We start from the raw sequence: 115,343 nt of genomic DNA, 5'->3' as shown, positions 1-115,343 counted from the left end.
CGGCAGGCGCAGGTTGCGGCGTTCATAGGCACGGCCTTCCACCGGCGCGCTCGGGTCGATCTGTTCGATCATGCCCAGGTAGCCACACAGCAAGCTGGCGGCAATCGCCAGGTAGGGGTTGGCATCTGCGCCCGGCAGGCGGTTTTCCACGCGCATCGCGTCGGGGCTGGAGGTCGGCACGCGCAAGCCGACGGTGCGGTTTTCTTCGCCCCACTCGACATTAACCGGCGCCGAGGTGTCCGGCAGGAAGCGACGGAATGAGTTCACATTGGGAGCGAACATCGGCAGCAGCTTGGGGATGTACTTTTGCAGGCCGCCGATGTGGTGCAAAAACAGTTGGCTCATCTTGCCGTCGGCGTCGACGAATACCGGCTTGCCCGTGGCAATGTCCACCACGCTCTGGTGCAAATGCATGGCGCTGCCCGGTTCGTCGGCAACTGGCTTGGCCATGAAGGTGGCCGCCACGTTGTGCTTGAGCGCGGCTTCGCGCAGGGTGCGTTTGAACACGGTGATCTGGTCGGCCAGGTCAAGGGCGTCGCCGTGACGGAAGTTGATTTCCATCTGCGCCGGGCCGTCCTCGTGGATCAGCGTGTCGAGGTCCAGGCCCTGGAGTTCGCACCAGTCGTAGACGTCTTCGAACAGCGGGTCGAATTCGTTGGCGGCGTCGATGGAAAACGACTGGCGCCCGGTTTCAGCCCGGCCGGAACGGCCTACAGGGGTTTTCAGCGGCAGGTCCGGGTCTTCGCAGCGCTGGGTCAGGTAAAACTCCATTTCCGGCGCGACAATCGGCTGCCAGCCCTGATCGGTATAGAGCTGCAGGACTTTTTTCAGCACGTTGCGCGGCGACAACTCGATGGGGTTGCCCAGCTTGTCGAAGGTGTCGTGGATCACGATGGCCGTAGGCTCGATGGCCCACGGCACCACGTACGTGGCGTTGGACACCGGGCGGCAGATCATGTCGATGTCGGCCGGGTCGAGCAGGTCGTAGTAGATATCGTCGTCGACAAAGTCCCCGGTCACCGTTTGCAGCAACACACTTTCCGGCAGGCGCATGCCTCGCTCATGCAGGAACTTGTTGGTGGGCGCAATCTTGCCGCGTGCGATGCCAGTCAAATCACTGATCACGCATTCGACTTCGGTAATCTTGTGTTCTTTCAGCCAGGCGGACAGCTGATCGAAGGGGGCGTTCATAAGGACCTCGTCATGGGTTGGATGCGGCGTCGGCTTGTACTCTCGGCGCATTGAGGTCTATCTTGATGCCGCCGCACGTCGGCATCTATCCACTTTGCACGAACCATAACGCACCAATAGAGTGCGCCCAGGTTACCCATGACACAGGCAACAGCTTTGCGCGTACAGGCCTTCACCACCGGTGATGTGGCCGCTCAATGCAGTGCGACACCCGGTTGGGTGCAGCAGTACCAGCAGATGTCCCCGGGGCATTTTGCCGGGCAGATCCGCTACCTCGACCTGCAAGGGGTACAAGTGTACGAAGAGTGCATGAACACGCGCGTGGAACAGCACTTCAATGCCCCGCCGGGCGCGTTGGCGTTCTGTTTCGACGGCAGCGACAACGCGCTCTACATGCTCAATGGCGAAAGCCGCAACACCTGGATCACTCCGGAGAATTACCGTGAAGTGGCCGTCGTGTTCGGCCCGCAGTTCGTCCAGCGCCATGGGCTGGACGTGGCGAAACTGGAAGGGTTGTTCATGGCACCGCTGACGTGCCAGCAGAACGCGCTGTTCACGCGCTGGCTCAGCGGCACCCTCACACGGTTGTCCGCCACGCTCGACCCGATCAGCCGCGACACCCTCACCCAACAGTTACTCGACGATTGCCTATTCATTCTCGACAACGCTTGCGTGTGCCTGGACCGTAGTTCGTTACAGCGCCGCAGTGCAGAACGCCAGTTGATGGCGCGCATCGGCGAGTGGGCAGCGGATGCGCCGGACGAAACCGTCAACCTGTTGGAGCTGGCGCAGATTGCCGGCGTGCCGCTGCGTCAATTGCAGCAAGGGTTCAAGACCTACACCGGGATGAGCCCGGCACAGTGGTTGCGCCTGCGGCGTTTGAACGGGGCGCGACGCGAACTGCTCAACGCCACCGACACCACCGTGGCCGAAGTGGCGATGAACTGGTCGTTCTGGCATTTGGGGCGGTTTTCCAACAGCTATCGGGCGTTGTTCAAGGAACTGCCCAGCGAGACCCTCAAGCGCCACGGTTGAACCACCGTCAACCGGTGGCCGAGTCCGCGCTTTGCATCTTGTAAAACCTCACACATACCCCTAGTTTATGCGCCCCCCTGCCCTGCGCTTTAAGGCCCTGCCCCCATGGTGTTGCGTTTTCGTCCCGTCGTCACTTCACGTTTTGCCCTTGGCTTGCTGCTCAGTGGCGGTATCGGTAGCAGTCCAGCGGCTGACATAGAACTGCCGGCGGTACAGGTCCAGGGCCAGGAGGAATCGGGCTACCGCACGGACACCGCTTCGGTCGGCGGCTTCAGTGAAGCCCCCTTGCTGGACACCCCGGCGTCAATCACGGTGATCAACGCCGCACTGATCAAGGACCAACAAGCGCGCCTGCTCAGTGAAGTGCTGCGCAACGATGCCTCGGTGGGCGACAGCTATGCGCCCATCGGCTACTACGAAAACTTCGTGGTGCGCGGCTTCTCGCTGAACGCCGCGAGCAGCTACAAGATCAACGGGCGCACCATCACCGGCGAACAGAACGTCGCCCTGGAAAACAAGCAGCAGGTGGAAGTGCTCAAAGGCCTGGCCGGTTTGCAAAGCGGGATTTCCGAGCCCGGCGGCGTGATCAACTACGTGACCAAACGCCCGGAGGATGTGCGTTCGGTGACGGTGTCCACCGATGACCGTGGCAGTGGCTATATCGCCACCGATGTCGGCGGCTGGTTTGGCAGCGAACAGCAGTTTGGCCTGCGCGCCAACGTCGCCCACGAAGACCTCAATGCCTATGTGGAACATGCCAATGGCCAGCGCGACTTTGTGTCCCTGGCCTTCGACTGGAACATCAGCCCCGACGCGCTGCTGCAACTGGATGCGGAATACCAGAACAAGCAACAGCGCTCGGTGCCGGGTTATCAACTATTGGGCGGCACGCAAGTGCCGCATGACGCTTCGCCAAAGAAACTGCTGGGCCACCAGAGTGGTTCCCATCAGGTCGGTATCGACTCGTTGAACCTCAACGGCAAGTTTGAATACCGCTTCAGCGATCAGTGGAAAGGCAGCGTGAGCGCGGCGCGCAGCCAGGTGGTGATTGATGACTACAGTTCGTTTGCGTGGGGTGGAGACACTCAGGGCGTCGGCAATTACTTCACCCCCGAAGGCAACTACGACATCTACGACTACCGCAGCCCCGACGACACCCGCCGCGACGATGAAGTCCAGGCCGCCATGACAGGGCTATTCGAAACAGCAGGCCTGGGCCATGAGTTGACCTTCGGCACCAGTGCGTTTCGCCGGGTGATCGACAAACGTAAGTCAGTCAATGAGTGGATCGGCAGCGGCAATATCTATGAGGATGCGCCCACCTTCACGCCTACCGATAAACCCCTGAACGACAGCCACCGCAACCTCGACAGCCGCCAATACGGGCTGTTCGTCACCGACCGCATCCGTTTCAACGAGCAATGGCAGACCATCCTCGGCGGTCGCGAAGTGCGCCTGGATGAAAAAGCTTTCGATGAGAATGGCAACGAGTCACGCCACACCCAGCAATACGTGTTCCTGCCTCAAGCCTCGTTAATCTACAAACCCGTGGAAAATATCTCGCTGTACACCAGCTACAGCAAGGGGCTTTCGCTGGGCGGCACTGCGCCGTGGTTCGCCAGTAACAGCGGGGACACCTTGGCACCTACTGTCTCGCGACAAATCGAAGCCGGCGTTAAATATGACTGGCGCCGCATCAGCTTCGCCGCCGCCGTATTCCAGACGCGCCAGGCTTATCAGTACGCCAGGCCCGCAGGCGACACGTTCACCTACGTGCAACAAGGCGAGCAAAAAAACACTGGCCTGGAACTGTCCGCCAACGGCTGGGCCACCGACCGCCTGCAAATCGCAACCAGCGTGGCGGCGATTCGCGCGCGGGTGAACAACAGTGGCACGCCAGATTATGAAGGCCACCAGGCGATCAATGTGCCCACACTGCGCGCCAGTGTGTACGCCGACTACGCGTTACCATGGATGAATGGTTTAGCGCTGCTCGGCGGCGTGCAATACAGCGCCAGGAAATACGCCAACCGCACCGGCAATGTGGAGGTGGGCGATTACGCAGTGGTCAATGTCGGCAGCCGTTACACCACTAAAATCGACGGTTATGAAACGGTGTTTCGCCTGAGCGTCGACAACCTGTTCGACAAGCGCTATTGGCGCGATGCGGGCGAGTACATGGGCGATGACTATCTGTTCCAGGGCGCACCGTTGACGGCGCGCCTGAGTGCTTCGGTCAACTTCTGAACACTCGCGGCGTTGCCATCCACAGCGCCGCCACGCCACAGATCAAAAGACTCCAGCCAAGGTTCTGGGCCCAGGCCACCAGGGTAAGTCCCGCGCCGATGGCCAGGTAATACAGCAAGCCGAATACCGCGGCGGCGCTGCCAAGGCGGTCGGAATAACGTACAAGCGCAGCCCCGAGCACATTAGGAATCGCCATGCCGAATGCCAGCACCACAAGCAACATAGGCCCTACGAACAACCAGCTGTCTTGCAGCAGCAAGACCAGCAAGCCACCCAACACCGCTAATCCGGCGGCGGTCAGTACCAACTGATCACCGTTCATGCCACGGTTGAGCAACCGCTTGTTCAGCCAGGCCCCGAGCCCAGACCCCAGCGCCAGCAGCACACCGCTGTAACCGAACTCAGCGGCGGACAACCCCAGTTGTGAAAAGATAAACGGGCCCACGCTGTAATAGCCGAACAACGCAATATTGAACGCCGCCACCAACCCGACCGAGCGCCAAATCGCTGCGTCCCTGAGCATCAGGTTCAGAGTCTCGAGCAGCGATGCCGTCGGCAATGACACTGGACGTGTTTCAGGCAAGGCCCAGACGCACCAGCCCCATAATGCCAATGCCAGCAGCAACAAGCCCGTGAGCATGCCGCGATAACCAAAGTGCTGCACCAGGGTCGCGCCGCTGAACAAACCAAGCGCCGGGCTGGCAGCAAGGGCAACGCCCATTATGGAAAACACCTGGGCCAATTGCGCACCGTGGAAACGGTCGCGCAAGATCGTCTGCGTCGCCACCGAGCCTACTGCCGCGCCAAACGCGGCCAGGGCCTGGGCCAGTAACAAAGCATTGAACGTGCTTACACCCAAGGCCAGCGCTGTGGCGCCAATATATAAGGCCAGCCCGGCCAACATCACCGGTCGCCGCCCCCAGCGATCGCACAACCGGCCCCACACCACCACCCCGAACGCGAACGCCAGGAAATACACCGAAAGGGTCTGCCCTGCCCGTTCAGGCCCAACCGCAAAAGCCCGACCGATATCACCCAGGGCCGGGCTGTAAAGCGTTTGGGCCAGTTGCGGAAACATCAGCAACACCACCGCCAACACCCCTATTTTTTTTAGGTTCATCAACAACTCACTCGCATAAAACAACACAAGAAGTTTAAAGACGAGCGACTGGGCTATTATCCTGACTTCGACAACTTATCCATTAAATCGGACAACCTATGGCTTGGCTTGCCGCCGATGAATCCTTCGATCCCGACTGCCTGGCGGCGCCCGTTGTTGGCATCGCCGCGCTGCTCGGCGACCATGACTCCGGCCTGCATCGGCACCAGCGCGGGCAACTGTTGTTCACTCGACAAGGTTGCACCCGTATCACCCTGGACAACCAACTGTGCCTGCTGCCGCCCTCCCGTGCGGCGTGGATACCCTGCGGCGTGCCCCAACGCGCGGTGATGCATAAAACCGTGGATTACCGTTCGTTGTACGTGAGCCCGGCATTGGCCGAGCAATTGCCAAACCAGGTACGGGTCATTGAAGTCAGCACCTTGCTGCACGCGGTGCTGGAACCGATGGCGATGGCCCCCTACGAGACCGATTGGCACAGTGGCCGATATGCCCATCTGTTGGCCTTGTGCCTGGACGAAATCCAGGCTGCCGCCGAGCAGCCGATGCTCCTGCCATTGCCGCAGGACAAACGCCTGGCCCCCTTGCTGGAAGACCTCGAAACATTGCCACCCACACTGCAAGACCTGGAAAAGCAAATTGGCGCCAGCACCAAGACCATCGGCCGGATTTTCCTGCGGGAAACCGGCCTGGGCTATCAGCAATGGCGCCAGCAGTGGCGCTTGATGCGAGTCATCGAATTGCTCGCCACGGGACGTAACGTGGGCTACTGCGCCTTCGAACTGGGCTTTGCCAGTGACAGCGCGTTGATCGCCTTCTTCAAACGCATGACCGGCACCACGCCACGCGGGTACTTGAAGACAAACTGAACGGCTACTTCAGGCGGCTGGCGCGATACAGTCTTTGTCGGCGGCGCGGGGGCTGGCAGACCGGGGATAGGTACTCGGTCACCCAGGCAAAGGTATCACCCGCAACCGCCGTACCGACTTGTAGGAAAAGCTCGAATAGATCTCTTTGACGCAAGGCAAGGTCTGCAACACCTCCCGCGCAAACTCGCCAAACGACTCCAGATCCTTGGCCACTACCTCAAGTAAAAAGTCATAGCGCCCCGACACGTTATGGCACGCCACGATCTCGGGAATGTCCAGCAATCGTTGCTCAAACGCGCGAGCGATTTCCTGGGTGTGGCTCTCCATCATGATGCTGACAAATGCCGTCACGCCATACCCCAGCGCCTTGGGCGAGAGGATCGCCTGATAGCCGCTGATCACCCCGCTCTCCTCCAGGTTGCGCACCCGTCGCCAGCACGGCGAAGTGGTCAGGGCAACACGGTCGGCCAACTCGGCCACGGTCAGGCGGGCATTGCCTTGCAATGCGTTTAAAAGCGCTTTGTCGGTGCGATCCAGGCTGACGGGCATAGCTTGCCTCTATTCATTATTTTTATGGATATTTCGTCCCTTAATCCGGGATTTTCCTGCCAATGTTGCAACGTTCATCTGTGGTTATGAGCATAGCATTGTAGGAAATAAGGAGCGCCCGACATGAACAATAAACACAACACATTCGGCTTTTCCACCCGCGCTATCCACCACGGTTATGACCCCAAGGACCATCACGGCGCGCTCGTGCCGCCTATCTACCTGTCCGCCACGTTCGCTTTTCCCACGGTTGAATACGGCGCTGCCTGCTTTGCCGGTGAAGCCAGCGGCCATTTTTATACGCGTATTTCCAACCCGACCCTGGCGCTGCTCGAATCGCGCATGGCGACCCTGGAAAACGGTGAGGCGGCCGTGGCCTTCAGTTCTGGCATGGGCGCGATTGCCGCGACGTTCTGGACCCTGCTGCGCCCGGGCGATGAAGTGATCGTCAGCCAGACCCTCTACGGTTGCACCTTCGCCCTGCTGCACCACGGCATCGGTGAATTCGGTATCAAGGTGCGTCATGTCGACCTCACCGACCTGGCCGCCCTGCGCGCTGCACTCACCCCCGCCACCCGCATGATCTACTGTGAGACCCCGGCCAACCCCAACCTTCGATTGGTGGATATTGCCGCCGTGGCCGACCTCGCACATCAGCAGCCCAACGTCACCGTGGTGGTCGACAACACTTACTGCACGCCTTATCTGCAACGCCCCCTGGAGCTGGGGGCCGACGTGGTGGTGCACTCGGCCACTAAATACCTCAGCGGCCATGGTGACATCACTGCCGGTATCGCCGTGAGCAATCAGGCCCTGGCGCAACGCATCCGCCTGCAAGGGCTCAAAGACTTGACCGGCGCGGTGATGTCGCCCCAGGACGCCTCACTGTTGATGCGCGGCCTCAAGACGCTGGCCCTGCGCATGGACCGCCATTGCAGCAACGCCCAGGCGGTGGCCGAAGCCTTGCAGGCGCACCCGGCCGTGCAGTGGGTGACCTACCCCGGGCTGCGCTCTTTCCCACAATACGAATTGGCGGCACGCCAGATGAAACTGTCCGGCGGCATGATTGCGTTTGAACTCAAGGGCGGCATCGAGACCGGTCGGCGCTTCATGAATGCCCTCGGGTTATTCACCCGCGCAGTCAGCCTGGGCGATGCCGAGTCGCTGGCCCAGCACCCGGCCAGCATGACCCATTCCACCTACACCCCCGAAGAACGTGCGCAACACGGTATCAGCGAGGGCCTGGTGCGGTTGTCGGTCGGGCTTGAGGATGTCGCCGACCTGCTGGCAGACATCCATCAGGCGCTGGCCAAATGCAGCCGCACTGCGCCGCGTCGGGCCTTGATCGACGAGCACGCCATGAAGTAAGGCCTGTGTTTGATGTAATCATTTCCCACAAACGGTGGTCGGACTGGTCCGACCGCCGTTATGCGTTTTTAATCTGATTTTTTCCAGATTGGATCCCCATGCTTTTGCCAGGCTGTACTAGCATAGGTTCTCGGCGGGAGCATTATCACTGTAGGTTATTCACCTTGGTTACCTTCTTGGACCCCGTCGTTATAAGGCTGAATACCGACATTTAAAACTCATGGACGAACTGATGAACTCACACCTGTTCCCCCATATAGGCAAGGTCATCGCCAGCACCGGCAGTCGCCATTTCCCGCGCATGCTGCATGACCTGATCCTTACTCAACTGGCAGTGGACGCCACCCATATCACCCAATTGCGGGTGAGTGCAGAGGGGCACACCCGACGCCGGATCAGCCCGGTCTACACCGACTCGGTGGCGGCTTTGGGCGCAGAGCAACCCGCCGCACAACTGCACCTGACGCGCCGCAAGGACGATGTGCGCTACGTGCTGTCGGTGTATCGCTCGCATCAGTCCGAGAGCTTTTCGGCGCAGGAACGCAACATGCTGCAGGACTTCTCCACGCTGTTGCTGCCCATGGTCGAGAAGCACATCACCGCCATTCAGCCCGGCCGCCAGAGCAACGACGCAGCGGCGCCGGAAAAACAAGGCATCGAAACCCTGCGCCGACGCATCGAAGAACGCCTGGTGCAATCGGGGCTGCGCCTGTCCAACCGTGAACTTGAGGTGTGCGTAGGCCTGCTGGCCGGGCGCACTGCACCGGAGTTGGCCGAGCAATTGACGTTGAAGGTCAACACCATCGAGAGCTACCTCAAGCGCGCGGCGATCAAGCTGGGGATCAGCGGGCGGCACTCGTTGTTGCGGTGGATGTACGCGACTGAGGAAGGGATAGCCACGGGGCTCTAACTCAGCGCAAAACCCGGTGGGAGCTGGCTTGCCGGCGATGGCATCGATTGAGTCTTAATGACCATCCGCGGTGCCTGCATCGCAGCCAATCCAGCTCCCACACCTGATAACGGTTGCTTGAGCGAAATCAGTCCCTTGCAAGCGCCTCAATCGGGTCCAACCGCGCCGCGTTCCTTGCGGGCACAAAGCCAAACACAATCCCGATCATCGTCGAACAGGCAAATGCGGTGACGATAGACCCCAGGGAAAACACCATTTCCCACTCCTTCACAAACAACGAAAACAGATAGCCGATCGCAAACGACAGCGAGATACCAATCATCCCGCCGATCAGGCAGACCATGACCGCCTCCACCAGGAACTGTTGGCGGATGTCCGACTGCCGCGCGCCCACGGCCATGCGTATACCGATTTCACGGGTGCGCTCGGTGACCGACACCAGCATGATGTTCATCACCCCGATACCGCCTACCAGCAACGAAATGACCGCGATCAGCGACAACAGCAGCGCCAGGGAGCGGCTGGTTTTCTGTACGGTCTGCATAATGCTGTCGAGGTTATTGGTGAAAAAATCCTTGGTGCCATGGCGTTGCAGCATGAGTTTATTGACGTTGTCTTCCACCACCTTGCTCGGCTGGCCGTCCTTGATGCGCACGGTGATGCTGTCCAGATGGCGCTGCCCCAACAACCGCCCCGCCGCCGTCTCATACGGGACCCACACGTTCAGCGCCTTGCTGGCGGCGAACATGTTTTTGTTGTCAGCCGTCACGCCAATCACCGTGCACGGCAGGTTGCCTACCAGAATCACCTGGCCCAACGGGTCAACGTTTGGCCCGAAGAGACGGTGACGGGTGTTGTGGTCGATCACCACCACCTGGGCCTGGCGCCGCGCGTCGCTTTCACTGAAGGCAATCCCGGCTTCCAGTTTCAGCCCCTTCACGGTGAAGTAACGGTCGCTGACCCCATTCACCTGCGCATCCACGTCGATATTGCCGAAACGCAACAACAGGTTGCGGCCGACCACCGGCGTGGCGCTGTCGACGTAGTACAGTTGGTTCAACGCCTCCACATCCGACGGCATCAGTGTCTCGATGGCCGAGGCGCGACTGTCACCGAAACTGGTGCCGGAAAAGATGTCAATGGTGTTGCTGCCGATGGCCTGGATGTCCTTGAGCACATAGCGCTTGGCGCCTTCGCCAATGGCCGAAATCGACACCACCGAGGTGATGCCGATGACGATGCCGAGCATGGTCAGCAAGGTGCGCATGCGGTGGGAAATCAGCGCCACCCAGGCCATGTTGAACGCTTCCTTGAACAACCCCAGGCTCGCCACCAAACGCCGGGCGCCGCTGCGCTTGGACTCGATCGGGGCCTCGCTGGGCAGCTCCAGGCCGACACTGTCATTGGCCTTGTCGCTGACAATCTCACCGTCGCACACCTCGACAATGCGCTGGGCATTCGCCGCCACCTTCGGGTCGTGGGTGACGATAATCACCGTGTGCCCGGCGGCGTGCAGTTCAGCAAGGATACGCATAACCTCCTTGCCGCTGTGGGTATCGAGTGCGCCGGTGGGTTCGTCGGCGAGAATCACCTCGCCGCCGTTCATCAACGCCCGCGCGATACTCACCCGTTGCTGCTGCCCGCCCGAAAGCTGGCTGGGCCGGTGGGTGGTGTGCCCGGCCAGGCCCAGGCGCGTGAGCAATTCCCGCGCCCGGCTGTGGCGTTGGGTCTCCGGTGTGCCGGCGTAGATCGCCGGCATTTCGACGTTATGCAACGCACTCAGGTGCGCGAGCAAATGGTAGCGCTGGAAGATAAAACCGAAGTAGTCGCGGCGCAGCTCCGCCAACTGCTCATCGCCCAGCGAGCGGGTTTCGATACCATTGATCTTGTAGCTGCCGGCGGTGGCGTAATCGAGACCGCCGAGGATGTTCATCAGGGTCGACTTACCCGAACCCGAGGCGCCGATGATCGCCACCATTTCCCCGGCATGAATGGTCAGGTCGATACCTTTGAGCGCAATGAACTCACGCTCGCCGGCCATGAAAGTACGGGTGATGCCCTTGAGTTCCAACAGTGGCTGGGTCATGCGTCAGCTCCCCGCCACAGCGGGCGTTGCGTCGCCGATCACGACTTTGTCGCCCTCGGCCAGGCCCTCCAGAATCTGCACTTTGACGTTGTTATTGATCCCGGTCTTCACGTTGCGCGACACCGCCTTGCCCTTGGCATCCAACACGCGCAGCGGGTAACTGCCATCGGCGTTGCGCGCACCGAGCGCCGCCACCGGCACCATCAATGCGGACTGGGCGGTGTCGAGCACGATGCGTACCTGCGCAGTCATCGCGATGCGCAGGCGGTGTTCGGGGTTGGGCACGTCGAACAGCGCGTTGTAGAACACCGCGGTGTTTTGCTTGGGTGTGCCAGCCGTCTGGGTTTCGAGGAAGTTCTGCGGCGCCGGCTCAGTGCCGCGCAGCTTGGCGTAATAGCGCTTGTCGGCCTCACCCAGGATAGTGAAATACACCTGCTGGCCGGGGCTGATATGGATCACATCCGCTTCGGACACTTGAGCCTTGACGGTCATGGTGTCCAGGTCCGCCAGCTTGAGCAGCACCGGTGCCAGTTGGCTGGCGATCACGGTCTGGCCTTCCTGGGTGACGATGCCCACCACATCGCCGTCGATGGGCGCGACGATACGGGTGTAGTCCAGGTTGACCTTGGCGGTGTCGATCTGGATATGCGCGCTTTTTATCTGCGCATCCAGGGACAACAGGTTGGCCTGCTGCACCTGGAACGTCGATTCGGCGTCTTCGAAATCCTGGCGCGAGACCGACTCGTCAACCTGCAAGCCTTTATAGCGCTCGTAAACCGACTTGGCCTGTTTGAGTTGAGCGGCCGTGGCACGGCGCTGGGCCTGCAGGTTTTCCTCGTCAACCTGGGCTTTGCGCAGGGTATTCTGCAGGATCAATGGGTCGATTTCGGCAAGCCATTGGCCCTTTTTCACCTTGTCGCCGACTTTGACTTTGAGGGATTTCAATTGGCCGGAAACCTGGGAGCCGACATCCACTTGCTTGACGCCTTCCAGCACCCCCGTGGCCAATACAGCGTTTTCGATGTCACCCCGTTCGGCCGTAGCGGTCAGGTATTGCGGGGCATCGGCGGGTGCTTGCACCGTGTAGACGACCAGACCGGCCGCGATGGCGACTGCCAGGAACACGCCTGTTTTACGAAATTTCACGAAACCACCTCCCCAATCACCACACCTTCCAGCCACCACTGCGCAAGCCCGTGAACATTCGGGGCCTTGAGCAACGTGAAGTGATTCCCGCCGCCATACCAAACCTCCAGGCCACTGCCCTGACGCCGCCAACCGTCGATCATTAACCCCTGCTCCCGTTGATTGCCCGCCGCATCCAGCGCCGGGTCCTGCGCCAATACCAATCGCACAACCCCGTGGTAGCGCTGAGTCGGTCGATACACCGTGCGCAAGGCTGCGGCATACGTGCGTGCGGGCCCCGCCATCGCGTCCACACTGGCACGCGCCGGCAACAAACCAACCGCGACCATCCCGGCGTGAAGCCACTGGCGCTGCGCCACTTCATCGCGCCCGGCAAACGCCACAGGGTCGATGTCCAGGGACTTTCCGGCGGACAACTGCATGGCTTCAATCAACCGCAACAACGCCGCCGTCGACGTATACGGCCGCCCTACCACGCCATTGCCCCCCGGCGACTCACTGTCGATCACCGTCAACGACGCCACCTCTCGGCCCATCGCCTGCAACCGCACGGCCATCTCCAGCGCGACCCAGCCGCCGAACGAATGCCCGACCAGATGCACCGGCCCGCGCGGGCACTCCTGCTCCAGCGCCGTCAGATAACACTGGGCTGCCGCTTCCACCTGGCTATGGGGCACCGCCTCGCCATCCAAGCCTCGTGGCTGCAACCCGAACAGCGGCCAGTCGCGCCCCAGCGCTTCACTCAATCCGACAAACCCGGTGACGCTGTCCCCCGCCCCAGGTACGCAGAACACTGGCGCATACCCCGCCCGCCCGCTCTGAATGCGCAACAGCGGCTGATGCACCCCTTCCTTCACCGCCGAACCTGTCGCCAGCGCCTCGCTCATCGCACGGCCCAACGCCTGAATGTGCGGCGCCTGCATCATGCTCTGGTGGTCCCCTGGCACGTCTATCCGGCGCAATTGCCCAGGTGCCAACGCATCCTCCCAGCCCAGCGAAACACTGCGCCGCGACAACTCGGTGGGCCGCTCCATGGCGCTGAAGAGCTGCACCGGAACCGGCAACGCAAACACGCTGTAATGCGCCAGCGCATGCCCATGCCCCACTTCCCGCTCGATAAAGCTCAAGAGGTCCGCGTCCGTAGCCGCTGCCATTTGCGCGTATAGCAAACCTTCATCGCGACAGCGTTGCAGCAGAGCCGCAAAGTCCAGCTGTCCAATGCCCGCCTCCAACTGTTCAAGGCTCGCCAGCTCATCCACACCTCCCTGTGCTTTCCAATACGCTGTGCACTGCAACAACAAATGCCGCTTCAGGGCATCCGGCCCGCTCCAGCGCGCCTTGCCCTGGTCGGTCATGCGCGGCACGTAACTGTCGATCAAACCGAGGAACTCAACCGCTTCATCCAGCCCCAGCAATTGCATCGCCACTTCATACGCCAGCACGCCGCCGAACGACCAGCCCGCCACACGGTAAGGCCCATGGGGCTGAACGCTGCGTATCAGGCCGACCAGGCGGGCCGCCAGGCCTTCCATGGTGTTCAGGTGCGCCTCACCGAGTGCCAGGCCCGCCAGGCCATAGATCGGATAATCACCGGGCAAGTGTTGGCCCAGTGCCGGGAAGTACACGTCCATGCCGCTGAATTCGTGGATCAGGAACAGCGGCGGCTGCGAGCCGCTGCTGCGCACCGTTATCAATGCACTGTCACGCACCACCGGTTCATCCGTGCGCTGGCGCAGCATTGCGGCCACGCTGGCGACGCTGGCGTGCTGGAACAACTCGGCCAGAGACACCTGCAGGCCGGCTTCATCCATCAGGTTGACCAGTCGAATCGCCAGCAATGAATGCCCGCCCAGTTCAAAGAAACTGTCGTGTCGCCCAACCTGTTCCAGCTTCAAGACACCGGCCCAGAGCTGTGCGAGGGTGTCTTCCAACGCATCGGCAGGCGCTTCAAAATCGCGGTGGGTAAAGGCGTCCAAGGCTGGCAAAGGCAAGGCCTTGCGATCGACCTTGCCATTGGCTGTCAGCGGCAAATGCGCCAGCGGCACATAGGCCGACGGCAGCATGTAGTCCGGCAACTGGCCATGAAGGTGCGCACGCACGTTGTCGATGCCAACAGGCGCGGCCGCCCAGGTGAAATACGCCACCAGGCGCTTGTCACCCGGCACGTCCTCACGCGCCAGCACCACCACGTCCTGGATGCTCGCAAAGCTCGCCAGGCGTGCTTCGATTTCACCCAGTTCGATGCGAAAGCCGCGGATTTTCACTTGGTCGTCATTGCGCCCGATACATTCCAGCAGGCCATCCGCCGTCCAGCGGCCAAGGTCGCCGGTGCGGTACATCAAGGCGCCCGCGTTGAACGGGTCATCGACAAACTTTTCCGCCGTCAGCTCCGGCCGGTTCAAGTACCCCTTGGCCACACCGTCACCACCGATGCAAATTTCACCGGTCACACCCAGCGGCACCGCCTGCAATTGCGCATCCAGCACATGGATTTGCGTGTTGGAAATCGGCCGCCCCACCGGCACACTTTCAGCGTCATCCGCGACAGCGCGCACTTCATAAGTGCAGGCGTAGGTGGTGGTCTCCGTCGGCCCATAGCAATGCACCAGGCGCAAGGCGGGCGCGCGGGCCAGCAGGGTGCGGAACGCCGCCGGGTCGGCACGTTCGCCACCGCACAACAGCACGCGCAAGCCGGCCAGCGCCTCGGGAATCATCTGCACGTACTGGTTGAACAGCGCCGTGGTGACGAAGAGCACCGTCGCCCCGCTCAACGCCCGGCCGAAAGCCGCCGGCTCGAGCAACGTCGCGTGGTCGATCACCTGCACCTGGCCGCCGTTCAGCAGCGGGCCCCACACGTCCATGGTGCTGGCGTCGAACGCCGGGTTGGAGGCAAACGCCACGCGGTCGGCGGCATTGAAGTCGGCGTAGCCGTTGTTAAGCACCAGGCGCGTGATGCCGCGATGGGGCACCAACACCCCCTTCGGCGTACCGGTGGAACCGGAGGTGTACATGATGTACGCCACGCTGTCCGAGGCCTGCGACAGGTCCGGGTTGTGGCTCGGTTGAGGGTCAAGCGCCAGGGTGTCCAGGTCAAGGCGCCGGGCCGGGTACTCGATGGCGGCATCGCTGCGGGTAATGACCCAGGTCGCGCCGCTGTCCTGCACTATAAAGCCCTGGCGTTCGGCGGGCGCGTTGATGTCCAGCGGCACATAGGCAGCGGCGCACTTGAGGATCGCCAGTTGGCTGACCAGCAGGTCCAAAGAGCGCGGTAGCAGGATCGCCACGTTATCGGCAGGACGCACGCCCAGGCTCAATAAGTGATGAGCCAGGCGGTTGGCGCGAGTGTTCAGTTCGCCGTAACCGAGCACTTGCTCGCCGTGCAACGCCGCCAAGGCATCCGGTCGTGCCTGGGCCTGGGCTTCGAACAGGCGCTGCACCGTGTGTTCGCGGGGGAACGCCCGGGCGGTAGCGTTGAAGTCCGCCAGCTGTTGGCGCTCAGCGGCCGGCAGGATTGGCAGGCAGCCGATGGCGATTTCGCGATTGTGCTCCAGCGCCTCCACCACCTGTTCAAGTGCAGTGTGCAGGTAGTCACACAAACGTCGGGCGCCCGGCCCCATGGCTTCAAAGCGGAAGCCATCGCCCAGGTCATCCACGCTCACCGACAGCCCGTAACTGGTATGTTCCTCGGCCTTGAGCAACTGAATGCCCTGCCATGCCGCCGCCACGCCACCGGCTTGCGGCGCGCTGTGACGGTAGTTGAACAGCACGCTGAACAACGGCGTCGCCACCGGCACCTTACTGCAACGTTGGGCCAGCGCCAGCGGCGCATGTTCATGGCTGAGCAGTTGGGTCAGCCGTGCATGGGTTGCACGCAGCGCCGTACGCACTGAGTGTTGGCCCAGGTCGACCCGCAACGGCAAGGTGTTGATAAACACGCCCATGGCCCGTTCGGCGCCTTCGCCCCCTTGCAGGCGACCGAGCATCACCGTGCCAAACACTACCTGTTCGCGGCCGCTGACTTTGCCCAGTACATGGGCCCAGGCCATATGCATCAGGCTGGCGGCGCTGACACCCGATTGGCGCGCCTGGGCACGCAGGCGCTGGCTCAATTGAGGCTCAATTGCCCGCTGAACCTTTTCATCGGCGCCCAGGTTTGCGACCTCGGTTGGCTCGTCGATCTCACCCAGCATCTCGCGAAAGAAGGCCTCGTGATCATCAAGCCCCAAGCGAGTCTGGGCCACATAGTTGCGATACGGCACCGCCGCGCCCAGTTCTTTCTCTTGCCCCAACAGAAACGCCTGCATTTCATGCTGCAGGATTTCCAGCGCAATGTGGTCCATCACCAAGTGATGGAAAAGCAACGTGGCGACCACTCGTTGCGACTCCTGTGTATACACCAGGCGCATCAAGGGGGCTTGGGCCAGGTCCAGGCGCTGCGGCAACGGGCCTGTTTCGACGCTTAACGAGGCCTCACGCCAAACCACCTGCACCGGCTCTTCCAGACCGTCCCAATGGAAGGACGAACGCAGGATGTCATGTCGCTGGATCACCGCCTGCAACGCCCGGGCAAAGGCTTGCAGGCGCAGCGGACTGTCAAAGGCAAACTGCGCCTGCAGCAGATAAGCATCACCGTCGAGCACCGCGCGATGGTGATAAAGAATGCCCGCCTGCAACGGTGCCAGCGGGTAGATGTCCTGCACATTCGCCGCACCGCCGGGGATGCCGGCGACAATGCGCTCGATGGCGGCCTGGTCCAACGCGATCAGCGCGAGCATGTCCGGCGTGATATGGGCGCAATCAGCGGCAATGCGATTGGCCGGCACCGCGACTTCGCGACCGCCACCCAGCGCCGCAGCCAAGGCGGCCAGTGTCGGCTGACCAAACAGCACTTTCACATCCGCCGACAACCCGAGGCGGCGCATCCTGCCCATCAGGCTGACCGCCAGCAATGAGTGCCCGCCCAGTTCAAAGAAGTTGTCGTGACGGCCCACGCGTTCCACATTGAGCAACTCGGCCCACAGGCTGGCCAGGCTGATTTCCGTATCGCCTTGCGGCGCTTCGTACTCGCGCACCACCACCGAATCCAGGCCCGGCGCCGGCAGGGCCTTGCGGTCGAGCTTGCCGTTGGGGCTCAGCGGCAGCCCATCCATGTGCACGAAAATCGCCGGCACCATGAACTCAGGCAAGTGCTGCAGCAGATGGCTGCGCAAATCGTCGATGTCGCTGTGAGTGCCGGTGTAATAGGCGACCAGCCGCTCTTCGCGGGCCACCACGGCGGCTTCGTTGACCTGAGGATGCTCCAGCAGCCGCGCCTGGATTTCGCCCAGTTCAATACGCAAACCACGGATCTTCACCTGGTCATCATTGCGCCCCAGGTACTCGAGAGTGCCGTCGGCCAGGTAGCGGCCGACGTCGCCGGTGCGGTACATCCGGCCGTGGGTAAACGGGTCGTCGAGGAAACGCTCGGCGGTCAGCTCCGGCCGGTTCAGATAGCCCCGCGCCACTTGCACGCCACCAATGAACAACTCGCCCACCACGCCCAACGGCACCGGCTGCAACTGGCTATCGAGCACATACATGCGTGTATTGGCGATGGGTTTGCCGATGGGCGTATTGTCCGGCGTCACCGCGCCTGCGCAGTTCCACGCCGTCACATCCACAGCGGCTTCGGTCGGGCCATACAGGTTATGCAGCGCGCTGCCTGGAAGCTGTTGTTTAAACCGTCGCACCAGGCTGCCCGGCAAGGCTTCACCGCTGCACATCACGCGTACCAGCCCGGCGGCCTGAGTCACATCGCCGTGGGCGAGGAACACATCGAGCATTGAGGGGACGAAATGCAAGGTGGTGATGTGTTCGGCCGCAATCACTTCGCACAGGTAAACCGGGTCTTTATGCCCGCCCGGGCGCGCCATCACCAACCGTGCTCCGGTAAACAGCGGCCAGAAGAACTCCCACACCGACACGTCAAAACTGAAGGGGGTTTTCTGCAGCACCGTGTCCTGCGCCGTGAGCCCATAGGCGTCCTGCATCCACAGCAGGCGGTTGACCACACCCGTATGGTCGTTGATCACGCCTTTGGGCTGGCCGGTGGAGCCGGAGGTGTAAATCACATAGGCGCTCACGCCCTGAACGCCGAGGTTGTCGACCGGTTGATGCTGCCAGGTCGGCTGGTCCAGGTCGACCACCGCGACCTCGCCCAGCAACCCACGCGTAGCGCCTTGGGCCAGGACCACTGCCGGTGCGCTGTCCTGCAACATGTAGGTAATGCGTTCGTGTGGATAGGCCGGGTCCAGCGGCACATACGCCGCGCCAGCCTTGAGAATCGCATACAAGCCGATGACCATCTCCAGGCCCCGCTCGACGCAGATCGCCACGCGCGAATCCGGCTGCACGCCCAGCGCCCGCAGGTGATGGGCCAACTGATTGGCCTGCGCGTTCAGCTCGGCATAGGTCAGGTGCTGCTGGCCCGCCTTGATCGCCATCGCGTCCGGCGTGCGCGCCACCTGCGCTTCGAACATCCCGTGCAAGGTCTGCTCAAGGTTGTAACTGACGGCGGTGGCGTTGAAATCGAACAGTAAATGCTGCCGCTCACGTTCACCCACCAGCGGCACATGCTCCAGCACCGCCTGGTCGTTATCGACCATGGCCTGCAGCACGCGGGTGAAGTAGCCGACATAACGCTGCACGGTCGATTCATCAAACAGTGCCACCGCATACTCCAGCGCACCGAGAATGCTGCCCTGCACTTCGCCGAGGTTCAGCGACAGGTCGAACTTGGCAAAGTGGCTGTTCTCGACGATACCTTCCAGGGCCAGATCACCCAGCGCGAGGATCGGCGCGCTGCTGTCCTGCCAGGTCAGCAGCGTCTGGAACACCGGGCTATGGGCCAGGCTGCGCACCGGCCGGGTGATTTCCACCACCTGTTCGAACGGCAAGTCCTGATGGGCCTGGGCTTGCAGCGTGAGCGCCTTGACCCGCGCCAGCAACGCCTCGGTGCTCAACTCGCCCGACGTGTCGATGCGCACCGCCAGGGTGTTGACGAACAGGCCGATCAACCCTTCGATTTCGCTGCGGTTGCGGTTGGCAACCGGCGAGCCGATCACCAGATCGTATTGCCCGGACAGCCGCGCCAACAGCGAGGCCCAGGCGGTCATCAAGGTCATGTACAGCGTGGTGCCGTGGCGTTGGCTCAAGGCCTTGAGCCCGGCGGTGAGGCGTTCATCCAGGCGCACTTCGACGCTGCTGCCGGCATAGTCCTGCTGCGCCGGGCGTGGGCGGTCGGTGGGCAGCGTGAGCAAGGCCGGCGCACCGGCCAGGGCTTGCTGCCAATAACTGCTTTGGCGCTGCAGCACTTCACCACTGAGCCACAAGCGCTGCCACACGGCAAAGTCGCCGTACTGAATCGGCAACGGCGGCAACGGGTCGGGCCGGCCGTGACTGAAGGCTTGATACAGCGCCATCAGTTCGCGGGTCAGCACGCCCATCGACCAGCCATCGGAGACGATATGGTGCAAGGTCAGCAACAGCACATGGTGCTCGTCCGCCATCACCACCAGTCGCCCGCGCAGCAACGGGCCGCGCTCCAGGTCAAACGGCGCCGAGGCCTCGCCGCGGATCAACGCATCCAGCGCCTGTTGGGGTTGCGGGTGACGGCGCAGGTCCTGCACTTGCAAGGGCAGCACGTCTTCGGCGGGCACGATCAGCACATGGGCGTCGTCGCCGTGCTGGGCAAAACGACTGCGCAGGGTTTCGTGGCGCGCGACGATACGCGCCAGCGCCCGTTGCAAGGCCTCGACATGCAACTGCCCACGCAAACGCAAGCCGATAGGAATGTTGTAGGCCGTGTTGGCACCTTCCATCAGCGCCAGAAACCACAGGCGCTGCTGGGCGAAGGACAGCGGCACAGCTTCATCACGGTTGGCCGGGAGGATGTCCGGCAACGTGCTGCGACCCGAGCGGGCCAGCACCTCGGCGACCGCCGCCAGTTCGGCATTGGCAAACAAGTCGCCGAGGTTCAGCTCAACCCCCAGGCGCTGGCGCACTTGCGACACCATGCGCATCGCCAGCAGCGAGTGCCCGCCCAGCTCAAAAAAGTGATCGCGGCGCCCGACACGCGCTACGTGCAGCACATCTGCCCAGATCTGGGCGAGCACGCTTTCGATCTCGCCCTCGGGCGACTCGTATTCGCGGGTAAACACGGCCGCCCTATCGGGCGCCGGCAGGGCTTTGCGGTCGAGTTTGCCGTTGGCGGTCAGGGGCAGCGCGTCAAGCTTCACATAGGCAACCGGCACCATGTAGTCCGGCAGGTGCGCCACCAGATGGGCGCGGATATCATCGATGGCCAGCGGGTCGAGCTGAGCATTTTCAGTGAAGTAAGCCACCAGTCGATCCTCACGGACCAGCACCACGGCCTCCTGAATCCCGGGCAATTGGTTGAGCTGGGTTTCGATCTCGCCCAACTCGATGCGCACGCCACGGATTTTCACCTGATCATCATTGCGCCCCAGGTACTCAATAGTGCCGTCCGGCAACCAGCGCGCCAGGTCGCCGGTACGGTACATGCGGCCCGCATTGAACGGGTCTTGCAGGAAACGTTCGGCCGTCAGTTCCGGGCGATTCAAATAACCGCGCGCCACGCCCTTGCCGCCCACATACAGCTCACCGGCTACCCCCAACGGCACCGGCCGTTGTTGTTCGTCCAGCAGGTACACCGTGGCATTCGCGACAGGTTTGCCGATATGCAACGGCTGGCCAACCTCGACCTTGCCGGAAGTGGCAACCACCGTGGCCTCGGTGGGCCCGTAGTTGTTGATCAACTCGAAACGCTGGGCACGCGCGAACTGGCGCAGGCGATCGCCGCCAATCAGCAAGGTGCGCAGCGTGGGGTGTTCAATCTGTTGGCTGAACGCGTACTCGGCCACCGGCGTGGGCAGGAAGCACACGTCCAGCGGCTGCGCGCACCACCAGGCCAGCAAGGCGTCGATGTCTTGCGCCCCGTCATTGGCGGGCGGCAGGTGCAAGGTCGCGCCGACACACAGCGCCGGCCACACTTCCCAGGCCATCGCATCAAAGCCGAAACCGGCGACGCTGGCAGTGTGGCGCCCGGCACACAGGTCAAAGGCACGGCAGTGCCAGTCCACCAGATTGGCCACCGCGTGGTGTTCGACCATCACGCCTTTGGGCAGGCCGGTGGAGCCGGAGGTATAGATCACATAGGCGAGGTTCGACGGGGTCGCGGCGGCCTTGGGGTTGCCGGCCGAATGGTGCTGCCAGGTGAAGCGGTCCAGGTTGATCACCGGCACTTCAAGGGCGGGCAGGCGTTCCAGCAGTGCGTGCTGGGTCAGCACCGCCACCGGGGCGCTGTCGGTCAACAGGTAGTTCAAACGCTCGGCCGGGTGTGACGGGTCGACCGGCACATAGCAGGCTCCGGCCTTGAGGATCGCCAGCAACCCGGCCAGGGTGTCCAGGCCACGACGGGCGACGATGGCCACGCGATCGTCCGGTTTGACGCCCAGCGCCAGCAGGTGATGGGCCAGCAGGTTGGCTTGCTGATTCAGCTCGGCGTAAGTCAGTTGGCGGCCCTGGTGCACCGCTGCGATGGCCTCGGGCGTGCGGGCGGCCTGGGCTTCGATACGCCCGTGCAATGTGGTGCCCTGCGGGAAGTGGGCCTGAGTGGCGTTGAACTGCTCCAGCAGTTGTTGTTGCTCGGCGGCAGGCACCACCGACACGAGGTTAAGCGTCGTATGCGGCGCTTGCTCCAGCGCGGTCACCAGGTTTTCCAGGGCGGTTTGCAGGTAGGCGCAGACGCGCTGCGGGTCGACCAAGGTGCTGGCGAGCAGGCTCAAGCCGAAGCCGTCGCCGAGGTCATCCACACTCAACGTCAGCGGGTAGTTGGTGCGTTCTTCGGCGCTGAGCGCGACGATCCCTTGCCAGGCCGATACCGCCGCGTTACCGGCCGCCGGCGCACTGTGACGGTAATTGAGCAGGGCACTGAACAGCGGCGTCGGCGCCACCACCCCGCTGCAACGCTGGGCCAGCGCCAACGCGGCGTGCTCATGGCGCAGCAAGGTGGTCAGCCGTGCGTGGGTGGCCTTGACCCCGGTGCGCACGTCCTGGCCATCCACGTCCACGCGAAACGGCAGTGTGTTGATGAAAATCCCCAGCGCCCGATCGGTGTCATGGCTGCCTTGCATGCGGCCCATCAGGACGGTGCCGAATACCACCTGTTCTTTGCCGGCCAGTACCCCCAACACCTGAGCCCAGCCCATGTGGAACAGGCTGGCGGCACTCACCCCGAGTTGCCGGGCTTGCGCGCGCAAGCGCTGCCCCAACGCCGGCGCCAATGGCAGGCTGACTTCGGCAATGCCCCGGGCATCGCCCTGCACATCCTGTAAACCAAACGGTAAGGTCGGCTCGCTGATATCGCCGAGCATCTGGCGGAAGAAACCTTCGTGTTCCTGCTCGCTGATGCCCAGTCGCGCCTGGGCCACATAGTTGCGAAACGGCACGGCCTGGCCCAGCGCTGCGCCCTGCCCCAGCAAGCACGCCTGCAGTTCGTGGCACACCACTTCGAGGGCGCTGTGGTCGAGGGCCATATGGTGGAACAGCAAGGTGGCAACGATGCGCTGATTCAGCGGGTCTTCGGCACGAACCAGGCGCAGCAGCGGCGCCTGCGTGACGTCGAGTCGGTAGTGGCGGGCGTCGAACAGCGCGTGCAGTTGCGCGGCGATGTCGCCATCGGCAGGGTTCAGTTGAAGGGCCTGCACCGGCAGGCGCGCCTGGCGCCACACCACTTGCGAGGGTTCCTGCAAGCCGTCCCAGACCACGCCGGTACGCAGGATGTCGTGGCGGTCCATGACGGTTTGCAGGGCCTGGGCAAATGCCTCGAAGCGCGCCAGGTTGTCGAACGCAAACTGCGATTGCATCACATACGGGTCACCCTGTTCGGCGCTGACGTGGTGGAACAGAATGCCTTCCTGCAAGGGCGCGAGCGGGTAGATATCCTGGATATTCGCCACGCCACCCTCGACGGTCGAGACGATACGGTCGATCTCGTCCTGGCTCAGCGTCGACAAGGTCAGCATGGCGGGTGTGATGCGCTCGGCACCCGCCGGGATAGCATTGGCCGGCACTTCGACTTCACCGGCCTTGCTCGCCGAATACTCCCCGGCCTGGATCAACGCGATCAGCGCGGGTTTGTGTTCACGCAACGCGGCAAGGATCGCCGGGTCGCTCAGCGCTTGTTTATTGCCTTGCACCGACAACTGCTCGCCCTTGAGCGCCAGTTGGATGTCCTTGGTTTTCAGCGTCGCCAACAGCTCAAGAATACTCACAGGACGATCTCCATTCGTTCGGTTATGGCGGCGTAGCCGGCAAGGGTCGGCTGTTCAAACAACGCCCGCACATCGGCTTCCATGCCTTCCTGGCGCAGGCGTCCGATCAAGCTCACGGCGAGCAGCGAATGCCCGCCCAGTTCAAAGAAGTTGTCATGGCGCCCTACCCGCTCCACCTTGAGCAGTTCCGCCCACAGCTGCGCGAGGAGTATCTCGGTGTCACCTTGCGGCGCCGCGTACTCACGCACGATCAGCGCCTCCATGCCAGGCGCGGGCAAGGCCTTGCGGTCGAGCTTGCCGTTGGGGCTCAGGGGCAACGCGTCAAGGTGCACGAACAGCGCGGGCACCATAAAGTCCGGCAACTGAAGCAACAGGTGGGCGCGCAGGTGTTCGATGTCGGCCGGCACACCGGTGTAGTAAGCCACCAGGCGATCTTCGCGGGCCACCACCGCAGCTTCCTTGACCTGCGGATGCTCCAGCAGCCGCGCCTGGATTTCGCCCAGTTCGATGCGCAAACCGCGGATCTTCACCTGGTCATCGTTGCGGCCCAGGTACTCGATATTGCCGTCGGGCAAGTAGCGGCCGACGTCACCGGTGCGGTACATACGGCCGCCCGTGAAGGGGTCTTTGAGGAAGCGTTCGGCGGTCAGCTCAGGCCGATTCAAGTAGCCGCGCGCCACTTGCACGCCACCGATAAACAGCTCGCCGACCACCCCCAACGGCACCGGTTGCAACTGTGCATCCAGCAGGTACATGCGCGTGTTGGCAATCGGCTTGCCGATGGGCGTGTTGTCCGGCACGTCGGGGCGTGCACAGTTCCAGGCCGTCACATCAACGGCCGCTTCGGTCGGGCCATACAGGTTGTACAGGCCGATCCCCGGCAGTTGTTGCTTGAAGCGCCGCACCAGGCTGCCCGGCAAGGCTTCACCGCTGCACATCACGCGCACCAGCCCGGCGGCCTGGCTCACATCGCCGTGGGCCAGGAACACATCGAGCATCGACGGCACAAAGTGCAGCGTGGTGATGTGCTCCGCTGCGATCACTTCGCACAGGTACGCCGGTTCCTTGTGGCCACCCGGACGCGCCATCACCAGGCGTGCGCCGGTAAACAGCGGCCAGAAGAACTCCCACACCGACACGTCGAAACTGAAGGGGGTTTTCTGCAGCACTGCGTCATGGGCTTTGAGGCCGTACGCGTCCTGCATCCACAGCAGGCGGTTGACCACGCCAGCATGCTCGTTGATCACGCCCTTGGGTTGGCCGGTGGAACCGGAGGTATAGATCACGTAGGCCTGATGCTGGGCGGTGAGGCCCGGCACGTGGGGGTTGGCAGCGGACTGGTGTTGCCAGGTGTCCTGGTCCAGGTCGAGTACCGGCACGTCGCCGAGCAACTCAACGGTTGCGCCCTGCGCCAGCACCACCACGGGCGCGCTGTCTTGCAGCATGTAGGCAATACGCTCCGCTGGGTACGCCGGGTCGAGTGGTACATAACCGCCACCGGCCTTGAGGATGGCAAACAGGCCGATGACCATGTCCAGGCTCCGCTCGACGCAGATACCCACGCGCGAATCCGGCTGCACGCCCCGCTCGCGCAGGTGATGGGCGAGGCGGTTGGCACGTGCGTTGAGCGCCTGATAGGTCAGGTGCAGGTCACCGGTTTTGACCGCGATGGCGTCCGGCGTGCGCTCGACCTGGGCTTCGAACAGGCCGTGCAGGGTCTGCTCGAGGTTGTAGTTCACCTCCGTTGAGTTGAATTCGACCAGCAGTTTTTGCCGCTCGTCATGGCCTAGAATCGGCAAGCGATTGAGCGGCTGATGCGGCGCCTGCTCCAGGGCTTCGACCAGCCCGGCCAAGGCTATTTGCATATAGCCACACACCCGTTGCGCGTCGATTTGCGCCAGGGCGGTGACCTCGTAGCCATCGCCCAGGTCATCCACGTTCAAGGTCAGCGGGTAGTTGGTGCGCCCGTCGTTGACCAGGGTTTGCATGCCTTCCCAGGCCTGTTGCGCGTCTGCCGATTGAGTCGCGGCGCCGCGATGGCGGTAGTTGAGCATCGAGCTGAACAGCGGCGCCGGTGCCGCCACCCCGCTGCAACGCTGCGCCAGCGCCAGCGATGCATGCTCATGCCCCAGCAACGCGGTGAGTCGGGCGTGGGTCGCACGCACCGCAACGCGGGCACCTTGCGCGTCGATTTCCAGGCGCAGCGGCAAGGTATTGATAAAGACCCCCAGCGCCCGGTCAGCGCCCTCGCCGCCTTGCATGCGGCCAACCAACACCGTGCCGAATACCACGCTGTGACGCCCTGACGTAACCGCCAGCACTTGGCCCCAGGCCAGATGGAACAGGCTCGCCGTGCTCACGCCGAGCAAACGGGCCTGGGCGCGCAGGCGGCGGTTGAGGTCGCTGTCCAGGCGCAGGCAGTGTTCTTCGATTTCGCTGCCGTCGCCGCGCACATCCTGCAAGCCGAACGGCAAGGTGGGTTCGTCCACATCACCGAGCATCTCGCGAAAGAAGCGTTCGTGTTCCTGTTCGCTGACGCCCAAACGCGCCTGGGCCACATAATTGCGGTACGGCATCGGCGCCGCCGTGGGGGCCGGGTGACCGAGCAGATAGCCCTGCATTTCGCGCAGCACCACGTCGAATGCGGTGTGGTCGAGGGCGATATGGTGATAGAGCAGCACCACCACGACACGCGCGTTGGCCGGGTCATCGGCATACATCAGGCGGATCAGTGGCGCCTGGCTGATATCCAGGCGGTAGCGCCGCGCATCGAAACGCTCGTGCAGACCGGCCAGTACATCGCCTTGCAAGTGCAGCGCCTGCACGCTCAGCTCGGCCTTGCGCCACACCACTTGCAGCGGTTGCGCCAAGCCCTCCCACACCACACCGGTGCGCAGGATGTCATGACGGTCGATGACCTTTTGCAGCGCCTGGGCAAAGGCATTCAGGCGCTCCACACTGTCGAAAGCCAGGTGCGATTGCAGCAGGTACGGGTCGCCCTGCTCGGCGGTGATGTAGTGATAAAGAATGCCTTCCTGCAACGGCGCCAGCGGGTAGATGTCTTGCACATTGGCGGCGCCACCGGGGACGCAGGCGACCACCTGATCAATCGTCGATTGGTCGAGTGTCACCAGCGCGAGCATGTCCGGGGTGATGCGTTGGCAGTCGGCGGCGATGCGGTTGGCCGGTACCTGCACTTCGCGACCACTGCCCACGGCGGCGGCCAGGGCAGCGAGCGTTGGCTGGCTGAACAGCACGCGCACATCAGCGCTGAGGCCGACCTGGCGCATGCGCTCGATCAGGCTGACGGCCAGCAGCGAATGGCCACCCAGTTCGAAGAAGTGGTCGTGACGGCCGACTTGCTCGACCTGCAACACCTCGGCCCAGATACGCGCGAGGGTGGTTTCCACCTCACCTTGAGGTGCCTCATAGTCGCGGCTCAGCAACGCCGCTTGATCGGGTTGCGGCAGAGCCTTGCGGTCCAGTTTGCCGTTGGCGGTCAGGGGCAGCGCGTCGAGCTTGACGTAGGCTGCCGGCACCAGCGCGTCGGGGAGCTGATCGCGCAGGTGCGCGCGCAGAGTGTTAATCGCCAGCGGGTATTGTTCGGTGAACCAGGCGATCAGACGGCCCTCGCGCACCAACACCACGGCTTCGCCAATGCCGTCCAGTGCAGCCAGGCGGCTTTCGATTTCGCCCAGTTCGACACGCACGCCGCGCACTTTGACCTGGTCATCATTACGGCCCAGGTACTCGATATTGCCATCGGGCAACCAGCGCGCCAGGTCGCCGGTGCGGTACATGCGCCCTGGGTTGAACGGGTCTTGCAGGAAGCGTTCGGCGGTCAAGTCCGGGCGGTTCAAATAACCCCGCGCCACGCCGCTGCCGCCCACATACAACTCGCCGGCCACGCCCACCGGCACCAGGCGCCGTTGTGCATCGAGCAAGTACGCGCTGGCATTGGCGACCGGCCGGCCGATATGCAGCGCCTGCCCGGCGCGCACACGCCCAGAGGTGGCGACCACCGTGGCTTCGGTCGGCCCGTAGTTGTTGATCACGGCAAAGCGCCGCTCTTGAGTGAACTGGCGCAGGCGGTCGCCGCCGATCAGCAGAATGCGCAGGGTTGGGTGTAGCAGGTTCTGGCTGAACGCGTATTCGGCCACCGGCGTCGGCAGGAAGCTCACGTCCAGCGGCTGCGCCAGCCACCAGGCGAGCAATTCGTCGATGTTTTCATTCCCGACATTGGCCGGCGGCAAGTGCAGCGTTGCACCTGAACACAGCGCGGGCCAGACCTCCCAGGCCATGGCATCGAACCCTGCACCGGCGACGCTGCTGGTGTGGCTGCGCGCATCCAGGCCGAAGGCTTCGCAGTGCCAGTGCACCAGGTTTTCCACGGTGCGGTGTTCGACCATCACGCCTTTGGGTTGGCCGGTGGAGCCCGAGGTGTAGATCACGTAGGCCAAATGGGCCGCAGTCAGGCCGGCGAGCTGAGGATTGCTCACGGCAAGGTGTTGCCGACTGTCGTCAAACAGGTCCAGGCTGGCGACTGCGCCTAACAAATCGCGGGTGCTGGCTTCGGCCAGCACCGCCACCGGCGCACTGTCCTGCAACAGGTAAGCGATACGCTCGGCGGGATACGCCGGGTCGATGGGCACATAACCGGCGCCGGCTTTAAGAATGCCCAGCAGCCCGACCAACATCTGCGGGCCACGACGGCAGCAGATCGCTACCCGATCATCCGGCTGTACGCCCAGCGCCAGCAGGTGATGGGCCAACTGGTTGGCGCGTTGGTTGAGCTGCTGATAGGTCAGGGATTCGCCGTCTTGCTGCACGGCAATCGCGTGGGGCTGGCGTTCGACCTGGGCTTCGAAGGCACCCTGCACGGTCTGACCCGTAGGGAAATCGGCGGCGGTGGCGTTGAACTCACGCAGCAGGGTGTCGCGTTCTGCCGGCCGCAGCATCTGCAACTGATTCAGTGCGGTGTTCGGTGCCTGCTCCAGTGCCGTGACCAACTGCTCCACGGCGCTATGCATGTAACCACACAGGCGCTGGGCGCCGATCTGCGGCAACGCCAGTACGGTCAAGCCAAAGCCTGCACCGAGGTCATCGACGCTGAGGGTCAGCGGGTAGTTGCTGCGCTCTTCTCCGCCCAGCAGTTGCACGCCTTCCCAAATACCGTGGCCGCCGCGGGCCATTTCGTCGGGGGTGCTATGCCGGTAGTTGAGCAAGGCGCTGAACAGCGGGACGGCGGCCGGGACGCCGCTGCAACGCTGAGCCAGCGCCAGGGACGCATGTTCGTGCCCCAGCAAAGCGCTCAAGCGTGAATGGGTTGCCTTGAGCGCACTCGCGGCGCCGCCCGCCACATCAACACGCAGCGGCAAGGTGTTGATAAACATACCCAACGCGCGGTCCGCGCCATCGCCGGCCTGCAGGCGGCCCATCAATACGGTGCCGAACACCACGTCGTCGCGCCCCGACACCCACCCCAACACTTGAGCCCAGGCAAGGTGCATCAGGCTGGCCGCACTGACGCCCGACACACGCGCCTGCTCACGCACCCGCAACGCCAACCCCGCGTCCAGGGGCTGCTCGGCCTCTTCGATATCACGGCCGTCACCCTGCACATCCTGCACGCCAAACGGCAGGGTCGGCTCATCGACATCGGCGAGCATGTCGCGGAAGAACTGCTCATGCTCGGCCACGCTGACCCCCAGGCGCGCCTGGGCTACGTAATTGCGGAACGGCGCCGCCACCGGCAAGGCATCCGCCTGATTGAACAGAAACGCACGCATCTCCTGGCCAACCACTTCCATGGCGGTATGGTCGAGCGCCAGGTGGTGGAACAACAGGATGGCGGCGACCCGATTATTCGCCGGGTCGTGGGCGTAGACCATGCGCAGCAGCGGCGCCTGGGTGATGTCCAGACGGTAATGACGGGCGTCAAAGCGCGCATGCAATTGTTCAATGATGCCGCCGTCGGCCGGGTCCAGGGCGACTTCCTGAACCGTCAACTGTGCTTCGCGCCAGACCACTTGCACCGGGCTGTCCAGGCCTTCCCAGACCACGCCGGTGCGCAGGATGTCGTGACGCGCCACGACCTGTTGCAGCGCGCCCATAAAGCCGTGCAGGCGCTCAAGGCTGTCAAACGCCATGCGCGATTGCAGCAGGTACGGGTCGCCCTGCTCGGCGCTGATGTGGTGATACAGAATGCCTTCCTGCAACGGCGCCAGCGGGTAGATATCCTGCACATTGGCCGCGCCGCCAGGAACAGTGGCGACGATACGCTCGATAGCGCTTTGGTCAATGTCCAGCAGCGTCAACATCACCGGGGTGATACGCGTGCAGCCCGATGGAATGCCATTGGCCGGCACCACGATCTCGCGCCCGCTGCCAACCGCCGCCGCCAAGGCCGCGAGGCTGGGTTGGCTGAACAGCACGCGCACATCGGCACTCAGGCCGACCTGGCGCATGCGTTCGATCAGGCTGACCGCGAGCAACGAATGCCCACCCAGTTCGAAGAAATGATCATGGCGCCCGACGCGCTCCAGCTTGAGCACGTCCTGCCAGATCTGCGCCAGCAGGGTTTCCAGCGCACCTTCCGGCGCCTCATAGCCACGGCTGAGCAACGCACTCTGACCCGGCACTGGCAGGCCCTTGCGGTCGAGTTTGCCGTTGGCGGTCAGCGGCAACAGTTCCAGCCAGACATAGGCTGACGGCACCATGTAGTCCGGCAACCGGCCTTGCACGTGGGCGCGCAGCGCTTCGATTTCCAACGGTGCCTGGGCGGTGTAGTAGGCCACCAGGCGTTTATCGCCAGGCTCGTCTTCGCGGGCCATTACCACCGCATCCTTGACGCCAGGGATGGCGGCCAGGCAGCTCTCGATTTCACCGGGTTCGATACGGAAACCGCGGATCTTCACTTGCAGGTCATTGCGCCCCTGGTACAGCAAGTTACCGTCGGCCTGCCAGCAGGCCAGGTCGCCGGTGCGGTAAAGCTGGCCTTCACCGAAGGGGTTCGGAATGAATTTTTCGGCGGTCAGTTGCGGCTGGTTCAAGTACCCCTTGGCCACGCCCGCACCGCCGATATACAGCTCGCCGACCACGCCCAGCGGCAGCGGTTGCTGGCGCGCATCCAGCACGTAGGCCTGAGCATTCGCAATCGGCCGTCCAATCGGGACGCCGCCCGCGCCCGCCGCACTGATCTCAAACGTGGTGGAGAACGTGGTGGCTTCGGTCGGCCCATAGCCGTTCAACAGGTGTTGGGGTTTGCCGTGTTTGAGCACACGGCCGATCACCAGCGGGTCAAGCACATCGCCGCCGACAATCAAGTAACGCAACTGACGGAACACCGGCAGCAACGCATCAGCGTATTGATGGAACAGGCCCGCGGTCATCCACAGCACGCTGACCGCTTGTTCCTGCAACAGCGAGGCAAACGCCGCTTGGGACAACAGCACCGCATGCTCGACCACCACCACGCAACCGCCATTGAGCAACGGCGCCCACACGTCGAGGGTGCTGGCGTCGAAGGCCGGGTTGGAAGCGAAGGCCACACGGTCGCGCTCGTTGAAATCGGCGTAGCCGTTGTTGAGCACCAGGCGCGAGACCGCGCAGTGTGGCACTTGCACGCCTTTCGGTGCGCCGGTGGAGCCGGAGGTGTACATGATGTACGCCACGCTGTGCGACGACTGGACCAGGTCGGGATTGCGCGGTGACAGCGCATCCAGGTTCAGGTCGGCCAGGGCATTCAGCACGTGGCGCGCACCGCTGTCCTGCACCATGAAGGCCTGGCGCTCGACCGGGGCGTTGACATCCAGCGGCACATACACCGCCGCGCACTTGAGGACCGCCAGTTGGCAGACCAGCAAATCCAGGGAGCGTGGCAGCGCAATCGCGACACTTTCGCCCGGTTGCACGCCCTGGTTGATCAGGTGATGGGCCAGTCGATTGGCCCGGCGGTTGAGGTCGCGATAACTCAAGGACAACGCACCATGCACCGCCGCCACGGCTTCGGGACGGGCCAGCGCCTGGGCTTCGAACAGTTGGTGCACGGTGAGCTGCGACGGGTATTCGCGGGCGGTGGCATTGAAACCCACCAGCACTTGGTGGCGTTCGGCTGCGGGTAAAATCGACACCGCCTGCAATGGCGTGGTCGGCGCTTGTTGCAGCGCGGTCACCAGGTGGGCCAACGCGGTGAGCATATAGTCGCCCACGCGCTGCACATCCAGTGTGGCCACGCCTTGTACGGTGAGCGCAAACCCTGTGCCGAGGTCATCGACGTTCAGCACCAGCGGGTAATTGCTGCGTTCTTCGGAACTGAGAATTTCGATACCGGAGGTGGCGAACGGGCTCTCTCCCGGCGCGTCCCCGGCCGCGCTGTGGCGGTAGTTGAGCAGCGTGCTGAACAACGGCAATGAACCCGGCACGCCACTGCAACGCTGGGCCAGTGACAGCGAGGCGTGCTCATGCCCCAGCAACTGCGCCAGGCGTGCGTGGGTGGCGCGTACGCCGGCTTGTACACTGGTCGCGCCGAGGCTGACCCGCAGCGGCAAGGTGTTGATGAACATTCCCAGCGCACGGTCGGCGCCCTCGCCGCCTTGCATACGGCCGAGCAGCACGGTGCCGAACACCACGTCTTGCTGGCCGGAAACTTGCGCCAACACCTGGGCCCAGGCCAGGTGCACCAGGCTGGCGGTGCTGACGCCCAGTTGCCGCGCCTGTTCGCGCAGGCCTTGGCTGAGGGCCGGGTCCAGCGGCAGGTGAGCGTTGACGATACCGCTGCCGTCGCCATTGACATCCTGCAAACCGAAGGCCAGCGTCGGCTCGTCGATATCGCCGAGCATGTCGCTGAAGAAGGCTTCATGTTGCGCCTGCGTAGTACCCAGTCGCGCCTGGGCCACGTAGTTACGGTACTGCACCGCGTCCGGCAGTTGCGCGCTGCGACCGGCCAGGCTTGCGCTCATTTCTTCCACCAGCACGTGCAAGGCGGTGTGATCGATCAGGATATGGTGCAGCAGCAGAATGCCGACGAAGCCATCCTGCTGCTGGGCGTAACCAAAATGCATCAGCGAGGCGCGGGACAGGTCGAGGCGATAGTGGCGTGGGTCGAAGCGTTGTTGCAGCTGCGCCAGGGCATCAACACCCTGTACGTCGATGCGCTCAACCGCCAGCGGCGCCTGGCGCAAGACCACTTGTACCGGTTCATCCAGGCCTTCCCAGAGAATGCCGGTGCGCAGGATGTCGTTGCGTTCTATGACGCTGTGCAACGCACGGACAAACGCATCCAGCGCTGTTTGGTCGGCAAAGCTGAATTGCACCTGCAACACGTAGGGGTCGCCCTCGGTGGTTGCCAGGTGGTGATAAAGAATACCGGCCTGCAACGGCGCCAGGCCGTAGATGTCCTGCACGTTGGCGATGCCACCGGGCACGGTGCGCAGGATATGGTCGATAGCGGCCTGGTCCAGCGCCACTAACGGCAACATGTCAGGGGTGATGTGTGCGCTCGTTGGCGCGATCAGATTGACCGGCACCTGTACGTCCCGCTGCCCGCCCACCGCGCCCGCCAGTGCAGACAGCGTGGGTTGACCGAACAGCACGCGCACATCAGCGCTCAAGTCCATCTGGCGCATGCGCTCGATCAACTTGACCGCCAGCAGCGAGTGGCCGCCGAGTTCAAAGAAGTTGTCGTCGCGGCCCACCTTGTCGAGCTTCAACAGCTCCTGCCAGATACCGGCGATGGCGGTTTCAATCGCACCTTGCGGGGCGGCATAGTCACGCCGCGCCAATGCATCGGCATCCGGTGCGGGCAAGGCCTTGCGGTCGAGCTTGCCGTTGGTGGTCAGCGGGAACTTATCCAGCAGCACGAAGGCGCTGGGCACCATGTATTCGGCCAGGCTCAGCAGCAGGTGGTCGCGCAGTTCGGCGGCGCTGACTTCGTGCTCGGCAATCACATAGGCTACCAGGCGTTTGTTACCCGGCTCGTCCTCACGGGCGATCACCACAGCGTCACGCACGCCGTTGGCGGTGGCCAGGCGTGCTTCGATTTCACCCAGTTCGATACGGAAACCGCGGATCTTTACCTGGTCATCGTTACGGCCCAGGTAGTCGACGCTGCCATCGGCCAACAGGCGGCCGAGGTCGCCGGTCTTGTACATGCGCAGGCCGGTGGCCGGGTCGGCCAGGAAGCGCTCGGCGTTAAGCGCATCACGGTTGAGGTAACCGCGCGCCACACCAGCGCCGCCGACGTACAACTCGCCGACCACGCCAAACGGCAGCGGCTCGCGATGCTCGTCCAGCACGTAGAGCTGCAGGTCGGGAATACGCACGCCAATCGGGCTCACGCCGACCAACTGCGCATCCGCCGCCTCCAGCGCGCGATAAGTGACGTGCACGGTGGTTTCAGTGATGCCGTACATGTTGACCAGTTGCGTTCCGGCGTTGATTGAGCGGCTGTACCACGGCTTGAGCATGCCGGGTTCCAGCGCTTCGCCGCCGAAAATCACCTGGCGACAGGAATGCGACTGAAGGCTGTTGCCCTGCGCGGCGATCAGTTGCCGGAAGGCGCTGGGCGTCTGGTTGAGGATGCTCACGCCCGCTTCGCAGAGCAGCGTGTAGCACTCATCCGGCGAGCGGCTGACCAGTTGCGGCACGATCAGCAACTGGCCGCCGTGCATCAGCGCGCCCCAGATTTCCCACACGGAGAAGTCGAACGCGAAGGAATGGAACAGCGCCCACACATCGTTAGGGTTGAAACCGAACCACTGCTCGGTGGCCGTGAACAACCGCGCCACCTGGCGGTGCTCGATCATCACGCCTTTGGGCAAACCGGTGGAACCTGAGGTGTAGATCACATAGGCCAGGTTGGCCGGGCTGAGGTTGACCCGCGGGTTGACGATGGACTCACCGCGCACGCTGTCGAGGTCAATCGACAGCCGGTCGCCGACCAAATGGCGAGTGTTGGCTTGCACCAGCACCGCCAAGGGTTCGCTGTCAGCCAGGGTGTAGGCGATGCGCTCCAGCGGGTAAGCCGGGTCGATCGGGACATAACCGGCGCCCGCCTTGAGGATGCCCAGCAGGCCGATGATCATTTCCGGGCCGCGCTCCACGCAGATCGCCACACGGCCATCCGGGCGAATGCCTTGGGCCAGCAGGCGGTGGGCGACCTGGTTGGCGCGTTCATTGAGTTGGCGGTAGGTGAGGCGCAGGTGTTCGAAGCGCAAGGCAATAGCGTCGGGCTGGGCGGCGGCGTGGGTTTCGACCTGGTGGTGGATCAGCGCGGTGTCGGTGTAGTGCGCGGGGCTTTGGTTGAGGCTGTGCAGCAGGTGGTGACGCTCGGCATCGGGCAGGATATTCAGGCCGCTCAGCAGTTGATCCGGTCGCTGCTCCAGGGCATCGGCCAGGCTTTCCAGCGCGGTATGCAGGTAACCGGCAACGCGTTGCGCACCGATGGACGCATCCACCATTACCGTTAACGCAACGTCTTCACCCAGGTCATCCACGTTGACCGTCAGCGGGTAGTTGGTGCGCTCTTCGGCGCCCAGCACCTGAATGCCTTCGGCAACCTCGATCACCGCGGCCATATCGGTGGCGGCGCTGTGGCGGTAGTTGAGCATTGCGCTGAACAGCGGCGTCGGAGCCGCCACACCACTGCAACGCTGGGCCAGTGCCAGGGAGGCATGTTCGTGATTGAGCAAGGCGGTGAGGCGCGCATGGGTGGCCTTGACCTCGGCACGCACAGCGTGCGCGCCCACATCCACGCGCAGTGGCAAGGTGTTGATGAACATGCCCAAGGCCCGCTCACCGCCCTCGCCAGCGCCCATGCGGCCGAGCATCACCGTGCCGAACACCACCGACTCGCTACCTGAGACCACACCCAATACGCGCGCCAGGGCCACGTGCATCATGCTAGCCACGCTCACGCCAAGCGGTCGCGCCAAGGTGCGCAGGCGACGGCTCACGGCGCTGTCGACGAGAAGGCGCGCCTCATCAATACCCTGCCCGTCGCCCCGCACATCCTGCAGCCCGAACGGCAAGGTCGGCGCATCGATATCCGCCAGCATCTCGCGGAAGAACGCCTCATGCGCCTGCTCGCTGACGCCGTGGCGCACTTGGGCGATGTAGCTGCGAAACGCCACCGGCTCGGCGGCGTGGGCTTGCTGACCGGCCAGGTACAACTGGATTTCATGGCGCACCACGTCGAGCGCAGTGTGGTCGAGGATGGTGTGGTGAAACAGCAGCATCGCCACCACACGCTGGTTGGCCGGGTCGTCGGCAAACACCAGGCGCAGCAACGGCGCCTGGCCCAGGTCCATGCGGTAAGTGCGTGCATCGTAGCGCGCCAGCAACTGGGCCAAAGCATCACCGCCGTTCATGTGCGCTTCTTCGCAGGCCAGGGTTGCCTTGCGCCACACCACTTGCAGCGGCTCGTCGAGGCGCTCCCAGGCCATCGACGTGCGCAGGATATCGTGGCGGTCAATGACCCATTGCAGCGCTTGCGCAAACGCATCCAAACGCGCGCGGTTGTCGAATACAAACTGCGCGTGCAGCACGTAGGGATCGCCCTGCTCCGCCGAGAGATGGTGGTAAAGCATGCCCTCCTGGAGCGGCGCCAAGGGGTAGATGTCCTGCACATTCGCCGCACCGCCGGGGATGGCGGCGACGATACGGTCGATGGCCGGTTGGTCGAGGCTGACCAGGGGCAGCATGTCCGGGGTAATGCGGTAGGCCGGGCTCAGCCAGTCACCGCCATGCTCGGCCACCCACTCAAGCAGGCGGGGTTTGTGGGCAATCAGTTGGTCCCACAGCGCGTCATCCAGCGCTTCGTCGTCGCCCAGGATGATCAGGTCGCCCTCTTCCAGTTGCAGACGGATCGCATGGGTGGAAATCGCTGCCAATAATTCGCTGAACTGCATGGGGGTAACCTGCCTGATAAGTCACGGTTGAGGAGAAAGTCCGTTTTCAGCTGCCGCTTGGATCGGGTGTGCTGGGCGCCCTGAAAAAAAATCGCGGGCGCAGCCGGGGGCCTGGAGAGGCTTCCGGCAGGCTTGGAAAATTAAGGGATTTGGCAGGCAGGGGGTGACATGGGAAGCGGGGACAAGCGGGAATCAGGGAACGTTCACTTTTATTGCAGCGACACGCTGTCGATATGTCGATAGTCCAGCTGCAGCTCAAGCGCCAGCTGTTTGGCGCGCCCGAGCTGGATCGGGCCACGCTCGATATCCACCAGCAACCCCGGGCAGTCGAGCGCCGCTAATCCGGCGATGTCTTTGAGCCGCCCATCGGTAATCACCAGCAAACGCTGCTGCTCGGCCGGGTAACGCTTACGCCGCGCGCGCAGCCAATGCGCGGCTTCGGACAACGCCGCCAGCAACGGCGTGCCGCCGCCGGCGCCGAGTTGAGCCAGCCACCCGGCCAAGCCTTTGGCGGCCTTCAACCCCTGCACCTGCCATTTGGGCGCTTGCCCGCTGGCCGTCAGTAACGCCATGCGCGCCCGCTGCCGATATGCGTCATCAAACAACTGGGCCAGCAAGCCTTTGGCGTCGCTCAACGCGCCATGGCGCCGAGTGGACGCCGAGGCATCGACAATCACCAGCCACAACTCATGGGCTGAGCGGCTGCGCAGGTGGTAGACCACATCCTCACGGGTTTGCGGCCGACCACCGAGCAAGGTGCCCGGCCAGTTGATCGAACCCAACGTTGCACGACGCGCTTTGCCGTGCCTGCCTTTTTCCAGTCGCCCCGCCTTGGGCCGGGCATCCGCCCCCGCGTCAGGTCGGGGGCGAATGCCTAGGGCTTTTTTGGCCAGGTGGGCACATCCCGGCGTGCGCCCGTGGGCAAGGCCGGTGCGGGCATATCGCCCCATTGGCCTTGGCCGGGCGAGGAGTCCGAGGGTTGTGGCGCCTGGCCTTTATCGGGCGGGCTCGCCGGAGGGGTTTGCGCCTGACGGCGATGGCGCAAGGCGAATTCGGCCACGGCTTCGATATCTTCCTCGGCGATGGCGCCAGCGCCACGCCAGGCCGCATGGGCGCGCGCGCCGCGCAACCACACGAGGTCTGCGCGCAAGCCATCGACACCGGCGGCAAAACAGCGCTCGGTGATCTGCGCCAACGCCTGATCATCCAACGCAATGCTGTCGAGCCGCGCCCGCGCCTGGGTGCAGCGATCGCGCAAGGCGGCTTGCTGCGTGGCCCATTGGCTGCAGAACGCTACGGGATCGCTGTCGAAATCCAGGCGGCGGCGGATAATTTGCCCGCGCTCGGTGGGCTGGGTTTGCCCGCTCAATGCCACATTGAAACCGAAGCGGTCGAGCAGTTGCGGGCGCAATTCGCCCTCTTCCGGGTTCATGGTGCCGATCAATACAAAGCGCGCCGAATGCCGATGGGAAATCCCGTCGCGCTCGATCAGGTTGGTGCCGCTGGCGGCCACATCCAGCAGCAGGTCCACCAGGTGATCGGGCAGCAAGTTGACTTCATCGACATACAGCACGCCGCCGTCAGCCTTGGCCAGGACACCGGGGGAAAATTGCGCGCGGCCTTCGCCCAGCGCAGCGTCCAGATCCAACGTGCCCACCAGCCGCTCTTCGGTAGCGCCCAACGGCAAGGTGACAAACTGACCGCTGGCCAACAAATCTGCCAGGCCTCGCGCCAGCGTGGACTTGGCCATGCCGCGCGGGCCTTCGATCAGCACACCGCCGATTTTCGGGTCGATGGCGGTGAGGCACAGGGCCAGTTTCAAGTCGTCGGCGCCGACCACGGCGGACAGCGGGAAATGCGGAATATCAATCATCAGCTGTCTTCTTCTATATCCAGCAACAGGTTTTCCAACGCCTCGCGATACGCTCCGGGCTCTTGCCACATGCCGCGCTGCTGGGCTTCGAGCATACGCTCGGTCATATCGCGCAACGCATCGGGGTTGTGCTGCTGCACAAAGGCCCGGGTGTCAGGGTCGAGCAAGTAAGCGTCGGCGAGCAAGGCGTATTGGTGATCATCAATCAGCGCGGTGGTGGCGTCGAATGCGAACAGGTTGTCTACCGTCGCGGCCATTTCGAACGCGCCTTTATAGCCATGGCGCTTCACGCCGTCGATCCATTTGGGATTGGCGGCACGGGAACGGATGACCCGGTTCAGCTCTTCCTTCAGGGTGCGGACCTTGGGCAGGTCCGGCTGGCTATGGTCGCCATGATAGCTGGCGGCTTTATCACCGCTCAGGGTTTCCACGGCCGCGAGCATACCGCCCTGGAATTGGTAGTAGTCGTTGGAGTCGAGCAGGTCGTGCTCGCGGTTGTCCTGGTTCTGCAACACTGCCTGCACCTGGCTCAGGCGCTGGGCGAACTGTTCGCGGGCGGCAGTGCCCTCATCGGAACCGCCATACGCATAGCCGCCCCAGTTCAGGTAGACCTCGGCCAAATCCTCGCGGCTCTGCCACAGGCGACCGTCAATCGCACCCTGTACGCCCGCGCCATAGGCGCCAGGCTTGGCGCCGAAGATGCGCCAGCCAGCCTGTTTCGCGGCCGCTTCTTCATCCAGGCCCGCGCTGAGCAGCGCCTCGCGCTCGCTGCGCACCTTGGCCGCCAGCGGGTTCATGTCATCCGGCTCATCCAGGGCCGCCACTGCCTGCACGGCTGCATCAAACAGCCGGATCAGGTTGGCAAAGGCATCACGGAAGAACCCGGACACGCGCAGCGTTACGTCAACGCGCGGGCGGTCCAACAGGCTGATCGGCAGAATCTCGAAGTCATCCACGCGCTGGCTGCCCGTGGCCCATACCGGGCGCACGCCCATCAGCGCCATGGCCTGGGCAATATCATCACCGCCGGTACGCATGGTGGCGGTGCCCCAGACCGACAGGCCGAGCTGGCGCAGGTGGTCGCCATGGTCTTGCAGGTGCCGCTCAAGAATCAGGTTGGCGGATTGGAAGCCAATGCGCCAGGCCGTGGTGGTGGGCAGGTTGCGCACATCCACGGTGAAGAAATTACGCCCGGTGGGCAGTACATCCAGGCGCCCACGACTGGGTGCGCCGCTGGGGCCTGCGGGTACAAAGCGGCCACTCAACGCCTCCAGCAAACCCTGCATTTCCGCAGGCCCGCACGCGTCCAGACGCGGTGCCACGACGACGCGCAGGCTCTCGATGACCGACTTCACATCCTCCCAGCCAGGTTCCTCCAACTGCTCAATCGGCCCTTCCAGCGCTTGCTCGATCAAACGCGCGGCATATAACTCCAGGCGCTCGCGGGTATCACCGGCGGTGCGCCAGAGCTGCTGATCAATGTTTTGCAAAACCTCGGGGCGACGCCCGGTCCAGGGCTCGGCCAGGGCACAATCGAGTGGGTCAAAGCCCAGTTCAAACGCCTTGGCCAGCACCCGCAGCAAGCTCGATTGCGGGCCACGCCCATCGCCGCGCGGGATGCGCAGCAAGGCCAGCAGGGTGTCGATGCGCAAACGACCTTCGGGCGACTCGCCAAAAATATGCAGGCCGTCGCGGATCTGCGACTCCTTCAAATCGCACAGGTAGGTGTCCAGGCGCGGCAACCAGACCGTGGCGTCGGCCTCGTTATCCAGCTCCAGCTCCTGATCGATATGGGTTTCGCGCACCAGCTTGAGAATGTCTTTTTGCAATTCAAGGGCGCGGCGTGGGTCCAGCAATTGCGCCTCGTAATACTCGTCGGCCAACAGCTCCAGGTTACGCAGCGGGCCGTAGGTCTCGGCACGCGTCAGCGGTGGCATGAGGTGGTCGATGATCACCGCTTGAGTGCGACGCTTGGCCTGGGCACCCTCGCCCGGGTCATTGACGATAAATGGGTAGATATTCGGCAACGGCCCCAGCAGCGCGTCGGGCCAGCAGTTCTCCGACAGCCCCACACCCTTGCCCGGCAGCCATTCGAGGTTGCCGTGCTTGCCCACATGGATCACGCCATGGGCGCCGTAGGTATGGCGCAACCAAAAGTAAAACGCCAAATAACCGTGGGGCGGTACCAGGTCCGGGTCGTGGTACACCGCGCTGTGGTCAACCTGATAACCCCGCGCCGGCTGGATGCCGACAAAAGTCAGGCCCAGGCGCAGGCCGGCGATCATCATGCGGCCGTCGCGGCACATCGGATCGTTCTGCGGTGCGCCCCAGCGCGCCAAAACCGCCTGACGATTGGCTTCAGGCAGGTGCTTGAACATCGCCTCGTAGTCGTCCAGGCCCAGGCTTTGGTGGCACGGGCGCAGGTCGAGGCTGTCCAGATCGTTGGTGACGCCGCCGAGCAGGTCATGAATCAAGGCCGTGCCGCTGTGCGGCAACTCGCTGGGCACGGGATAACCTTCGGCTTGCAGCGCGCGCAGGATATTCAGCGCCGCCGCCGGGGTGTCCAGGCCCACGCCATTGCCAATGCGGCCGTCACGGGTCGGGTAGTTGGCGAGGATCAGTGCGATGCGCTTTTGTGCATTCGGCACCCGTGCCAGTTCGACCCAGCGCCGCGCCAGCTCGGCGACGAAATCCATGCGCTCGGGCGCAGCGCGGTAGCACACCACGTCGGACTGGCTGCGCTCACTGCGCCAGGCCAGGTCTTTGAAGCTGATGGGACGACTGATAATGCGCCCGTCCAGCTCCGGCAAGGCGATATGCATCGCCAGGTCGCGCGGGCCGAGGCCTTGCTCGCTGGCCTCCCAGCCGGGCTGGTTGTCCTGGGCGCAAATCGCCTGGATCACCGGAATATTGCGGCGAAATGGCCGTAAATGCGGGGCTTCCGGGCTGGACTGGGCAAAGCCGGTGGTGTTCAGAATCACCGCCGCCTGCACGTCATCCAGCCAATCTTCGACCACCGTGAGGCAGCCGGGCTCTTTCAAACTGGCCACCGCTATCGGCAACGGATTAAGGCCCGCCGCCTGCAAGCGTTGGCAGAACACGTCGATAAAACCGGTATTGGCCGCCTGCAAATGCGAGCGATAGAACAGCACTGCGGCTACCGGCCAATCTGCCTGCCAATCCGACTGCCAGTCATTCAAGCGCGGGTTGGCTTTGTGCGGGTGATAAATCGCGGTGCGCGGCAGGCTTTGCGGTTCGGCCCAGGCATAGTCGCGGCCCAGGTAGCTGCTTGCCAGGCAGCGATAGAAATCCAGCGCGTTGCCCAGGCCGCCCTGGCGCAGGAAGTGCCACAGGCGGTCGCGCGCTTCTGCGCCAACGGAGCTCAAGCCGCTGAGTTCCGGGTCCGGGCGATCATCACCCGGCACCAGGATCAGCTGCACGCCGCGCTCGGCCAATTCCACCAGGCGCTCGATGCCGTAGCGCCAATAACCGATGCCGCCGTGCAGCGAAATCAGGATGACCTTGGCGTGGCGCAGCACCTCATCGACGTACAGGTCGACCGAGGCATGGTTTTGCACCTGCATCGGGTTGGCCAGGCGAAAGCTGGGGTAATCGTCGGGCAACTGCTGGGCCGCTTCGGCCAGCAGTGCCAGGCTGGAATCGCCGCTGCACAGAATCACCAGCTCGGCGGGGGTTTGGCCTAAGTCGGCAATGTTGTCTTCCGAGACGAAACCGCCGGGCTGGGTCCTGAGCAGGTGCATGGGTTAAACGCTGAGCGCAGCGCGCAGTTGCGCTTCGAGGCCCGCCGCATCCAGCTCCTGGCCGATCAGCACCAGACGCGTGATGCGGGCTTCATCAGCACCCCAGGCACGGTCGAAATGCTTGTCGAAACGCGTGCCCACACCCTGGATCAGCAGGCGCATCGGCTTGTTCGGGATCGCCGCGAAACCTTTGACACGCAGGATGCCGTGTTGCACCACCAGTTGATTCAGGGCGTCGAGCAGCAGCGCTTCATCAGCTTGCGGCAAGTCGATGGAGATGGAATCAAACGCATCGTGGTCGTGGTCGTCTTCACCTTCGTGGTGATGATCGTGGTGGCTGTGGCGACCGTCGATGTGTTCTTCGGAGCCGGCGCCCAGGCCAATCAACACGTCCAGCGGCACGCGACCGCTGCTGGCCTCGATGATTTTCACGGCCGGCGGCAGCTCTTCGGCGACTTCAAGGCGCACGCGTGCCAGGTCTTCAGGGCTGATCAGGTCGGCTTTGTTGAGGATCACCAGGTCGGCGCTGGCCAGTTGGTCGGCGAACAGCTCGTGCAGGGGCGATTCGTGGTCCAGGTTCGGGTCGAGTTTGCGCTGGGCATCAACCTGATCCGGGAACGCGGCAAAGGTGCCTGCGGCGACAGCCGGGCTGTCGACCACGGTAATCACCGCGTCAACCGTGCAGGCGCTGCGGATTTCCGGCCACTGGAAGGCCTGGACCAACGGTTTTGGCAGGGCCAGGCCCGAGGTTTCGATCAGGATATGGTCGAGGTCACCGCGACGGGAGACCAATTCGCGCATCACCGGGAAGAATTCTTCCTGCACGGTGCAGCACAGGCAGCCGTTGGCCAGTTCGTACACGCGGCCGTTGGCTTCTTCCTCGGTGCAACCGATGGAGCACTGCTTGAGGATTTCACCGTCGATGCCCAGCTCGCCGAACTCGTTGACGATCACGGCGATGCGACGGCCCTGGGCGTTGTCGAGCATATGGCGCAGCAAGGTGGTTTTGCCCGAGCCGAGGAAGCCGGTAACGATGGTGACGGGGAGTTTGGCCAGTGTTTTCATCGGATGCCCTTTGGGGCGGGCATACGGGACGACAGGCCCTGCGGCAAATGCGCAGAAGCTGATTTCGTCACCGGATCACCCCGCCCGGTTGAAGTAGAAAATCGGTTACGAGGCAGGTCTCCTGGCTTGGGGCATGCGGGTCTTACGACCGGCGCTGGCTGCGCCTTCCCGCCGTATTGGCAGTGGCGTGGCAGTCAGATGAACCCTTCACAGTTGCGGGGGCAGCCGCGGCTTGAACCGCGTTCCCTTCTTAGCTTCGACCTGGGCCGAAGAACCTCGAAGGTGCAAGGCTACGCAGTGCGTGGGGGATGGTCAATGATGGGGTTGTTTGGTTGATGTACATAGCCGTTGCTGCGGTAACGGCGGCTTAGGTTCCGCCTTTACGGCAGGTCGCTTTTGGAAAAGGGCCCGAAATGCCGGCTCAACCAAAAGTACCCCACCACTCGACACCTCGCCCAGGCTCGGTGTGCCCGTCCTCCGGCATTCCTAAGTGGGCCGCCTAAGATCAAAAAGCTCAACAGCGGAGTTCGGCGGCCTAGCAGCTGACCTGAACCTGGACGCTGAACGCATTCAAATGTGGGGACTGCCTTGCCTGCAATGTAGACATCTCGGTCTGTCAGTGACACACAGTTGATGCCATCGCAGGCAAGCCAGCTCCCACAGAAAAGCAGTTCTGTTGTTGCCGTGTTTTTGCCCTGCTTTTGCTTCTACCACTCAGGTCGGCTACTAGGCCGCCGTGCTCTGCTGTTGACCTTGATCTCACAGGCCCCGTTAACCACGATGGCCGAACGCAGGCTTGAATCCGTGGGTAACCCGGCAGGACGCCGGGTTAGCCGCACTGGGCCAGGGATGGCCCATTGCGGCGGCCCACGGATTCAAGCCGGAGTGCGGGCATACCGAGCCTGGGCGAGGTACCGAGTGGTGGGGCAAAGCGTTTTTTGGTTACTTTTTTAGGCGTTTGTAAAAAAGGTGACCCGCCGTAAGGGCGGAACCCTAAGCCGCCGTTACCGCAGCAACGGATATGTACACCCACCAAAAAACCCCAATTGACTCCCCTCCCACCCCCATGCTCTCCTACACACCTTGTTTCGGGTGCCCTTCACAGGGTGAAACGGGAAACCGGTAAATCATGCGTGCATGACCAGTCCGGTGCTGCCCCCGCAACGGTAAGCGAGCGAAGCGTCACAGCCACTGTGCCCTCGGGTATGGGAAGGCGATGCTTTCAGGACTCTAGTTCAAGAGCCCCCTCGCAAGCCCGGAGACCGGCCCGAAAAAATCAGATAACAAACCCGCGGTGGGCGGGCGCTGTTTAAAACTCTGCGTGCCTGGCTCGCGGGGTTTTCATGCGCTCGTTCCACCCTGACACCCAGAAGGGACGCGCCATGTCGATCATCAGCAGCACCTCGCACACCACCCGTAGCTCCGCCACCCTGAGCCAACGCCTGAGCGCCGCCATCGGTGCCTCGATCCTCGGCGCCTGCCTGGTGTATTTCGCCGGTTTCTCGCATATCGAGGCGGTGCACAACGCGGCCCACGATACCCGCCACAGCGCCGCGTTCCCGTGCCACTGAGGCCTGCCGACATGATCAAGCGTATTGCTCAAACCGCAGGTTTCACCGGCTTGCTGGCCGCCCTGCTACTGACCCTGCTGCAAAGCTTCTGGGTCGCACCGCTGATTTTGCAGGCGGAAACCTTTGAAAAAGCCCCGTCTGCTGTCGAAGTGACCCATGAACATGCCGAAGGTGCCGCAGCCCATATCCACGACGCCGAAGCTTGGGAGCCGGAAAATGGCTGGCAGCGCGTGCTGTCTACCACCGGCGGAAACCTGGTGGTCGCCGTCGGTTTTGCGCTGATGTTGGCAGGTCTCTACACCCTGCGCGCGCCGACTCGCACGGCCCAAGGGCTGCTGTGGGGCTTGGCGGGTTACGCGACGTTCGTGCTGGCGCCCACTTTGGGCCTGCCACCGGAATTGCCGGGGACTGCCGCGGCTGATTTGGCACAACGGCAGGTCTGGTGGATCGGCACCGCGGCGTCCACCGCAGCCGGTATCGCGCTGCTGGTGTTTGGTCGCAACGGGCTGCTGAAAGTGCTGGGTGTGGCGATCATCGCCGTCCCGCATGTTATCGGCGCACCGCAACCCCTCGTGCATTCGATGCTGGCCCCCGAAGCGCTGGAATCACAGTTCAAGATCGCATCGCAGCTGACCAACGTTGCATTCTGGCTGGCCTTAGGCCTGATCAGCGCGTGGCTGTTCCGCCGTAACCGCGACGAACATTACTCGGCATGACGCTGGTGGTCGGGCTGGGATGCCGGCGGGGTTGTGACGTTCACACCCTGCTGGGTCTGTTTGACGCCGTCCTCGCCGAGGGCGGTATTGAGCGCCAACATATTGCGGCCCTGGCCAGTATTGATCGCAAGCAGGATGAACCGGGCTTGCTTGCCCTGGCTCACATGCTGAACCTGCCGTTACAGTGTTTCAGTGCAGAACACCTGGCGGTTTACGAGGACCGGCTGAGCCACAAATCAGCCGTGGCCTTCGCACACACCGGCTGTTACGGCATCGCCGAAAGCGCGGCCCTTGCCTTGGCTGAACAGCTCTCCCACGCCCCTGCCCGCCTGTTGATCACCCGCAAAAAAACCGCCCAGGCCACCTTTGCATTAGCCTGCACCGGCTAAAATCCCGATAATTGCCGTTCTCGATCATGAGCAATCTTCATGCTCGCCCGTTTTTCAACAGGAACTCCCCATGACCGTCTACTTTATCGGCGCAGGCCCCGGCGACCCGGAATTGATCACCGTCAAAGGCCAGCGGCTGATCCGCAGTTGCCCGGTGATCATTTATGCCGGCTCGCTGGTGCCCACCGCCGTATTGGAGGGTCATCAGGCGGAACAGGTGGTCAATAGCGCCGAATTGCACCTGGAACAGATCATCGAGTTGATCCAGGCAGCCCATGCAAAGGGCCAGGATGTGGCCCGCGTGCACTCCGGCGACCCGAGCCTGTATGGGGCGATTGGCGAACAAATCCGCCATTTGCGCGAACGGGGCATTCCCTTCCAGATCATTCCCGGGGTGACGGCAGTGGCGGCTTGTGCGGCGTTGCTGGAGGCGGAACTGACCCTGCCGGATATCGCCCAAAGCGTGATCCTGACCCGCTACGCCGACAAAACCAGCATGCCTGCCGGTGAGGCGTTCGACAGCCTGGCCCGCCACGGCACGACCATGGCGATTCACCTGGGGGTCAACCACCTGGACAAAATCGTCGCCGAACTGCTGCCGCACTATGGCGCGGACTGCCCGATTGCCGTGGTGCACCGGGCGACGTGGCCGGATCAGGACTGGGTTGTCGGCACGCTGAGTGATATTGCCGAGAAGGTGGCCGCCAAGGGGTTCCGGCGTACGGCACTGATTGTGGTTGGCAGGGTGTTGGCAAGCGACAGCTTCAGCGAGTCCTCACTGTACCGGGCAGGCCACGCGCACCTCTATCGCCCCTGAAGAGTGCGGTTGGACATGTGGGCTTGCTTGCGAACGCGGAGTGTCAGCCAGTGCATCTCTGACTGAACTACCGCATTCGCGAGCAAGCCCGCTCCCACAGTTAATCTTATTTGTTAGAAAGAGTGTGTAAGACACTGAATTTTAAGCATAAAAAACGGCGCTCACGGGGCGCCGTTTTTTTGTTCGCAGTGAACGCCTTACTCAGTAGTAGGCGTTTTCTTTCTGCGTGTGGTCAGTCACATCGCGTACGCCCTTGAGCTCCGGAATGCGCTCGAGCAGGGTGCGCTCGATGCCTTCACGCAGGGTCACGTCCGCCTGGCCGCAGCCTTGGCAACCACCGCCGAATTTCAACACGGCAATGCCGTCTTCCACGACATCGATCAAGCTGACCTGACCACCGTGGCTGGCGAGCCCTGGGTTGATCTCGGTTTGCAGGTAGTAGTTGATGCGCTCGTTGACCGGGCTGTCGGCGTTGACGTTCGGCACCTTGGCGTTAGGCGCCTTGATGGTCAACTGGCCGCCCATGCGGTCGGTGGCGTAATCGACCACAGCATCGTCCAGGAACGCTTCGCTGAAGTTATCGATGTACGCGGTGAAGCTTTTGAGCCCCAGGGCGGTGTCTTCAGGCTTCTCTTCCCCGGGCTTGCAGTAGGCGATGCAAGTCTCGGCGTATTGGGTGCCGGGCTGGGTGATAAAGACGCGGATACCGATGCCTGGGGTGTTCTGCTTGGACAGCAGATCAGCCAGGTAATCGTGCGCGGCGTCGGTAATGGTTATGGCAGTCATGGAAACTCCTCACAGGCTTGCGGGCAGTTTACGCCAAATTATTACCGAGGTACAAAGTCCTAGTGTTTTTGTCGGGATAGTTTTTTGTGTGGGTGCCTTGGGGGGATGTACCTATCCGTTTCTTCGGTAACGGCGGCCTATGGTTTCGCCCTTACGGCGACTCACTTTGGAAAAGCCCCAACGTAAGCAGGGCTCTTGCCGGTATGACTCACCCACATGGTTTACAAATTAGTTCACACACATTTGGAACTCAGTACATCAGGCAGAGAGTGTGCTGCTCTTCAGGCTGTACTCGGTCAATGTGGGGCTGGCTTGTCGGACCGCCGAACCGCTGCGATGGCATCAGCTCGGTGTACTTGGTGGACCGAGGTGCCTGCATCGCAGGCAAGCCAGCTCCCACAGAAAAGCAGTTCTGCTTCTGCTGTGCTTTTGCCCTGCCTTCGCTTCTACCACTCAGGTCGGCTACCAGGCCGCCGTGCTCTGCTTTTGATCTGCTGTTGATCTTGATCTGACAGGCCCCGTTAACCACATTTTGAACTCAGTACATCAGGCAGAGAGTGTGCTGCTCTTCAGGCTGTACTCGGTCAATGTGGGGCTGGCTTGTCGGACCGCCGAACCGCTGCGATGGCATCAGCTGGGTATGCCTGATGTACCGAGGTGCTTGCATCGCAGGCAAGCCAGCTCCCACAGAAAAGCAGTTCTGCTTCCGCTGTGCTTTTGCCCTGCTTTTGCTTCAACCACTCAGGTCGGCTTTCAGGCCGCCGTGCTCTGCTTTTGATTTTGATCTGACAGGCCCCGTTAACCACGCTGGCCGAACGCAGGCTTGAATCCGTGGGTAACCCGGCAGGACGCCGGGTTAGCCGCACTGGGCCAGGGATGGCCCATTGCGGCGGCCCACGGATTCAAGCCGGAGTGCGGGCATGCCGAGCCCAGGCGAGGCACCGAGTGGTGGGGCAAAGCGTTTTTTGGTTACTTTTTTAGGCGCTTTGTAAAAAAGTGACCCGCCGTAAGGGCGGAACCCTAAGCCGCCGTTACCGCAGCAACGGATATGTACCCCCACACAAATCACAAATCACAAATTCTCATACCGATTCATATCCAACACCCCCGCCTCAACCGGCGTAGTCTCCAGAACATACCGCGACAAGTCGTGGAAATACTGCCAAAACAGCGGATGACTGCGCCGCACACCCCACCGATCAACAATCTTCTCAAACTGCTGAGCATCCCTGGCACTCTCCATCGCCAAAACAAACCCCGGCACCTCCTGCGCCGGAATATTGAAAATGAAGTTCGGATAACTGCTCAGCACCCCTGGATAAATGGTCACAGTATCCAGCCCCGGCTGATAGCGATAAGCCTCACCCAGCAAAAACGCCACATTACTGTGCGCCCGGTTACGCAACATGCTGTAAACCACCCGCTTGCCGCTGGCGGTCTCGATCCGCAACATAGTGGCCTCAGGCAGTTGCTCAATCACCTTGAGCCCCGCCGCCGGCCTCGACGTGAGGCGACTGAGGGCCTGCTCCGCATCCCGCAACGCCGGATCAATCCCATCGCGCGAGCAATAGGCACCGGCACAACGGTTGATCGGGTCCGGACTGGCGTTCAAATCGCCATAACGCGTCAATAACTGATTGGCAAAATCGCGCTTCGGGTCCTTCTTATCCAGATGCAACCCACTCGGCGTGTCATCGTCAATCGCCTCGTAGTCCAGCCAGAGCTTGAGTTTCCCGCTGTTCTGGTACCAATCGTCCATAAAGTCGTCGCGGGTATCGGCCGGCATCAGGCGCAGGAAATTCTGCTCGGCACCATTGCGGATCAGGTCGAAGTAGAGCCGGGTCTGGGCCTGGTGCGAGACATTGCCGAACACGTCAAAGTTGACCACCAGTTGGTAGTAGGTGCGCTCCAGCAACGGGTAATCGAACAACCACATCGTCTGCGGGACTTCACCGATCAGGCCTTTATTGACCGAGGCACTGTCAAAGTGGCGGAAGATGCTCAACAGCGCATTGTCATTGCCGGCCCACAGGGTTGACCAGCTTGGCGCCGGCAGGTCGGCATAACTGTCCCGACGCAGGGCTTCGTACTGGTTGCGCTTGTCGCGGTACTTGAGCCACAGGCTGAGCACACTGCCCACGTCATCATTCTGCCCCGGCATCGCCAGCAACGGCGTCGCCTGGCCGCGATAGCGGGCATCGGTGATGTACAGATCGTGATCCGGCGCCTGAAACAGCGCCCAGAAGTTGTCGCGGATCACGTCCGTGGCAATCTGCCCGCGGCACACCGGGCCACGAATAAAAGTGCGTACAAAATACTCGGCGTTGTCCAGCATGAACTGGTAACGCGCCTGCGCCGGGATCGCCTCGAAGGTCTCGAATGGGTTGGCACGGCGCCCGGGGCCGTAGCCCGGCGACGCGGTGACCTGCCAATCACCGCTGTAGAACAGGGATTTGACCCGTGCCATTTTCTGCGCACTGAGAGGATAGGTGATGTGGGTTTTATGCACGATCACCCCTTGTACCGGCCACAGGCGGTAGTACACCCGAGTGCCGGGGTCGTCGTTGGGGCGGCGGGTGTTGATCAGGTCAATCGGCTGGCCGCTGGGGGTACGTGAGCGTACCCACTGAAAGAAATGCCCGGGTTCGCCGCCCTCGAAATAAAGATGCGCAATAAACAGGTGTTCGTACAGCCAGCGCGCCACCAGGCTTTGGCGGGCGCCGGGGGCGTTGAGCAGGTTTTCCCACTGCAGCACCTGCGCGGCTTCCTGGGCACTCGGCGCCACGCCTTGCTCATCGATCGGCGCACCGGAGGCCAGCCAGCGTTGCAGGGTCTGGTATTGCTGGTCACTCAAGCCGGTGACGGCCAGCGGCATGCCCTCATTGGGGTGTGCGCCGGCGTAGGCGTCGAATTCACCTGGCGACGGGCACATGTTTTCGCGGTTCAGGCCCAGCACGATGTCTTCAGGCAATTTGCCATTGGGCTGCAAGGGCGCACGACGGTGGCCCAACTCCAACATGCGCGCCATCAGCGCGGCCTGGCTGCCCTGGGCATCAAGTACCGAGCTGAAGCCTTCGCGCTGCCAGGCGGCTTTACCGAAGGCGTCATAGAACAGCCGGACCGGCTTGGTTGCCTGGCTGCGCTCACCGTCGTAGACCGGCACTTTGGTCGCGCCCCGGGCCGCGCCTTCGCCGCTGCCCAGGTTCAACTGGCAGGCCGAGTCATAGCAGGCATGGCACGCCACGCACTTCTCGGTAAAAATCGGTTGAATGTCACGGGTGTAGGAAATCGCCGGGGCGGGATCTTGGGCCTGCGTAGTGGTGCCAATCAGCAAAAGTGCAAGGCTGACGATGATGCGATACGGCATGAGCCTGGTCCCGATATGAAGCCAAAATGATAAATCCCGGGAATTCTACCGACCTGCATCCCGCACCAACATGAACGATATTCATGCAAAACCTGGACATGCTCTAAATCGGCACAGGTTTGCTATGATTCGTCCCCTCCGAAATGCCTGACCAGAGTAGTCCCATGTCCGATCGTAGCGCTCGTCTGCAAGCCCTTCATCAAGCCCTCAAGGAACGTATCCTGATACTCGATGGCGGTATGGGCACGATGATCCAGAGCTACAAGCTTGAGGAACAGGATTATCGTGGCAAGCGCTTCGCCGACTGGCCGAGCGACGTCAAGGGCAACAACGACTTGCTGGTCATCACCCGTCCGGACGTGATCGGCGGCATCGAAAAAGCCTACCTGGATGCCGGCGCCGACATTCTGGAAACCAACACCTTCAACGCCACGCGCATTTCCATGGCCGATTACGGCATGGAAGCCCTGGCCTACGAATTAAACGTAGAGGGCGCACGCCTGGCGCGCAAGGTCGCCGACGCGAAGACCCTGGAAAACCCGGCCAAGCCGCGCTTCGTCGCTGGCGTGCTCGGCCCTACCAGCCGTACGTGCTCGCTGTCGCCTGACGTGAACAACCCCGGCTACCGTAACGTGACCTTTGATGAGCTGGTGGAAAACTACACCGAGGCGACCAAAGGTCTGATCGAGGGCGGCGCCGATCTGATCCTGATCGAAACCATCTTCGACACACTCAACGCCAAAGCCGCGATCTTCGCCGTGCAAGGCGTGTTCGAAGAACTGGGTATCGAGTTGCCGATCATGATTTCCGGCACTATCACCGACGCCTCCGGCCGTACCCTGTCGGGCCAGACCACCGAAGCGTTCTGGAACTCCGTCAGCCACGCCAAGCCGATTTCCGTAGGCCTGAACTGCGCCCTTGGGGCGAGTGAGCTGCGCCCGTACCTGGAAGAACTGTCGAACAAGGCCAGCACCCACGTGTCGGCGCACCCAAACGCCGGCCTGCCCAATGAGTTCGGCGAGTACGACGAGCTGCCGTCGGAAACCGCCAAGGTCATCGAAGAATTCGCCCAGAGCGGCTTCCTCAACATTGTGGGCGGCTGCTGCGGCACCACGCCGGGCCACATCGAAGCCATCGCCAAGGCCGTGGCCGGTTATGCGCCGCGCCCGATCCCGGACATTCCCAAGGCTTGCCGCCTGTCGGGCCTGGAGCCGTTCACCATTGATCGCAGCTCGTTGTTCGTCAACGTCGGCGAGCGCACCAACATTACCGGTTCCGCACGTTTTGCCCGCCTGATCCGTGAAGACAACTACACCGAAGCCCTGGAAGTCGCCCTGCAGCAGGTGGAAGCCGGCGCCCAGGTGATCGACATCAACATGGACGAAGGGATGCTCGATTCGAAGAAGGCCATGGTGACCTTCCTCAATCTGATTGCCGGCGAGCCGGACATCTCCCGTGTACCGATCATGATCGACTCCTCCAAGTGGGAAGTGATCGAGGCCGGCCTCAAGTGCATCCAGGGCAAGGGCATCGTTAACTCCATCAGCATGAAGGAAGGCGTGGAGCAGTTCATTCACCACGCCAAGCTGTGCAAACGCTACGGCGCCGCCGTGGTGGTGATGGCCTTTGACGAAGCCGGCCAGGCCGACACCGAAGCGCGCAAGAAAGAAATCTGCAAACGCTCCTACGACATTTTGGTCAATGACGTCGGCTTCCCGCCGGAAGACATCATCTTCGACCCGAACATCTTCGCGGTCGCCACCGGTATCGAAGAGCACAACAACTACGCCGTGGACTTCATCAACGCCTGCGCCTATATCCGCGATGAGCTGCCGTATGCGCTGACCTCGGGTGGCGTGTCCAACGTGTCGTTCTCGTTCCGCGGTAACAACCCGGTGCGTGAGGCGATCCACTCGGTGTTCCTGCTGTATGCGATCCGCAATGGCCTGACCATGGGTATCGTCAACGCCGGCCAGTTGGAGATCTACGACCAGATCCCGGCCGAGCTGCGCGATGCGGTCGAAGACGTGGTGCTCAACCGCACACCGGAAGGCACCGACGCCCTCCTCGCCATCGCCGACAAATACAAAGGTGACGGCAGCGTAAAAGAAGCCGAGACCGAGGAATGGCGTGGCTGGCCGGTGAACCAGCGCCTGGAGCACGCGCTGGTAAAGGGCATCACCACGCATATCGTCGAAGACACCGAGGAATCCCGCCAATCGTTCGCGCGCCCGATCGAGGTGATCGAAGGCCCGTTGATGTCCGGCATGAACATCGTCGGCGACCTGTTTGGCGCCGGCAAAATGTTCCTGCCCCAGGTGGTTAAATCCGCCCGGGTGATGAAGCAGGCCGTGGCCCACTTGATCCCGTTCATCGAACTGGAAAAAGGCGACAAGCCGGAAGCCAAGGGCAAGATCCTGATGGCCACCGTAAAAGGTGACGTGCATGACATCGGCAAGAACATTGTTGGCGTGGTGCTGGGTTGCAACGGCTATGACATTGTCGACCTGGGCGTGATGGTCCCGGCCGAGAAGATCCTGCAGGTGGCCAAGGAACAGAAGTGCGACATCATTGGCCTGTCCGGCCTGATCACGCCGTCCCTGGATGAGATGGTGCATGTGGCCCGCGAGATGCAGCGCCAGGACTTCCACCTGCCGCTGATGATCGGTGGCGCGACCACGTCCAAGGCGCACACTGCGGTGAAGATCGAGCCCAAGTACAGCAACGACGCGGTGATCTATGTAACCGACGCCTCCCGTGCGGTGGGCGTGGCCACGCAGTTGCTGTCCAAGGAATTGAAGCCAGCCTTCGTCGAGAAAACCCGCCTGGAATACATCGACGTGCGCGAGCGCACCTCGAACCGCAGCGCCCGCACCGAGCGTCTGAGCTACCCGGCCGCGATCGCCAAGAAGCCGCAGTTCGACTGGAGCACCTATACCCCGGTGAAACCGACGTTTACTGGCGCCAAGGTGCTGGACAATATCGACCTCAAGGTGCTGGCCGAGTACATCGACTGGACGCCGTTCTTTATCTCCTGGGACCTGGCCGGCAAGTTCCCGCGCATCCTCGAAGACGAAGTGGTGGGCGAAGCGGCTACCGCGCTCTACGCCGATGCCCGGGAAATGCTGAAAAAGCTGATCGACGAAAAACTCATCAGCGCCCGCGCAGTGTTCGGCTTCTGGCCGACCAACCAGGTGCAGGACGATGACCTGGAAGTCTACGGTGACGACGGCCAGCCGATTGCCAGGTTGCATCACCTGCGCCAGCAAATCATCAAGACCGACGGCAAGCCAAACTTCTCCCTGGCCGACTTCGTCGCGCCAAAAGACAGCGGCGTCACCGACTACATCGGTGGCTTCATCACCACCGCGGGTATCGGCGCCGAAGAAGTGGCCAAGGCCTATCAGGACGCAGGCGACGATTACAACTCGATCATGGTCAAGGCCCTGGCCGACCGCCTGGCCGAGGCCTGCGCCGAGTGGCTGCACCAGCAAGTGCGTAAAGAACACTGGGGCTACGCCAAGGACGAACAGCTGGATAACGAGGCGCTGATCAAAGAGCAATACAGCGGCATCCGCCCTGCCCCGGGCTACCCGGCGTGCCCGGACCACACCGAGAAAGCCCAACTGTTCCAACTGCTCGACCCCGAGGCCCGCGAAATGCAGGCGGGCCGTAGCGGCGTGTTCCTGACCGAGCACTACGCGATGTTCCCGGCGGCGGCAGTCAGCGGCTGGTACTTCGCCCATCCGCAGGCGCAATACTTCGCCGTGGGCAAGGTCGACAAGGACCAGGTGCAAAGCTACACCGCGCGTAAGCAACAGGACTTGAGCGTCACCGAACGCTGGCTGGCGCCGAACCTGGGTTACGACAACTAAGACGCTCGGCCCTATTTGCGGTATCCCCCTACCGTACTCGCCACGACGAAATCCGATTTCCTGTAGCGGACCGATCATCGGTCCGCTGACCCGGCAGCCAACCCGCACCGGATTGAAACAGGAAACAGGATTTCGTCATGCCCGATCCAACCTACCCCGTGTTACCCACAGCCCTGGGCCAATTACCTGCCCAGGCTGTCCATGAGCGTTTCGCCACTCGCCCAGCTTTGTTTTCAGTGGTGTTCAATGCCCTGCGCGAGCGCATCCTGCAGCGCTACCCGACCCTGCAACTGGACCTGCTCTCGGTCAAGCTGGCCACCCCGGCCCCCGCTGGCGGTTATACCTACCCGCTGTTGATGAACATCGCTATCGCACATGTCTTGAACCCGCAGCTACTTGACCTGCAGCCACGCCGTGAACTGCCGTTCTACCTGACGCAAAACGTGCCTACGGTGCTGAAGCCCGCAGCGCTGCCGCTGATCGACATGCAGGTCATCGCGCAACTCATCGACGCTTTACCCTCATCGCTCTACCTGCATTTCCAGCACGCCCTGACTGACTACTGGAGCGCCACCGACAGCCACGGCAGCAGTCGCTGGCAATGGCTGGGTGAATTTCTCAATGGTCAGATGACCGCGGCAGCAGCAGGCCCCTCAGGCCTGACCGAAGTACAACGGGACATGCTGGCTGTCACCGCCGCCTGGCCCGGGCGCCTCGAGCGTCTGCCCCGCTCCACGCCCACCACGTATGCCTATTTCATTGAAACCACTCTTTCCAGCGCCGGGAAAGCATCACGCCTGCTCACGCCGGACCTGCTGCTGGTGCGCGACCAACAGGTGCTGCTGTGCAGCCTGACGGGGGCTGTCGAGCCGTTTGACTCGATGGATGCCTTTGGCGAAACCTGGGGGGCCAGGATGCAGAACCAATTCCAGTGCGACAGCATCACCTGGCGGCGCAATGAGCCTGAAGGCAACGTGTTCGAACAGCAGGCCGGGCTTATTCTTAATCAGCAACTTGAAGACCTGGCGAGTTTGTCATTTCAAGGCCAAAGCGAAGCAGCGCTTGCCCAAGCCCTGAATAAACTCACGGACCCAGCCCTACTGTTTACCAAGGTCCCGGTGCCTTCTGCTGCGCGCCTGCAAAAGGTCGACCGCCAGCTGCCCGCGTGGCTCAAGCACGCCAGTGCCGATGACCGCTTTGCCTACCACCGCCATCTGCAGGACATGGCGCGAGTGATGAAACAGAATCAGGGCCGCTCTTTCAACGAGGGCATTGCAAACATCCACAATTTCAGCCGCGACGCATTGCGCAAACAGATGCAAACCGACCATGAGGATTACGATCCCGACGAGTTGGTGTTGGATTTCGCCGTGGCCGCCGGCTACCCGGGCGGCGCCGGCATTATCGAGCATGTACGCATGTCGCTGACGGAGCTGGCGCTGAAGAACCTCGCCGGCAAGCCCAAAGGCACGCTGACGCTCGCCGCCAAAAGTGCCGAGACACTGCCGGACTGGATGACCACAGACTACTTGCTGGGTAGCCAGGGGTTGATCCAGCGCGTCGACATTGGCACAGCCTATCCACAGAAGATCAAGGACCTGTTGCTCACCGACACGAGCGACGCGCGCCAACGGGAGACCCTGTTTACTCGCGAACTCAAGGTCCACCTGCCGATGCAGGCGCTGGAGTACCGGATCAGGCAGCAGTATGGCGTCACCACCACAGGCTATCGTTATGTGAAGGCGTTGATGGGCGACACCCCCGCCGACAGAATCGTCGACGGCCAGGAGATCGTCCTGCGCCCACTGGCCCTGTGCCGAAAAGCCGGAGCCACGCCCGACACAGTCAATAACATGTTTGTTATCGAGCCTCGGGACGCCAACATCGGCCCGCACCTGCTGTATCGGCCGCTGTATACCGACAGCCTGTATCAATACCCCACACGCCAGGCCTTGCTGGATGCGCTTGCCACTCCCGGCGCGGTGCAGACGAGCGTGCTGACCTGGCTAAGCGACAAGGCGCGTCCGATCTACGATCACGGCGGGTTTAAAGAGCCGCACATCATTCGCTTCCTGCCCGGGGATGAATTCGCCCCGCCTGAACAGCCGGCCCCCGCGACGCTGGCAGTCGATGAGGGTGCCGATGAATGGCTTCAGTCACAGGTCAACGGCAAGCTGCTTGGCCACCTGTTCGGCAGCACCGCAAGGGCGATGGTCGACCTGGCTGATCGCGAGTCGGTGTCCAACAGCGGAAGCCGCTGGGCGATCGTGATGGAAGGTGCCTGGCTGCTGTTCAACACCTTGTTGCTGCCATTGGTGCGCGGCCCGGCCATGTTGGCGGGCTGGTTCCTGGTCCTGGTCAGCAGCCTGGAACAGGATTTGGCCGGACTCGACAGCGATGACCCGACCACCCGCGAGCTGGCGCTGATTGACCTGTTGCTCAATACCGCGATGGTGCTGTTGCATGCCGCCACACCCTCGGATGGCGCCCGACAGCCGTTATCGGAACTCGCCCCGCAAGACAACGCTCTGCACCTGGCGTCCTGGCGCCGCACTGCGGGTTTGCCGCCTCCGGAGAGCACTGCACCGGTCCAACACGGCTCGGTCGCGCTGCCGGGTGAGCCTCCGGCGACAGGCCACACCGCGCTGGACTTCAGCCGCTCGATAGCCAGCCCCCAGAGCAGCGCGAAGTTGCTCAAGGCGCTGCTCGATGTTCACGTGCCGTGGCCCGAAACCTTGCCACCCGCCGAGGCAAGCGGCCCGCTCAAGGGGCTGTACAGAATTGACAATAGCTGGCACGCCAGCGTCGGCGGGCTGCTGTTTCAAGTCAGCGTGGTAGCCGGTTTCGGCGAGGTCTACCTGGTTGACCCGCAGCACCCGCAGCGTCCTGGCTTCAAGTTGGCCAGCGACGGACAAGGGCATTGGCGGCTGGAACGAAAGGCTCGGCTGGAAGGCGGTATGCCCAGGGAAAAGCTGGATAAATGGCAGCGACAGCATCGAGATCGGATAGCCGCGCTGAAGAGAGACCTGGAAAGTCTCAATGCCGAAATGCTGCCATTGGCGATCACGTTTCTTCCGTTCAAAACAGCGCTGGACACGGCCAGGACCCAACTGGTCGAACATAAAAAAGCGTTGCGAGAGGATTGGATAAGGCTCGGCACCTCGACTGCGCTTCCAGAACTGCACGCCAGAATCACAGAACGGCATGCGCAAAGACAACTCATGACCGCGCAAGCCAAATTGCATTGGGATATCGCATTCGACAACTACCGGCAAAACGCGGAGGTGATTAACCCGACAATGCAGAAGATCGAAGTCAAGAACGGCGAACTGATGGAAGCCGACAGAACGGACCCGAGACACAAACGATCACGCGACGTCGCAACCCAGTTTGCTTATAACTACTGGGGGTCAATCTTTGAGGTGTTGTCGCAAAAATTTACCGACACCCTTGAAACCGAACGCGGCGAAAACACCGTGGAGCTCGGAGACCGCGTCAACAGAGAGTTGCGCGACAACGTCACAGACGCCTACGAGGCGTACATCAACACCAAGACGCTACAGGTTGAAGCGCTCGAACAGATGGTTGAGCCTGCAGAAAAAATCGAAACCTTCCTCAAACAGGCAGACCCCGCACTGCGCAATTTTCTATTGCAAGACAGGCCCACCGACCAAAAGATATCCTCGATCGCCCTAAAGCAACACGCACTGCTATTCCTTACCGAGCTGGTACTGGACCGCTCCCACGGTTCCCGAGAACCGGCGGAGTTTCTTTTCGTCCAGGAACTCACTGATCCTAAAACCACAGCCAGCGTCTTGGCGCACACGGAAATGCGTACAACCAGTGGCTACTCTACGGTTGAGCAAGTTGCCGTACTCAAGGGCGTCCTTGAACGCTATGAGCGACTCGAGAACGCCGTTAACTCATTAAGTGAAATGGGCTCCGGCTTTGTGCGCGAGGAGTATCAAACCCCATTCCTGGAGCAGCTCATTGACACCCGTACCAGCCTTGAAGCACAGCTGGCCGATTTGATCCTGACAGACCAAGGGTTTGCCCTCCTGCCAAGTTCTGCCAGCCCGACCCGGGCGAAACCCGCCGCCAGGAAAGTCATCAAGACGCGCAACAACAGCAGCCTGGTGGGTGATTTGCGCGATCCTCGACCGGAGGACCCCGGCCAATTTGTCGACATCAACGACCCCATCACCGGGCAGATCGTCGCCACCTACCTCGAACACGCCAATGAAGGCGTATGGGTCGAGGTTGTTGCGGCGACGCCCGCCACACAACCGCCTGCGCCGGTGGTTCGCTCATTGGCCGCTATTAAACGTGAGGCAGAAAGCGCGATACCCCAAAGGGCGGAAATCGAACGCAAGATACGCGGCCTGCAGAGAAAGCTTCAGGACCCGACACGCGGCGAAATGCTCAACCCGCTGGACTGGCAAGACATGTTGACCCCGCATGCGAACAAAATGGCCGCCCTGGCCGATGAAATCGAACGTAATCATGCCTCGCATCCAGATGCGAACGCCATGATGAACACCTACCGCGACGAGTCATCCACCACACTCAAGCTGGCACGTGAAGTATGCAGCGAGGGCTACAAGCAACAGCGCCCCAAAGCGTCCAATATTGCGTACCTGTGGCAACACGGTTTTGTCGATATCAACCTGGTCAAAAGCCGAGTTTTATTGAAGGCAGGCGACTATCTCAGCGAATACGTGATACGCGATAAAAGCCAAATAAAACATGGGAAACCGTATGAAGAAACCGTCCTGTGGTACGCGCACTTTCATTACCCGGCGGCCGATACTCCAGCATTAACACCGGCCTTCGGCCATCTAAAGACTAAAGCTGAGCGCCTGTTTACGCGTAAAGAACTGATCGAACGGGCTCGCGCTGACAACCGAGCCGTGGTCAATTTGGATAAAGCCGAGATCAAACCGCCGCTGGATAAGGAGCTGTTCCTTAAGCTGGAACTGCCCAGGCCGTGAGTAAATCGCACTAACTCCACCCATGTCGAAGCTGCCTGAACTTGACAGCTTCCACATCCTCCAAAAAAACAGCGCCAATACCGTCAACCGTTATCTCAATCGTACTGACCTGCAGCGGGCGCCTGGGGCATAACAACGTCTTGTCGACGTCGATTTCCACCTGGAACTGTTCTTTCAACGCCTTGGGCAGTAATGGCTTGGCGAATGCATCAACGTCCTGAAACGTCGACATGGTTTTGTGCAACTGAACCTGAGCGACGGCGCTGGCCTTGACGCTCGCGTTGACGGTCTTGCGCTGTTCGGGCGAGGCGTTTTTGTACCAGTCGGGCAAGACCGCCGCGGTTTCTTTAAGTGCCAACCTGCGGGCTGGCGTCGCGTCGACCAGCCATTGCGGAACGGCCTTTTCGAGGACGTCGCCGTGAATACTCAGGGTTGCCACTGGCGGCTTGCCAGTGGCGGGACGGCGAGATGAATCGGGCATGGTGTCACTCCTGTGATTGGGAGTGACAGCACATCACCGCTCCGCCTTTGGTCGTTGGTGCATACATACAACGGGCGTGGCCTCACCGAGAGTTGTCTATGCTCTGTAGGGAGATCTACCTGACGAGGGATGTATGAACGGTCCAGTCGACAACAAGCCACCGACCTTCTGGCAAATGCTGCACAGTGTGATGGCCGCCGCCTTCGGTGTGCAGAGCGGCAAGAACCGCGCGCGGGACTTTACCCACGGCAAGCCCAGCCACTTTGTGATCCTGGGCATTCTGTTCACGGCGGTGTTTGCGCTGGCGCTGTTCGGCATCGTCAAGCTGGTGCTGCACCTGGCCGGCGTCTGAGGAGGGTCAAGGCAACACAGCGCGCAGGCTGAACGGGTAACGATAGCTTTCAGGTTTGCCCAAGGCCGATAACGCCCGAAAATCCACGCTGTAATCGCTGCCGGCATTGATTTGCAACAAGCGGCGCGCCTGCTCCGGCCCAATCAGCTGGAACAGCGCGACCTCACGCTCGCTCCCGCCGTGCCGGGCGATATCCACCCCATGGGCATCGTCATACAACAGCACCATGGCCCAACCGCCCAGGGTGAAATGCCCCGCCACCAGGACACTCAGTCGACCGTCGAGCCGAGCCTCAAGGATGGGCGACGAGCTGTTGATCGCACTGAACAACACATCCTTGCCCGGTACGCGGCCACTGTCCTGCAGAGCCTGCATGGCGCCCAGGGCCATCTCGTCATTGGCCGACCACACCAGCGCCGTCTCCGGGTGCCGCTTGAACAGCTGAGTGGCTTGTTCAAGGGCGCGTTGGCGGTTCCATTCGCCGTACACCAATTGGCGCAACCGGACTTCGGGGTGTTCATCCAGCGCCTTGCGCAAACCTTTTTCGCGCAGCAGCGAGACAGGCGTGTTCTTGACCCCGGAGAACGCCAGCAAGTCGAGGGTCTGGCCGGGCGCAATGGGGCCATGTTGACGCAGCAACTCGGTGAGCATCAGGTAGCCCGCCTGCTCGTCATCGGCAACGATGCTGCCGAGCAGGTCAGGCTGATTGGACACGTCCAGGAACTGCACCTGATCCGGGGTCAGGGCGTTGTTGACGAGCAGCAGCTTGACCCCGCTGCCTTGGGCCAGGCGCAGAATCTGCGGGGCAACATACTGTTCGTTGACCAGCACCAGATAATCGGGGCGGTCAGCGCCCTGCAACGCCTCTCGCGCCTGCGTCAGGGTGTTATTGCTGTCGCGCTCGGAATAGCGCACGCACAAATGCAGGCCGAGGTCCTTGGCAGCGGCCTGCATGAATTGCGAATAGCCGACCCAGAAGGGTTCCGTGGACGTGCCCGGGTTAAGAAAGACCACTGACGTCGCATGGGCCATCGCCCCGTACGCCGATCCCAGTAACCACGCACACGCAATCAGAACCTTCAACATAGTCGTTTGAGCCTTGAATGTTGGCCGCCATGATAGTGGCAAACTGGCAGTCAATCGAGGCTCAACCAACCTTCTTTTATTGGTGGCTAACCCAGAACACGGCGGTTCCGACCACCAGAATTATCAGGAACAAAATGGCCCAGGCGTCAACGGTACTGTCAGGTTTACGGGCTTTGGTCGAATTGCTCATCGCATCGCCTCTTGTCGGTTTTATAGGTGATTGCACTAAGACTCGACGACAGTAAAGATCATGATTGCCCGCATGACAAATGTGGGTATCGCGATAACCGTTCTCATTAGTCAATTTGGTTATTTACATATACTCAAACATCACTTTTGCGCATAAACGCAAACTGGTATCGTGCGCCGGCTCCGTTGGGAGTGCGCGGCCGTGCGCGCAGATTTGCCGAGAACAGGACCTATATGTACGTATACGACGAATACGATCAGCGCATCATCGAGGACCGCGTCAAGCAGTTCCGTGATCAGACCCGACGCTACTTGGCAGGTGAGCTGAGCGAGGAAGAGTTCCGCCCTCTGCGCCTGCAAAATGGCCTTTATGTTCAGCGCTTTGCGCCGATGCTGCGGGTGGCCGTGCCTTATGGCCAACTGACCTCGCGCCAGACGCGCATGATGGCCAAGATTGCCCGTGACTTCGACAAAGGCTATGCCCACATCAGTACCCGCCAGAACGTGCAGTTCAACTGGCCGGCGCTGGAGGACGTGCCGGACATCCTGGCTGAACTGGCGACCGTGCAGATGCACGCCATTCAGACCAGCGGTAACTGCCTGCGCAACGTGACCACCGACCAATTCGCCGGCGTAGCCGCCGACGAGCTGATCGACCCGCGCCCCTGGTGTGAAATCGTCCGTCAGTGGACCACCTTTCACCCGGAATTCGCCTACTTGCCGCGCAAGTTCAAGATCGCCATCAATGGCTCGACCTCGGACCGCGCCGCCATCGAAGTGCATGACATTGGCCTTGAGCCGGTGCACAACGCAGCCGGCGAGCTGGGCTTCCGTGTGCTGGTCGGTGGCGGCCTCGGTCGTACACCGGTCGTCGGCGCATTCATCAATGAATTCCTGCCATGGCAGGACCTGTTGAGCTACCTCGATGCCATTTTGCGGGTCTACAACCGCTACGGCCGTCGTGACAACAAGTACAAGGCCCGGATCAAGATCCTGGTCAAAGCGCTGACCCCTGAGGTATTTGCCCAGAAAGTCGACGCTGAAATGGAACACCTGCGCGGCGGCCAGACCACCCTGACCGAAGCCGAAGTACACCGCGTCGCCAAGCACTTCGTCGACCCTGAGTACAAAGCCCTGAGCAACCAGGAAGCTGCGCTGGCCGACCTTGACCAGCAGCACCCAGGTTTCGCCCGCTGGCGTACCCGCAACACCCTGGCGCACAAAAAGCCGGGCTATGTCGCGGTGACCCTGTCGCTGAAACCCACCGGCGTTGCACCGGGCGATATCACCGACAAACAGCTGGACGCCGTCGCCGACCTGGCCGAGCGCTACAGCTTCGGCCAACTGCGCACCTCCCATGAGCAGAACATCATTCTCGCCGACGTTGAACAGAGCCAACTGTTCACCCTGTGGGGCGAGCTGCGCGAAGGCGGTTTCGCCACGCCGAACATCGGCCTGCTGACCGACATCATCTGCTGCCCGGGCGGCGACTTCTGCTCCCTGGCCAACGCCAAATCGATCCCGATCGCCGAATCGATCCAGCGCCGTTTCGACGACCTGGACTACCTGTTCGACATCGGCGAGCTGGACCTGAACATCTCCGGTTGCATGAACGCCTGTGGTCACCACCACGTCGGCCACATCGGCATCCTGGGCGTGGACAAGAAAGGCGAAGAATTCTACCAAGTGTCCCTGGGTGGCAGCGCCAGCCGCGATGCGAGCCTGGGCAAGATCCTCGGCCCGTCCTTCGCCCAGGAAGCCATGCCCGAGGTGATCGGCAAGCTGATCGACGTGTACATCGAACAGCGCACCGAAGATGAGCGTTTCATCGACACCTACCAGCGCATTGGCATCGACCTGTTCAAGGAGCGCGTCTATGCAGCGAATCATTAAGAACAACGAAGTCCTCGACGAAACCTGGCACCTGCTGCCCAAGGACGCGAGCTTCGATGGCATTTCCAACTGCGACGACCTGATCGTACCGTTGGCCCTGTGGCGCGAGCACGCCCATGCGCTCAAGGCCCGCGACGGCGGCCTGGGTGTGTGGCTGGACGCCGATGAAGAAGCCGAAGAAATCGGCAACGACGTGGAACACTTCCAGGTCATCGCCCTGAACTTCCCGGCCTTCACCGACGGTCGCAACTACTCCAACGCACGCCTGCTGCGAGACCGCTACGGTTTCAAAGGCGAGCTGCGCGCGATTGGCGATGTGCTGCGCGACCAGCTGTTTTATCTGCACCGCTGCGGGTTCGATGCCTTCGCCTTGCGCGCCGACAAAGACCCGTATGAAGCGTTGGAAAGCCTCAAGGACTTCTCGGTGACGTATCAAGCCGCAACGGATGAACCGCTGCCCTTGTTCCGTCGTCGCTAAACGTTAGCGCATGAAAAAGCCCTGGCATGCCAGGGCTTTTTTATGAATTGATTTTGATCGACGCCAGCACGTGCTTCTGCCCTATGGAACACGGCACATCTGCCGGCTGGGCCCGCACCGCCTCGATCACGCCCAGCAACTGAGCTTTGCTCTGGGCCAACTGCGCCTGCATCGCTTCGATCTGCTGCACCTTACGCTCCAGTGCCTCGACCAATTCATCGCGCTTGTGCTCGCCTGGTGCTGGCATCAGCGCCTTGAGTTCCTGCAAGGTAAACCCGGCCTGCTGCGCGCTCTGAATCAGTTGCAGGGTCTGCAACGCTTGTGCTGAATAGCGTCGATAGCCATTGGCCTGGCGCCCCACCTGGCTGATCAGCCCTTCGGCCTCGTAGAACCTGATACGCGACGCTGCCAGCCCGCTTTGTTTTGCCAGCTCACCAATATTCATTGCCACGCCCTGCTTGACATTAAAGTTAACTTTAAGCTTAGCCTGAGGCCTCCCCCGCCCAGGAGTCAATCCATGTCGCCCTTTGAAGCCTTGCAACTGCCCAACGGCCAAATCCTTACCAACCGCATCGCCAAGGCGGCGATGGAAGAGAATATGGCCGACGCCCGGCAAGCGCCCTCGCGCGAATTGAAGCAGTTGTACAAGACCTGGGCGGACGGTGAGCCCGGTTTATTACTGACCGGCAACGTGATGATCGACCGCCACGCCATGACCGGCCCCGGCGGCGTGGCCCTGGAAGATGAGCAGCACCTGGAGAGCTTCCGTGAATGGGCCGATGTTGCCCGCGCCAAGGGCGTGCACTTTTGGGTGCAGCTCAGCCATCCGGGGCGCCAGACCATGGCCAATCTGGGCCAGCAAGCCTTGGCGCCCTCAGCGGTAGCACTCGAGCTGGGCGGTTTTTCGAAGATGTTTGCCAAGCCCAGGGCCATGACCGAGCACGACATTCAAGACGTGATCAAGCGCTTCGCCACCAGCGCGCGCCTGGCCGAGAAAGCCGGGTTTACCGGGGTGCAAATCCACGCAGCGCATGGCTATTTGCTCAGCCAGTTTCTCTCGCCGCTGAGCAACCTGCGTACCGATCGCTGGGGCGGCTCGCTGGAAAACCGTGCGCGCCTGCTGCTGGAGGTGATCAACGCAGTGCGCGCCAACGTCAGCCCGTCCTTTTGTGTGGCGGTAAAGCTCAACTCGGCGGACTTCCAGCGCGGCGGGTTCGAAGAGGCCGATGCGCGCGCGGTGGTCGAGATGCTCAACCCGTTGCCCATCGACCTGCTCGAGTTATCCGGCGGCAGCTATGAGGCCCCGGCGATGCAAGGAGACGCGCGGGACGGCCGTACCCTGGCGCGTGAAGCGTACTTCCTGGAATTTGCCAAAGCGCTTGCAACCCTCGCCAACATGCCGCTGATGGTCACCGGCGGTATTCGTCGCCTGCCAATCGTGCAGCAGGTGCTGGACAGCGGCATTGCCATGGCCGGCATCGCCACCGCCCTGACGCTGGAACCACAACTGATCAAACACTGGCGCGAAGGGCGCGATCTGAACCCGCAACTCAAACCCATCAACTGGCAGCGCAAACCCCTGGCAGCCCTCGCCACGCTGGCGGTGGTGCGTTACCAGATGCGCCGCCTGAGCCGCGGCCACCTGCCCAAGCCGAAGGTCGCACCGTGGATGGCGTTGGTCCGCGACCAGTGGTTTATCGCCCGCCGCACCCGCCAATACCGCGCCGCCATGACGCAATCTTCACATTAAGAGCGGAGCATTCGCCGTGATCGAACTGTCCCCTATTGATCAGCAATTTTTTACCTCACTGACGATTGGAGTTCTTCATGGCGAAAATCAACCTGGCCCAGCAATTGGCGACCACCCTTGAACAGGCGGGCATCAAACGCATCTGGGGCCTGACCGGCGACAGCCTCAATGGCCTGACCGACGCCCTGCGCACCATGGACAGCATCGAGTGGATGCACGTGCGCCACGAAGAAGTCGCCGCCTTCGCCGCCGGTGCCGAAGCCGCCGCCACCGGCGAACTGACGGTGTGCGCCGGCAGTTGCGGGCCGGGCAACCTGCATTTGATCAATGGCCTGTTCGACTGCCATCGCAACCATGTCCCGGTGCTGGCCATTGCCGCACAGATTCCCTCCTCGGAAATCGGCCTGAACTACTTTCAGGAAACCCATCCCCAGGAACTGTTCAAAGAGTGCAGCCACTTTATCGAGCTGGTGACCAACCCCGAGCAAATGCCCCAGGTGCTGCACCGCGCCATGCGCTCGGCGATCCTCAACCGTGGCGTGGCGGTGGTGGTGATTCCTGGCGATGTGTCGCTGCTGGAAGTACAAGACAAGCTCAAGCCGTGGCCGGCCCTGCACGCACCGCGCACTTTGCCGGCGGAGCAGGACCTGCAACGCCTCACCGAGATCCTTGAGGGCAGCCAGAAAGTCACCCTGCTGTGCGGCAGCGGCTGTGCCGGCGCCCACGACCAAGTGGTGGCCCTGGCCGATGCCTTGGGCGCGCCGGTGGTGCATGCCTTGCGCGGTAAAGAGCATGTGGAGTGGGACAACCCGTTTGATGTGGGCATGACCGGCTTGATCGGTTTCAGCTCCGGTTATCACGCCATGCTCAACTGCGACACGCTGATCATGCTCGGCACCGACTTCCCGTACCGCCAGTTCTACCCGACCGACGCGAAAATCATCCAGGTCGACCGCAACCCGCAGGCGCTGGGGCGCCGGGCCACGCTGGACCTGGGTATCGCTGCCGACGTCAGCGAGACCATCGAAGCACTGTTGCCGCGCCTGACCCGCAAGGCCGACCGCAGCTTTCTCGACACCTCACTGAAGCATTACGAGAAGGCCCGCCAAGGCCTGGATGACCTGGCAGAGCCCTCAAAGGCTGACCGGCCGATCCACCCGCAATACGTGGCGCGCTTACTCAGCGAGTTGGCGGATGACGATGCCATCTTCACCGCCGACGTCGGCTCACCCACCGTCTGGGCTGCGCGCTACTTGAAAATGAACGGCAAACGCCGCCTGATCGGTTCGTTCAACCACGGTTCGATGGCCAATGCCATGCCGCAGGCCATCGGCGCACAAGCGGCTTTCCCCGGGCGCCAGGTCATTTCGATGTCCGGCGACGGTGGGTTTGCCATGTTGATGGGCGATTTCATCTCGTTGGCGCAATTGAAATTGCCGGTCAAAGTCATCGTGTTCGATAACTCGTCACTCGGGTTTGTCGCCATGGAAATGAAAGCCGCTGGCTACCTCGACACCGGCACTGAATTGAAAAATCCGGATTTCGCGGCCATGTCCAATGCCATGGGCATCCTCGGCATTCGCGTGGAACAATCCGAAGACCTCGAACCGGCCTTGCGCCGAGCCCTGGCGCATGACGGCCCGGTGCTGGTGGACGTCGTTACCGCCACGCAGGAACTGGTGATGCCGCCCAGCATCAAGTTGGAACAGGCCAAGGGTTTCAGCCTGTACATGCTCAAGGCGGTGATGAGCGGGCGCGGTGATGAAGTGATCGAGTTGGCGCGCACCAACTGGTTGCGCTGAGGGTGGTGGGGGGATTTGTGTACATATCCGTTGTTTGGGTTACGGCTGACATGGGTTCCGCCCTTACGGCGGGTCACTTTGGAAAAGCCCCAAAGTAACCAAAGGGCTCTTGCCCCACCACTCGGCACCTCGCCTAGGCTCGGTGTGCCCTCACGCAGGCTTTGGACCGTGGGCCGCCGCCATGGGCCATCCTTGGCCCATCGCGGCTAAACCGGCGTCCTGCCGGTTTACCCACGCTCCAAAGCCTGCGTTCGGCCAGCGTGGTTAACGGGGCGCCTAAGATCAACAGCAGATCAAGATCAAAAGCAGAGCACGGCGGCCTGGTAGCCGACCTGAGTGGTTAGATCAAAAGCAAAACCGAGGCGGCCTGACAGCCGACCTGATCTTGGAAGCTGAACCCAATCAAATGTGGGAGCGGGCTTGCTCGCGAATGCGGTGTGTCAGTTACAAATGAGTTGACTGACACACCGCATTCGCGAGCAAGCCCGCTCCCACATTTGGAACTCAATTCACCCGGTAAAAGTGGTGTTGCTGTGCTGTTGCCCTGCTTTTGCTTCAACCACTCAGGTCGGCTTTCAGGCCGCCGTGCTCTGCTGTTGATCTTGATCTGACAGGCCCCGTTAACCACGATGGCCGAACGCAGGCTTGAATCCGTGGGTAACCCGGCAGGACGCCGGGTTAGCCGCACTGGGCCAGGGATGGCCCATTGCGGCGGCCCACGGATTCAAGCCGGAGTGCGGGCATGCCGAGCCCAGGCGAGGCACCGAGTGGTGGGGCAAAGCGTTTTTTGGTTACTTTTTTAGGCGCTTTGTAAAAAAGTGACCCGCCGTAAGGGCGGAACCCTAAGCCGCCGTTACCGCAGCAACGGATATGTACCCAACCAACCCGATCAGCCCGACTGCTTCTCAACCCATTTCCCATAAGCATCAATAAACGCCTGCAAGAACGGCTTGGTCTTCTCCGACACCTTACCCGCCTCATCAAACACACTGCCCGCCCCACCCAGGTACGCTTCCGGCTGCTGCATGCACGGCACATCGAGGAACACCAGGGACTGGCGCAGATGATGGTTGGCACCAAAGCCTCCAATCGCCCCCGGCGACACACTGATGATCGCCCCAGGCTTGCCGCTGTAGACGCTTTGCCCGTACGGTCGCGAACCAACGTCGATGGCATTCTTCAACGGCGCAGGCACGGAACGGTTGTATTCCGGGGTCACGAACAGCACCGCGTCGGATGAACGTACCTGCTGACGGAAAGTACTGTAGGCTGCGGGCGGTGATGCCCCGTCGATGTCCTCGTTGTAGAGCGGCAAATCGCCAATTTCAACAATGTTCAATTTGAGATTGGCAGGGGCCAGTTCGGCCAACGCCAGGGCGACCTTGCGGTTGATCGACTCTTTTCTCAAGCTGCCGACCAGGACGGCAATCGTGTAGACCTTGCTCATTGGGGTTTTCCCGACGTCTGACTAAAGGAGCTTGTAGTTATAGAGTCTTCGCGACGGGTTCACCAGAAGGTTTTGATCATCCCCAAGACGTTTGACTCGCCGTAGCTCGCGTAGGAAGCGTCTGAAAACATCAACGAATAGTATTTTTTTTCCATAGGTAAACTACCCCGCTCCATGACGGTCTACAGAACCGCAAATCGAGTGTTTATCTCCAGAGGTTCTAAACAGATGGCTGCAGTACTTGTCGGACAGTTCCATGCCAGAGACGCGGAAGGACGCGTGTATTCGGTGCATGAGTTCCAGGAATCCAACCCGGCGCAAAGCGACCCGGCTGGCTCGGCGCCCACCACTACCTACAAGCTGGCCATTGGCGATCGTGTAGAGAAACTGGACGGCGAAGAATTCAGATTGATCCAGTCGGGGACCGTTATCACCCGCGAATCGCCAACGGTTCTCGCCTCATAAGATCCCGCCTTATCGACCTGCTCAGTCCTGGCCATTGATGGCGTTGACTGGGCTGGGTGATCACGGCCGACGTATTTCCGTCACCTCGACGCCCTGCTCACCGTCCATTTGCCTGAGCGTCACCATCAATTGCCCCCGCTCCCCTTCGACGGCATACAGCGATCGCTTGTAGCCCGACGTGCCGTAACCGGGATAGGCAACCACCTGCCTGACCAACGCAATTTCCAGCACCGCGCCCACCTGCTCGCCCACCTGTTCCTGGGAACGGATAAACGCCTCAAGGGCGAGATTTTCCGGCGTGTGTTCATCGTGATTATTGAAGAGATAAGCAGCCACGCCCCCAACGGTCACCAGGACCAGAAGTTGCTTGGCCGTTACCCCGAGGAATATCGAGGGTTTAGGCATGTGAGACCGGACCTGTTTTTGTTTTAAGTGCCGAGTAACCGGCATTGGTCGTTGATGATCAGATGCGCCATTCTAATCAGGTCGATGGGTAATGCCAGATGAATCAGTTGTCGCCGTAGGTAATATCCTTGTTCTCCCCGACACCGCCCAGCGTGCGGTCCTTGCCAAACGAGAACAGGTCGAACGGCGTTTTGGATTGAGTGGGCGGATAGTGGTACTGATAGGCAATGCCCCAAGGGTCGGCCAGCAGGTCTTCGCTCACATAAGGCCCCTTCCATTTCGCCTCGCCGTCGGGTGCTGTGGTCAGTGCCTCCAGGCCTTCTTCATCAGTGGGGTAACGGCCAATGTCTTGATGGAACTGCTCGAGCGCCTTCCCCAGTTCGGCCACCTGGGCTTTCGCCGTGGCAATTTCCGTTATGGTTACCTCACCGAGTAAACGTGGCCCCACCGCAAAGGCCAGCAAGCCAATGATGATCAACACCACCAGCACCGCCCAACGCGTAAAGCCACGCTGGCCGGGGATCTTTCCGATTGTGGTACGTCCTGGCATTGTAAGGCTCCCCATTGTTCCTCGGCTGATACGTTCTTATATGACCTGATCGTTGCAGTTGTATACACGCTAACGGTAGCCGACACCCGGCCATGCTCGTGCTCTTTTTTCCCCAGCCATTGAAACCCCACCGCACTGAACATAGACTCCGGCGATGCGTTTACGTCATATCGAAGTGATTCAGGCCATCTTGCAGACCGGACACCTCGGCACGGCCGCCGAATGGTTGCAACTCCCCGTGGGCGATGTGGAGGCAACGCTCAAGGATGCCGAACTCCAATTGGGTTTCATGCTGTTTGCCAGTGTGCGCGGGCGTTTGCAAGCGACGCGAGAGACCTTGGAGCTGCAGGCACAAATCGCCCATCTCTATGAAGCACTGGAACCGGTACAACGCCTGGCCAGCCGCTTGAAACACCATCACGCGCCGACCCTGCGTGCCCTGTGCACCCAGCCCCTGGCCAATCAACTGTTACCGCAAAGCATCGCCGTACTGCGCCGGCGCTTCCAGGACACGCCGTGCAACCTGTCGAGCCAGCCAACCCGGGAGATTGTCAGGAGCCTGCTGCTGCACGAAGCCGATGTGGGCCTGAGCCTGCAGGACCCGCAACACCCGCAAATCCACAGCACCGTACTGGCCCAAGGCAAGCTGCAATTGCTCGCGCCCCATGGCTGGCTGAAACCCAAGCAAAAGTACATTGCGCTGCAGGACCTGGCCGGGCAGTCGTTGATCGGGCTTGAAGGGCATGACCCGCTCAGCCGTCAGTTGGACGCCAAACTGCAAGCCCTGCGCCCGCTGCCAGTGGTGCAAACGCGTGTGCAGACCTACCAGATGATGCGCAGCATGGTGGAAGCCGGCGAAGGCCTGGCGATTGTCGATCCGTTCACCGCCTTTGGCGCTCCAGAGGCTGGGCTGGATGCGTGCCCGGTGTCGCCGCCGATCATGGTTAATCTGTACGCGCTGACCCTCAAAGAGGGCGTGACGTCACCCGCGCTGAATGCGTTGCTGGAAATTGTCACGCAAAAGGCAGAAAGCCTGTTGGCAAGCTAAGCCTGTTCGAGTTCCGTCTTGAACAACCGGTACCAGAAAATCGCCACTTCGCGGGTTTGCGGATCAATCCCGCGATAACGCAGTTGATCAATCCCGCCCATCACATACCCGCAACGCTCATACAGGCGGCAGGCGCCGAGGTTGTTGTTCTGGGTTTCGAGCATCATGCCCGGCAGGTTTTTCTTGCGCGCCCAGAACTGCGCCACGTCCAGCAGCGCCTTGGCCACCCCATGCCGCCGCGCAGGCAAGGCCACCGCCAGTTCGTCAACGTGGGCAAAACCGTTCCAGTTGGTGCTGACCACGACATGCCCTACCGCACGGTCATCCAGGTAAGCCATAAAAATCGCGCTGTCGGGTGCGTCGCGAAAACTGGCGAACTCTTCCGGGTCGATGCCATAACACTTGCGGTACGGCAGGATGCGCTCCACGGCCCATTGGTCGACACGCCTGCCCATTTCCGGCACACCATAGCCGCTGACCTCAAAGCTGAAATCATTGCCCCACACGTAGGCATCAAAACCTTCGTCGGCGACCCGAACACTGAGCCCTGGATACTTCGGGTTCATTACAGCTTGCATAAACATTCTTAACCCTTGATGCAATCGACGGTGTAACAACGGCCATTGCCGTCATCTTCGTGTTGCAACCCATGAACATCCGCGACAAAACCGGGGAAACTGCTATCGAATGTGCGGGCAAACACCAGGTAGTCGATGATCGACCGCGTCGCCTCGGTAAAGCGCTCGCCCGGCATGATCAACGGAATGCCCGGCGGATAAGGCACCAGCATCACGGCTGCGATGCGCCCTGACAAGGCATCAATGGAAACAGCTTCGACTTCACCCCGCACCAACTGATCGTAGGCGTCGGCGGGTTTCATCGCAATTTCCGGTAATACCGTGTACATGCGCTTGAGGTGCCTGGCCGTGGCATTGCTGCGGTAACAACTGTGCAATTGATCGCACAGGTCGCGCAAGCCCAGGCCTTGATAACGCGCCGGCCCCTGTTTAAACACCGATGGCAAACAACTGGCCAAGCTGACGTTAGCGTCGTAGTTGCGCTTGAACTCCAGCAACTCGGTGAGCAAGGTACTCCATTTGCCTTTGGTGATCCCCATGGAAAACAACACGAGGAAAGAATATAGCCCGGTCTTCTCCACCACCAACCCACGCTCCCAGAGGAATTTGCTGACGACCGCCGCAGGAATTCCGCGTTCGCTCAAGGCACCTCCGGCGCTCAGGCCAGGCATCACCAGCGTCACTTTGATCGGGTCCAGCAACACGTAGTCTTCGGCCACATCCCCAAAGCCATGCCAGTCATCCTGAGGGTGCAACAGCCAATCCGCGGTGGCCACCCGGTCGATACCGGCCACCGAAGGCGGTTGCCAGATCGAAAACCACCAGTCCTCGGCGGCGATATGCTGGCGCAGGTTGGCCAGTGCGCGCCGGAAGCTCAGGGCCTCGTCGAACATCTCCTGCAACAGCGAACGCCCGGCCGGGCCTTCCATCATCGCCGACGCCACGTCCAGCGAGGCAATGATGCTGTATTGCGGCGAGGTGGAGATGTGCATCATGAACGCTTCATTGAAACGGTCGCGGTCGAGTTGGCGCGCGCCGCCGTCCTGCACATGGATCATTGAAGCCTGGCTGAAGGCCGCCAGCAGTTTGTGCGTCGAGTGCGTGGTAAATACCAGGGGGCTGTCCGGGGTGCGCGAGGTGCCCATGCCATAACGACCGGCGAAAAACTCGTGGAAGGCCGCGTAGGCGTACCAGGCCTCGTCAAAGTGCAAGACCTCGACACTGTTGCCCAATTGCTGCTTGATCAGCTCGGCGTTGTAGCACAGGCCGTCATAGGTAGAGTTGGTGACCACCGCCATCTTTACTTTCGGCGGCCGGCCACGGGTCAAAGGGCTGGCTTCGATTTTGGCCTGGATCGACTCGGGGCTGAATTCGCTCAGGGGGATCGGGCCGATGATCCCCAGTTCGTTGCGCTCCGGGCACAGGTACAACGGGATCGCGCCGGTCATGATGATCGAATGCAACACCGACTTGTGGCAGTTGCGATCCACCAGCACCAGGTCGTCGCGACCGACCATGGAATGCCAGACGATCTTGTTGGCCGTCGAGGTTCCGTTGATCACAAAGAACGTGTGATCGGCGCCGAAGTTACGCGCGGCGCGGGCTTCGGCTTCCGCCAGCGGGCCTGTGTGATCGAGCAGTGAGCCCAATTCGGGCACGGACACGGACAGGTCCGACCGCAGGGTATTTTCCCCAAAGAACTGATGAAACGCCTGCCCGACGGGGCTTTTGCGGTAAGCCACACCACCACCATGGCCGGGTGTGTGCCAGGAGTAATTGGAATCGGCGGTGTGCTGCACCAATGCTTTGAAGAACGGCGGTAACAAGCCATCCAGGTAAGTGCGTGCGGCGCGAGCGACTTGCCGGGCAAGAAACGGCACGGTGTCTTCGAACAAATAAAGAATCCCGCGCAACTGGTTAAGCTCGCTCATGGCATCGGCCGGCGCATTCTCCAGGGTGACCTGCTCGCCCAGAGCAAAGATCGGCAGGTTGGGCGCCCTCACCCGCGCCAGGCGAATTAACTCGACCATGTTTTGCAGCAAGTGGGTATTTTCCCCAGCCCCTTCGGCGGCGATCAACATGCATGCCAGGCCGTGATGGGTAGAAGCCACCAGCCGGCCTTCGGCGTAGTCGACGGCAGAGAAGATGCTGAAGCCCTCTTGTTCCAGCTCGCGGGCGATGCCTCGAACCCGATCACCGGCAACGGTGTCGGCCTTGATGTCGCGATGTACGATAAGAACAGGGAACTTCAGGTCTTTGTACATGAGCGCTTGTAGTCCTGAGGGCTATGCATTCAGGGTAGAAGCTGGGAGCGGATGACGCGAATGAAGATTTTTCCGGCGATGGAGATCAACTGTGGAAGCGGGCTTGCTCGCGAACCCGGTGTATCAGCCAGCACATTCATCAACTAACCTACCGCTATCGCAGGCAAGCCAGCTCCCACATTTTTCAACCGCGTTGAATCAGGCTATTGCTGGGTCAGTTGCGTCCACAACGCCGGCGCACCGGCCGACTTGGCAATCGCCTCCAACCGCGCCGCATGCTCAGCCAGATCCTGCTCGCTGGCGCGGATGATGGGGGTCGGCTTGCGATCCGCCGGCAAACGGCGAATTTCCGAAGGACGATTGCCCGAGCCCTCCGCCGAACCCGTGCCATCGGAGGCATTACCGGCCAGGGACAGGCTGGTTTGCCCGCCGGTCATGGTCAGGTAAACGTCGGCGAGAATCTCGGAGTCGAGCAAGGCGCCGTGGAGTTCACGGCCGGAGTTGTCGACGCCATAGCGCTTGCACAAGGCATCCAGGCTGTTGCGCTGGCCTGGGTGACGCTCACGGGCCATCATCAAGGTGTCGAGGATCGAGCAGTGCTGGGAGATATCCGCACGATCGCTCTGCCCCATCAGGGCAAATTCGTTATTGATGAAACCGACGTCGAACGCCGCGTTATGGATGATCAGCTGGGCGCCATTGATAAATTCGAAAAACTCGTCGGCCACTTCAGCGAAGCGCGGCTTGCCTTTGAGGAATTCGTCGGTGATGCCGTGGACGCCGATCGCACCCTCGTCACTGTCCCGGTCCGGCTGCAGGTAAACGTGAAAGTGACGGCCGGTAAGGCGCCGCCCCATCAGCTCGACACAACCGATTTCGATGATCCGGTGGCCATCGGTCACCGGCATGCCGGTGGTTTCGGTATCGAGTACAACAGATCGGATGGCCATCAGGGTTCAGCTCTCAACGGTGGTGTATTTCAAGGGGCGGGATATTAGCACGTCACGCATTGCGCAGCCCAAGACTGGCCCAAGGCGCTTGATCCACTATAGTTTTTAACACTCTTTAGCAAAGCTGCAGCAGTTTGCCCTGGGCGCCCTTGCTAGCCTGCGCACCCCACTCGAATGCGGACTGCGCTGAGCCATGAACCTGTCAAAAACCCTGTGTGCCCTGCTGCTGGCAGGCAGCACCTGCACGGCGCACGCCACCAGTTTCGTGATGACGACCGACTTCCTGGTCAGCCTGTCCATGAGTGCCACCAAGGGCACCAGTTCTTCCTTCAAGGATGACAAGATTGTTCAGGCTGCCAGGGAGGACGCCGAATCGTTTGTGGCCAGCGATGGCCAGATCCGTGGCGTGCGCCTGGAGTCGGCGCTGATGCATATCCGAGAGCGTTTGCCGGAGCAAACCTTCAGCGACATGCAGCTGGCACAGGCCATCGCCGTACTTTAAACCTCAGCTCTGCTTGTAACCCCGTACTTCATCCACGCCACGGTTGGCCAGTTGGTCGGCGCGTTCGTTGCCAGGATGGCCGATGTGCCCGCGCACCCATTTCCAGGTGATGTTGTGGCGGTTGCATTGCTCATCGAGCAGCTGCCACAGGTCGGCATTCTTCACCGGTTCCTTGGCCGCCGTTTTCCAGCCGCGCTTTTTCCAGTTGACCATCCACTCGTTGATGCCCTTCATCACGTATTGCGAGTCGGTCACCAGCAGCACGTCACACCGGCGCTTGAGCTCTTCCAGGCCACGGATGGCACCCATCAGCTCCATGCGGTTGTTGGTGGTGTTGGCTTCGCCGCCCCACAGTTCCTTCTCCACGCCCTTGCACACCAGCAACGCGCCCCAACCGCCGGGGCCGGGGTTGCCCTTGCAGGCGCCATCGGTGAAGAGTTCTACGGTATCGGTCATCGGTTGCATCCATCAAAACGGGCTGGCGGTAATCGACCGACAGTATCCCGAGGCCGAAAGATTCGGCCGGTAATCAAAAAGGGAGTTTACGGTTCGCTCTGCTTGCGATTGACCTTGGCCATCGGCATCGGCACCAGCTTGCCCATGGGCTGGCGTAGCACCTGACGCACCGGCCGCAGCCCGACCACAATCTTGCGCGCCACCAATAAATAGAAGCCGCCGCCCGACAGCTGCCACGCACCCGCCCGGCGTTCCCAGCCGGCCAGACGGCCTTGCCACTTGGCGGACGCAAGCGGCGGACGATAGCACCCGAAGCGGCGTTTCTCCAGCGCAAAGCCCAGCAGGTTCAGCCAGTCGCCTACCCGTGACGGCGCGATGCAGCGCGCCTGGCGCAGGCCGTCATGGGCGAACACATGGCGCAGGCCCCAGCTGCTCCAGGGGTTGATGCCGATAATCAGCAAATGGCCACCCGGGCGCACACTGCTCGCGGCTTCGCGCAGCAAACCGTGGGGCGACAGGCAAAAATCCAGGCCATGCTGCAACACCACCACATCGGCGGCATGCTCGCTCAACGGCCAGGCCTGTTCCTCGCAGACAATCTCCACCCCCGGCAACGGCGCGCCCAGGCGCACATTGCGTTGCACCTGCGGCGCGGCAGGCGGCGTCTGGGCCGACGGGCCGTAATGCACCAGGTAACCACCAAAGAACCGACCCAACTCGTCTTCGAGCATGCGCCGTTCTTCATCCAGCAGAAATTGCCCGATCGGCCCGGACAGCCATTCACGGGCCGCGCTGATCAGGGCCAGCCATTCAGGATCGGCCTGGGCGAACGCTTTATCAGTCATTGCATTCTCCAACTCGCCTAGACGTTCTAAGATGCACCAATGTGTTCAGCTTGGCGAATCGAAGAATGATACAGATCAGTGCACTCCCCGCGTTCACCGACAACTACATCTGGTTGTTACAAGACCCGCACACCCTACGCTGCGCCGTGGTCGACCCCGGCGATGCCGCGCCGGTGCTGGCCTGGCTCAAGCAGAACCCGCAGTGGACCCTCAGCGACATCCTGATCACCCACCATCATCACGATCATGTCGGCGGCGTCGAGCAACTGAAAAATGTGACCGGCGCCAAGGTCTACGGCCCCGCGAGCGAAAATATCCCGGCGCGGGACGTGGCCTTGACGGATAACGACCGCGTCACGGCGCTGGGCTGGGATTTCGATATTTATAGCGTGCCGGGGCACACCCTGGGCCATATCGCCTTTTACCATCAGGGCGTGCTGTTTTGTGGCGACACCCTGTTTGCCGCCGGTTGCGGCCGCCTGTTCGAAGGCACGCCGGAACAAATGCACACCTCACTGCAACGCCTGGCCGCTCTCCCCGACGACACCCTGGTGTACTGCACCCACGAGTACACACAAAGCAACCTCAAATTTGCCCAGGCCGTGGAACCGAACAATCCCGATATCGCCGAACGCGTGGAAACCGTCAAGCAGTTGCGGACCCGTGGCGAGATGACGCTGCCGTCCAATCTGGCCCTGGAAAAACGTACTAACCCTTTTCTACGTACCGCCGAAACATCCGTTAAACAAAAAGCGGACGAACGGAACGGTCGTGACAACCGCTCTGGGGCCGAGGTGTTTGCTAGCTTGAGGGCATGGAAAGATAAGTTCTAACAGGATGCAATCTGATACGGAATTTCTGAATGGTTGACCGGAACCAAAGCGCTTTCTAGAATCGCCCGACATTTTTGCCCGGAACTTACTTCCAGCCAATGTCGTCATCTATTCGTAAATCCATCTCTTCAGACGCATTGACCCGCCTGGCTCAAGCCGTGGCGGTGGCTGTGTCCGCGACTCTGGCGGGCTGCCAATCGACAAATTTCGCTGCACAATCCACCGTGCAACCCAAACCCAATCTTGCCGCCAAGATCAAGCAAAAACCTATTTGGCTCTCAGAGAAGCCCAGCCCCGAAGTACCCCAGGATGTCTGGGAACGCATGCGACGGGGCTTTCAATTGCAGGACGGCCTGGGCGTCAACCCGCGCATCGAGCAACAGCGTTTGTGGTTCGCCAGTAACCCTTCCTTCCTGGAGAACGCCGGAGAACGCGGCAGCCTCTACATTCATTACATCGTCGAACGGCTTGAAGAACGCAACATGCCCCTGGAGCTGGCCCTGCTGCCAGTGATTGAAAGTGCCTACAACCCAATGGCCTATTCGCGCAGCGATGCGGTCGGTCTGTGGCAGTTCATTCCCTCCACCGGGCGCTACTTCAACCTGCGCCAGACCCGTGCCTACGACGGCCGCCGCGATATCACTGCCTCCACCACCGCCGCCCTGGACTATCTGACACGTCTGCATGACATGTTCAACGGCGACTGGTTGCTGGCCCTGGCGGCGTACAACGCCGGTGAAGGCACGGTCAGCCGGGCCATCGAGCGCAACGAAAAACTCGGCCTGCCTACCGACTACTGGAACCTGCCCCTGCCCCAGGAAACCAAGGACTACGTGCCCAAGTTCCTGGCGCTGTCCCAGGTGGTACTGGCCCCCGAGGCCTACGGCGTCAACCTGAATCCGATTGCCAACACGCCCTACTTCGAAGTGGTTGAAGTCAAGCAAAGCATGGACCTGTCCCGGGTCGCCGCGCTGGCTGAGATCGACGAAGACGAACTGTTCCAGCTCAACCCGGCCTTGAAACAACGCACCACCCTCGACGGCCCCCAGCATTTGCTCGTACCGAGCTCCAAGGCGCAACTGCTTACCAGCACCCTTTCGACGATGAAGCCGGAAGAATTGCTGGCGATGCGCCCGAAAAAGCAGGTGTTCGACGAAGTTGAGACCACGCGGGTTGCCGGGCGCACTCGCAACTACAAAGTGCGCACGGGCGACAACCTCACGCTGATCGCCAAGGCGAACAAGGTCGATGTGCATGACCTGCAGCGCTGGAACAAGCTCAATGGGCAAGCCCTCAAGGTCGGCCAGACCCTGGTGATGCAGGACACGCGCAAGCTGGTGGCCAAGGCTGACAGCAAGAAGCCAGTGCAATACAAGGTCAAGAAAGGCGACTCGCTGTACATCGTCGCCAAGCGCTTCAACGTTGAGATGCAACATCTCAAGCGCTGGAACCCGCGTACTGGCCAGGCGCTGAAGCCGGGGCAGATGCTGGTGGTTTCCGGGCCGCGCTAAGGCAAACTCAATGCATGGGCAGGTTTGTGTGGGAGCTGGCTTGCCTGCGATGCAAACACCTCGGTGTATCAGTGACACCGAGCCGATGCTATCGCAGGCAAGCCAGCTCCCACATTTGATTGACCCCAGGCTCAAGACCTTGCCAGCCCTCGGTCAGCCTCTGAAACAACCTTTTTCCAACCGGAACAAGCTGTTACTGTACCGATCATAAAGCCCAAGCCGCCTGGATCGGATCTCTGACTTGAAGCGTCCCCTCCTTCTACTAATAAGTCTGGCCTTGAGCTTTGCTGCGAACGCGACGATTACCGAGAGCCACGGTTATACGCAGTTCGGCGTGCTCAAGTACCCGGCCAAATTCACCCACTTCGATTGGGTAAACCCTGCAGCGCCAAAAGGCGGGACATTGCGGGTCATGGCATTTGGCACGTTCGACACCCTCAACCCTTACACCTTCAAGGGCTCAAGCCCGGTTTCCACCCCCAACTTCCTGCAATACGGCGTCAATGAGCTGAACGAGCCGCTGATGGTCGGCACCGGCCAGTACGCGCCGTCCGGCGACGAACCGACCTCCAGCTACGGGCTGATTGCCCAGTCGGTGGAATACAGCGAAGACCGCAGTTGGGTGGTGTTCAACCTGCGCCCGGAAGCGCGCTTCCACGATGGCAAACCCATCACCGCCTATGACGTGGCATTTTCCTATCGCACGCTATTGACCGAAGGCCACCCGCAGTACCGCACCAACCTTCAAGAGGTGGCGCGGGTCGACATCCTCAACCGTCATCGCATCCGTTTCGTGTTCAAGCGCGCCGGCAACCCATTGCTGATCCTGCGCCTGGGCGAGTTGCCAGTATTGCCCCAGCATTACTGGAAGAACCGCGATTTCAAGGCCACCACGTTCGAACCACCGCTGGGCAGCGGGCCGTATCGCATCACCAAAGTCACCCCAGGCCGGCAACTGGTGTTCGAGCGGGTCAAGGATTACTGGGGCAAAGACCTGCCGGTCAACCAGGGCTTCTACAATTACGACAAGGTCGAAGTCGAGTTCTACCGCGACAGCGACGTGGCCTTTGAAGCCTTCAAGGCCGGCGAGTTCGACATCTACATCGAACACCAGGCCAAGAACTGGGCCACAGGCTATAACTTCCCGGCGGTCAACCGAGGCGATGTGATCAAGGCGCAAATTGCCCACCAGATCCCGACCCAGAGCCAGGGTCTGTTCATGAACACCCGACGCCCGACCTTCGCCCAGGCCAAGGTGCGCGAGGCGCTGGGGCTGATGTTCGACTTTGAGTGGACCAACCGTACCCTGTTCAGCAGCGCCTACAAACGCTCCGTGAGCTACTACCCCAACAGCGAATTTTCCGCGACCGGCGTGCCGGTGGGTCACGAGTGGCTGATGCTTTCGCCGTACCGTGACCAGTTGCCGGCCAACCTGTTTACACAAGCCTTCAGTCTGCCGCAGACCGACGGTCGTGGCATCCCGCGCGACACCCTGCGCCGCGCCCTGGCCCTGCTCGGCGAGGCCGGCTGGAAACTGTCGGGCCAGCGCCTGCTGGACAGCAAAGGGCAGCCGCTGCGCTTGGAAATCCTGCTGGTGAACCCGAACCTGGAACGCATCCTGCAGCCGTATGTCGAGAACCTGATCAGCATCGGCATCGACGCACGCTTGCGTACCGTGGACCGGGCGCAATACAAGCAGCGCCTCGATCAGTTCGACTTCGACATGGTCCTGGTCACCCTCAACCAGACCTTGAGCCCCGGCCTTGAACAGTGGCAGTACTTCCACTCCAGCCAGGCGGCGATCAAGGGCAGCAAGAACTACGCAGGCATCGCCAACCCGGTGGTGGACCACCTGCTGGACCAACTGCTGGCGGCGCAGACCCGCGAAGAACAATTGGCCGCCGGCCGCGCCTTGGACCGGGTGCTGCTGTGGCAGCACTACAGTATCCCCAACTGGTACCTCAACTATCATCGCCTGGCGTACCGCAACCGGTTCGCCTTTGTCACCACGCCGCCCTACAGCCTGGGCCTGAGCGCATGGTGGCTGAAAGCTTCGGAGAAAGCCCAATGATGTCTTTGCGCAACGCATTGCTCACCAGTCTGCTGCTGTGCTCCGCGGCCAACGCCGCGCCGCAACATGCGTTGACCCTTTACAACGAACCCCCCAAGTACCCCGCCGACTTTAAACATTTCGACTACGTAAACCCCGACGCCCCCAAGGGCGGTACCTTCCGCGAGTCGGCCATGGGCGGCTTCGACAGCCTTAACCCCTACATCAGCAAGGGCGTGCCGGCGGACAACCTGCCGCTGATCTACGACACCCTGGCCATGCAAAGCCTGGACGAGCCCATCACTGAATACGGGCTGGTGGCCGGCAAGATCGAAAAGGCACCGGACAACAGTTGGGTACGCTTCTACCTGCGCCCCGAAGCGCGCTTTAACGATGGTCACCCGATCCGCGCCGAAGACGTGGTGTTCACTTTCCAGGCGCTGATCAAAGACGGCTCGCCGCTCTACCGCACCTATTACGCCGACGTCGACGAAGTGGTGGCCGAAGACCCGCTGCGCGTGCTGTTCAAGTTCAAGCGCACCAATAACCGCGAATTGCCGCTGATCCTTGGGCAGCTGCCGGTATTACCCAAACATTGGTGGGCGACCCGCGACTTTGCCAAGGGCAACCTGGAAATACCGCTCGGCAGCGGGCCGTACAAAGTCGCCGAGGTCAAGCCCGGGCGCATGGTGCGCTACGAGCGGGTCAAGGACTACTGGGCCAAGGACTTGCCGATGACCCAGGGTTTCTACAACTTCGACACCCGTATTACTGACTATTACCGTGACGGCACCGTAGCCCTGGAAGCCTTGAAGGCCGGGCAGTTCGACTACTGGCTGGAATTCAGCGCGAAGAACTGGGCCAACGCCTACAACATTCCGGCCGTGGCTCAGGGGCGACTGATCAAGGAAGAAATCCCCAACGGCAACCCCACCGGCATGCAGGGTTTTGTGTTCAACACGCGCAAACCGATGTTCCAGGATGTGCGGGTACGCAAAGCCATCAGCCTGTTGCTGGATTTCGAGTGGAGCAACAAACAGCTGTTCAATGGCGCCTACACCCGCACCCGCAGCTACTTCGAGAACTCGGAAATGGCCGCTACCGGCTTGCCCGGCCCGGATGAAACGGCAATCCTGGCACCGTTCCGCGACAAGCTCCCCGCCGAAGTCTTTACCCAGGCCTTTGAGCCTGCCAAAACCGACGGCAGCGGCATGATCCGCAACCAGCAGCGCGAGGCCTACCAGTTGTTGCAAGAGGCCGGCTGGAAGATCGTCGACGACAAGATGGTCGACACCACCGGCAAACCCGTGAACATCGAGTTCCTGCTGGCCCAGACCGACTTCGAACGGGTACTGCTGCCGTTCAAGCGCAACCTGGCCGACCTTGGCATCAACCTGGTGATTCGCCGCGTCGACGTTTCGCAGTACATCAACCGCCTGCGTTCGCGGGACTTCGACATGCTGGTAGGCAGCTTCCCGCAATCGACATCACCGGGTAACGAACAGCGCGAATTCTGGTCGTCGTCCAGCGCCGACAAGCCCGGCAGTCGCAACTACATGGGCCTCAAGGACCCGGTCATCGACCAACTGGTGGAAGCGTTGATCGACGCCAGCTCACGCCAAAGCCTGGTGGACCACGCCAAAGCGCTGGACCGCGCGTTGCAGTTCGGCTACTACGTGATTCCCAACTGGCACATCAAGACCTACCGCGTCGCGTACTGGGACCACCTCGGCCACCCCAAGACCCCGCCACGCTACGACGTGGGCACGGCCACCTGGTGGGCCAAACCCGAGGTCAAACCGGCCGTCACCCTGGACACCCCACACAGCGCCGATCCGGCGAGCGGAGGCGATTAAATGCTGGCCTATATTGTTCGCCGCCTGTTGCTGATCATCCCCACGCTGTTCGGGATTTTGCTGATCAACTTCATCATCATCCAGGCCGCTCCCGGTGGCCCGGTGGAGCAGATGATCGCCAAGCTCGAAGGCTTTGACGGCGCCACCAGCCGCATTGCCGGGGGCGGTGCCGAGGTCTCGGTGGCCGGCTCCAGCTACCGCGGCGCCCAGGGCCTGGACCCGGCGCTGATCAAGGAAATCGAGAAGATGTACGGCTTCGACAAGTCGGCGCCGGAACGCCTGTGGATCATGGTCAAGAATTACGCAAGGCTGGATTTCGGCGACAGCTTCTTTCGCGATGCCAAGGTCATCGACCTGATCAAGGAAAAGATGCCGGTGTCCATCTCCCTCGGGTTATGGAGCACGCTGATCATGTACCTGGTGTCGATCCCCCTGGGGATCGCCAAAGCCACACGACACGGCAGCCACTTCGACGTGTGGACCAGCTCGGCGATCATCGTCGGCTACGCGATCCCGGCATTCCTGTTTGCGATCCTGCTGATCGTGGTGTTTGCCGGCGGGAGTTACCTCGACTGGTTCCCCTTGCGCGGGCTCACCTCGAATAATTTTGACGAGCTGAGCTGGGGCGGCAAGATTCTCGATTACTTCTGGCACCTGGCCTTGCCCGTCACCGCACTGGTGATCGGCAACTTCGCGACGATGACGCTGCTGACCAAAAACAGCTTCCTCGACGAAATCAACAAACAGTATGTGGTCACCGCCAAAGCCAAGGGCCTGACCAACCACCGTGTGCTGTATGGCCATGTGTTTCGCAACGCCATGCTGCTGGTCATCGCCGGTTTCCCTTCGGCGTTTATCGGGATTTTCTTCACCGGCTCGTTGCTGGTGGAAGTGATCTTCTCTCTCGACGGCCTGGGCCTGATGAGTTTTGAAGCCGCGATCAACCGTGACTACCCGGTGGTGTTCGGCACGCTGTTTATCTTCACCCTGCTGGGGCTGGTGGTGAAACTGATCGGTGACCTCACCTACACCTTGGTCGATCCGCGTATCGACTTTGCCAGCCGGGAGCATTGAGATGAATCTATCCCCCCTCAATCGCCGCCGATTCGAGCGTTTCAAAGCCAATAAACGTGGCTGGTGGTCGCTGTGGCTGTTCCTGGTCCTGTTCGTGCTGAGCCTGGGCGCAGAGTTGATCGCCAACGACAAGCCGTTGGCCGTGCACTTCGACGGTGACTGGTACTTCCCGGCGCTCAAACGCTACCCGGAGACCACCTTCGGCGGCGAGTTCCCGTTGGAGGCCAACTACAAGAGCCCGTATATCCAGGAACTGCTCAAGGCCAAGGATGCCTGGACGCTGTGGGCGCCGATCCCGTTCAGCTACCAGAGCATCAACTACGACCTGAAGGTGCCGGCCCCCGCGCCGCCCTCCTCGGTCAACCTGCTGGGCACCGACGACCAGGGCCGTGATGTGCTGGCGCGGGTGATCTATGGGTTTCGTGTGTCAGTGCTGTTTGCCCTCACGCTGACGGTGCTCAGCTCGATCATCGGCGTGGTCGCCGGGGCCTTGCAGGGTTTCTATGGCGGCTGGGTCGACCTGGCCGGGCAGCGCTTCCTGGAGATCTGGTCGGGTTTGCCGGTGCTGTACCTGCTGATCATTCTCGCCAGCTTTGTGCAGCCCAATTTTTGGTGGCTGCTGGGGATCATGCTGCTGTTTTCCTGGATGAGCCTGGTGGACGTGGTGCGCGCCGAGTTCCTGCGCGGGCGCAACCTTGAATACGTGCGCGCAGCGCGCGCGCTGGGCATGCAGAACGGCGCAATCATGTTCCGGCATATCCTGCCCAATGCGATGGTCTCGACCATGACCTTTATGCCGTTCATCCTCACTGGCGCCATTGGCACCCTCACCGCCCTGGACTTTCTCGGCTTCGGCCTGCCGGCCGGCTCACCGTCGTTGGGTGAACTGGTGGCCCAGGGTAAATCCAACCTGCAAGCGCCGTGGCTGGGCATGAGTGCCTTTGCCGTGCTGGCGATCATGCTGAGTTTGCTGGTGTTTATCGGCGAGTCCGCGCGCGATGCCTTCGACCCGAGGAAATGAGATGAATCAGGACAATCTGATCGAAGTCCGCGACCTCTGCGTCGAGTTCGTCACCGGCGACCATCACCACCGCGTGGTCAACAACGTCAGCTTCGATATCAAGCGCGGCGAAACCCTGGCCCTGGTCGGCGAAAGCGGCTCGGGCAAGTCGGTGACCGCCCACTCGATCCTGCGCCTGCTGCCTTACCCGCTGGCACGGCACCCGGCCGGCACCATCAACTATTCCGGGCAAGACCTGCTGACGCTCAAAGAAAAAACCATCCGGCATATTCGCGGTAACCGCATTGCGATGATTTTCCAGGAGCCGATGACCTCGTTGAACCCGCTGCACTGCATCGAGAAGCAGATCAACGAAGTGCTCGGCCTGCACAAGGGGCTCACGGGCAAGGTCGCGACCCAACGCACCCTGGAATTGCTGGAGCTGGTGGGTATTCCCGAACCGCACAAACGCCTCAAGGCCCTGCCCCACGAACTGTCCGGCGGCCAGCGCCAGCGGGTGATGATCGCCATGGCATTGGCCAACGAGCCCGAGTTGCTGATCGCCGACGAGCCGACCACGGCCCTCGACGTGACGGTGCAGTTGAAGATTCTCGAGCTGCTCAAAGAGTTGCAGGCACGGCTGGGCATGGCGTTGCTGCTGATCAGCCACGACCTGAACCTGGTGCGACGCATCGCCCACCGTGTATGCGTGATGCAACAGGGCTGCATCGTTGAACAGGCGGAGTGCGAGACGCTGTTCCAGTCGCCGCAGCATCCTTATACCCAGGAGCTGTTGGCGGCGGAGCCCAGCGGCGGGCCGGCCACCAATGAGGTGGGGCCGCCGCTGCTGGAAGTCGATGACCTGAAGGTGTGGTTTCCGATCAAGAAAGGCTTTTTGCGTAACACCGTCGATTACGTCAAGGCGGTGGACGGCATCAATTTCAGCCTGCCCCAGGGCCAGACCCTGGGCATTGTCGGCGAAAGCGGCTCGGGTAAATCCACCCTGGGCCTGGCGATTTTGCGCTTGATCGCAAGCACAGGCGGGATTCGCTTTGAGGGCCAGCAACTGGACCGGCTTACCCAGCAACAGGTGCGCCCGTTGCGTCGGGAAATGCAGGTGGTGTTTCAGGACCCGTTCGGCAGCTTGAGCCCGCGCATGAGCGTCAGCGAGATTGTTGGCGAAGGTTTGCGCATTCACAAGATGGGTACGCCGGTGGAGCAGGAAGCGGCGATTATTGCGGCGCTCAAGGAGGTCGGCCTGGACCCGGACGCGCGGCATCGCTACCCGCACGAGTTCTCCGGCGGCCAACGGCAACGCATCGCCATCGCCCGCGCGTTGGTCCTCAAGCCACGCCTGATTTTGCTGGATGAACCGACGTCAGCACTGGATCGCACGGTGCAGCGCCAGGTGGTGGAGTTGCTGCGCAGTTTGCAGGCCAAGTACAACTTGACGTATCTGTTTATCAGCCATGACTTGGCGGTGGTAAAGGCCCTGAGTCACCAACTGATGGTGGTCAAGCATGGACAGGTGGTGGAACAGGGAGAGGCATCGGCGATTTTTGCTGACCCCCAGCATGCTTACACACGGCAGTTGTTGGAGGCGGCGTTTTTGGTGCCCGCCGGTGTTGGCGGGTGACCTTGGGCCTATCCATTATTTGGGTTGTGGCTGATAGGGGTTCCGCCCTTACGGCGCGGGCCGCCTAAAACTAAAATCAAAAACAAATCAAAAGCCGAGCACGACGGCCTCACAGCCGCCCTGGCTACTGAAGCAGATCTCGCTCCCACGTTTGGATCTCATTACATCAGGTAGCAGTAGTGTCGCTCTGCCCTGTTTTGCTCTGCTTTCGCTTCTACCACTCAAGTCGGCTACCAGGCCGCCGTGCTCTGCTTTTGATTTTGATCTGACAGGCCCTGTTAATCACATTTTGAACTCAGTACATCAGGCAGAGGGTATGCGGCTCTTCAGGCTGCACTCGGTCAATGTGGGAGCTGGCTTGTCGGACCGCCGAACCGCTGCGATGGCATCAATTGGGTATGCCTGATGTACCGAGGTGCCTGCATCGCAGGCAAGCCAGCTCCCACAGAAAAGCAGCCCTGCTTTTACCCTGTTTTCGCTTCTACCACTCAGGTCGGCTACCAGGCCGCCGTGCTCTGCTTTTGATTTTGATCTGACAGGCCCTGTTAATCACATTTTGAACTCAGTACATCAGGCAGAAGGTGTGCTGTTCTTCAGGCTGCACTCGGTCAATGTGGGAGCTGGCTTGTCGGACCGCCGAACCGCTGCGATGGCATCAATTGGGTATGCCTGATGTACCGAGGTGCCTGCATCGCAGGCAAGCCAGCTCCCACAGAAAAGCAGTTCTGCTTCTGCTGTGCTTTTGCCCTGCTTTCGCTTCTACCACTCAGGTCGGCTACCAGGCCGCCGTGCTCTGCTGTTGATCTTGATCTGACAGGCCCCGTTAACCACGATGGCCGAACGCAGGCTTGAATCCGTGGGTAACCCGGCAGGACGCCGGGTTAGCCGCACTGGGCCAGGGATGGCCCATTGCGGCGGCCCACGGATTCAAGCCGGAGTGCGGGCATGCCGAGCCCAGGCGAGGCACCGAGTGGTGGGGCAAAGCGTTTTTTGGTTACTTTTTTAGGCGCTTTGTAAAAAAGTGACCCGCCGTAAGGGCGGAACCCTAAGCCGCCGTTACCGCAGCAACGGATATGTACTCACCCAACCAGCCAACCACCCACCCACCCACCCAACAAAACATTGGAACTTTGCCAAGAAATAAACGCCTCAATCCGGTAGGCTCACCCTTTTTACATCAAGGAGTTACTCCCCATGGCCAAAGCCACCGCCCGTCACATCCTCGTTTCCACTGAAGACAAGTGCAACGAACTCAAAGCCCAGATCGAAGGCGGCGCCGATTTCGCAGAAATCGCCAAAGCCAACTCCAGCTGCCCATCCAGCCGCGACGGCGGCAACCTGGGCTCGTTCGGCCCAGGCCAAATGGTTAAAGAGTTCGACACCGTCGTCTTCAGCGCCCCGGTCAACACCGTGCAAGGCCCGGTGAAAACCCAGTTCGGTTATCACCTGCTGGAAGTCACCAGCCGCCAGGACTGATCCAGTCTGCGCTGCTGCTATAAACAACGGCCCGCCTTTTGGCGGGCCGTTGTGCATGGGGTGACGGGCGACGCTTAAGCCGTTAACGTACCCGTCCCTATTCTTCTTCACCTGGCGTTCAAGGCTGATAATGCGATTGGCTTTTTCCCTAAAACTCTTCGGCACTGCCCTGGCCCTTCTAATGGCCAGCACCGCCGCGATTGCGGCCCCGCAAACTTACTTGACCGTATACGGTGAACCCGCCAAATACCCTGCCGGTTTCACCCATTTCGACTACGCCAACCCTAACGCCCCCAAAGGCGGCAGCCTGCGCCGCTCGGCCATCGAGATCGGGCGTTTCGACCATGTGTTGCCGTATATCGACAAAGGCATCGGCGTCTCCCAGGTCGACGGCTGGCTGTACGCCCCGCTGGCCCAGCGTTCGCTGGATGAGCCCTACACGGTTTACGGCCTGGTTGCAGAGAAGATGGAACGCTCGGACGACGGCCTGTCGCTGCGTTTCTACCTCAACCCCAAGGCGCGTTTTGCCGACGGCAAGCCGATCACCGCCGAAGATGTGCGCTACAGCTTCGACCTGCTGATGACCCAAGGCAGCCTGCGCTTTCGCACCCTGTTCGCCGACGTCAAGCACGTCGAAGTCGAAGGCGAGCGCCAGGTGCGTTTTGACTTTTCCAGCAATGAAAACCGCACCCTGCCCCTGGATATCGCCACCTTGCCAGTATTCCCCGAACACTGGTGGAAAACCCGTGATTTCGCCAATGGCGGTGGCTATGAAGCCCCGCTGGGCAGCGGCCCGTACAAAATCAGCAAGATCGACTCCGGCAGCACCATCACCTTTACCCGCGACCCTGACTGGTGGGGCAAGGACTTGCCCGTCAGCCGTGGCCTGTACAACTTCAATCACCTGAGCCTGGAGTATTTCGGCGACACCGAAGTGGCCCGCCAGGTGCTGCGCGGCGGCGCCTACGACTTCAACCGCGAGTTCTCCGCCACCGGTTATTCCATCGGTTACAACGGCCCGGCCCTCGACGACGGCCGCCTGCAACGCGCGCACTTGGCCAAAGAGATGCCGCAACCGGCCCAGGGCTATGTGTTCAACGTGCAAAAGCCGATGTTCAAGGACCGCCGTGTACGTCAGGCGCTGGCAATGCTGTGGGACTTCGAATGGGCCAACCGCCAGATGATGCGCAATATGTACATCCGCCAGCAGAGCTACTTCTCCAATAGCGAGCTGGCGGCGAGCCAATTGCCGACCAAAGAAGAGCTGGCGATTCTCGAACCCCTGCGCGGGCAGATTCCAGACGAAGCCTTCACCCAGGTCTTCAAGGCGCCGATCACCGACGGCAGCGGCATGATCCGCGACAAGCAGTTACAAGCCCTGGCCTTGTTGGAAGAAGCCGGCTGGACACCGGACGGCGACAAGCTGGTGAATGCCCAAGGCGAACCGCTGGAATTCACTTTCCTCAATGCCCAGCCGGGCCTGGAACGTCTGTTGCTGCCGTACAAACGCAACCTCGCGCAGATCGGCATCACCCTGAATATCCGCCGCATCGACTCCTCGCAATACGTCAACCGCATGATGGCGCGCGATTACGACATGATCGTGATTGGCTTCCCGGTGACCACCTCACCCGGGATGGAGCTGTATAACTACTTCGGCTCCCAGGCAGCCTACGACCCCGGCGCCAATAACTACATGGTGTTGAAAGACCCGGCCGTCGACACCCTGATCAACGGCCTGGTCAAGGCCAACACCCACGCCCAGATGCTCACCTACGCCCACGCCCTGGACCGTGTGCTGCAATGGAGCTACCTGTGGATTCCGAATTACTACCCGCCCGGCACCTCCGCCGCGTGGTGGAACCGCTTCGGGCGCCCGGCCATCGCGGCCAAAAACGACGAAGCGCTGGAAACCTGGTGGGAAATCAGCCCCACGCCACTGACGAATGAGCAAATGGACGCCGAGTTGAAAAAACGCGCAGGTACACGCTGATGTTTGCCTATATCGTGCGGCGCCTGCTGCTGATCATCCCGACGCTGGTGATCATCCTGCTGGTGAACTTCGTGATCGTACAGGCCGCGCCCGGCGGGCCGGTCGAACAGGCTATCGCGCACTTGCAAGGGATCGGCGGGGGCGGCATCGGCGGTTCTTCCGGCGAAAGCATCAGCGGCTCACGCGCCAGCCGTGGCCTCGACCCCAAACTGATCAAGGACATTGAAAAACAATACGGCTTCGACAAGCCCGCCCCGGAACGCCTGTGGTTGATGCTCAAGAACTACGCCCAACTGGACTTCGGCAACAGCTTCTTCCGCGGCAAAACCGTGATCGACCTGATCCTGGAAAAAATGCCGGTGACCATTTCCCTGGGTTTATGGGCCACCTTGATTACCTACCTGGTGTCGATCCCCCTGGGCATTCGCAAAGCCGTGCGCCATGGCAGCAGCTTTGACGTGTGGAGCAGCACCGCCATCGTCATCGGCTACGCGATGCCGGCGTTCCTGTTTGCAATGTTCCTGATTGTGCTGTTCGCTGGTGGCACGTCGCTGAACTGGTTCCCGGTGCGCGGGCTGGTGTCGGAGAACTTCGATGAACTCAGCACCGTCGGCAAGATCGCCGACTACTTCTGGCACTTGGTGTTGCCGGTCACGGCGCTGGTGATCGGCGGGTTTGCCACCCTGACAATCCTCACCAAGAACTCATTCTTGAATGAAATCACCCGCCAGTATGTGGTCACGGCCCGCGCCAAAGGCTTGAGCGAACGACGCGTGCTCTACGGCCATGTGTTCCGCAACGCGATGCTGCTGGTGATCTCGGGGATTCCCCAGGCCTTTATCAGCGTGTTTTTCGCCGGTTCCCTGCTCATCGAAGTGATCTTCTCCCTCGATGGCCTGGGCCGCATGAGCTACGAGGCCGCCGTGTCCCGTGACTACCCGGTGGTGTTCGGCTCGCTGTTTATCTTCACCTTGTTCGGGCTCTTGATAAAACTCATCGGTGACCTCTGCTACACCCTGGTGGACCCGCGTATCGACTTCGCCGCGAGGAACGCCTGATGCTTAATTTATCCCCGGTGGCGCGTCGGCGTTTTGAGCGGTTCAAGAAAAACCGGCGCGGCTGGTGGTCGCTGTGGCTGTTTATCGGCCTGTTTATCCTGACCCTGGGCGGCGAATTGATCGCCAATGACAAACCGCTGGTGCTCAGCTTCAAGAACGAGCTGTATTTTCCGGTGTTCAAGCGCTACACCGAACAGCAGTTCGGCGGCCAGTTGCCGTTCCAGGCCGACTACCGCAGTGACTACGTGCAAAAGCTGATCAAGCAGGACGGTGGCTGGATGCTGTTCCCGCCGATCCCGTTCAGCGATGACACGCCCAACTACGAACTGACCCGCCCTGCCCCCAGCCCACCCTCGGCGGTGAACTGGCTGGGCACCGACGATCAGTCGCGCGATGTGCTGGCGCGGGTGATCTTTGGTGCACGGGTGTCGATCCTGTTTGCACTGGCGTTGACGGCAATCAGCGCCGCCATCGGCATTGCCGCCGGTGCCTTGCAGGGTTACTACGGCGGCTGGGTGGATCTGCTTGGCCAGCGCATATTGGAGGTCTGGTCCGGATTGCCGGTGCTCTACCTGCTGATCATTCTGTCGGGCTTTGTCGAGCCGAATTTCTGGTGGCTGCTGGGGATCATGGCGCTGTTTTCCTGGCTGGCCCTGGTAGACGTGGTGCGCGCCGAGTTCCTGCGCGGGCGCAACCTGGAATACGTCAAGGCCGCCCGCGCATTGGGCCTGGGCGACGGCAAGATCATTCGCCGGCATATCCTGCCGAATGCCATGACCGCCACCCTGAGCTACCTGCCGTTTATTTTGACCGGGGCGATTTCCACCTTGAGCGCCCTGGATTTCCTCGGCTTCGGCATGCCGGCGGGCAGCGCGTCGCTGGGCGAGCTGATTGCCCAGGGCAAGCAAAACCTGCAAGCGCCGTGGCTGGGCTTGACGGCGTTTTTCACCCTGGCGCTGATCCTGTCGCTGCTGGTCTTTATTGGCGAGGCATTACGTGATGCCTTCGACCCACGTTCATGAGTGACTGCAGATGAACCTGATCGAAATCCGCGACCTCAGCGTCGCCTTCAGCGGCCAGACCGTGGTGAGCAAACTGTGCCTGGATGTCCGCCCCGGCGAGTGCCTGGCACTGGTGGGCGAGTCGGGCTCGGGCAAGTCGGTGACGGCCCATTCGATTTTGCAATTGCTGCCCGAAGCCGGCACCGAAACCACCGGCTCGGTGAAGTACCGCGGCCAGGAGTTGATCGGCGCGTCGGCGAGCACGTTGCAAAAGCTGCGCGGCAACCGCATTGCGATGATCTTCCAGGAGCCAATGACCTCCCTCAACCCGTTGCACAGCATCGAAAAGCAAATCGGCGAAACCCTGCTGTTGCACAAGGGCCTGGGCGGCAAGGCGGCGCAGGCGCGCATCCTCGAACTGCTTGAACTGGTGGGCATCCAGAAACCCCAGGAGCGCCTCAAGGCCTATCCGCATCAGCTGTCCGGCGGCCAGCGCCAGCGCGTGATGATCGCCATGGCCCTGGCCTGCGAGCCGGAACTGCTGATCGCCGACGAACCCACCACCGCGCTGGACGTGACCGTGCAGCGCAAGATCCTGCTGCTGCTCAAGTCCCTGCAACAACGGTTGGGCATGTCGCTGCTGCTGATCAGCCATGACCTCAACCTGGTGCGCAGCATTGCCCAACGCGTGTGCGTGATGCGCGCCGGTGAGATTGTCGAGCAGGCCGACTGCCAGACGCTGTTCAACGCACCGCAGCATCCTTACAGCCGCCTGCTGCTGGATGCCGAGCCTGCCGGCAGCGCGCTGTGCAACGACGAACGCGAGACGGTGTTGCAGGTCGACAACCTGACCGTGCAATTCCCCCTCGGCGGCGGGCTGTTCCGGCGCAAAACTTACCTGCGCGCAGTGGACGGCATCAGCCTCAGCGTGCAGCGCGGCAAGACCCTGGGGATTGTCGGCGAGTCCGGTTCAGGCAAGTCGACCCTGGGCCAGGCGATCCTGCGTTTGCTGGATTCCACCGGCAGCATCCGCTTCCAGGGCGAAGCCCTCGACCCCCTGAACAACCAGCAAATGCGCCCGTGGCGCAAGCAGATGCAGGTGGTGTTCCAGGACCCGTTCGGCAGCCTCAGCCCGCGTATGTCGGTGCAGCAGATCATCAGCGAAGGCCTGGAAGTGCACGCGCCGTGCAGCCTGGCCGACCGCGATGCGCAGGTGATCCAGGTGCTCAAGGATGTGGGCCTCGACCCCGCCAGCCGTCATCGTTACCCCCATGAGTTTTCCGGCGGGCAGCGCCAACGCATCGCCATCGCCCGCGCCTTGGTGCTCAAGCCGGCGCTGATGTTGCTGGACGAACCCACGTCCGCCCTCGACCGCACAGTGCAAAAGCAGGTCGTGGCGTTACTGCGCGAACTGCAAGAGAAATACGGCCTGACCTACCTGTTTATCAGCCATGACCTGGCGGTAGTACGCGCCATGGCCCACGACATGATCGTGATCAAGGATGGCAAGGTGGTGGAGCGCGGCGCGAGCCATGATGTGTTCGAAGCGCCGCAGCACGCGTACACCAAAGAGCTTCTGGCGGCAGCGCATATTCCCTTGTAGGAGCGCGGCCCTCTTCATATTTTGTGTTGGCGGCGGGTGCATGAATAGCAACGAAAGCCTCAAGGATTACCAACGGGTTCGCGGCCTGGCTATCCAGTCGCTGTTCGAGATTATCGAGCAGTCCAGCGAAGGCACGGTGATTGTCGACCGTGACGCGAATATCGTGTGGATGAACGAGCGCTACGCCAAGCGTTTCGGGCTTAAAAGCGCCGACGATGCCATCGGCCAGCCTTGTGAGCAGGTGATCGCCAACAGTTTGTTGCGCCAGGTCGTGCGCAACGATCAGCCGATTTTGCTGGATATCCAGGACACGCCCAAGGGCCCGCTGGTGGTGATGCGCCTGCCGATTCACGACGATGCCGGCGCGGTGATTGGTGCAATTGGGTTTGCGTTGTTTGATGAGCTGCGCAACCTGTCGCCACTGATCGAGCGCTACCTCAGCATGCAGCAGGAGCTTGCTTCCACGCGTTCGTTGCTGCGTTCGCGGCAGAGCAAATACAACTTCGCGCACTTTATCGGCACCAGCGCGGCCAGCCTGGAAGTCAAGCGCCGAGCGCGGCGCAGTGCGAGCGCCGAGTCACCGGTGTTGCTGCTGGGCGAAACCGGCACCGGCAAAGAGCTGCTGGCCCAGGCGATCCATGGCGCCTCGCCGCGTGCGCACAAAGCCTTCGTCAGTATCAACAGCGCCGCGATTCCCCATGACCTGCTCGAAGCCGAGTTTTTCGGCACCGCGCCGGGCGCGTTTACCGGGGCCGACCGCAAGGGCCGCCCGGGTAAGTTGCAGATCGCCCAGGGCGGCACGCTGTTTCTCGATGAAATCGGTGATATGCCGCTGCCGCTGCAAAGCAAACTGCTGCGGGTGTTGCAGGAGAAGGAATACGAAGCGGTAGGCTCCAACGACATGCTGCATAGCGATGTGCGGGTGATTGCCGCCACGTCCATGGACCTGGAGGCGGCGATCAAGCGCGGTGAGTTCCGTGCGGATTTGTATTACCGGCTGAATGTGCTGCCGATCCAGGTGCCGCCCTTGAGGGAGCGACTGGATGATATTCCGGCGTTGAGCGAGGCGATTCTTGAAGAGCTGCGCAGCCAGCACGAACTGGACCGCGAGGCCCTCGCGCTGTTGGCGCAACATGCGTGGCCGGGGAATATCCGTGAGTTGCGCAATGTGCTGGAACGCGCAGCGTTGTTGAGTGATGACCTGGTGCTGGATGCCAGGGAGATTCGCGCGGCGATTGGGACGTTTAGCCCGGTGCAGCGTGACGCGGTGGAAACGCTCGAGGGCGAGACGTTTGCGGCGGCGCGGGAGCGGTTTGATCGGCAGCTGATTGCAGCGGCGCTGAAGGCCTGTGAAGGCAATGTGGTGGACGCGGCCAAGCGGTTGGGGCTGGGTAGGTCGACCCTGTACAAGAAAATGGTTGCCCTTGGCATCGCCTAGTCTCAAAACAGAGAAATAATTCTATCTATGAAGACAATCTAATGTGGGAGCGGGCTTGCTCGCGAATGCGGTATTTCAGCCAGCTCATCTAGCACTGACACACCGCTTTCGCGAGCAAGCCCGCTCCCACATTGGGTCTTCACCTGTCTCTAGATAGAGACAAAATTCTGACCCACCGATCTAAAATCAAATAATATTCTTATATTTCAACGCGTTAACGTGTTGGCACACATCTCGCTATAGCCCCTCTCCAAAGCACCACCCCACAACAATAACAATCCGATTTGGAGACACACCATGAGTGTGATCATTGCCCTGGCAGCCCTCGCGCTGCTGATGCTGGCGGCCTACCGTGGCTACAGCGTCATCCTGTTTGCCCCCATCGCCGCCCTCGGCGCCGTGCTGCTCACCGACCCGTCCGCCGTCGCCCCTGCCTTTACCGGGGTGTTCATGGAAAAAATGGTCGGCTTTATCAAACTGTATTTCCCGGTGTTCCTGCTCGGCGCGGTGTTCGGCAAGCTGATCGAGCTGTCGGGCTTTTCGCGCTCGATTGTTGCCGCCGCGATCCGTTTGCTCGGCACACGCCAGGCGATGCTGGTGATCGTGCTGGTCTGCGCCCTGCTCACCTACGGCGGCGTGTCCTTGTTTGTGGTGGTGTTTGCGGTTTACCCGTTCGCAGCAGAGATGTTCCGCCAGAGCAATATCCCCAAGCGCCTGATCCCCGCGACCATCGCCCTCGGCGCGTTCTCGTTCACCATGGACGCCCTGCCGGGCACGCCGCAGATCCAGAACATCATCCCCAGCACGTTCTTCAATACCACCGCCTGGGCTGCGCCGTGGCTGGGCTTGATCGGCACCATCTTCGTGTTCTGCACCGGCATGCTCTACCTGGCGCGCCAGCGCAACAAGGCGCAACGAGCCGGCGAAGGCTATGGCACCGAGCTGCGTAACGAGCCGGAAACCGCTGAAAACCTCACCTTGCCCAACCCATGGGTCGCACTGTCACCGCTGATTCTGGTGGGCGTGATGAACCTGCTGTTCACCCACTGGATTCCGCAGTGGTATGGCAAGACCCACAGCCTGAGCTTGCCGGGCATGAGCGCGCCGGTGACCACCGAGATCGCCAAGCTCACGGCGATCTGGGCGGTGCAGGCGGCGTTGCTGGTGGGTATCGTCATGGTGCTGGTGTTCGGCTGGTCGGCGATTCGCGACAAGCTCGCCGAAGGCAGTAAAAGCGCGGTAAGCGGTGCGCTGCTGGCGGCGATGAACACCGCGTCGGAATATGGCTTTGGTGCGGTCATCGCCTCGCTACCGGGCTTTCTGGTGCTGGCGGACTGGCTCAAGGGCATCCCCAATCCGCTGGTCAACGAAGCGATCACCGTGACCCTGCTGGCCGGTATCACCGGTTCCGCCTCGGGCGGCATGAGCATCGCCCTGGCGGCGATGTCCGAGAGCTTTATTTCGGCGGCCCATGCGGCCAATATCCCTCTTGAAGTGCTGCACCGGGTCGCGGCCATGGCCAGCGGCGGCATGGACACCCTGCCCCACAACGGCGCGGTGATTACGCTGCTGGCGGTGACCGGCCTGACCCACCGCGAAGCCTACAAGGATATTTTCGGCATCACGATTATCAAGACCCTCGCGGTGTTCGTGGTGATCGGTACTTTCTACGCCACCGGCATTGTGTGAGGTTTACATGACGAACTTGAACGGCAAGACCGCCCTGGTCACCGGCTCCACCAGCGGCATCGGCTTGGGCATAGCGCTGAGCCTGGCCAAGGCCGGCGCCAACCTGATCCTCAACGGCTTCGGCGACGCCAGCGCGGTGGTCACCCAGGTGCAGGCGTTCGGCGGCAAAGTCGGCCATCACCCGGCAGACGTCAGCGACCCGGCGCAGATCGCCGACATGCTGGCCTATGCCGAGCGCGAGTTCGGTGGCGTGGATATATTGGTCAATAACGCCGGCATTCAGCATGTGTCGGCGGTGGAGGATTTCCCGGTGGAACGCTGGGATTCGATCATCGCGATCAACCTGTCGTCGGTATTCCACAGCACGCGCTTGAGCCTGCCGGGCATGAAAGCCAAAGGCTGGGGGCGTATCGTCAATATCGCCTCGGTGCATGGCCTGGTCGGTTCGGTGGGTAAGGCCGCGTACGTGGCGGCCAAGCATGGCGTGATCGGCCTGACCAAAGTGGTGGGCCTGGAGACCGCCACCACCAACGTCACCTGCAACGCCATCTGCCCTGGGTGGGTGCTGACGCCGCTGGTGCAGAAGCAGATTGATGACCGTGCGGCCAACGGTGTTGATCCACAGCAGGCGCAGCATGATTTGCTCGCGGAGAAACAGCCGTCGCTGGAGTTCGTGACGCCGCCGCAGCTGGGTGAGTTGGTGTTGTTTCTGTGCAGCGAGGCCGGCGCCCAGGTGCGCGGCGCGGCGTGGAATATCGATGGCGGCTGGCTGGCTCAGTAAGCCCCGCTATTCCAAACGCAGGAGATTTAAAATGTGGGAGCGGGCTTGCTCGCGAAGGCGGAGTGTCAGCCAGCAAGTTTGTAACTGACCCACCGCATTCGCGAGCAAGCCTGCTCCCACATTGGCTCAGTGTTGTTGGGTAGATTTCATCTAAGAACAAGAGATTGCGCAATGTCCGAGATCCTCTGGCAACCCTCCCCCGAACGCATCGCCAACACGCGGATGGACCAGTTCCGACGCTTCATCAACGGCCGCTACAGCGTTCAGTTGCCGGACTACCCGGCCCTGCACCAGTGGAGCATCGACCAGCGCCCCGACTTCTGGCAGGCCATCGTCGCGTTCTTTGACGTGCAATTTCGCAGCCCGCCCTCGGTGACGCTGATCGAAGACCGTGAAATGCCCAGCGCCCAGTGGTTCCCTGACGCTACCCTGAACTTTGCCGAACATTTGCTGCGCCGCCGCGATGATCACCCGGCGGTGGTCGCTATCAGCGAAGACGGCCAGCGCGAACAACTGACCTACGCCGAACTGGCTACCCACGTCGCCGGCCTGCAAAACAGCCTGCGCGCAGCGGGTGTCGGCGTGGGCGACCGCGTGGCCGCGTGCATGCCCAACACCTGGCAAACCCTGGTCGGCATGCTCGCCACCACCAGCCTCGGTGCGATCTGGTCCTGTTCATCGCCGGACTTCGGCACCCAAGGCGTGATCGACCGTTTCGGCCAGATCGAACCCAAGGTGCTGATCACCTGCGCGGGTTATCGCTACGCCGGCAAGACCATCGACCAAAGCACCAAGCTGAATGAAATCCTTGCACGCCTGCCCTCCCTGCAACAGTTGATCATCGTGCCGTATGCCCGGCCGCAGGCGACAGCCGAGGACTATCAGACCCAGGCCAGGGTCGCGCTGTGGAGCGACTTCTATCAACCTGGCGGCGAACCTGAGTTTGTCGCCGTGCCGTTCAATCACCCGCTGTACATCCTCTATTCCAGCGGCACCACCGGCGTGCCCAAGTGCATCATCCACGGCACCGGCGGCGTGCTGCTCACGCACCTCAAGGAACACGGTCTGCATGCCGACCTGTCGCGGGCTGACTGCCTCTTTTACTACACCACGTGCGGCTGGATGATGTGGAACTGGCTGGTGTCGGTGCTGGCCCTCGGCGCGACGGCCGTACTGTATGACGGTTCGCCCTTTCACCCGGGCCCCGAACGGCTGATCGACCTGATCGATGCGGAGAAAATCAGCGTATTCGGCACCAGCCCGAAATTCCTCGCCACGCTGGAAAAAGCCGGCCTGCAACCGCGCCTGAGTCATGATTTGAGCAGCCTCAAAGGGCTGATTTCGACTGGCTCGCCGCTGTCGCCGCAGAGCTACGACTACGTGTACCGCGACATCAAAGGCGAGCTGTGCCTGTCGTCGATGTCGGGCGGCACCGATATCGTCTCCTGCTTTGTCATCGGCAACCCGGTGCTACCGGTACGGCGCGGTGAAATGCAGTGCAAGAGCCTGGCAATGGCTATCGAAGTGTGGGACGACCAGGGCCAGCCATTGATTGGGGAAAAAGGCGAACTGGTCTGCACTCGGCATTTTCCGGCGATGCCGATCGGGCTCTGGAATGACCCGGATCAGCAGAAACTGCGCGCGTCTTATTTCAGCCAGTTTCCCGGTGTATGGGCCCAGGGCGACTACGCCGAACAGCGCCCCAATGGCAGCCTGTTGATCCATGGTCGCTCCGATGCGGTGCTCAACCCGGGTGGCGTGCGCATCGGCACGGCGGAAATTTATCGCCAGGTGGAAAAGGTCCCGCAGGTCCTGGAAAGCCTGGCCATCGGCCAACGCTGGCAGGACGATGTGCGGGTGGTGCTGTTTGTGCGCCTCAATGACGGCATTGAACTGGATGACGCCCTGGAGCAACAGATTCGCCAGGTGATTCGCGCCAACACCACGCCGCGCCATGTGCCGGCGAAGATCCTCGCCGTCAGCGATATCCCGCGCACCATCAGCGGCAAGATCGTCGAACTGGCGGTGCGCAACGTGGTGCACGGTGAGCCGGTAAAAAACACTGACGCGTTGGCGAACCCGGAGGCACTGGCACAGTTTCGTGACCGCCCGGAGCTGGCACAAGGATGAAAGGTTTCAGCCTGTAAGCACTCATTTGAAGACAAAACCCCAATGCATGCTATTTTTCGAGGGGTAGTCAGCCGTTCCCGTGTCGCGGGATAATCGGCTTTGTCGTATTTCAAAGTGTCGGGTTTAGGGCTTTTTCATGAAAGTAACATCCACCGGAAGCGAAGCCGTTGCATTGATTGCGCGGCTGGACTGGGCGCAAAGCCCCCTCGGTGAGGCCGATGACTGGCCGCAAAGCCTGCGCACAGCCGTCGATATCGTGGTCCACTCGCCGATGCCGATGCTCCTGCTGTGGGGCAGCCAGCTCACGCAGCTCTACAACGACGGCTTCGCCGCGCTCGCGGGCAACAAACACCCCGGCGCCATGGGCCAACCCGCGCATGAGAGCTGGCCGGAGCTGGCGAGCTTCACCGCCCCGATCTACGACGCCGTCCTCACCGGCCAGGTGCGCACGTTCACCGAACAGCGCTTCGTCCTGCAACGCAACCACCGCGACACCGAAATCTGGCTCGACCTGACCTACAGCCCGGTCCGCGACGAAAGCGGCGCCGTCGCCGGTATTCTGGTCACCGCCATCGAAACCAACGAGCGCCGCAGCAAAGCCATCGAACTGCAACAGCGCTCCGATGACAGCCTCAAGGCCCAGCACAGCACCGAACAACGTCTGCAATTGGCGCTGGCCGCCACCGATGCGGTAGGTACGTGGGATTGGGACATCGGCGAAGACCGCTTTATCGCCGACGCCCACTTCGCCTATTTGCATGGCGTCGACCCGAGTGACGCCGGCCTGCTGCCCATCAGCGACTACCTGCAAGGCGTCCATCCCGAAGACCGCGGCATGGTGGCGCGCAGCATCAAGCACTGCATCACTTTCGGCACCGAATACGCCGAGGAATACCGCTTGCTGCAAGCCGATGGCCAGGTGCGCTGGGTGTTCGCCCGTGGTCGCTGCTACAAAGACCCGCAAGGCCGCCCGGCACGCTTCCTTGGCGCCGCGCTGGACCTGACCGAACGCAAACACACCGAGCACGCGCTGCGCCAAAGCCAGACCGAGCTGCAATTGATCATTAACGCCATGCCGGTGCTGATTGGCTACGTCGACCACGAACAGCGCTTTCGCCTGAACAACAGCGCCTACCTGGACTGGTATGGCATGACGCCCCAGGAGCTGTACGGCAAAACCATCCGTGAGGTGATCGGCGACGAGTTGTATGCCGGTCGCGAAGACAAGATCGCTGCCGCGCTCAAGGGCAAGGCCTGCAGCTTCATGACCGTTACGCCGCATCACGACGGCCGGCCGCGCCACGCGTTGATGAAGTACCTGCCACGCTTCAGCAATGACGGCTCGGTGAACGGTTTCTATATCTTTGTCATCGATGAGACCGAACGCAAACTCACCGAAGAGGCCTTGCGGCACCTCAACGAGAACCTGGAAGAGCGCGTCGCCCAGCGCACACAGGCGCTGGCGGAGGCCAACCAGCGCTTGCAAAACGAAATGTTTGAACGCGAGCGCGCCGAAGATGCGCTGCGTCATGCGCAGAAAATGGAAGCCGTGGGCCAGCTTACCGGCGGCATTGCCCATGATTTCAACAATATGCTGACCGGGATTATCGGCAGCCTGGACCTGATGCAGCGCTATATCAGTGCCGGGCGCAGCGACGAAATCGGCCGCTTTACCGACGCCGCGGTGTCTTCCGCCCATCGCGCGGCCGCCCTCACCCATCGGCTGCTGGCGTTCTCCCGCCGCCAGTCGCTGGACCGCCGCCCGCTTGATCCGAACCAGCTGGTGGTGTCCCTGGAAGATTTGTTCCGGCGAACCAAGGGCGCGCATATCACGCTCAAGGTGCAACTGGGCCGCGATATCTGGCCCGTGAATACCGATGCCAGCCAGTTGGAAAACGCCCTGCTCAACCTGGTGATCAACGCGCGCGACGCGATGCCCGACGGCGGCGAATTGCTGATCGAAACCGCCAACAGCTACCTCGATGGCAGCGATATCACCACCCTCGAACCGGTGAAGGCCGGCGACTACGTGATGCTGGGCGTGTGCGACAACGGCACCGGCATGGCACCGAAGATCCTGGCCAAGGCGTTCGACCCGTTTTTCACCACCAAGCCTATCGGCCAGGGCACAGGCCTTGGGCTGTCGATGATCTATGGGTTTGCCCAGCAATCCGGTGGCCACGTGACGATTCAAAGCGAACCCGGCCAAGGCACCTGCGTGCGCCTGTACCTGCCGCGCCTGCATGGCACCGCCCTGGAAAGCCACCTGCCGCAACATCTGAGCGAAGCCCCGTTGGCGCTGGCCGGTGAGTCGGTGGTGGTGGTCGAGGATGACCCGGCGGTGCGCATGCTGGTGATCAATGTGCTGGATGAGTTGGGTTACACCGCACACCAGGCCGCGGACGCACGCACGGCGCTGCCGTTGCTGGAGTCGGATTTGCGCGTGGACCTGCTGGTGACCGACGTCGGCCTGCCGGGCATGAACGGCCGACAACTGGCGGAAATCGCCCGTCAGCACCGGCCGGGCCTGCGCGTGTTGTTCATGACCGGTTACGCCGAAAAAGCCGCCGAGCGCCAGGGCTTCCTGGAGGACGGCATGGACATGGTCGCCAAGCCGTTTTCCATTGACCTGCTGGCGACAAAAATCCGCAGCATGATCAGCGTCGACGAATGAGTTCAGGCATAATCGCGCGCCGCCGCACACCTGGTAGAAATCAATGAAAGCCCAAGCCCGTCACATTCTGGTGAAGACCAGCGAAGAAGCCGAACAGCTCAAGCAGCGCATTGCCAAGGGCGAAGCGTTTGATGTGCTGGCCAAGAAATACTCGACCTGCCCGTCCGGCAAGCGCGGCGGTGATTTGGGTGAAGTGCGGCCAGGGCAGATGGTCGGGGCGATTGATGCGGTGATCTTCAAAAAGCCGGTGAAGGTGGTGCACGGGCCAATCAAGAGCAAGTTTGGCTATCACCTGGTGCAGGTGTTTTACCGCGACTGAGGGTTTGGCGTTAGACCGCTTTCGCGAGCAAGCCCGCTCCCACATTTGATTGCATTTCAACTGAAGGAATGCCGTCAATGTGGGAGCCGGGCTTGCTCGCGAACCGCCGCAGGCGGCCATTCACCGACTATCTTGGGATCAGTGCACCCGGTACTTGAATCACCCGGCTCGCCAACCGATGCCCAGCCAAGGCCGCCGCCTCTGGCGAACCACCCTTCAGCCGACTGGCCAAATACGCCGCACTGAACGAATCCCCCGCCGCCGTCGTATCCACCACCTGCTCGACCTGCAACGCCGGCACGGCAAAGCGCTCGCCTGCGCAACGGATCAAACACGCATCCGCCCCACGCTTGAGCACCACTTCCTCAATGCCCGGGTACGCCGCAAACACCTGCTCAGTGTCGGCATACCCAAACAATGCACGTTCGTCATCCTCGGTCAGCAAGGCGATATCCACCTCGGCCAACACCGTGTGATACGCCGCGCGCGCCGCCTCGACACTGGCCCACAGACGCGGCCGGTAGTTGTTGTCGAACACCACCTTGCCGCCGCGCCGGCGGGTTTCAATCAGGCTTTGCAGTAAGCGCTCACGCCCGATTTCACCGAGCACCGCCAGGGTGATACCGCTGAAATACACCACGGCGTAATCCGGCAAGGCCGCCAGGATCGGTTCGGCGGCCGGCGTGGTGAAGCAATCACGCACTGCGGCTTCATTGCGCCAATAGAGGAATTTGCGTTCGCCGTTGGCGTCCGTCTGGATGCAATACAACCCCGGCAAACGGCCGGGCAAGCGCTGAACCCTGTCCAGGCCCAGGCCTTCGTCGCGCCACTGTTGGCACATGGCATCGCTGAAACTGTCATCGCCCAACGCGGTGACGTAGTCGACCGTGCCGACAGCGCCCAGCTCGCGGCGCAGGTACACCGCCGTGTTCAGGGTGTCGCCGCCGAAGCTCTGATGCAGGCTGCCGTCGGCGCGGTGCTGCAGTTCGATCATGCATTCGCCGATCAGGGCGATGCGCGGTTGTGTGTTCATGCCTTTAATCTCTGGTGTGGCTGATGACCCCTTCGCGGGCAAGCCCGCTCCCACAGTTGACTGCATTCCTTCAGATACAACGCGGTCAATGTGGGAGCTGGCTTGCCTGCGATGGCCGCTAATCTCTGGTGTGGCTGATGGCCCCTTCGCGAGCAAGCCCGCTCCCACAGTTGACTGCATTCCTTCAGATACAACGCGGTCAATGTGGGAACCGGCTTGCCTGCGATGGCCGCTAATCTCTGGTGTGGCTGATGGCCCCTTCGCGAGCAAGCCCGCTCCCACGGTTGACTGCATTCCTTCAGATACAACGCGGTCAATGTGGGAGCTGGCTTGCCTGCGATGGCCGCTAATCTCTGGTGTGGCTGATGGCCCCTTCGCGAGCAAGCCCGCTCCCACAGTTGACTGCATTCCTTCAGATACAACGCGGTCAATGTGGGAACCGGCTTGCCTGCGATGGCCGCTAATCTCTGGTGTGGCTGATGGCCCCTTCGCGGGCAAGCCCGCTCCCACGGTTGACTGCATTCCTTCAGATACAACGCGGTCAATGTGGGAGCTGGCTTGCCTGCGATGGCCGCTAATCTCTGGTGTGGCTGATGGCCCCTTCGCGGGCAAGCCCGCTCCCACGGTTGACTGCATTCCTTCAGATACAACGCGGTCAATGTGGGAGCTGGCTTGCCTGCGATGGCCGCTAATCTCTGGTGTGGCTGATGGCTCCTTCGCGAGCAAGCCCGCTCTCACAGTTGACTGCATTCCTTCAGATACAACGCGGTCAATGTGGGAGCTGGCTTGCCTGCGATGGCCGCGACTCGGTCTAGAAGCAGGTATGCAGCGACTCGATCACCTGCAACTGCTCATCCACCAGGCAGCCCACTTGCCATTTGTCGAAGGTCAGGCAAGGGTGCGAGGTGCCGAACGAGATGATGTCACCGATACGCAACTCAACCCCTGGCGCCACCGTCATGAACGCATGCTGGTCCATCACCGCCGTGACTTTGCACGCGGTCACGTCATCGCCTTCGGCGGGCAGGATACCGGCCTTGTAGCGTTTGAGCGGCACCGGCAACCCGGCGTCGTAGGCCACGTCGCGCTTGCCCAGGGCAATCACGGCAAAGCCAGGCTCGGGCAACGATTGCACATGCGCCCAGACTTCCAACGCAGGGCGCAGGCCTTCATTGAGGTCGCTGCGGCGGTCGAGCACGCAGCATTGCGCGTCTTTGTAGATACCGTGGTCGTGGGCCACGTAGCTGCCCGGGCGCAACACGCTGAGGAAACGGCCGGCGGCGTTTTGCGTTTCGAAGGACTCGGCGATCAGGTCGTACCAGGCCGACCCCGATGCGGTGATGATGGGCTTGGGCAGGTCGAAAGAGCCGTTGTTTTGCAGGTCCACGGCCAATCGCACCAGGCTGGCGGCGAACTCGCGGATGCCGCTGATGGCATGTTCACCGTGGATCACGCCTTCATAGCCTTCAATACCGGTAAGGGCCAGGGCCGGCTGGGCCTTGATCGCCTTGGCGAGTTCGCGCACGTCCTGCTCGCTGCGGCAACCGCAACGGCCGCCGACCACGCCGTATTCGATCATCACGTTCAGGCGCAAGCCACGGGCAGCGAAGAACAGGCCCAGGTCGGCGACGTTGTCCGGGTGGTCGACCATGCAGTGGAAGTCGAAATCAGGATCGGCCAACAGGTCGGCAATCAACGCCATGTTCGGCGCACCAACCAATTGGTTGGCCATCAACACGCGGCGCACGCCACCGGCGTAGGCGGCGCGGGTCTGCACCGCATTGGCCAGGGTAATACCCCAGGCGCCTTGGGCGATCTGGCGCTGGAACAGCGCGGGCATCATGCTGGTTTTACCATGGGGCGCGAGTTCTGCGCCGCTGTTGCTGACAAACGCTTGCATCCAGCGAATGTTGTGTTCCAGGGCGTCACGGTGCAGCACCAGGGCCGGCAGGCTGACGTCGCGGACCAGGTGGGCGCCAATCGCGGCGGCGCCTTTTTCAACGGCGTTGAAGGCAGACATGGAAAACTCCTATTCGTTGATGCGACGGGCCAGGTTGTTGGCGCTGTCGATCAACACCCGGCGATAGTCGTTGTAATTTTTAATCGCGTCGGCCCGTGGGGCGACGATGCACAAGGTCGCAATGCTGATGCCTTGTGCGTCGCGGACCGGGGCAGCGAAGCAATGGGTAAAGGTGTCGGCCACGCTGTCGAAAGAGAAGAAACCGTCGAGCGTGGCCTGGCGGATTTGCGCCAGGAAGGTGTCCAGCGCCAGGCGCTGGCCGTCCGGCAGGATGAAATCGTCGTAGTCGATCAGGTCGATGATTTGCTGGTCGCTCAAGTGCCCCAGCAACAGGCGCCCGGAGGCAGTCCACGGGATGGGTGCGTTTTCGCCGATGTCCGATGAAATACGGAAATGCCGCTCACCTTCGCGCATCAGCGCCACCGTGTATTTGCGCCCATTGAGCAGGCACATCTGCGCGGTTTCGTGGGTTTGGCTGACGATTTCCTGCAAGGCGTGGTCGGCCTCGCGGGTCAGGTCGAAATGGCGCAGGTGCGCCTGGCCGAGGAAGTACAACTGGCGGCCGAGGTAGACGTGGCCGTCCTTGCCCACCGTTTCCAGGATGCGCCGCTCCAGCAGCGATGCGACCAACTCATAGACGGTGGATTTGGGGCTGCCGATGCCGCTGGCAATATCATTCGGGCGCAGGGGCTGGCCGATCTCCTTGAGAAAATCGAGGATATCGAAAGCACGGTCCAGGCCTTTGGCGCGGCGTTTGATGGTGTCTTCGGTCATGGCAGTAATCGGTCCCGTCAAAGGTGGGTGCTGCACAGTGATCCCCTGTGGGAACGGGCTTGCCCGTGATTGCGGTGGGTCAGTGCCAGATGGGCTGGCTGACACTCCGTCATCGCGGGCAAGCCCGCTCCCACATTGGATCTCCTATGGCTTCAAGAATGGGGCATTTAGCCTTTTTTCCTGTAGGCCACGCAATCAATCTCGACCTTGCAGTCCACCATCATGTTGGCCTGTACACAGGCACGCGCCGGGGCGTGTTCCGGGGTGAAGTATTCGCCGAATACCTTGTTGAAACTCCAGAAGTCCCGTGGGTCTTCCAGCCATACACCCACGCGCACCACGTCTTTGAGTTCGTAGCCGGCCTCTTCCAGAATCGCCACCACATTGCGCAGGGTCTGGCGGGTTTGCTCGACGATGCCGCCGTTGATGATTTCACCGTCCACCGCTGGCACCTGGCCCGAGACGTAGAGCCAGCCGTCCGCTTCCACCGCGCGGGCGAAAGGACGTGGCTGGCCACCGCCGGCGGTGCTGCCGGTGCCGTAACGAGTAATGGTCATAACGTTGCTCCTGATTAAAAACGAATGTTCTTCAAAAATTCCGCCAGGCGCGGCGATTGCGGACGCTCGAAGATGTCCTTCGAGGTGCCCTGCTCTTCAATGCGGCCCTGGTTCATGAATACGATCTTGTCCGACACTTCATAGGCAAAACGCATTTCGTGGGTGACCAGCAACATGGTCATGCCCTCCTCCGCCAGGCCCTTGATCACGCTCAGCACCTCCCCAACCAGCTCCGGGTCGAGGGCCGAGGTGACTTCGTCGAACAGCATCAAGCTGGGGTTCATCGCGATCGCACGGGCAATCGCCACACGCTGTTGCTGGCCGCCTGACAATTGGCCGGGGAAGTGGTTGCGCCGCTCCAGCAGGCCGACGCGGTCGAGCCATTTTTCGGCCAGGGCCACAGCTTCGTCCTTGCCCATTTTCTTGACCTTGAGCAGGCCGAGGGTGACGTTTTGCAACGCCGTCAGATGCGGAAACAGGTTGAACTGCTGGAACGCCATGCCGGTCATCGCGCGGTGCTGGGCAATCACGCGTTCAGGGTGGCGCACACGCTTGCCGGCGATTTCGCTGTAGCCGATGGATTCGCCATCCAGGGTGATCTGGCCGCCCTGGAATTCTTCCAGCAAGTTGACGCAACGCAGCAGCGTGGTCTTGCCCGAGCCGCTGGAGCCGATCAAGGTCACCACGTTGCCGCGCTGCATGGACAGGTCGACGCCTTTGAGCACTTCCACCTGGCCGTATTGTTTGCGCAGGCCGCGAATGTTCAGCAGCGGTGGGTTAGTGTGTGGTTGGTTCATGGCAAGGCCACCCGCTTTTCAATGTAGCGCCCGAATAACTCGATGGCGTAGTTGATGACAAAGAACAGAAACCCGGCGAACAGATAGAACTCCAGGGTCATGAAAGTACGCGCGATCACTTGCTGCGTGCTCAGCAGCAATTCAGCCACGCCAATCACCGAAAGCAAGGTCGAGGCCTTGACGATTTCCGTGGAGGAATTGACCCAGGTCGGCAATATCTGTCGCAGCGCCTGAGGCAACAGCACGTAACCCAGGGACTGGTAGAACGTCAGGCCAATCGCCTTGCCCGCTTCCAGTTGCCCACGGGGGATGGCTTGCAACGCGCCGCGCACAATTTCCGAGACGTGCGAGCCGCAGAACAACGTCAGCCCGACCGCACCGGCCTGGAACGCGGTGATCTGCCAACCGAGCGCCGGCAGCATGTAAAAACACGCCAGCACCAGCACAAACACTGGCGTGCCACGGATCAGGTCAACGTACAGACGAAACGGCGCACGCATCCAGAATTTGCCGTAGGTCAGGATCAACCCCGCGAAGATACCGATCAGCGTGCCAAAGATAATCGCCAGCACCGAGCAGTAGATGCTGGTCTGAAACCCCGCCCAGAGGGTATCCCGGGCGATCCACAACTCATGCAGCCAGCTGGGGGACTCGTACATGGAAACCCTCCTTAACGACGGATCGCCAGACGCTGTTCCAGGTAACGGAGCAGCATGGCGATGAAATAACAGGCGGCCACGTAGAGCGCGGTCGTAACCATCCAGGTTTCAATCACCCGGTAGCTTTCGACGTTGATCTTGCGGGCATAATAGGTCAGCTCCGGCACCGCGATAGCGGCGGCCAACGAGGTGTCCTTGAACAGCGAAATAAAGTTGTTCGACAGCGCCGGCAACACGTTGCGCAGCATCACCGGCACGGTGATGTAGGCACGAATGCGCCACTCGCCCAGGCCGATGGCCAAGCCGGCTTCACGCAAGCCCTTGGGAATATTCAACAGCCCGGCACGGAACACTTCGGTCAGGTAGGCACCGGCGTACAGCGACAGAGTGATGATGAAGGAAGGGATTTTATCGAGACGAATCCCCAGCGACGGCAGGGCAAAGTAGATCAACAGGATCAGCACGAGGATCGGCGTATTGCGGATCACCGTCACATACACCGAGGCGAAGACTCGCAACGCCCGGTGCCTGGACAGCATGGCAAAGGCCATCATCAAGCCGATCACACAGCCAATCGCGATCGACAGCAACGCCAGCTCAAGGCCCAGGCCGAGCCCCGCCAGCAAGCTGGGGAAATCACGCCACACGGCGGCAAAGTTCAACTGATAGTTCATGGTCGGCAGTACCTGAAGCGGGGCGCAACACGCTGCGCCCCCGGTTTACACATCACTTGAATTCAACAGGGAAACCAATCGCAGGCTCTGGCAGGTCCACACCGAACCACTGCTTGAACGAGGCTTTGTAGGTCGGGAATTCCACACCGGTCATGGCTTCATGCAACGCCGTGTTGACGAAGTTCAGCCAGTCCTGGTCGCCACGCTTGACGGCGCACGCGTAGGTTTGCGGGCTCCAGGCGTAGGTCGGGCTGCGGTAGCGGCCCGGGTTCTGCACCATCAGGTATTTGACCGAGGATTGGTCGGTGGCGGCAGCATCGGCGCGGCCGGAGTTCACGGCCTGGTACATCAGGTCGACGCTGTCGTACTGATCGACCTTGGCCTTGGGCAGTGCCTGGTGCACCAGCTCTTCGGCATAGACGTTTTGCAGCACGGCCACGGTGACGCTGTCGCCTGCGGCTTGCAGGTCTTCGATTTCTTTGTATTTGCTGTTGTTCGGCAGCAGCAGGCCCACGCCTTCGCGGTAGTACGGCAAGGTAAAGGCTACCTGCTGCGCACGGCTGGCGGTGACGGTGATGAACTGGCAACTCATGTCGACCTTGTCGGTCAGCAGGTTGGGAATGCGTGCGTCGGACGACTGCACCACAAATTCGACCTTGCTTGGATCGTTGAACAATCCCTTGGCCACAATGCGGCCGATGTCGATATCAAAACCTTGCAACTTGCCATCCGCTCCCTGGAAGTGCCACGGCGCATTGGTACTGCCTGTACCCACGATGAGATGCCCACGCTTGAGCACATCATCGAGCTTGCTGTCCGCCGCGTGCACGATGCTTGCGAGGGACGCCGATGCGGCGAAGAGAAAAACACACGCTTTAAACACGGAAGGTCGGTGATGCATGACAAGCACTCCAGGAGTTGTGTATTCCGCTATACCGGAACTTGGTATGTAACAACGGAATAGACAGCAGAAAGTGTGCCACACGCAGTAACAGAAAAATATGCCAAGGATAAATTCGTTATAAATCAGAAAGATAATTTCTCATGGGGTGTACAGCGTGATGCCATCATGGGAAATCAGATTGCTACCCAAGGCCCCACACCGCCGTGAAAGGCCCCAACCGGGTGCACCACAACGGTGTTACCCCGCACCGTTGCGGCGCGGGCGCACCATGCAAAAATCCCCACGCTGGACTAGCCTTGGCACATTCAAGCCAACAAGGACGACCTTTCTGATGAAGCTCAGCCTCACTTTGGTTTTGCTTTCATTCCTGGCAGCCGGCAGCGCCTCGGCCGCGAACGACCGCCACGAATGCAAGGAACAACTGCAGAAACTCAAGGAAGCCTTCAATGCCGACTACACCGGTCAGAACCACCATGACTACCGGCGGGCAAAGGCGTCCAGGGACAATGAGGAATACAAGAAATGCGCGAATCAGGCGCGAAAGGCCCGGGAACGCATGGAGCGCGCGGACGATGCGTGAGCAGCGTTACCTGTGAAGGTTGACAGTAGACGGTGGTGATCTCGCGATTTAGCGTACCCGCAACCATTTGGCCGGGCTCGCAAGGAGATCATCATGGGTGTTGCAAAAACGGTTATTCGTGACCTCGACGAATACCAAAGAATCCTGACTGAACACCCGCTGGTGATTGTGTTGTTCACTTCCCCCTACTGCCCGGCGTGCTTGGGGGCTGACCTGCGTTTCAATCGCATCGCCGCTCAATACGCCGGGCGTGTAAAAAGCATGATCCTCGACACCACCCAAACCCCGCCGATTCACGGGGTTAGCGGCACCCCCACGCTGGTGGTCTACAAAGACGCCCTTGAGGTCGAAAACCTCAAGGGCATCGGTGACCCCCATGAACAGGAAACACTCCTGGAGGAGGTGTTCAAAGACTACGCGTCACCGGCGCCAACAGCACCTGCGTCACCCGTCGCTCTTCCACCGCCGCCACAGCCAGGCGCCAGCCTTCATGCTCGAGACTGTCACCGACCATCGGCAGGCGATCGAGCAGGCTCATCACCAAGCCAGCTAGGGTCTGATAATCCTCGGTGGAAACGGCATTGAAACCGGTACGCTGACGAACCAGGTTGAGGTTCAAGGCGCCATTGGCGCGAAACCCCTCGCCCTCCTCGACAATATCCGGCCCCTCGATTTCGCTGGCGTCCGGCAATTCACCGGCGATGGACTCGAGAATGTCGGTCATGCTCAACACGCCCATGAAGTCGCCGAATTCGTTGATCACGAAGGCGATGTGGGTCGACTCCTGGCGCATCTGCTCCAGGGCGTTGAGGATCGAAAAGCTCTCCAGCAGGTTGATCGCCCGACGCGCCAGGTGCTCCAGGTTAGGCTCGTTGCCGGCCAGGTATTCCTTGAGCAATTCCTTTTTGTGCACGAAACCCAGCGGCTCATCCACCGCGCCGTTGCGGATCAACGGCAGGCGCGAGTAGGACGAATGCATCAGTTTGCGGCGGATCGTGTCGGGATCGTCCGCCAGATCGATACAGTCCACCTTGGCCCGTGGCGTCATCAAGGTACGGATTGGCCGCTCGGCCAGTTGCAGCACGCCGCTGATCATTACGCGCTCGCGTCGATCAAACAGCGGACCCTGGGTCGCATCCCGCTCGCCCAGCAAGTCGGCCACGTCTTCACCCACCTCTTCCACCGCCAGGCTTCGGCCGCCGAGCAAGCGCATCACCGCATGGGCGGTACGCTCACGCACTGGCAACACGCCTTGCGCCGACTTCTTGCGGCGGGCGCGGGCAATCTGGTTGAACAGCTCGATCAGGATCGAGAAACCAATCGCCGCATACAGGTAGCCCTTGGGAATATGGAAGCCCAGGCCTTCGGCGGTCAGGGCGAAACCGATCATCATCAAAAAGCCCAGACACAACATGATGACTGTCGGGTGCGCGTTGACGAAACGGGTCAGCGGTTTACTCGCCACGATCATCAGGCCGATGGACACGATCACCGCGATCATCATCACAGCCAGCTCATCGACCATGCCCACGGCAGTAATCACCGCGTCGAGGGAGAACACTGCGTCGAGCACCACGATCTGCGCCACGATCGGCCAGAACATCGCGTACGCCACATTGCCCGTGCGCTGCGCCACATGGCCTTCAAGGCGCTCGTGCAATTCCATGGTGGCCTTGAACAACAGGAACACACCACCAAACAACATGATCAAGTCACGGCCGGAGAAGCTCTTGTCGAACACCTCGAACAGCGGCTGCGTGAGCGTCACCAGCCAGGAAATACTCGCCAGCAGGCCCAAACGCATCAGCAACGCCAGGGACAAACCGATCAACCGCGCGCGATCGCGCTGCTCCGGCGGCAGCTTGTCCGCCAGGATCGCGATAAACACCAGGTTGTCGATGCCCAGCACCAGTTCCAGCACAATCAAGGTCAACAGGCCGAGCCAGGCCGTTGGATCCGCTAACCATTCCATTTATAGAGTCTCTTTATAGGTTTCAGAATGCCGGACACGGCAAAGCGCGGTCAGTGGACCGGGACAAGGTTAGCAGTTGGAATACGGGGTGCTTCAGCGGGAACAGCGACAGCGGATGTCTTGGGGAAAGACGACTGGGAGGCTCCGAGAGGGTGTTCATGCAAGTCCTGCAACGAGAAAAGGACTTGAATCGTACAGGCGAAACCCAAACTTCCTACAACGCAAAATTATTACAAAATCTGTCCCCAAGCACACACAAAACCAATGTGGGAGCGGGCTTGCTCGCGAATGCGGAGGTTCAGTCAATCCATATGTCGACTGACACACCGCCTTCGCGAGCAAGCCCGCTCCCACATTTTGACCTGCGCAATATCAGGTTTTGCGCGTCGCATCATCCAGCGCCAGGATGGTGTGGGCATTCGTTACGGTGGTCGCCAGCGTATTGATCACCCCCGAGCGCAACGCGCCAAGCGTCGCCGCTGCCTTGGTGTTCTCACTGGCAATCGCCACGACATCCGGGATACGAAACAGCTCCTGCACCGTCAACCCGATCACCCGACCTTGAATCGCGTTGACCGCCGGCTGGCCATGGATGTCGATAAAGTCATACCCCATCATGTCGCCCACGGTGCCCGACAGCCGCGCCTGCGCGATCTCCTGCGGCGAGAACCAGCCCATGCGCACCATGTTGCTGTTCTCGCTCATGTCGCCAATGCCAATCAGCGCAATGTCCGCGCGCCGCGCACGGTCCAGGGTCGAGCGCACGGTGTCATTGTTGATCAACACGCCCCGTAACTCGGGGTTCGCCACCAGCGCGGGGGCGTACAGGCTTTCGCTCTCGCCACCAAAACGCAGGGCCAGGCGTCGGCAAATATGGTCGGGGTTCATGTATTCGCCGGCCTTGAGCGAACCGCCGATGGCGCAGACAAACGTGCAATTGCGCGTCACCGGCAAAAATACGTTATCCGCCACGGCACCGACGTTACGCCCCATGCCCACGGCGACGATCATGCCGTCGCTCAGCGTCTTGTTCAGGTAATTCGCCACCAGGCTGGCGACAGCCGAGCGCTGGGTGTCGGGGTCGCTGTGGTCGACCGCGATCAAGGCGCGGTCCAGCTTGAAGCGCTCCACCAACGCCCGCTCCAGCTCGTTGTTCATCGCCGGGTGCTGCAAGACGCGCACCTCGACAATCCCTTCATCGCGCGCACGTTTGAGCAAGCGGCTGACTTTCGCCCGCGACAGGTCGAAGCGTTTGGCAATGGCTTCCTGAGTGACGTTCTCAAGGTAATAGAGCATCGCCACTTCGGTCATCTGATCGATATCGCTGGCAATGCGCTGGGTACTGTCACTCATGGGGACGGGCTTCCGTTTCGGCGTCAAAGGCGCATTCTCCCGACTCTTGCCCCGTTACGTCCACTACTGATGCCCATCGCGCTCGATCGCATTGATCCGCTCGACCTTGGCCCCAGAACGCGCAGCCTCGAACTCCGACTCCAGGAACGACTTGACGATGCTTTTGGCCAGTTCGGCGCCGATCACCCGCGCGCCAATGGACAGGATTTGCGCATCGTTGCTCTTGCGCGCGCGCTCCGCCGAATACGTGTCATGGGCCTGGGCCGCACGAATGCCCAATACCTTGTTGGCCGAGATCGCCATGCCGATCCCGGTGCCGCACACCAGCACACCGAGGCGTTGCTGCCCGGCATTGATGGCGGTGGCCACGGCCAGGGCGATGTC

Annotated in this window: 73 protein-coding genes, 1 pseudogene and 2 riboswitches (2 of these 76 only partly in view); of the genes and pseudogenes, 39 read left to right on the top strand and 35 right to left on the bottom strand. The window is 61.5% G+C overall.

The window, feature by feature from the left end:
• Positions 1–1,191, bottom strand: partial view of a glutamine synthetase family protein gene (locus A7J50_RS12250; RefSeq protein WP_064452024.1) — the 5' portion only. It extends 168 nt beyond the left edge of the window; the window shows 1,191 of its 1,359 coding nt (coding positions 1–1,191); the start codon lies at positions 1,189–1,191; its stop codon lies off the left edge, out of view.
• Between the two features lie 138 nt (positions 1,192–1,329).
• On the opposite strand from A7J50_RS12250, the gene A7J50_RS12245 reads away from it, so the two are divergent.
• Positions 1,330–2,226 carry a helix-turn-helix domain-containing protein gene (locus A7J50_RS12245; RefSeq protein WP_064452023.1) on the top strand — a complete coding sequence of 299 codons (897 nt, stop codon included), beginning with the start codon at positions 1,330–1,332 and terminating at the stop codon, positions 2,224–2,226.
• Positions 2,227–2,331: 105 nt separating this feature from the next.
• On the top strand, positions 2,332–4,473 hold the full coding sequence (locus A7J50_RS12240; protein ID WP_064452022.1) for a TonB-dependent siderophore receptor: 2,142 nt from the start codon (positions 2,332–2,334) through the stop codon (positions 4,471–4,473).
• Here the strand turns inward: A7J50_RS12240 and A7J50_RS12235 are convergent.
• On the bottom strand, positions 4,463–5,593 hold the full coding sequence (locus A7J50_RS12235) for an MFS transporter (protein WP_064454917.1): 1,131 nt from the start codon (positions 5,591–5,593) through the stop codon (positions 4,463–4,465). The two genes, A7J50_RS12240 and A7J50_RS12235, sit on opposite strands and share 11 nt — an antisense overlap.
• 98 nt (positions 5,594–5,691) lie before the next feature.
• Here A7J50_RS12235 and A7J50_RS12230 point away from each other — a divergent pair, with 98 nt between their 5' ends.
• Positions 5,692–6,462, top strand: a complete 771-nt coding sequence (locus A7J50_RS12230; RefSeq protein WP_064452021.1) for an AraC family transcriptional regulator — start codon at positions 5,692–5,694, stop codon at positions 6,460–6,462.
• Between the two features lie 78 nt (positions 6,463–6,540).
• On the opposite strand, the gene A7J50_RS12225 is transcribed toward A7J50_RS12230, so the two are convergent.
• Complete coding sequence (locus tag A7J50_RS12225; RefSeq protein ID WP_064452020.1) at positions 6,541–7,011, bottom strand: Lrp/AsnC family transcriptional regulator; 471 nt, start codon at positions 7,009–7,011, stop codon at positions 6,541–6,543.
• A 123-nt stretch (positions 7,012–7,134) separates the two neighbouring features.
• Here A7J50_RS12225 and A7J50_RS12220 point away from each other — a divergent pair, with 123 nt between their 5' ends.
• Both A7J50_RS12220 and A7J50_RS12215 read left to right on the top strand, forming a co-directional pair.
• On the top strand, positions 7,135–8,379 hold the full coding sequence (locus A7J50_RS12220; protein WP_064452019.1) for a methionine gamma-lyase: 1,245 nt from the start codon (positions 7,135–7,137) through the stop codon (positions 8,377–8,379).
• Between the two features lie 232 nt (positions 8,380–8,611).
• The gene (locus A7J50_RS12215) at positions 8,612–9,289 is read left to right on the top strand and encodes a response regulator transcription factor (RefSeq protein ID WP_156526273.1); all 678 of its coding nucleotides are present in this window, start codon (positions 8,612–8,614) and stop codon (positions 9,287–9,289) included.
• A 127-nt stretch (positions 9,290–9,416) separates the two neighbouring features.
• On the opposite strand, the gene A7J50_RS12210 is transcribed toward A7J50_RS12215, so the two are convergent.
• The 8 genes from A7J50_RS12210 to cobW all read right to left on the bottom strand — a co-directional run bounded on the left by A7J50_RS12210 (position 9,417) and on the right by cobW (position 43,461).
• Positions 9,417–11,375 carry a MacB family efflux pump subunit gene (locus A7J50_RS12210; RefSeq protein ID WP_064452017.1) on the bottom strand — a complete coding sequence of 653 codons (1,959 nt, stop codon included), beginning with the start codon at positions 11,373–11,375 and terminating at the stop codon, positions 9,417–9,419.
• Between the two features lie 3 nt (positions 11,376–11,378).
• Positions 11,379–12,521 carry a macrolide transporter subunit MacA gene (gene macA / locus A7J50_RS12205; RefSeq protein ID WP_208604455.1) on the bottom strand — a complete coding sequence of 381 codons (1,143 nt, stop codon included), beginning with the start codon at positions 12,519–12,521 and terminating at the stop codon, positions 11,379–11,381.
• Complete coding sequence (locus tag A7J50_RS12200; RefSeq protein WP_064452016.1) at positions 12,518–23,854, bottom strand: non-ribosomal peptide synthetase; 11,337 nt, start codon at positions 23,852–23,854, stop codon at positions 12,518–12,520. Before A7J50_RS12200 ends, macA begins: the two co-directional genes overlap by 4 nt.
• A complete protein-coding gene (locus tag A7J50_RS12195) occupies positions 23,851–36,762 on the bottom strand; it encodes a non-ribosomal peptide synthetase (protein WP_064452015.1) in 12,912 nt (4,303 codons plus the stop codon). Before A7J50_RS12195 ends, A7J50_RS12200 begins: the two co-directional genes overlap by 4 nt.
• Positions 36,763–36,971: 209 nt before the next feature.
• Complete coding sequence (locus A7J50_RS12190; RefSeq protein ID WP_064454915.1) at positions 36,972–37,583, bottom strand: vWA domain-containing protein; 612 nt, start codon at positions 37,581–37,583, stop codon at positions 36,972–36,974.
• 53 nt (positions 37,584–37,636) lie between these two features.
• Complete coding sequence (locus A7J50_RS12185) at positions 37,637–38,635, bottom strand: ATP-binding protein (RefSeq protein ID WP_064452014.1); 999 nt, start codon at positions 38,633–38,635, stop codon at positions 37,637–37,639.
• Positions 38,635–42,396, bottom strand: coding sequence for a cobaltochelatase subunit CobN (gene cobN, locus A7J50_RS12180; RefSeq protein WP_064452013.1), 3,762 nt, complete (start codon positions 42,394–42,396; stop codon positions 38,635–38,637). Before cobN ends, A7J50_RS12185 begins: the two co-directional genes overlap by 1 nt.
• A gap of 3 nt (positions 42,397–42,399) precedes the next feature.
• Positions 42,400–43,461 carry a cobalamin biosynthesis protein CobW gene (cobW, locus tag A7J50_RS12175; RefSeq protein WP_064452012.1) on the bottom strand — a complete coding sequence of 354 codons (1,062 nt, stop codon included), beginning with the start codon at positions 43,459–43,461 and terminating at the stop codon, positions 42,400–42,402.
• A 93-nt stretch (positions 43,462–43,554) separates the two neighbouring features.
• Positions 43,555–43,755, bottom strand: a riboswitch (cobalamin riboswitch).
• Positions 43,756–44,534: 779 nt separating this feature from the next.
• Positions 44,535–44,747: riboswitch (cobalamin riboswitch) on the top strand.
• A 96-nt stretch (positions 44,748–44,843) separates the two neighbouring features.
• Here cobW and A7J50_RS12170 point away from each other — a divergent pair.
• The 4 genes from A7J50_RS12170 to cobM all read left to right on the top strand — a co-directional run bounded on the left by A7J50_RS12170 (position 44,844) and on the right by cobM (position 46,954).
• Positions 44,844–45,032 (top strand): CbtB domain-containing protein, encoded by a 189-nt coding sequence (locus A7J50_RS12170; protein ID WP_064452011.1) that lies wholly within the window; start codon positions 44,844–44,846, stop codon positions 45,030–45,032.
• 11 nt (positions 45,033–45,043) lie between these two features.
• Positions 45,044–45,748 (top strand): CbtA family protein, encoded by a 705-nt coding sequence (locus tag A7J50_RS12165; RefSeq protein WP_064452010.1) that lies wholly within the window; start codon positions 45,044–45,046, stop codon positions 45,746–45,748.
• Positions 45,745–46,137, top strand: a complete 393-nt coding sequence (locus A7J50_RS12160) for a cobalamin biosynthesis protein (protein ID WP_064452009.1) — start codon at positions 45,745–45,747, stop codon at positions 46,135–46,137. The genes A7J50_RS12165 and A7J50_RS12160 overlap by 4 nt, the downstream gene beginning before the upstream one ends.
• Before the next feature lie 70 nt (positions 46,138–46,207).
• A complete protein-coding gene (gene cobM, locus A7J50_RS12155) occupies positions 46,208–46,954 on the top strand; it encodes a precorrin-4 C(11)-methyltransferase (RefSeq protein WP_064452008.1) in 747 nt (248 codons plus the stop codon).
• Positions 46,955–47,155: 201 nt separating this feature from the next.
• Here cobM and nfuA read toward each other — a convergent pair whose 3' ends face one another.
• Both nfuA and A7J50_RS12140 read right to left on the bottom strand, forming a co-directional pair.
• On the bottom strand, positions 47,156–47,740 hold the full coding sequence (gene nfuA, locus A7J50_RS12150; protein ID WP_017136914.1) for a Fe-S biogenesis protein NfuA: 585 nt from the start codon (positions 47,738–47,740) through the stop codon (positions 47,156–47,158).
• Between the two features lie 1,072 nt (positions 47,741–48,812).
• Complete coding sequence (locus A7J50_RS12140) at positions 48,813–51,107, bottom strand: fatty acid cis/trans isomerase (protein WP_064452006.1); 2,295 nt, start codon at positions 51,105–51,107, stop codon at positions 48,813–48,815.
• A 164-nt stretch (positions 51,108–51,271) separates the two neighbouring features.
• On the opposite strand from A7J50_RS12140, the gene metH reads away from it, so the two are divergent.
• On the top strand, positions 51,272–54,982 hold the full coding sequence (gene metH, locus A7J50_RS12135) for a methionine synthase (protein ID WP_064452005.1): 3,711 nt from the start codon (positions 51,272–51,274) through the stop codon (positions 54,980–54,982).
• Positions 54,983–55,119: 137 nt separating this feature from the next.
• Positions 55,120–59,973: a dermonecrotic toxin domain-containing protein gene (locus tag A7J50_RS12130; RefSeq protein WP_064452004.1), complete on the top strand. Its 4,854-nt coding sequence runs from the start codon at positions 55,120–55,122 to the stop codon at positions 59,971–59,973.
• 10 nt (positions 59,974–59,983) lie between these two features.
• Here the strand turns inward: A7J50_RS12130 and A7J50_RS12125 are convergent, their stop codons facing one another.
• Positions 59,984–60,454, bottom strand: coding sequence for a DUF6543 domain-containing protein (locus tag A7J50_RS12125; RefSeq protein WP_064452003.1), 471 nt, complete (start codon positions 60,452–60,454; stop codon positions 59,984–59,986).
• 133 nt (positions 60,455–60,587) lie between these two features.
• On the opposite strand from A7J50_RS12125, the gene A7J50_RS12120 reads away from it, so the two are divergent.
• Positions 60,588–60,806, top strand: a complete 219-nt coding sequence (locus tag A7J50_RS12120) for a DUF2970 domain-containing protein (protein ID WP_064452002.1) — start codon at positions 60,588–60,590, stop codon at positions 60,804–60,806.
• 6 nt (positions 60,807–60,812) lie between these two features.
• Here A7J50_RS12120 and A7J50_RS12115 read toward each other — a convergent pair whose 3' ends face one another.
• On the bottom strand, positions 60,813–61,892 hold the full coding sequence (locus A7J50_RS12115; RefSeq protein ID WP_064452001.1) for an ABC transporter substrate-binding protein: 1,080 nt from the start codon (positions 61,890–61,892) through the stop codon (positions 60,813–60,815).
• Positions 61,893–62,315: 423 nt separating this feature from the next.
• Here A7J50_RS12115 and A7J50_RS12110 point away from each other — a divergent pair, with 423 nt between their 5' ends.
• On the top strand, positions 62,316–63,974 hold the full coding sequence (locus A7J50_RS12110; protein WP_064452000.1) for a nitrite/sulfite reductase: 1,659 nt from the start codon (positions 62,316–62,318) through the stop codon (positions 63,972–63,974).
• Entirely contained in the window at positions 63,958–64,452 is a 495-nt protein-coding gene (locus A7J50_RS12105; RefSeq protein WP_064451999.1) for a DUF934 domain-containing protein, read from the top strand. The genes A7J50_RS12110 and A7J50_RS12105 overlap by 17 nt, the downstream gene beginning before the upstream one ends.
• A 40-nt stretch (positions 64,453–64,492) precedes the next feature.
• On the opposite strand, the gene A7J50_RS12100 is transcribed toward A7J50_RS12105, so the two are convergent.
• The gene (locus tag A7J50_RS12100; RefSeq protein WP_064451998.1) at positions 64,493–64,897 is read right to left on the bottom strand and encodes a MerR family transcriptional regulator; all 405 of its coding nucleotides are present in this window, start codon (positions 64,895–64,897) and stop codon (positions 64,493–64,495) included.
• Positions 64,898–64,969: 72 nt separating this feature from the next.
• On the opposite strand from A7J50_RS12100, the gene A7J50_RS12095 reads away from it, so the two are divergent.
• Positions 64,970–66,202, top strand: a complete 1,233-nt coding sequence (locus A7J50_RS12095; RefSeq protein WP_064451997.1) for an NADH:flavin oxidoreductase/NADH oxidase family protein — start codon at positions 64,970–64,972, stop codon at positions 66,200–66,202.
• Positions 66,203–66,279: 77 nt separating this feature from the next.
• Entirely contained in the window at positions 66,280–68,004 is a 1,725-nt protein-coding gene (poxB, locus tag A7J50_RS12090) for a ubiquinone-dependent pyruvate dehydrogenase (protein ID WP_064451996.1), read from the top strand.
• A gap of 889 nt (positions 68,005–68,893) precedes the next feature.
• On the opposite strand, the gene A7J50_RS12085 is transcribed toward poxB, so the two are convergent.
• Positions 68,894–69,451, bottom strand: a complete 558-nt coding sequence (locus tag A7J50_RS12085; RefSeq protein WP_064451995.1) for an NADPH-dependent FMN reductase — start codon at positions 69,449–69,451, stop codon at positions 68,894–68,896.
• Between the two features lie 228 nt (positions 69,452–69,679).
• On the opposite strand from A7J50_RS12085, the gene A7J50_RS12080 reads away from it, so the two are divergent.
• The gene (locus tag A7J50_RS12080; RefSeq protein ID WP_064451994.1) at positions 69,680–69,916 is read left to right on the top strand and encodes a hypothetical protein; all 237 of its coding nucleotides are present in this window, start codon (positions 69,680–69,682) and stop codon (positions 69,914–69,916) included.
• Between the two features lie 60 nt (positions 69,917–69,976).
• Here A7J50_RS12080 and A7J50_RS12075 read toward each other — a convergent pair whose 3' ends face one another.
• Positions 69,977–70,321, bottom strand: a complete 345-nt coding sequence (locus tag A7J50_RS12075; protein ID WP_064451993.1) for a hypothetical protein — start codon at positions 70,319–70,321, stop codon at positions 69,977–69,979.
• 103 nt (positions 70,322–70,424) lie between these two features.
• Positions 70,425–70,871, bottom strand: coding sequence for a type II secretion system major pseudopilin GspG (gene gspG, locus A7J50_RS12070; protein WP_064451992.1), 447 nt, complete (start codon positions 70,869–70,871; stop codon positions 70,425–70,427).
• 154 nt (positions 70,872–71,025) lie between these two features.
• Between gspG and A7J50_RS12065 the strand changes: the two genes are divergently transcribed.
• Complete coding sequence (locus tag A7J50_RS12065) at positions 71,026–71,919, top strand: LysR substrate-binding domain-containing protein (protein ID WP_064451991.1); 894 nt, start codon at positions 71,026–71,028, stop codon at positions 71,917–71,919.
• Here the strand turns inward: A7J50_RS12065 and A7J50_RS12060 are convergent.
• The 3 genes from A7J50_RS12060 to dnaQ form a co-directional block, all read right to left on the bottom strand.
• A complete protein-coding gene (locus A7J50_RS12060) occupies positions 71,916–72,497 on the bottom strand; it encodes a GNAT family N-acetyltransferase (RefSeq protein WP_064454914.1) in 582 nt (193 codons plus the stop codon). The genes A7J50_RS12065 and A7J50_RS12060 overlap by 4 nt on opposite strands.
• 8 nt (positions 72,498–72,505) lie before the next feature.
• The gene (locus A7J50_RS12055; RefSeq protein ID WP_064451990.1) at positions 72,506–74,761 is read right to left on the bottom strand and encodes an Orn/Lys/Arg decarboxylase N-terminal domain-containing protein; all 2,256 of its coding nucleotides are present in this window, start codon (positions 74,759–74,761) and stop codon (positions 72,506–72,508) included.
• A gap of 203 nt (positions 74,762–74,964) precedes the next feature.
• Entirely contained in the window at positions 74,965–75,705 is a 741-nt protein-coding gene (gene dnaQ / locus A7J50_RS12050; protein ID WP_167353727.1) for a DNA polymerase III subunit epsilon, read from the bottom strand.
• Between the two features lie 199 nt (positions 75,706–75,904).
• Between dnaQ and A7J50_RS12045 the strand changes: the two genes are divergently transcribed.
• Positions 75,905–76,213 (top strand): DUF2388 domain-containing protein, encoded by a 309-nt coding sequence (locus tag A7J50_RS12045; protein ID WP_064451988.1) that lies wholly within the window; start codon positions 75,905–75,907, stop codon positions 76,211–76,213.
• Positions 76,214–76,216: 3 nt separating this feature from the next.
• Here the strand turns inward: A7J50_RS12045 and rnhA are convergent, their stop codons facing one another.
• Together rnhA and A7J50_RS12035 are read right to left on the bottom strand one after the other, a co-directional pair.
• On the bottom strand, positions 76,217–76,669 hold the full coding sequence (gene rnhA / locus A7J50_RS12040; protein ID WP_003207474.1) for a ribonuclease HI: 453 nt from the start codon (positions 76,667–76,669) through the stop codon (positions 76,217–76,219).
• 86 nt (positions 76,670–76,755) lie between these two features.
• Positions 76,756–77,514, bottom strand: a complete 759-nt coding sequence (locus tag A7J50_RS12035) for a class I SAM-dependent methyltransferase (RefSeq protein ID WP_064451987.1) — start codon at positions 77,512–77,514, stop codon at positions 76,756–76,758.
• A 65-nt stretch (positions 77,515–77,579) separates the two neighbouring features.
• Here A7J50_RS12035 and gloB point away from each other — a divergent pair, with 65 nt between their 5' ends.
• The 18 genes from gloB (at position 77,580) to A7J50_RS11945 (ending at position 103,636) form a co-directional block, all read left to right on the top strand.
• Positions 77,580–78,347, top strand: coding sequence for a hydroxyacylglutathione hydrolase (gloB, locus tag A7J50_RS12030; protein WP_064451986.1), 768 nt, complete (start codon positions 77,580–77,582; stop codon positions 78,345–78,347).
• 98 nt (positions 78,348–78,445) lie between these two features.
• Positions 78,446–79,858, top strand: coding sequence for a transglycosylase SLT domain-containing protein (locus A7J50_RS12025; RefSeq protein WP_064451985.1), 1,413 nt, complete (start codon positions 78,446–78,448; stop codon positions 79,856–79,858).
• 241 nt (positions 79,859–80,099) lie between these two features.
• Positions 80,100–81,929 carry an extracellular solute-binding protein gene (locus A7J50_RS12020; RefSeq protein WP_064451984.1) on the top strand — a complete coding sequence of 610 codons (1,830 nt, stop codon included), beginning with the start codon at positions 80,100–80,102 and terminating at the stop codon, positions 81,927–81,929.
• On the top strand, positions 81,926–83,764 hold the full coding sequence (locus A7J50_RS12015; protein WP_064451983.1) for an extracellular solute-binding protein: 1,839 nt from the start codon (positions 81,926–81,928) through the stop codon (positions 83,762–83,764). Before A7J50_RS12020 ends, A7J50_RS12015 begins: the two co-directional genes overlap by 4 nt.
• The gene (locus tag A7J50_RS12010; RefSeq protein ID WP_064451982.1) at positions 83,765–84,838 is read left to right on the top strand and encodes a microcin C ABC transporter permease YejB; all 1,074 of its coding nucleotides are present in this window, start codon (positions 83,765–83,767) and stop codon (positions 84,836–84,838) included.
• Position 84,839: 1 nt separating this feature from the next.
• Positions 84,840–85,859, top strand: coding sequence for an ABC transporter permease (locus A7J50_RS12005; protein WP_064451981.1), 1,020 nt, complete (start codon positions 84,840–84,842; stop codon positions 85,857–85,859).
• Position 85,860: 1 nt separating this feature from the next.
• On the top strand, positions 85,861–87,474 hold the full coding sequence (locus A7J50_RS12000) for an ABC transporter ATP-binding protein (protein ID WP_064451980.1): 1,614 nt from the start codon (positions 85,861–85,863) through the stop codon (positions 87,472–87,474).
• 1,194 nt (positions 87,475–88,668) lie between these two features.
• Positions 88,669–88,950, top strand: a complete 282-nt coding sequence (locus tag A7J50_RS11995) for a peptidylprolyl isomerase (protein ID WP_010210937.1) — start codon at positions 88,669–88,671, stop codon at positions 88,948–88,950.
• A gap of 130 nt (positions 88,951–89,080) precedes the next feature.
• Positions 89,081–90,943, top strand: a complete 1,863-nt coding sequence (locus A7J50_RS11990) for an extracellular solute-binding protein (protein WP_064451979.1) — start codon at positions 89,081–89,083, stop codon at positions 90,941–90,943.
• Positions 90,943–92,001, top strand: a complete 1,059-nt coding sequence (locus A7J50_RS11985; protein WP_064451978.1) for a microcin C ABC transporter permease YejB — start codon at positions 90,943–90,945, stop codon at positions 91,999–92,001. The genes A7J50_RS11990 and A7J50_RS11985 overlap by 1 nt, the downstream gene beginning before the upstream one ends.
• Entirely contained in the window at positions 92,001–93,023 is a 1,023-nt protein-coding gene (locus tag A7J50_RS11980; protein WP_043050504.1) for an ABC transporter permease, read from the top strand. The genes A7J50_RS11985 and A7J50_RS11980 overlap by 1 nt, the downstream gene beginning before the upstream one ends.
• A gap of 10 nt (positions 93,024–93,033) precedes the next feature.
• Positions 93,034–94,605, top strand: a complete 1,572-nt coding sequence (locus A7J50_RS11975; RefSeq protein WP_064451977.1) for an ABC transporter ATP-binding protein — start codon at positions 93,034–93,036, stop codon at positions 94,603–94,605.
• Positions 94,606–94,645: 40 nt separating this feature from the next.
• Positions 94,646–96,043 carry a sigma-54 interaction domain-containing protein gene (locus A7J50_RS11970; RefSeq protein WP_064451976.1) on the top strand — a complete coding sequence of 466 codons (1,398 nt, stop codon included), beginning with the start codon at positions 94,646–94,648 and terminating at the stop codon, positions 96,041–96,043.
• A gap of 297 nt (positions 96,044–96,340) precedes the next feature.
• Complete coding sequence (locus A7J50_RS11965) at positions 96,341–97,732, top strand: GntP family permease (protein ID WP_064451975.1); 1,392 nt, start codon at positions 96,341–96,343, stop codon at positions 97,730–97,732.
• A 7-nt stretch (positions 97,733–97,739) separates the two neighbouring features.
• Positions 97,740–98,513, top strand: a complete 774-nt coding sequence (locus A7J50_RS11960) for a 3-hydroxybutyrate dehydrogenase (protein WP_064451974.1) — start codon at positions 97,740–97,742, stop codon at positions 98,511–98,513.
• Between the two features lie 171 nt (positions 98,514–98,684).
• Entirely contained in the window at positions 98,685–100,643 is a 1,959-nt protein-coding gene (locus A7J50_RS11955) for an acetoacetate--CoA ligase (protein WP_064451973.1), read from the top strand.
• Between the two features lie 136 nt (positions 100,644–100,779).
• Positions 100,780–103,317: a PAS domain-containing protein gene (locus tag A7J50_RS11950; protein WP_064451972.1), complete on the top strand. Its 2,538-nt coding sequence runs from the start codon at positions 100,780–100,782 to the stop codon at positions 103,315–103,317.
• Positions 103,318–103,360: 43 nt separating this feature from the next.
• Positions 103,361–103,636, top strand: a complete 276-nt coding sequence (locus A7J50_RS11945) for a peptidylprolyl isomerase (RefSeq protein ID WP_003174397.1) — start codon at positions 103,361–103,363, stop codon at positions 103,634–103,636.
• Positions 103,637–103,763: 127 nt separating this feature from the next.
• On the opposite strand, the gene A7J50_RS11940 is transcribed toward A7J50_RS11945, so the two are convergent.
• From A7J50_RS11940 to A7J50_RS11905, 8 genes are all read right to left on the bottom strand, one after another.
• On the bottom strand, positions 103,764–104,669 hold the full coding sequence (locus A7J50_RS11940; protein WP_064451971.1) for a sugar kinase: 906 nt from the start codon (positions 104,667–104,669) through the stop codon (positions 103,764–103,766).
• 811 nt (positions 104,670–105,480) lie between these two features.
• Positions 105,481–106,689: an amino acid deaminase gene (locus tag A7J50_RS11935; RefSeq protein WP_064451970.1), complete on the bottom strand. Its 1,209-nt coding sequence runs from the start codon at positions 106,687–106,689 to the stop codon at positions 105,481–105,483.
• 9 nt (positions 106,690–106,698) lie between these two features.
• Positions 106,699–107,463: an IclR family transcriptional regulator gene (locus A7J50_RS11930; protein WP_064451969.1), complete on the bottom strand. Its 765-nt coding sequence runs from the start codon at positions 107,461–107,463 to the stop codon at positions 106,699–106,701.
• 167 nt (positions 107,464–107,630) lie between these two features.
• Positions 107,631–108,020 carry a RidA family protein gene (locus A7J50_RS11925; protein ID WP_064451968.1) on the bottom strand — a complete coding sequence of 130 codons (390 nt, stop codon included), beginning with the start codon at positions 108,018–108,020 and terminating at the stop codon, positions 107,631–107,633.
• Between the two features lie 14 nt (positions 108,021–108,034).
• Entirely contained in the window at positions 108,035–108,817 is a 783-nt protein-coding gene (locus tag A7J50_RS11920; protein ID WP_064451967.1) for an amino acid ABC transporter ATP-binding protein, read from the bottom strand.
• On the bottom strand, positions 108,814–109,476 hold the full coding sequence (locus A7J50_RS11915; protein WP_053255671.1) for an amino acid ABC transporter permease: 663 nt from the start codon (positions 109,474–109,476) through the stop codon (positions 108,814–108,816). Before A7J50_RS11915 ends, A7J50_RS11920 begins: the two co-directional genes overlap by 4 nt.
• Positions 109,477–109,487: 11 nt before the next feature.
• Positions 109,488–110,150 carry an amino acid ABC transporter permease gene (locus tag A7J50_RS11910; RefSeq protein ID WP_064451966.1) on the bottom strand — a complete coding sequence of 221 codons (663 nt, stop codon included), beginning with the start codon at positions 110,148–110,150 and terminating at the stop codon, positions 109,488–109,490.
• Positions 110,151–110,202: 52 nt separating this feature from the next.
• Positions 110,203–111,051, bottom strand: coding sequence for a transporter substrate-binding domain-containing protein (locus A7J50_RS11905; RefSeq protein ID WP_064451965.1), 849 nt, complete (start codon positions 111,049–111,051; stop codon positions 110,203–110,205).
• Positions 111,052–111,385: 334 nt separating this feature from the next.
• Between A7J50_RS11905 and A7J50_RS11900 the strand changes: the two genes are divergently transcribed.
• On the top strand, positions 111,386–111,634 hold the full coding sequence (locus A7J50_RS11900; RefSeq protein ID WP_064451964.1) for a hypothetical protein: 249 nt from the start codon (positions 111,386–111,388) through the stop codon (positions 111,632–111,634).
• A 93-nt stretch (positions 111,635–111,727) separates the two neighbouring features.
• Positions 111,728–111,940: pseudogene (locus A7J50_RS32260) on the top strand (thioredoxin domain-containing protein); the annotation flags it as partial.
• Between the two features lie 100 nt (positions 111,941–112,040).
• On the opposite strand, the gene A7J50_RS11890 reads toward A7J50_RS32260, so the two are convergent.
• The 3 genes from A7J50_RS11890 to rpiB form a co-directional block, all read right to left on the bottom strand.
• Positions 112,041–113,606 carry a TerC family protein gene (locus tag A7J50_RS11890; protein WP_064451962.1) on the bottom strand — a complete coding sequence of 522 codons (1,566 nt, stop codon included), beginning with the start codon at positions 113,604–113,606 and terminating at the stop codon, positions 112,041–112,043.
• A gap of 372 nt (positions 113,607–113,978) precedes the next feature.
• Positions 113,979–114,959 carry a sugar-binding transcriptional regulator gene (locus A7J50_RS11885; RefSeq protein ID WP_053255665.1) on the bottom strand — a complete coding sequence of 327 codons (981 nt, stop codon included), beginning with the start codon at positions 114,957–114,959 and terminating at the stop codon, positions 113,979–113,981.
• 63 nt (positions 114,960–115,022) lie between these two features.
• On the bottom strand, positions 115,023–115,343 hold the 3' portion of the coding sequence (gene rpiB, locus A7J50_RS11880) for a ribose 5-phosphate isomerase B (RefSeq protein WP_016969738.1). 141 nt of this gene lie beyond the right edge of the window; only the last 321 of its 462 coding nucleotides appear in the window; the start codon falls outside the window, past its right edge — the gene reads right to left on this strand; the stop codon is at positions 115,023–115,025.

It is taken from the genome of Pseudomonas antarctica (assembly GCF_001647715.1).
In the GTDB taxonomy this organism is placed as follows: Bacteria; Pseudomonadota; Gammaproteobacteria; order Pseudomonadales; family Pseudomonadaceae; genus Aquipseudomonas; species Aquipseudomonas antarctica_A.
Note: the sequence above shows the minus strand (reverse complement) of the source record. Positions and strands in the feature narration are given on the sequence as shown.

Bases quoted from the DNA above. Each gene is read 5' to 3' on its own strand.
- A7J50_RS12095 (WP_064451997.1), top strand. From the start codon at position 64,970: ATGTCGCCCTTTGAAGCCTTGCAACTGCCCAACGGCCAAATCCTTACC.
- A7J50_RS12245 (WP_064452023.1), top strand. From the start codon at position 1,330: ATGACACAGGCAACAGCTTTGCGCGTACAGGCCTTCACCACCGGTGAT.
- cobN (WP_064452013.1), bottom strand. From the start codon at position 42,396: ATGCACCTGCTCAGGACCCAGCCCGGCGGTTTCGTCTCGGAAGACAAC.
- A7J50_RS12120 (WP_064452002.1), top strand. From the start codon at position 60,588: ATGAACGGTCCAGTCGACAACAAGCCACCGACCTTCTGGCAAATGCTG.
- A7J50_RS12085 (WP_064451995.1), bottom strand. From the start codon at position 69,451: ATGAGCAAGGTCTACACGATTGCCGTCCTGGTCGGCAGCTTGAGAAAA.
- cobM (WP_064452008.1), top strand. From the start codon at position 46,208: ATGACCGTCTACTTTATCGGCGCAGGCCCCGGCGACCCGGAATTGATC.
- A7J50_RS11980 (WP_043050504.1), top strand. From the start codon at position 92,001: ATGCTTAATTTATCCCCGGTGGCGCGTCGGCGTTTTGAGCGGTTCAAG.
- A7J50_RS12015 (WP_064451983.1), top strand. From the start codon at position 81,926: ATGATGTCTTTGCGCAACGCATTGCTCACCAGTCTGCTGCTGTGCTCC.
- A7J50_RS12210 (WP_064452017.1), bottom strand. From the start codon at position 11,375: ATGACCCAGCCACTGTTGGAACTCAAGGGCATCACCCGTACTTTCATG.
- A7J50_RS11990 (WP_064451979.1), top strand. From the start codon at position 89,081: ATGCGATTGGCTTTTTCCCTAAAACTCTTCGGCACTGCCCTGGCCCTT.
- A7J50_RS11930 (WP_064451969.1), bottom strand. From the start codon at position 107,463: ATGACCGAAGACACCATCAAACGCCGCGCCAAAGGCCTGGACCGTGCT.
- A7J50_RS12220 (WP_064452019.1), top strand. From the start codon at position 7,135: ATGAACAATAAACACAACACATTCGGCTTTTCCACCCGCGCTATCCAC.
- A7J50_RS12010 (WP_064451982.1), top strand. From the start codon at position 83,765: ATGCTGGCCTATATTGTTCGCCGCCTGTTGCTGATCATCCCCACGCTG.
- poxB (WP_064451996.1), top strand. From the start codon at position 66,280: ATGGCGAAAATCAACCTGGCCCAGCAATTGGCGACCACCCTTGAACAG.
- cobW (WP_064452012.1), bottom strand. From the start codon at position 43,461: ATGAAAACACTGGCCAAACTCCCCGTCACCATCGTTACCGGCTTCCTC.
- A7J50_RS12115 (WP_064452001.1), bottom strand. From the start codon at position 61,892: ATGTTGAAGGTTCTGATTGCGTGTGCGTGGTTACTGGGATCGGCGTAC.
- A7J50_RS11950 (WP_064451972.1), top strand. From the start codon at position 100,780: ATGAAAGTAACATCCACCGGAAGCGAAGCCGTTGCATTGATTGCGCGG.
- A7J50_RS11905 (WP_064451965.1), bottom strand. From the start codon at position 111,051: ATGCATCACCGACCTTCCGTGTTTAAAGCGTGTGTTTTTCTCTTCGCC.
- A7J50_RS12035 (WP_064451987.1), bottom strand. From the start codon at position 77,514: ATGACTGATAAAGCGTTCGCCCAGGCCGATCCTGAATGGCTGGCCCTG.
- A7J50_RS12160 (WP_064452009.1), top strand. From the start codon at position 45,745: ATGACGCTGGTGGTCGGGCTGGGATGCCGGCGGGGTTGTGACGTTCAC.
- A7J50_RS11915 (WP_053255671.1), bottom strand. From the start codon at position 109,476: ATGTACGAGTCCCCCAGCTGGCTGCATGAGTTGTGGATCGCCCGGGAT.
- A7J50_RS12130 (WP_064452004.1), top strand. From the start codon at position 55,120: ATGCCCGATCCAACCTACCCCGTGTTACCCACAGCCCTGGGCCAATTA.
- A7J50_RS12110 (WP_064452000.1), top strand. From the start codon at position 62,316: ATGTACGTATACGACGAATACGATCAGCGCATCATCGAGGACCGCGTC.
- nfuA (WP_017136914.1), bottom strand. From the start codon at position 47,740: ATGACTGCCATAACCATTACCGACGCCGCGCACGATTACCTGGCTGAT.
- A7J50_RS12215 (WP_156526273.1), top strand. From the start codon at position 8,612: ATGAACTCACACCTGTTCCCCCATATAGGCAAGGTCATCGCCAGCACC.
- A7J50_RS12100 (WP_064451998.1), bottom strand. From the start codon at position 64,897: ATGAATATTGGTGAGCTGGCAAAACAAAGCGGGCTGGCAGCGTCGCGT.
- A7J50_RS12055 (WP_064451990.1), bottom strand. From the start codon at position 74,761: ATGTACAAAGACCTGAAGTTCCCTGTTCTTATCGTACATCGCGACATC.
- A7J50_RS12060 (WP_064454914.1), bottom strand. From the start codon at position 72,497: ATGCAAGCTGTAATGAACCCGAAGTATCCAGGGCTCAGTGTTCGGGTC.
- A7J50_RS12025 (WP_064451985.1), top strand. From the start codon at position 78,446: ATGTCGTCATCTATTCGTAAATCCATCTCTTCAGACGCATTGACCCGC.
- A7J50_RS11885 (WP_053255665.1), bottom strand. From the start codon at position 114,959: ATGAGTGACAGTACCCAGCGCATTGCCAGCGATATCGATCAGATGACC.
- A7J50_RS12165 (WP_064452010.1), top strand. From the start codon at position 45,044: ATGATCAAGCGTATTGCTCAAACCGCAGGTTTCACCGGCTTGCTGGCC.
- A7J50_RS11920 (WP_064451967.1), bottom strand. From the start codon at position 108,817: ATGAACCAACCACACACTAACCCACCGCTGCTGAACATTCGCGGCCTG.
- A7J50_RS12225 (WP_064452020.1), bottom strand. From the start codon at position 7,011: ATGCCCGTCAGCCTGGATCGCACCGACAAAGCGCTTTTAAACGCATTG.
- A7J50_RS11955 (WP_064451973.1), top strand. From the start codon at position 98,685: ATGTCCGAGATCCTCTGGCAACCCTCCCCCGAACGCATCGCCAACACG.
- A7J50_RS12185 (WP_064452014.1), bottom strand. From the start codon at position 38,635: ATGATTGATATTCCGCATTTCCCGCTGTCCGCCGTGGTCGGCGCCGAC.
- A7J50_RS12080 (WP_064451994.1), top strand. From the start codon at position 69,680: ATGGCTGCAGTACTTGTCGGACAGTTCCATGCCAGAGACGCGGAAGGA.
- A7J50_RS12230 (WP_064452021.1), top strand. From the start codon at position 5,692: ATGGCTTGGCTTGCCGCCGATGAATCCTTCGATCCCGACTGCCTGGCG.
- A7J50_RS12170 (WP_064452011.1), top strand. From the start codon at position 44,844: ATGTCGATCATCAGCAGCACCTCGCACACCACCCGTAGCTCCGCCACC.
- A7J50_RS12105 (WP_064451999.1), top strand. From the start codon at position 63,958: ATGCAGCGAATCATTAAGAACAACGAAGTCCTCGACGAAACCTGGCAC.
- A7J50_RS11995 (WP_010210937.1), top strand. From the start codon at position 88,669: ATGGCCAAAGCCACCGCCCGTCACATCCTCGTTTCCACTGAAGACAAG.
- gloB (WP_064451986.1), top strand. From the start codon at position 77,580: ATGATACAGATCAGTGCACTCCCCGCGTTCACCGACAACTACATCTGG.
- A7J50_RS12140 (WP_064452006.1), bottom strand. From the start codon at position 51,107: ATGCCGTATCGCATCATCGTCAGCCTTGCACTTTTGCTGATTGGCACC.
- A7J50_RS12195 (WP_064452015.1), bottom strand. From the start codon at position 36,762: ATGCAGTTCAGCGAATTATTGGCAGCGATTTCCACCCATGCGATCCGT.
- A7J50_RS12065 (WP_064451991.1), top strand. From the start codon at position 71,026: ATGCGTTTACGTCATATCGAAGTGATTCAGGCCATCTTGCAGACCGGA.
- A7J50_RS12240 (WP_064452022.1), top strand. From the start codon at position 2,332: ATGGTGTTGCGTTTTCGTCCCGTCGTCACTTCACGTTTTGCCCTTGGC.
- A7J50_RS11890 (WP_064451962.1), bottom strand. From the start codon at position 113,606: ATGGAATGGTTAGCGGATCCAACGGCCTGGCTCGGCCTGTTGACCTTG.
- A7J50_RS12045 (WP_064451988.1), top strand. From the start codon at position 75,905: ATGAACCTGTCAAAAACCCTGTGTGCCCTGCTGCTGGCAGGCAGCACC.
- A7J50_RS11945 (WP_003174397.1), top strand. From the start codon at position 103,361: ATGAAAGCCCAAGCCCGTCACATTCTGGTGAAGACCAGCGAAGAAGCC.
- A7J50_RS11975 (WP_064451977.1), top strand. From the start codon at position 93,034: ATGAACCTGATCGAAATCCGCGACCTCAGCGTCGCCTTCAGCGGCCAG.
- A7J50_RS11965 (WP_064451975.1), top strand. From the start codon at position 96,341: ATGAGTGTGATCATTGCCCTGGCAGCCCTCGCGCTGCTGATGCTGGCG.
- A7J50_RS11900 (WP_064451964.1), top strand. From the start codon at position 111,386: ATGAAGCTCAGCCTCACTTTGGTTTTGCTTTCATTCCTGGCAGCCGGC.
- A7J50_RS11985 (WP_064451978.1), top strand. From the start codon at position 90,943: ATGTTTGCCTATATCGTGCGGCGCCTGCTGCTGATCATCCCGACGCTG.
- A7J50_RS11925 (WP_064451968.1), bottom strand. From the start codon at position 108,020: ATGACCATTACTCGTTACGGCACCGGCAGCACCGCCGGCGGTGGCCAG.
- A7J50_RS11940 (WP_064451971.1), bottom strand. From the start codon at position 104,669: ATGAACACACAACCGCGCATCGCCCTGATCGGCGAATGCATGATCGAA.
- A7J50_RS11935 (WP_064451970.1), bottom strand. From the start codon at position 106,689: ATGTCTGCCTTCAACGCCGTTGAAAAAGGCGCCGCCGCGATTGGCGCC.
- A7J50_RS11970 (WP_064451976.1), top strand. From the start codon at position 94,646: ATGAATAGCAACGAAAGCCTCAAGGATTACCAACGGGTTCGCGGCCTG.
- A7J50_RS11910 (WP_064451966.1), bottom strand. From the start codon at position 110,150: ATGAACTATCAGTTGAACTTTGCCGCCGTGTGGCGTGATTTCCCCAGC.
- gspG (WP_064451992.1), bottom strand. From the start codon at position 70,871: ATGCCAGGACGTACCACAATCGGAAAGATCCCCGGCCAGCGTGGCTTT.
- metH (WP_064452005.1), top strand. From the start codon at position 51,272: ATGTCCGATCGTAGCGCTCGTCTGCAAGCCCTTCATCAAGCCCTCAAG.
- A7J50_RS12125 (WP_064452003.1), bottom strand. From the start codon at position 60,454: ATGCCCGATTCATCTCGCCGTCCCGCCACTGGCAAGCCGCCAGTGGCA.
- rnhA (WP_003207474.1), bottom strand. From the start codon at position 76,669: ATGACCGATACCGTAGAACTCTTCACCGATGGCGCCTGCAAGGGCAAC.
- A7J50_RS12075 (WP_064451993.1), bottom strand. From the start codon at position 70,321: ATGCCTAAACCCTCGATATTCCTCGGGGTAACGGCCAAGCAACTTCTG.
- A7J50_RS12005 (WP_064451981.1), top strand. From the start codon at position 84,840: ATGAATCTATCCCCCCTCAATCGCCGCCGATTCGAGCGTTTCAAAGCC.
- A7J50_RS12235 (WP_064454917.1), bottom strand. From the start codon at position 5,593: ATGAACCTAAAAAAAATAGGGGTGTTGGCGGTGGTGTTGCTGATGTTT.
- A7J50_RS11960 (WP_064451974.1), top strand. From the start codon at position 97,740: ATGACGAACTTGAACGGCAAGACCGCCCTGGTCACCGGCTCCACCAGC.
- A7J50_RS12000 (WP_064451980.1), top strand. From the start codon at position 85,861: ATGAATCAGGACAATCTGATCGAAGTCCGCGACCTCTGCGTCGAGTTC.